The 111,496-nt window shown below is 67.0% G+C and carries 105 protein-coding genes, 1 tRNA gene, 1 pseudogene and 2 riboswitches (1 of these 109 cut by a window edge); of the genes and pseudogenes, 51 read left to right on the top strand and 56 right to left on the bottom strand.

Annotated elements, in window-relative coordinates; translation table 11 throughout:
* Window positions 1-541, top strand: the 3' portion of a protein-coding gene (locus tag AC06FB_RS08860) for a lysophospholipid acyltransferase family protein (RefSeq protein ID WP_478053595.1). 89 nt of this gene lie to the left of the window's left edge; only the last 541 of its 630 coding nucleotides appear in the window; its start codon lies beyond the left edge, outside the window; its stop codon occupies window positions 539-541.
* Window positions 538-1,533: a phosphatidate cytidylyltransferase gene (locus tag AC06FB_RS08855; protein ID WP_053515673.1), complete on the top strand. Its 996-nt coding sequence runs from the start codon at window positions 538-540 to the stop codon at window positions 1,531-1,533. The genes AC06FB_RS08860 and AC06FB_RS08855 overlap by 4 nt, the downstream gene beginning before the upstream one ends.
* A gap of 29 nt (window positions 1,534-1,562) precedes the next feature.
* On the opposite strand, the gene fis is transcribed toward AC06FB_RS08855, so the two are convergent.
* The 3 genes from fis to prmA form a co-directional block, all read right to left on the bottom strand.
* Window positions 1,563-1,838, bottom strand: a complete 276-nt coding sequence (gene fis, locus AC06FB_RS08850; protein WP_005419706.1) for a DNA-binding transcriptional regulator Fis — start codon at window positions 1,836-1,838, stop codon at window positions 1,563-1,565.
* 115 nt (window positions 1,839-1,953) lie between these two features.
* Window positions 1,954-2,706, bottom strand: coding sequence for a DUF3426 domain-containing protein (locus AC06FB_RS08845; RefSeq protein ID WP_053515674.1), 753 nt, complete (start codon window positions 2,704-2,706; stop codon window positions 1,954-1,956).
* Between the two features lie 42 nt (window positions 2,707-2,748).
* Window positions 2,749-3,669 (bottom strand): 50S ribosomal protein L11 methyltransferase, encoded by a 921-nt coding sequence (prmA, locus tag AC06FB_RS08840; protein ID WP_053515676.1) that lies wholly within the window; start codon window positions 3,667-3,669, stop codon window positions 2,749-2,751.
* Window positions 3,670-3,820: 151 nt separating this feature from the next.
* On the opposite strand from prmA, the gene AC06FB_RS08835 reads away from it, so the two are divergent.
* Together AC06FB_RS08835 and AC06FB_RS08830 are read left to right on the top strand one after the other, a co-directional pair.
* A complete protein-coding gene (locus AC06FB_RS08835) occupies window positions 3,821-4,795 on the top strand; it encodes a hypothetical protein (RefSeq protein ID WP_053515678.1) in 975 nt (324 codons plus the stop codon).
* Window positions 4,792-5,166: a hypothetical protein gene (locus AC06FB_RS08830; protein ID WP_111186284.1), complete on the top strand. Its 375-nt coding sequence runs from the start codon at window positions 4,792-4,794 to the stop codon at window positions 5,164-5,166. The genes AC06FB_RS08835 and AC06FB_RS08830 overlap by 4 nt, the downstream gene beginning before the upstream one ends.
* A gap of 132 nt (window positions 5,167-5,298) precedes the next feature.
* On the opposite strand, the gene accC is transcribed toward AC06FB_RS08830, so the two are convergent.
* From accC to AC06FB_RS08810, 4 genes are all read right to left on the bottom strand, one after another.
* Window positions 5,299-6,666 (bottom strand): acetyl-CoA carboxylase biotin carboxylase subunit, encoded by a 1,368-nt coding sequence (gene accC / locus AC06FB_RS08825; RefSeq protein ID WP_014648613.1) that lies wholly within the window; start codon window positions 6,664-6,666, stop codon window positions 5,299-5,301.
* 10 nt (window positions 6,667-6,676) lie between these two features.
* The gene (accB, locus tag AC06FB_RS08820) at window positions 6,677-7,156 is read right to left on the bottom strand and encodes an acetyl-CoA carboxylase biotin carboxyl carrier protein (protein ID WP_053515682.1); all 480 of its coding nucleotides are present in this window, start codon (window positions 7,154-7,156) and stop codon (window positions 6,677-6,679) included.
* Between the two features lie 59 nt (window positions 7,157-7,215).
* Window positions 7,216-7,659 carry a type II 3-dehydroquinate dehydratase gene (gene aroQ / locus AC06FB_RS08815; protein WP_053515684.1) on the bottom strand — a complete coding sequence of 148 codons (444 nt, stop codon included), beginning with the start codon at window positions 7,657-7,659 and terminating at the stop codon, window positions 7,216-7,218.
* A gap of 231 nt (window positions 7,660-7,890) precedes the next feature.
* Window positions 7,891-8,625, bottom strand: a complete 735-nt coding sequence (locus tag AC06FB_RS08810; RefSeq protein WP_253119278.1) for a DOPA 4,5-dioxygenase family protein — start codon at window positions 8,623-8,625, stop codon at window positions 7,891-7,893.
* 152 nt (window positions 8,626-8,777) lie between these two features.
* Between AC06FB_RS08810 and AC06FB_RS08805 the strand changes: the two genes are divergently transcribed.
* Window positions 8,778-9,605: an isocitrate lyase/PEP mutase family protein gene (locus AC06FB_RS08805; protein ID WP_180875469.1), complete on the top strand. Its 828-nt coding sequence runs from the start codon at window positions 8,778-8,780 to the stop codon at window positions 9,603-9,605.
* Window positions 9,606-9,669: 64 nt separating this feature from the next.
* Here the strand turns inward: AC06FB_RS08805 and AC06FB_RS08800 are convergent, their stop codons facing one another.
* The gene (locus AC06FB_RS08800) at window positions 9,670-11,718 is read right to left on the bottom strand and encodes a TonB-dependent receptor domain-containing protein (RefSeq protein WP_128987703.1); all 2,049 of its coding nucleotides are present in this window, start codon (window positions 11,716-11,718) and stop codon (window positions 9,670-9,672) included.
* A gap of 202 nt (window positions 11,719-11,920) precedes the next feature.
* Here AC06FB_RS08800 and AC06FB_RS08795 point away from each other — a divergent pair, with 202 nt between their 5' ends.
* Window positions 11,921-12,517, top strand: a complete 597-nt coding sequence (locus AC06FB_RS08795; protein WP_053515689.1) for an NAD(P)H-dependent oxidoreductase — start codon at window positions 11,921-11,923, stop codon at window positions 12,515-12,517.
* Between the two features lie 16 nt (window positions 12,518-12,533).
* Entirely contained in the window at window positions 12,534-13,127 is a 594-nt protein-coding gene (locus AC06FB_RS08790; RefSeq protein ID WP_053515691.1) for a TetR/AcrR family transcriptional regulator, read from the top strand.
* 13 nt (window positions 13,128-13,140) lie between these two features.
* Here the strand turns inward: AC06FB_RS08790 and AC06FB_RS08785 are convergent, their stop codons facing one another.
* Window positions 13,141-13,929, bottom strand: coding sequence for a D-alanyl-D-alanine carboxypeptidase family protein (locus AC06FB_RS08785; protein WP_478053594.1), 789 nt, complete (start codon window positions 13,927-13,929; stop codon window positions 13,141-13,143).
* A gap of 120 nt (window positions 13,930-14,049) precedes the next feature.
* Here AC06FB_RS08785 and AC06FB_RS08780 point away from each other — a divergent pair, with 120 nt between their 5' ends.
* The 3 genes from AC06FB_RS08780 to AC06FB_RS08770 all read left to right on the top strand — a co-directional run bounded on the left by AC06FB_RS08780 (window position 14,050) and on the right by AC06FB_RS08770 (window position 17,440).
* Window positions 14,050-15,600, top strand: coding sequence for an alkaline phosphatase (locus tag AC06FB_RS08780; protein WP_478053593.1), 1,551 nt, complete (start codon window positions 14,050-14,052; stop codon window positions 15,598-15,600).
* A 61-nt stretch (window positions 15,601-15,661) separates the two neighbouring features.
* Entirely contained in the window at window positions 15,662-16,228 is a 567-nt protein-coding gene (locus tag AC06FB_RS08775) for a GIY-YIG nuclease family protein (protein WP_111186278.1), read from the top strand.
* A gap of 315 nt (window positions 16,229-16,543) precedes the next feature.
* Window positions 16,544-17,440: a LysR substrate-binding domain-containing protein gene (locus tag AC06FB_RS08770; RefSeq protein WP_065174425.1), complete on the top strand. Its 897-nt coding sequence runs from the start codon at window positions 16,544-16,546 to the stop codon at window positions 17,438-17,440.
* Between the two features lie 51 nt (window positions 17,441-17,491).
* Here the strand turns inward: AC06FB_RS08770 and AC06FB_RS08765 are convergent, their stop codons facing one another.
* Both AC06FB_RS08765 and AC06FB_RS08760 read right to left on the bottom strand, forming a co-directional pair.
* Window positions 17,492-18,208, bottom strand: coding sequence for a transporter substrate-binding domain-containing protein (locus AC06FB_RS08765; RefSeq protein WP_478053592.1), 717 nt, complete (start codon window positions 18,206-18,208; stop codon window positions 17,492-17,494).
* 259 nt (window positions 18,209-18,467) lie between these two features.
* Entirely contained in the window at window positions 18,468-19,307 is an 840-nt protein-coding gene (locus tag AC06FB_RS08760; RefSeq protein WP_478053591.1) for an arylamine N-acetyltransferase family protein, read from the bottom strand.
* A gap of 203 nt (window positions 19,308-19,510) precedes the next feature.
* Here AC06FB_RS08760 and AC06FB_RS08755 point away from each other — a divergent pair, with 203 nt between their 5' ends.
* Window positions 19,511-22,045 carry a methyl-accepting chemotaxis protein gene (locus tag AC06FB_RS08755; RefSeq protein ID WP_478053590.1) on the top strand — a complete coding sequence of 845 codons (2,535 nt, stop codon included), beginning with the start codon at window positions 19,511-19,513 and terminating at the stop codon, window positions 22,043-22,045.
* 36 nt (window positions 22,046-22,081) lie between these two features.
* Here AC06FB_RS08755 and AC06FB_RS08750 read toward each other — a convergent pair whose 3' ends face one another.
* Window positions 22,082-24,598, bottom strand: coding sequence for a PepSY domain-containing protein (locus AC06FB_RS08750; RefSeq protein ID WP_478053589.1), 2,517 nt, complete (start codon window positions 24,596-24,598; stop codon window positions 22,082-22,084).
* A 161-nt stretch (window positions 24,599-24,759) separates the two neighbouring features.
* The gene (locus AC06FB_RS08745; RefSeq protein ID WP_164151368.1) at window positions 24,760-27,303 is read right to left on the bottom strand and encodes a TonB-dependent receptor plug domain-containing protein; all 2,544 of its coding nucleotides are present in this window, start codon (window positions 27,301-27,303) and stop codon (window positions 24,760-24,762) included.
* 296 nt (window positions 27,304-27,599) lie between these two features.
* Between AC06FB_RS08745 and AC06FB_RS08740 the strand changes: the two genes are divergently transcribed.
* Window positions 27,600-28,520, top strand: coding sequence for a bifunctional helix-turn-helix transcriptional regulator/GNAT family N-acetyltransferase (locus AC06FB_RS08740; protein ID WP_065181626.1), 921 nt, complete (start codon window positions 27,600-27,602; stop codon window positions 28,518-28,520).
* 38 nt (window positions 28,521-28,558) lie between these two features.
* On the opposite strand, the gene AC06FB_RS08735 is transcribed toward AC06FB_RS08740, so the two are convergent.
* The 4 genes from AC06FB_RS08735 to AC06FB_RS08720 form a co-directional block, all read right to left on the bottom strand.
* Window positions 28,559-29,125, bottom strand: coding sequence for a TlpA disulfide reductase family protein (locus AC06FB_RS08735; RefSeq protein WP_053515709.1), 567 nt, complete (start codon window positions 29,123-29,125; stop codon window positions 28,559-28,561).
* Window positions 29,122-31,500, bottom strand: coding sequence for a protein-disulfide reductase DsbD family protein (locus tag AC06FB_RS08730; RefSeq protein WP_111186270.1), 2,379 nt, complete (start codon window positions 31,498-31,500; stop codon window positions 29,122-29,124). The genes AC06FB_RS08735 and AC06FB_RS08730 overlap by 4 nt, the downstream gene beginning before the upstream one ends.
* Window positions 31,497-31,835, bottom strand: coding sequence for a divalent-cation tolerance protein CutA (cutA, locus tag AC06FB_RS08725; RefSeq protein ID WP_053515713.1), 339 nt, complete (start codon window positions 31,833-31,835; stop codon window positions 31,497-31,499). The genes AC06FB_RS08730 and cutA overlap by 4 nt, the downstream gene beginning before the upstream one ends.
* Before the next feature lie 68 nt (window positions 31,836-31,903).
* Complete coding sequence (locus tag AC06FB_RS08720) at window positions 31,904-33,694, bottom strand: endonuclease (RefSeq protein WP_065174432.1); 1,791 nt, start codon at window positions 33,692-33,694, stop codon at window positions 31,904-31,906.
* A gap of 312 nt (window positions 33,695-34,006) precedes the next feature.
* Between AC06FB_RS08720 and AC06FB_RS08715 the strand changes: the two genes are divergently transcribed.
* Both AC06FB_RS08715 and groL read left to right on the top strand, forming a co-directional pair.
* On the top strand, window positions 34,007-34,294 hold the full coding sequence (locus tag AC06FB_RS08715; protein WP_006396661.1) for a co-chaperone GroES: 288 nt from the start codon (window positions 34,007-34,009) through the stop codon (window positions 34,292-34,294).
* An 81-nt stretch (window positions 34,295-34,375) separates the two neighbouring features.
* Window positions 34,376-36,025 carry a chaperonin GroEL gene (gene groL, locus AC06FB_RS08710; protein ID WP_478053588.1) on the top strand — a complete coding sequence of 550 codons (1,650 nt, stop codon included), beginning with the start codon at window positions 34,376-34,378 and terminating at the stop codon, window positions 36,023-36,025.
* 101 nt (window positions 36,026-36,126) lie between these two features.
* Here groL and AC06FB_RS08705 read toward each other — a convergent pair whose 3' ends face one another.
* Window positions 36,127-37,287: a serine hydrolase domain-containing protein gene (locus AC06FB_RS08705; RefSeq protein WP_478053587.1), complete on the bottom strand. Its 1,161-nt coding sequence runs from the start codon at window positions 37,285-37,287 to the stop codon at window positions 36,127-36,129.
* A 166-nt stretch (window positions 37,288-37,453) separates the two neighbouring features.
* On the opposite strand from AC06FB_RS08705, the gene AC06FB_RS08700 reads away from it, so the two are divergent.
* Entirely contained in the window at window positions 37,454-37,954 is a 501-nt protein-coding gene (locus AC06FB_RS08700; protein ID WP_478053586.1) for a MarR family winged helix-turn-helix transcriptional regulator, read from the top strand.
* The gene (locus AC06FB_RS08695; RefSeq protein ID WP_065181580.1) at window positions 37,951-38,685 is read left to right on the top strand and encodes a DNA alkylation repair protein; all 735 of its coding nucleotides are present in this window, start codon (window positions 37,951-37,953) and stop codon (window positions 38,683-38,685) included. Before AC06FB_RS08700 ends, AC06FB_RS08695 begins: the two co-directional genes overlap by 4 nt.
* Before the next feature lie 59 nt (window positions 38,686-38,744).
* Here the strand turns inward: AC06FB_RS08695 and AC06FB_RS08690 are convergent, their stop codons facing one another.
* Window positions 38,745-39,101, bottom strand: coding sequence for a hypothetical protein (locus tag AC06FB_RS08690; RefSeq protein ID WP_065174435.1), 357 nt, complete (start codon window positions 39,099-39,101; stop codon window positions 38,745-38,747).
* Between the two features lie 460 nt (window positions 39,102-39,561).
* On the opposite strand from AC06FB_RS08690, the gene AC06FB_RS08685 reads away from it, so the two are divergent.
* From AC06FB_RS08685 to AC06FB_RS08675, 3 genes are all read left to right on the top strand, one after another.
* Window positions 39,562-39,822, top strand: a complete 261-nt coding sequence (locus AC06FB_RS08685) for a hypothetical protein (RefSeq protein ID WP_053515725.1) — start codon at window positions 39,562-39,564, stop codon at window positions 39,820-39,822.
* A 257-nt stretch (window positions 39,823-40,079) separates the two neighbouring features.
* Window positions 40,080-41,153 carry a 3-deoxy-7-phosphoheptulonate synthase gene (locus AC06FB_RS08680; protein ID WP_478053585.1) on the top strand — a complete coding sequence of 358 codons (1,074 nt, stop codon included), beginning with the start codon at window positions 40,080-40,082 and terminating at the stop codon, window positions 41,151-41,153.
* 112 nt (window positions 41,154-41,265) lie between these two features.
* On the top strand, window positions 41,266-42,312 hold the full coding sequence (locus AC06FB_RS08675; protein WP_478053584.1) for a hypothetical protein: 1,047 nt from the start codon (window positions 41,266-41,268) through the stop codon (window positions 42,310-42,312).
* Between the two features lie 66 nt (window positions 42,313-42,378).
* Here AC06FB_RS08675 and AC06FB_RS08670 read toward each other — a convergent pair whose 3' ends face one another.
* Window positions 42,379-42,996 (bottom strand): trimeric intracellular cation channel family protein, encoded by a 618-nt coding sequence (locus tag AC06FB_RS08670; protein WP_053515730.1) that lies wholly within the window; start codon window positions 42,994-42,996, stop codon window positions 42,379-42,381.
* An 82-nt stretch (window positions 42,997-43,078) separates the two neighbouring features.
* A riboswitch (glycine riboswitch) is annotated at window positions 43,079-43,184 on the bottom strand.
* 13 nt (window positions 43,185-43,197) lie between these two features.
* Window positions 43,198-43,287, bottom strand: a riboswitch (glycine riboswitch).
* Window positions 43,288-43,326: 39 nt separating this feature from the next.
* Between AC06FB_RS08670 and AC06FB_RS08665 the strand changes: the two genes are divergently transcribed.
* Window positions 43,327-43,602: a GIY-YIG nuclease family protein gene (locus AC06FB_RS08665; RefSeq protein WP_478053583.1), complete on the top strand. Its 276-nt coding sequence runs from the start codon at window positions 43,327-43,329 to the stop codon at window positions 43,600-43,602.
* Window positions 43,603-43,739: 137 nt separating this feature from the next.
* A complete protein-coding gene (locus AC06FB_RS08660) occupies window positions 43,740-44,150 on the top strand; it encodes a hypothetical protein (protein WP_263175968.1) in 411 nt (136 codons plus the stop codon).
* 62 nt (window positions 44,151-44,212) lie between these two features.
* On the opposite strand, the gene AC06FB_RS08655 is transcribed toward AC06FB_RS08660, so the two are convergent.
* Window positions 44,213-45,493 (bottom strand): NAD(P)/FAD-dependent oxidoreductase, encoded by a 1,281-nt coding sequence (locus AC06FB_RS08655; protein ID WP_478053582.1) that lies wholly within the window; start codon window positions 45,491-45,493, stop codon window positions 44,213-44,215.
* 119 nt (window positions 45,494-45,612) lie between these two features.
* Here AC06FB_RS08655 and AC06FB_RS08650 point away from each other — a divergent pair, with 119 nt between their 5' ends.
* Window positions 45,613-46,407: an NYN domain-containing protein gene (locus AC06FB_RS08650; protein WP_053515735.1), complete on the top strand. Its 795-nt coding sequence runs from the start codon at window positions 45,613-45,615 to the stop codon at window positions 46,405-46,407.
* Between the two features lie 106 nt (window positions 46,408-46,513).
* On the top strand, window positions 46,514-47,134 hold the full coding sequence (locus AC06FB_RS08645) for a glutathione S-transferase family protein (RefSeq protein ID WP_065174440.1): 621 nt from the start codon (window positions 46,514-46,516) through the stop codon (window positions 47,132-47,134).
* Window positions 47,135-47,193: 59 nt separating this feature from the next.
* Here AC06FB_RS08645 and AC06FB_RS08640 read toward each other — a convergent pair whose 3' ends face one another.
* Window positions 47,194-49,371, bottom strand: a complete 2,178-nt coding sequence (locus AC06FB_RS08640; protein ID WP_478053581.1) for a primosomal protein N' — start codon at window positions 49,369-49,371, stop codon at window positions 47,194-47,196.
* Window positions 49,372-49,784: 413 nt separating this feature from the next.
* On the opposite strand from AC06FB_RS08640, the gene AC06FB_RS08635 reads away from it, so the two are divergent.
* From AC06FB_RS08635 to sppA, 4 genes are all read left to right on the top strand, one after another.
* Window positions 49,785-50,792 (top strand): hypothetical protein, encoded by a 1,008-nt coding sequence (locus tag AC06FB_RS08635; protein ID WP_478053580.1) that lies wholly within the window; start codon window positions 49,785-49,787, stop codon window positions 50,790-50,792.
* Window positions 50,785-51,354 (top strand): DUF3106 domain-containing protein, encoded by a 570-nt coding sequence (locus AC06FB_RS08630; protein ID WP_053515743.1) that lies wholly within the window; start codon window positions 50,785-50,787, stop codon window positions 51,352-51,354. Before AC06FB_RS08635 ends, AC06FB_RS08630 begins: the two co-directional genes overlap by 8 nt.
* A gap of 125 nt (window positions 51,355-51,479) precedes the next feature.
* Window positions 51,480-52,844, top strand: a complete 1,365-nt coding sequence (locus AC06FB_RS08625) for an MATE family efflux transporter (protein ID WP_053515745.1) — start codon at window positions 51,480-51,482, stop codon at window positions 52,842-52,844.
* Between the two features lie 109 nt (window positions 52,845-52,953).
* Window positions 52,954-54,876, top strand: coding sequence for a signal peptide peptidase SppA (gene sppA / locus AC06FB_RS08620; protein WP_053515746.1), 1,923 nt, complete (start codon window positions 52,954-52,956; stop codon window positions 54,874-54,876).
* Between the two features lie 100 nt (window positions 54,877-54,976).
* Here sppA and AC06FB_RS08615 read toward each other — a convergent pair whose 3' ends face one another.
* Window positions 54,977-55,189 carry a hypothetical protein gene (locus AC06FB_RS08615; protein WP_053515748.1) on the bottom strand — a complete coding sequence of 71 codons (213 nt, stop codon included), beginning with the start codon at window positions 55,187-55,189 and terminating at the stop codon, window positions 54,977-54,979.
* A 111-nt stretch (window positions 55,190-55,300) separates the two neighbouring features.
* Here AC06FB_RS08615 and AC06FB_RS08610 point away from each other — a divergent pair, with 111 nt between their 5' ends.
* On the top strand, window positions 55,301-56,077 hold the full coding sequence (locus AC06FB_RS08610; RefSeq protein ID WP_065181584.1) for an SDR family oxidoreductase: 777 nt from the start codon (window positions 55,301-55,303) through the stop codon (window positions 56,075-56,077).
* 38 nt (window positions 56,078-56,115) lie between these two features.
* Here AC06FB_RS08610 and AC06FB_RS08605 read toward each other — a convergent pair whose 3' ends face one another.
* From AC06FB_RS08605 to AC06FB_RS08565, 9 genes are all read right to left on the bottom strand, one after another.
* The gene (locus AC06FB_RS08605) at window positions 56,116-56,838 is read right to left on the bottom strand and encodes a hypothetical protein (protein WP_478053579.1); all 723 of its coding nucleotides are present in this window, start codon (window positions 56,836-56,838) and stop codon (window positions 56,116-56,118) included.
* A 25-nt stretch (window positions 56,839-56,863) separates the two neighbouring features.
* Entirely contained in the window at window positions 56,864-57,538 is a 675-nt protein-coding gene (locus AC06FB_RS08600) for a DUF4124 domain-containing protein (RefSeq protein ID WP_478053578.1), read from the bottom strand.
* Window positions 57,539-57,594: 56 nt separating this feature from the next.
* The gene (tsaC, locus tag AC06FB_RS08595; RefSeq protein WP_080375246.1) at window positions 57,595-58,185 is read right to left on the bottom strand and encodes an L-threonylcarbamoyladenylate synthase type 1 TsaC; all 591 of its coding nucleotides are present in this window, start codon (window positions 58,183-58,185) and stop codon (window positions 57,595-57,597) included.
* Window positions 58,186-58,290: 105 nt separating this feature from the next.
* Entirely contained in the window at window positions 58,291-60,777 is a 2,487-nt protein-coding gene (locus tag AC06FB_RS08590; RefSeq protein WP_478053577.1) for a DNA topoisomerase I, read from the bottom strand.
* Between the two features lie 191 nt (window positions 60,778-60,968).
* Entirely contained in the window at window positions 60,969-61,901 is a 933-nt protein-coding gene (locus tag AC06FB_RS08585; RefSeq protein ID WP_053517104.1) for an RDD family protein, read from the bottom strand.
* Window positions 61,902-61,949: 48 nt separating this feature from the next.
* Window positions 61,950-62,687: a pilin gene (locus tag AC06FB_RS08580; protein ID WP_279941959.1), complete on the bottom strand. Its 738-nt coding sequence runs from the start codon at window positions 62,685-62,687 to the stop codon at window positions 61,950-61,952.
* A gap of 39 nt (window positions 62,688-62,726) precedes the next feature.
* Window positions 62,727-63,200, bottom strand: a complete 474-nt coding sequence (locus tag AC06FB_RS08575; RefSeq protein ID WP_053517108.1) for a DUF494 family protein — start codon at window positions 63,198-63,200, stop codon at window positions 62,727-62,729.
* Between the two features lie 43 nt (window positions 63,201-63,243).
* Complete coding sequence (dprA, locus tag AC06FB_RS08570) at window positions 63,244-64,371, bottom strand: DNA-processing protein DprA (RefSeq protein ID WP_478053576.1); 1,128 nt, start codon at window positions 64,369-64,371, stop codon at window positions 63,244-63,246.
* Between the two features lie 79 nt (window positions 64,372-64,450).
* Window positions 64,451-65,581, bottom strand: a complete 1,131-nt coding sequence (locus AC06FB_RS08565; protein ID WP_053517112.1) for a LysM peptidoglycan-binding domain-containing protein — start codon at window positions 65,579-65,581, stop codon at window positions 64,451-64,453.
* A gap of 126 nt (window positions 65,582-65,707) precedes the next feature.
* Between AC06FB_RS08565 and def the strand changes: the two genes are divergently transcribed.
* The 5 genes from def (at window position 65,708) to AC06FB_RS08540 (ending at window position 71,744) form a co-directional block, all read left to right on the top strand.
* Window positions 65,708-66,220 (top strand): peptide deformylase, encoded by a 513-nt coding sequence (gene def / locus AC06FB_RS08560; protein WP_053517114.1) that lies wholly within the window; start codon window positions 65,708-65,710, stop codon window positions 66,218-66,220.
* Window positions 66,221-66,341: 121 nt separating this feature from the next.
* A complete protein-coding gene (gene fmt / locus AC06FB_RS08555) occupies window positions 66,342-67,265 on the top strand; it encodes a methionyl-tRNA formyltransferase (protein WP_459062359.1) in 924 nt (307 codons plus the stop codon).
* 3 nt (window positions 67,266-67,268) lie between these two features.
* Entirely contained in the window at window positions 67,269-68,600 is a 1,332-nt protein-coding gene (gene rsmB / locus AC06FB_RS08550; protein WP_053517118.1) for a 16S rRNA (cytosine(967)-C(5))-methyltransferase RsmB, read from the top strand.
* Between the two features lie 22 nt (window positions 68,601-68,622).
* Window positions 68,623-70,335, top strand: coding sequence for an ArnT family glycosyltransferase (locus AC06FB_RS08545; protein WP_262218954.1), 1,713 nt, complete (start codon window positions 68,623-68,625; stop codon window positions 70,333-70,335).
* Between the two features lie 143 nt (window positions 70,336-70,478).
* Window positions 70,479-71,744 (top strand): O-antigen ligase family protein, encoded by a 1,266-nt coding sequence (locus AC06FB_RS08540; RefSeq protein WP_053517197.1) that lies wholly within the window; start codon window positions 70,479-70,481, stop codon window positions 71,742-71,744.
* A 98-nt stretch (window positions 71,745-71,842) separates the two neighbouring features.
* On the opposite strand, the gene AC06FB_RS08535 is transcribed toward AC06FB_RS08540, so the two are convergent.
* Entirely contained in the window at window positions 71,843-72,649 is an 807-nt protein-coding gene (locus AC06FB_RS08535) for a glycosyltransferase family 2 protein (protein ID WP_053517120.1), read from the bottom strand.
* Here AC06FB_RS08535 and AC06FB_RS08530 point away from each other — a divergent pair.
* Window positions 72,648-73,706, top strand: coding sequence for a CDP-glycerol glycerophosphotransferase family protein (locus AC06FB_RS08530; protein ID WP_478053602.1), 1,059 nt, complete (start codon window positions 72,648-72,650; stop codon window positions 73,704-73,706). The two genes, AC06FB_RS08535 and AC06FB_RS08530, sit on opposite strands and share 2 nt — an antisense overlap.
* 100 nt (window positions 73,707-73,806) lie before the next feature.
* On the opposite strand, the gene AC06FB_RS08525 is transcribed toward AC06FB_RS08530, so the two are convergent.
* The 4 genes from AC06FB_RS08525 to AC06FB_RS08510 form a co-directional block, all read right to left on the bottom strand.
* A complete protein-coding gene (locus tag AC06FB_RS08525) occupies window positions 73,807-75,330 on the bottom strand; it encodes a PH domain-containing protein (protein ID WP_164151322.1) in 1,524 nt (507 codons plus the stop codon).
* Entirely contained in the window at window positions 75,327-75,827 is a 501-nt protein-coding gene (locus AC06FB_RS08520) for a PH domain-containing protein (RefSeq protein ID WP_053517123.1), read from the bottom strand. Before AC06FB_RS08520 ends, AC06FB_RS08525 begins: the two co-directional genes overlap by 4 nt.
* 74 nt (window positions 75,828-75,901) lie before the next feature.
* On the bottom strand, window positions 75,902-77,038 hold the full coding sequence (gene ribA, locus AC06FB_RS08515) for a GTP cyclohydrolase II RibA (RefSeq protein ID WP_074899932.1): 1,137 nt from the start codon (window positions 77,036-77,038) through the stop codon (window positions 75,902-75,904).
* A 74-nt stretch (window positions 77,039-77,112) separates the two neighbouring features.
* Window positions 77,113-78,033 (bottom strand): lauroyl acyltransferase, encoded by a 921-nt coding sequence (locus AC06FB_RS08510; protein WP_065174456.1) that lies wholly within the window; start codon window positions 78,031-78,033, stop codon window positions 77,113-77,115.
* Window positions 78,034-78,094: 61 nt separating this feature from the next.
* Between AC06FB_RS08510 and dtd the strand changes: the two genes are divergently transcribed.
* The 5 genes and pseudogenes from dtd to AC06FB_RS08485 all read left to right on the top strand — a co-directional run bounded on the left by dtd (window position 78,095) and on the right by AC06FB_RS08485 (window position 82,297).
* Entirely contained in the window at window positions 78,095-78,535 is a 441-nt protein-coding gene (dtd, locus tag AC06FB_RS08505; protein ID WP_053517128.1) for a D-aminoacyl-tRNA deacylase, read from the top strand.
* A gap of 92 nt (window positions 78,536-78,627) precedes the next feature.
* A complete protein-coding gene (gene rpoD, locus AC06FB_RS08500; RefSeq protein ID WP_053517130.1) occupies window positions 78,628-80,481 on the top strand; it encodes an RNA polymerase sigma factor RpoD in 1,854 nt (617 codons plus the stop codon).
* Window positions 80,482-81,028: 547 nt separating this feature from the next.
* Entirely contained in the window at window positions 81,029-81,616 is a 588-nt protein-coding gene (locus AC06FB_RS08495) for a HipA domain-containing protein (RefSeq protein WP_277381112.1), read from the top strand.
* A gap of 65 nt (window positions 81,617-81,681) precedes the next feature.
* A tRNA-Ile gene (locus tag AC06FB_RS08490) sits at window positions 81,682-81,757 on the top strand.
* Window positions 81,758-81,922: 165 nt separating this feature from the next.
* Window positions 81,923-82,297 (top strand): annotated as a pseudogene (locus AC06FB_RS08485) (Arm DNA-binding domain-containing protein).
* Window positions 82,298-83,143: 846 nt separating this feature from the next.
* Here the strand turns inward: AC06FB_RS08485 and AC06FB_RS08480 are convergent.
* The 8 genes from AC06FB_RS08480 to AC06FB_RS08445 all read right to left on the bottom strand — a co-directional run bounded on the left by AC06FB_RS08480 (window position 83,144) and on the right by AC06FB_RS08445 (window position 95,565).
* Window positions 83,144-84,739: a serine hydrolase gene (locus AC06FB_RS08480; protein WP_478053575.1), complete on the bottom strand. Its 1,596-nt coding sequence runs from the start codon at window positions 84,737-84,739 to the stop codon at window positions 83,144-83,146.
* A gap of 13 nt (window positions 84,740-84,752) precedes the next feature.
* Window positions 84,753-85,877, bottom strand: a complete 1,125-nt coding sequence (locus tag AC06FB_RS08475; protein WP_461287954.1) for a YkvI family membrane protein — start codon at window positions 85,875-85,877, stop codon at window positions 84,753-84,755.
* Between the two features lie 4 nt (window positions 85,878-85,881).
* Entirely contained in the window at window positions 85,882-86,934 is a 1,053-nt protein-coding gene (locus tag AC06FB_RS08470; RefSeq protein WP_368865367.1) for a DUF1611 domain-containing protein, read from the bottom strand.
* Between the two features lie 60 nt (window positions 86,935-86,994).
* Window positions 86,995-89,340 (bottom strand): TonB-dependent receptor, encoded by a 2,346-nt coding sequence (locus AC06FB_RS08465; RefSeq protein WP_346480474.1) that lies wholly within the window; start codon window positions 89,338-89,340, stop codon window positions 86,995-86,997.
* Window positions 89,341-89,480: 140 nt separating this feature from the next.
* A complete protein-coding gene (locus tag AC06FB_RS08460; protein WP_478053574.1) occupies window positions 89,481-91,187 on the bottom strand; it encodes an N-acyl-D-amino-acid deacylase family protein in 1,707 nt (568 codons plus the stop codon).
* Window positions 91,188-91,200: 13 nt separating this feature from the next.
* Entirely contained in the window at window positions 91,201-92,472 is a 1,272-nt protein-coding gene (locus AC06FB_RS08455; RefSeq protein ID WP_227255308.1) for a peptide MFS transporter, read from the bottom strand.
* A complete protein-coding gene (locus tag AC06FB_RS08450; protein ID WP_263175942.1) occupies window positions 92,469-93,470 on the bottom strand; it encodes a dipeptide epimerase in 1,002 nt (333 codons plus the stop codon). Before AC06FB_RS08450 ends, AC06FB_RS08455 begins: the two co-directional genes overlap by 4 nt.
* Window positions 93,471-93,531: 61 nt before the next feature.
* The gene (locus AC06FB_RS08445) at window positions 93,532-95,565 is read right to left on the bottom strand and encodes a serine hydrolase domain-containing protein (RefSeq protein ID WP_263175940.1); all 2,034 of its coding nucleotides are present in this window, start codon (window positions 95,563-95,565) and stop codon (window positions 93,532-93,534) included.
* A gap of 245 nt (window positions 95,566-95,810) precedes the next feature.
* Here AC06FB_RS08445 and AC06FB_RS08440 point away from each other — a divergent pair, with 245 nt between their 5' ends.
* Window positions 95,811-96,530, top strand: a complete 720-nt coding sequence (locus AC06FB_RS08440; RefSeq protein ID WP_164151289.1) for a helix-turn-helix domain-containing protein — start codon at window positions 95,811-95,813, stop codon at window positions 96,528-96,530.
* 145 nt (window positions 96,531-96,675) lie between these two features.
* Here the strand turns inward: AC06FB_RS08440 and AC06FB_RS08435 are convergent, their stop codons facing one another.
* The gene (locus AC06FB_RS08435; RefSeq protein ID WP_065181598.1) at window positions 96,676-97,611 is read right to left on the bottom strand and encodes a LysR family transcriptional regulator; all 936 of its coding nucleotides are present in this window, start codon (window positions 97,609-97,611) and stop codon (window positions 96,676-96,678) included.
* Between the two features lie 99 nt (window positions 97,612-97,710).
* Here AC06FB_RS08435 and AC06FB_RS08430 point away from each other — a divergent pair, with 99 nt between their 5' ends.
* Together AC06FB_RS08430 and AC06FB_RS08425 are read left to right on the top strand one after the other, a co-directional pair.
* Complete coding sequence (locus AC06FB_RS08430; protein WP_065174462.1) at window positions 97,711-98,037, top strand: nuclear transport factor 2 family protein; 327 nt, start codon at window positions 97,711-97,713, stop codon at window positions 98,035-98,037.
* Entirely contained in the window at window positions 98,034-98,816 is a 783-nt protein-coding gene (locus tag AC06FB_RS08425) for an SDR family oxidoreductase (protein WP_263175937.1), read from the top strand. Before AC06FB_RS08430 ends, AC06FB_RS08425 begins: the two co-directional genes overlap by 4 nt.
* Window positions 98,817-98,841: 25 nt before the next feature.
* Here AC06FB_RS08425 and AC06FB_RS08420 read toward each other — a convergent pair whose 3' ends face one another.
* Window positions 98,842-99,459, bottom strand: a complete 618-nt coding sequence (locus tag AC06FB_RS08420; RefSeq protein ID WP_197600686.1) for a hypothetical protein — start codon at window positions 99,457-99,459, stop codon at window positions 98,842-98,844.
* A gap of 180 nt (window positions 99,460-99,639) precedes the next feature.
* Window positions 99,640-100,032 carry a DoxX family protein gene (locus tag AC06FB_RS08415; protein ID WP_065174465.1) on the bottom strand — a complete coding sequence of 131 codons (393 nt, stop codon included), beginning with the start codon at window positions 100,030-100,032 and terminating at the stop codon, window positions 99,640-99,642.
* A gap of 183 nt (window positions 100,033-100,215) precedes the next feature.
* On the opposite strand from AC06FB_RS08415, the gene AC06FB_RS08410 reads away from it, so the two are divergent.
* Complete coding sequence (locus AC06FB_RS08410; protein ID WP_065181602.1) at window positions 100,216-100,623, top strand: hypothetical protein; 408 nt, start codon at window positions 100,216-100,218, stop codon at window positions 100,621-100,623.
* A gap of 52 nt (window positions 100,624-100,675) precedes the next feature.
* Here AC06FB_RS08410 and AC06FB_RS08405 read toward each other — a convergent pair whose 3' ends face one another.
* The 5 genes from AC06FB_RS08405 to AC06FB_RS08385 form a co-directional block, all read right to left on the bottom strand.
* Window positions 100,676-101,446, bottom strand: a complete 771-nt coding sequence (locus tag AC06FB_RS08405) for an SDR family oxidoreductase (protein WP_478053573.1) — start codon at window positions 101,444-101,446, stop codon at window positions 100,676-100,678.
* Window positions 101,447-101,697: 251 nt separating this feature from the next.
* Window positions 101,698-102,339, bottom strand: a complete 642-nt coding sequence (locus AC06FB_RS08400; RefSeq protein WP_065181604.1) for a glutathione S-transferase family protein — start codon at window positions 102,337-102,339, stop codon at window positions 101,698-101,700.
* Window positions 102,340-102,413: 74 nt separating this feature from the next.
* Complete coding sequence (locus tag AC06FB_RS08395) at window positions 102,414-102,986, bottom strand: cysteine hydrolase family protein (protein WP_065174468.1); 573 nt, start codon at window positions 102,984-102,986, stop codon at window positions 102,414-102,416.
* A 3-nt stretch (window positions 102,987-102,989) separates the two neighbouring features.
* Window positions 102,990-103,628, bottom strand: a complete 639-nt coding sequence (locus AC06FB_RS08390) for a DUF6766 family protein (RefSeq protein WP_164151277.1) — start codon at window positions 103,626-103,628, stop codon at window positions 102,990-102,992.
* Window positions 103,629-103,727: 99 nt separating this feature from the next.
* Window positions 103,728-103,922 carry a hypothetical protein gene (locus AC06FB_RS08385; protein WP_053517152.1) on the bottom strand — a complete coding sequence of 65 codons (195 nt, stop codon included), beginning with the start codon at window positions 103,920-103,922 and terminating at the stop codon, window positions 103,728-103,730.
* 157 nt (window positions 103,923-104,079) lie between these two features.
* Here AC06FB_RS08385 and AC06FB_RS08380 point away from each other — a divergent pair, with 157 nt between their 5' ends.
* From AC06FB_RS08380 to AC06FB_RS08370, 3 genes are all read left to right on the top strand, one after another.
* Window positions 104,080-105,243, top strand: coding sequence for a zinc-dependent alcohol dehydrogenase (locus AC06FB_RS08380; protein ID WP_065174470.1), 1,164 nt, complete (start codon window positions 104,080-104,082; stop codon window positions 105,241-105,243).
* A gap of 7 nt (window positions 105,244-105,250) precedes the next feature.
* On the top strand, window positions 105,251-105,745 hold the full coding sequence (locus AC06FB_RS08375; RefSeq protein WP_065181605.1) for a hypothetical protein: 495 nt from the start codon (window positions 105,251-105,253) through the stop codon (window positions 105,743-105,745).
* Between the two features lie 123 nt (window positions 105,746-105,868).
* Window positions 105,869-106,297, top strand: a complete 429-nt coding sequence (locus AC06FB_RS08370; protein ID WP_053517158.1) for a BLUF domain-containing protein — start codon at window positions 105,869-105,871, stop codon at window positions 106,295-106,297.
* A 42-nt stretch (window positions 106,298-106,339) separates the two neighbouring features.
* Here AC06FB_RS08370 and AC06FB_RS08365 read toward each other — a convergent pair whose 3' ends face one another.
* Window positions 106,340-106,732, bottom strand: coding sequence for a response regulator (locus AC06FB_RS08365; protein WP_053517160.1), 393 nt, complete (start codon window positions 106,730-106,732; stop codon window positions 106,340-106,342).
* Between the two features lie 191 nt (window positions 106,733-106,923).
* On the opposite strand from AC06FB_RS08365, the gene AC06FB_RS08360 reads away from it, so the two are divergent.
* From AC06FB_RS08360 to AC06FB_RS08345, 4 genes are all read left to right on the top strand, one after another.
* A complete protein-coding gene (locus tag AC06FB_RS08360) occupies window positions 106,924-107,262 on the top strand; it encodes a hypothetical protein (RefSeq protein WP_478053572.1) in 339 nt (112 codons plus the stop codon).
* A 253-nt stretch (window positions 107,263-107,515) separates the two neighbouring features.
* Window positions 107,516-107,992: a BLUF domain-containing protein gene (locus AC06FB_RS08355; RefSeq protein WP_111186232.1), complete on the top strand. Its 477-nt coding sequence runs from the start codon at window positions 107,516-107,518 to the stop codon at window positions 107,990-107,992.
* Entirely contained in the window at window positions 107,989-108,759 is a 771-nt protein-coding gene (locus AC06FB_RS08350; RefSeq protein ID WP_461289573.1) for a DUF72 domain-containing protein, read from the top strand. The genes AC06FB_RS08355 and AC06FB_RS08350 overlap by 4 nt, the downstream gene beginning before the upstream one ends.
* Window positions 108,752-109,513: a DNA-formamidopyrimidine glycosylase family protein gene (locus AC06FB_RS08345; protein ID WP_478053601.1), complete on the top strand. Its 762-nt coding sequence runs from the start codon at window positions 108,752-108,754 to the stop codon at window positions 109,511-109,513. The genes AC06FB_RS08350 and AC06FB_RS08345 overlap by 8 nt, the downstream gene beginning before the upstream one ends.
* Here AC06FB_RS08345 and AC06FB_RS08340 read toward each other — a convergent pair whose 3' ends face one another.
* Entirely contained in the window at window positions 109,514-109,792 is a 279-nt protein-coding gene (locus AC06FB_RS08340; protein ID WP_346480483.1) for a hypothetical protein, read from the bottom strand.
* Between the two features lie 50 nt (window positions 109,793-109,842).
* Window positions 109,843-110,340, bottom strand: coding sequence for a YciE/YciF ferroxidase family protein (locus tag AC06FB_RS08335; RefSeq protein WP_065181611.1), 498 nt, complete (start codon window positions 110,338-110,340; stop codon window positions 109,843-109,845).
* A gap of 458 nt (window positions 110,341-110,798) precedes the next feature.
* Here AC06FB_RS08335 and AC06FB_RS08330 point away from each other — a divergent pair, with 458 nt between their 5' ends.
* A complete protein-coding gene (locus tag AC06FB_RS08330; protein WP_053517176.1) occupies window positions 110,799-111,251 on the top strand; it encodes a PA2169 family four-helix-bundle protein in 453 nt (150 codons plus the stop codon).
* Window positions 111,252-111,496: the final 245 nt, after the last annotated feature.

Raw genomic sequence — 111,496 nt, 5'->3', positions numbered from 1 at the left:
CAGCGAGCGCCGTGTCTACTACGGCAACCACGCCAGCCACGGGGATTTCGTGCTGATCTGGTCGTCGATGCCGCCGGCACTGCGGCGGCAGGTGCGTCCGGTGGCGGCCGCCGAATACTGGCAGCGCGACGCCCTGCGGCGCTATCTGATCGATGCGGTGTTCAACGGCGTGCTGGTCGAGCGCGAAGCGGCGCGCCGCCAGCAGGATCCGCTGCAGGCGCTGCGTGAGGCGGTGGATGCGGAGTGCTCACTGATCCTGTTCCCGGAAGGCACGCGCAACGTCGGCGATGAGCCGCTGCTGCCGTTCAAGAGTGGCATCTACCATCTTGCGCGGCAGCGTCCGGAACTGGAATTCGTCCCGGTGTGGATCGACAACCTGAAGCGGGTGATGCCCAAGGGACGGTTCCTGCCGTTGCCGTTGCTGTGCACAGCCACCTTCGGTACTCCGCTGCGGCTGCAGGCCGATGAGGACAAGACGGCGTTTCTCGAGCGCAGCCGCCAGGCGCTGCTGGATCTGGCGCCGGACGGAGGACGCGCATGAGCGGGTTGATCGCCGTATCGGGTGACCTCGCCGCGCGCAGCGTGGGCCAGCAGACCGGGCTGCTGTTCGCCGGGGTCGGCGCGGTGCTGGTGCTGGCGACGCTGGTGGCCGAGACCCTGCGCTGGCGGCAGCGTGGACGGCCCAGCGCGGTCATCGCCAATCTGGTCTCGCGCATCCGCGCCTGGTGGGTGATGGCAATCGTGGTCGGCCTGGCGCTGCTGTTCGGCCGGGCCGGGGTGATCGTGCTGTTCGCGATCATCTCGCTGTTTGCCCTGCGCGAGTTCATCACCCTGGCACCCACCCGGTCAGGTGACTACTACGCGCTGCTGGCGGCGTTCTACATCGTACTGCCCTGGCAGTACTACCTGGTGTGGATCGACTGGTATGGCATGTACACGCTGCTGATTCCGGTCTATGCGTTCCTGTTCCTGCCGATCCTGGCCACCATCGGCGGTGACACCACGCATTACCTGGAGCGCACGGCCAAGGTGCAGTGGGGGCTGATGATCTGCGTGTTCTGCATTTCGCACGTGCCCCTGCTGCTGAACCTGCGTGTGCCCGGGCATGAGCCCGCGCGCAACGTGCTGCTGCTGGCGTTCCTGGTGATCGTGGTGCAGTCCTCGGACGTGCTGCAGTACATCTGGGGCAAGCTGCTGGGCAGGCGCCTGATCGCACCCAGGCTGTCGCCATCGAAGACAGTGGAGGGCTTCATCGGTGGCGTGCTGAGTGCCAGCGTGGTGGGCGCTGCGCTGTGGTGGATCACGCCGTTCACGCCGCTGCAGGCGTTCGGCCTGTCGCTGTTGATCAACCTGATGGGGTTCTGGGGTGGCCTGGTGATGTCGGCGATCAAGCGCGACCGTGGCATCAAGGACTGGGGCCACATGATCGAGGGCCATGGCGGCATGCTCGACCGGCTGGATTCGGTGTGCTTCGCCGCACCGGTGTTCTTCCACGTGGTGCGGTATTACTGGAAGGCGGGCGGCGGCGGGTGACCCCGCTTCCACGACGTCGCCATCCGCGCTCAGGCGCTGATGCCGTATTCCTTCAGCTTCTTGCGCAGCGTGGCACGGTGGATGCCCAGCATCGCCGCGGCCCGGCTCTGGTTGCCTTCGCAGTGGTTGAGCACTTCCACGAACAGCGGAATCTCCATCTCGCGCAGCACGATCTCGTAGACGTCGTCTGCATCGCAGCCATCAAGGTCGCGCAGGTACCGGCGCACGGACTGGGCGACGTGTTCGCGCAGCGGTGGCCGGGGAGCGCCACGACTGTTGTCAGGACGAGAAAGGACAGCGTTCAAGGGGGTTCCCGATCTGGTTGGCCCGTGCACGCGGAGCGCGCGGCCGGATGAGGTGGTGGCGGTCAGTCTAGCGCGAGCGTGCCCGACCTGCCATGGCTGGTCGCCTTCGTCCCGATCACAGGAACTCGAAGGTGAATGCGACAGTGGACGCCGCAGGCTCCTGCACGCGGAACGCGATGTGTGCGCTCTGACCCGGTTCCAGCACGGCGGTACCCGGGTTCTCGCCGAGGTACTGCGTGGGGCTGAAAACGTCACTGCCGATGACCCGTCCGTCCGCATCGGACAGCGAAAGCCGCAGGTCGGGCCAGGCCTGTGGCCATCGCGCGTCATTGCGGATGCTGGCCTGCACCTGCAGTACGCCGGCCTGACCAGGCAGCGGGCGGATGTCGCGACTGGTCATGGTGAAGGCGGTGGGTTCGTGCCAGGCGGGCAGGCTGCAGCGCAGCACGCTGCACAGCGCCACCAGCCATGTGCGGTGGCCGGCATCGGCGGCCAGCCGCGCGCGGTCGGCGAGCACGCTCTGCAGGATCAGCAGCGCCGCCAGCCCCGCCACCAGCAGCCAGTGCCAGCGCGGCGCCGGGCGCGAGCGTGAAGGTGCACGGGCGAGGAAACCGGGTGCGTCATGGTTCGATGGTGATGCCACCGCCGCGGCATGCGGGGGCACATCATCGGTGTGCTGCGGAACGGGTTGCGCAGTGATCACCGCCGCTGCCGGCGCATGTTCGATCTCCGCCGCAGTGGGTTCGGGCGCCGGACCGGCCTGTGCAGGCATATCGACGTGCGCCTCGACGGCAGGTGCCGTTCCGCCTTCCGGCGCGGGGCGCAGGAAGGTGGCCAGTGGACGTCGTGCGGGGGTCGGCTCGGACATGCTCACGGTGCGGGTTCGGGTCGAGCGCTCATTCAAACACGATCAGGCGCGGCGCACGCCGGTGATGCGCATCCAGTCGCCATCGCGGGTCGCCTGCAGGTCGTCGAACCAGGCACTGTAACGCTGCAGCAGTTCGTGCTCCTGTCCATGCAGGATGCCCGACAGTGCGATGCGGCCACCGCCGGCCACGCGCGCGGCCAGCAGCTCGGCCAGCGCATCGAGGGCCGAGGCGAGGATGTTGGCGACCACGATGGGATAGGTTGCCACCGGCTCGTCCTGTGGCAGATAGACCTGCATGCGGCCCTGCTCGCCATTGCGCTCGGCATTGTCGGCGGTCGCGACCAGGGCCTGCGGATCATTGTCCACGCCGATCGCCTCGGCGGCGCCCAGCTTCAGCGCAGCCAAGGCGAGGATGCCCGAGCCGCACCCGAAATCGAGCACGCGCTGGCCCTGCAGCTGGCCGTCCACGGCCAGCTGGTCCAGCCAGCGCAGGCACAGCGCGGTGGTGGGATGAGTACCGGAGCCGAAGGCCAGGCCCGGGTCCAGCCGGACGACGGCCGCGTCGGCGGCCTGCGCCGCCTCCGGCAGCTCATGGTTCCACGGCACGATCCAGGTGCGGCTGCCGAAGTCCATCGGCTGGAACTGGTCCAGCCAGGCACGCTCCCAGTCCTCGTCCTCGACGGCGCGGAAGCTGCCACCGCTCCAGTCCAGTTCCGGGTCGAACGCTTCCAGCGCCGCCAGCAGCAACAGCGCGTTGCTGTCAGCCGGGAACAGCGCCGTCAGCACCAGGCTGTCCCACAGCGGCGTCTCGCCCACGCCCGGTTCCAGGATTGCCTGCTCGTTGCTGGTGTCGGCCTCGGCATCGAGCAGGGTCACGGCCAACGCCCCGACGTCCTCCAGCGCATTCTCATAGCGGGGCTGGGTGGCTTCGGTGCAACGCAGGGTCAGTTCCAGGAACGGCATGGGATCGGGGGCAATCGCGGGAAAGGGGGCCATGCTAGACCATCGGGGCGTCTCCGTATGCTCTGAGATGAACGCCCCCCGTTCAGACAGGCCTGCCGGGCCTTGCTAAACTGCGCGCTTTCCTGTGCGCCCCCGACGCTTTCCGTTGCCGATGGCCCTCGCTCCGACCCTGAAAACCTGGTTGCTCGTGCTGCCGGCGGTGGCCGTGCTGGGCGTGGCCGGGTATCGGGCCAGCGGGCACGTGGGCTCGGTATCGTCTCCGGTCGCGGCCTCCGGGCTGCCGACGGCCCAGGTGGCGGGCAACGAGGATGGGACGACGATGCCGGTCATGCCCGAGGCGCTGGCGCGGCGTCTGGCGGCCTTCGAGCGGGGCGGCGCACTGCCGTCCGGCCTGCCGCTGGACATCCGGGCCGACATCGAGGGCGCCACCGATCTGTTCGCCTATGCGCAGCGGTTGCGTGCGCAGGCCGACGGTGGCAACCACGAAGCGCGCTGGATGCTCAGCCGGGTGTATGACTACTGCGCGCAGTACGCGGTCGATCCCGGGGGGTATCGCCTGGACAACAACGTGCTGGCGGGGCTGGGCCTGAGTGCCGCACCGGCCATGGTCGATGCGCGCGAGCGCGTGGCCCAGCGCTGCGGCGGGTTCGTGCCCGGCGACAAACTGGGCGCGGCGCTGGTGCTGGCGGAGCGTCGCAAGGCGGCCGCGCAGGGCAATCTGGCGGCCGAAGCCGCGCTGTTCGCTGAAGGTGAGCCGCTGCATGACAGCGCGGACTACCGCCGTGGCCTGGTCGAGCGCGTGCGCCTGTCGCGCGATCCGGAGGCATTCATGGCCCTCGCTCCGGGAATGGGCGTGCGCGCCGCCGGTGACAGTGCACTGGACGGGCTGGTGGCCGGCGAGCAGCTCAGCGAAATGGCGTGGCGGCTTGCGGCCTGCGAACTCGGTCTACCGTGTGGGGCCGACAGTGTGCTGGTCAACAGTTTTTGTGCGAATGGAGGGATCTGTTCGCAGGATGAGACGCAGGATTTCCGGGATTTCGTGTATGACGCTGCGGTTTCGCGGCAAGGTGCTGGGAAGATGAACGAATGGATCAAGCGATTGATTGGAAGGGGGAGCAGGCCATGAACTACCGTCGATTCCTTCACGGGGCCAAGTTCTGGTTCTGGGTGGCACTGTTCGTGGCCTATTCGGCCGGCGCGGTGGGCCTGTTGATGATCGATACCTACGAGGATCGCTACCGGCATCTGTCGAAGGTGGAGCTGACCACGGTGAAGGCACAGGAAGACCTGCGCCGCGCCGGCGCCAGCCAGGTCGCTGCGGTCTATCGCGCGCAGAGCGGCGTGCCGTTCGCATCGCTGCCGGCGGGCAGCACCTTCCAGGTGGTCTGGCCCGATGGCTCGACCGAGACCATGGTGATCGTCGATCCGACCTCGCCCAATGGTGTGCGCCCGCTGCCGAACTCGCAGATTCCGGCAACCGCGGCCGACAGGCGCTGACACCGATCCTGCAGCGCCGGGCCCTCACGCGCGGCTGCGTTTCCCGGTACGCCGGGCGCGGGGGAAGGCGCTGCAGAAAGCAGAAAAGGGCGGGGATATCCCCGCCCTTTTCGTGTCCGGCACCTGTGCCGATCAGGTCAGCGCGATCGGCTTGTTCTTGCGCTCGGCCAGACGCTTTTCCAGGTAGTGGATGTTCTGGCCACCGGCCTGGAAGCCCTTGTCGCGCATGATCCGCTGCTGCAGGGCGATGTTGGTCTTGATACCGTCGACCACCATTTCGCTCAGCGCCACCCGCATGCGGGCGATCGCGGTTTCGCGGTCCGGGCCGTGCACGATCAGCTTGCCGATCATCGAGTCATAGTTCGATGGCACGCGGTAACCACTGTAGATGTGGGTGTCCACGCGCACGCCGGGGCCGCCCGGCGGATGGAAGCCGGTGATGGTGCCCGGGCTCGGCACGAAGGTTTCAGCATCTTCGGCGTTGATGCGGCACTCGATGGCATGGCCGGTGAGCACCACGTCGCTCTGCTTGATCGACAGCTTCTGGCCGGCGGCGATCTTCAGCTGCTCGGCCACCAGGTCGATGCCGGTGACCATTTCGGTGACCGGATGTTCCACCTGGATGCGGGTGTTCATTTCGATGAAGTAGAAGCGGCCGTCCTCGTACAGGAACTCGAACGTGCCGGCGCCGCGGTAGCCGATGCGGATGCAGGCCTCCACGCAGACCTTGCCGATCTGCTCGCGCTGCTCGGCGGTGATGCCCGGTGCCGGCGCTTCCTCGACCACCTTCTGGTGACGGCGCTGCATCGAGCAGTCGCGCTCGCCGAGGTGGATGGCATTGCCCTGGCCGTCGGCCAGCACCTGGATCTCCACGTGGCGCGGGTTCTCCAGGAACTTCTCCATGTAGACCTCGCCATTGCCGAACGCCGCCTTCGCTTCGCTCTTGGTGGTTTCGATCGAGGTCTTCAACGAGGCTTCGGCGTGCACCACGCGCATGCCGCGACCGCCGCCGCCGCCCGCTGCCTTGATGATGACCGGGTAGCCGATCTCACGGGCGATCTTGGTGTTGGCGACGATGTCCTCGCCCAGCGGGCCGCCCGAGCCGGGCACGCACGGCACACCGGCGGCCTTCATGGCGCGGATGGCTTCGACCTTGTCACCCATCATGCGGATGGTGTCGGCCTTGGGGCCGATGAAGATGAAGCCGGATTCCTCCACGCGCTCGGCGAAATCGGCGTTCTCCGACAGGAAGCCGTAGCCCGGATGGATGGCCTGGGCATCGGTGACTTCCGCCGCGGCGATCAGGGCGGGGATGTTGAGGTAGCTCTGCGGCGACGGCGCCGGGCCGATGCAGACCGACTCGTCGGCCATGGCCACATGCTTGAGGTTGCGGTCGACCGTGGAGTGCACGGCCACCGTGCGGATGCCCAGGGTGTGGCACGCGCGCAGGATGCGCAGCGCGATCTCCCCTCGGTTGGCGATGACGACTTTGTCGAGCATGGCGTGCCCCTCAGCCGATCACGAACAGCGGCTGGTCGAACTCCACCGGCTGGCCGTTCTCGCCGAGGATGGCGACGATGGTGCCGGACGCGTCGGCTTCGATCGGGTTGAACATCTTCATCGCTTCGATGATGGCCAGGGTTTCGCCTTCCTTGACCTGCTGGCCCACGGTGACGAAGGCCGGCTTGTCCGGAGCGGACGAGGCATAGAAGGTGCCGACCATCGGCGAACGCAGCACGTGGCCTTCCGGCAGCGCCGGGCCCGGCTTGGCGGTGCCGCCGGTGGAGGCTTCGGTCGGCGACTGCATCGGCATTGCCTGCGGCGCCGGTGCGGCAGGGGCGGCATACACCGGTGCGGCGACCGGGGCGGCATAGCCGGCGACCGGCGCGCGCGACAGGCGCACGGACTCTTCGCCTTCCTTGATTTCGATTTCGGCCAGGTTCGACTCTTCCAGCAGGTCGATCAGCTTCTTGATTTTGCGCAGATCCATGAGGGCCTCTTGGGTTTCTATCTAGGTGAGGAGAGCGCCGTGGGCGCCCGGGTCGACAATCAGGTGGCGGACAGCCGCAGCAGCGCCGCGTCCATCGCGTAGCGGTAGCTGTCGGCGCCGAAGCCGCACACCACGCCGACCGCCTTGTCGCTGAAATAGCTGTGCTGGCGGAACGGTTCGCGGGCGTGCGGGTTGGACAGGTGGATTTCGATGAACGGCACGGCCACGGCCGCCAGCGCATCGCGCAGGGCGACCGAGGTGTGGGTGAACGCGGCCGGGTTGATCAGGATGAACGCCGTGCCGTCGGTGCGGGCGGCCTGTACGCGGTCCACCAGCGCGTGTTCGGCGTTGGACTGCAGGCTCTCCAGCACGTGCCCGGCGGCGTCGGCCTGGCGGGCCAGCGCTTGGTCGATGTCGGCCAGGGTGGTGTGGCCGTAGACCTCCGGCTCGCGGGTACCGAGCAGGTTGAGGTTGGGGCCGTGCAGGACCAGCAGCTTCGCCATGGGATCCGATCGACTGGAAAGGGCGGCAGTCTGGCGGAAGCGGCCGATGCTGTCCAGTTCGGCGAAGTTTGCCGCGTTTCAATCGATTGTTTGAAATCGCTGGAAGCGCTTGTGCCCGTATGCCGGGCAGCGCTTCAAGGCGCGCTGAACGTGGCGACGGCTGCTGATACCCGCACGTACGCCGACGATGGCGGCCGACCGCTCCTGTCCGGCCAGGCCGGGCGGGGCTGCTCAGGTTTCCAGCGGCCGCGTCGGCACGACGTTGGGGAACACCTGTTCCAGCGGCTCCTGCTCGCCCGGCCGGGGCGCGGGCCAGTCGTAGGCGTTCACCGGCTGCGCGCGGTTCACCCACAGCGCGTAATGCAGGTGGTCGGCGCGCCCATCGCCGGTGTTGGGGTGGATGAGGATCGTCAGGCCCAGGCTGTTGAGCTGCAGCCATGGCACCACGACCGGCAGGAGATCGTTGGTGAAGCCGAAGTAGAAGGACGGGGTGACATGGGGGCCGCGTGGCTCCGGATTCCAGTTGCCCAGTTCCACCGGGAAGCGTTCCGCCACCCAGCGCCGGATCAGTGCGGCCTTGGCCGAGGTGTCCTCGTCGAAATAGATGTGGGCGTGGTAACTCTTGATGTCGGTGTAGGGGCGTGGGAGGGTCGGCAATGGCGATTCGCCCGGGCGTGTGCTGCGCGGTCGTGGGGTCGGTTCGCTGGCGGTGTCCTGTCCCCAGGGACTGCGGCCCTGCGCCGGCGGCGGGACGATCGCCTGGAATCCGGGACGCCCCGGTGCGGTCGTGTTCGCCACCTCTCGGGCCGGTGTTGCGGCGGCCGGACGCGTGGCGCCGGCCAGGCCACCTGCGGCCAGGCCGGCCGATGCGATCAGGCGGCGCCGGCTGGGTGAGAACGGCGCGGCCTGGTGTGCATCGGTGTCGTCGCCAGCAATGGCGTCAGAAGAATGCGGGGAGCGCGGCATGGTTGTTTCCGTGGACGGCGGACCGTCACCGTCGGACGGATGCGGGGCCGCGTCCAATGATCCGGTGGCATCACCTGATGCTGCGCCGCAGGTGCGTTGAGTCCTGTGCGCCGCCCGGATAGGGTGGTCAGCTCACCGCACGGATACCCGCCATGAACAGCGCAGATGCCACCACTGCCCGCAGACGTGCCACGTTCCGGCAGTTGCATGCGCAGGGCTGCTTCGTATTGCCCAATCCGTGGGACATCGGCAGCGCGCGCTACCTGCAGCGGCAGGGCTTCCTGGCATTGGCCACCACCAGCGCGGGGTGTGCATGGAGCGAAGGTCGCCCCGATGGTGCGGTATCGCTGCAGGCGACTCTTGACCACCTGCGGCTGATGGTGGCCGCCACCGACCTGCCGGTGAACGCAGACTTCGGCGATGGCTTCGGCGCCACGCCACAGGACGTGGCTGAGGCCGTGACGGCGGCCCTGGATACGGGCATCGCCGCTCTGTCGATTGAAGATGCCAGCGGTCTGGCCGACGCGCCGCTGCGCCCGCTGGAGGAGGCCGTGCAACGCCTGCGTGCGGCGCGTGCGGCCATCGATCGCGCCGCGGCCGATGTGCTGCTGGTGGGCCGGGCGGAAAACTTCTTCGTGGGCGTACCGGATCTGGAAGACACGCTGCAGCGCCTGCGTGCCTACGCGGCCGCAGGTGCCGATGTGTTGTACGCACCGGGCATCACCACGGCCGAACAGATCCAGGCGGTGGTGGCCGCGGCCGGCGGCAAGCCGGTGAACCTGCTGGTGGGCGGACCGACGTCACTGACGCTGCAGGACATCGCTGCGATGGGGGTACGCCGGGTCAGCCTGGGCGGGGCGTTGGCCCGTGCGGCGTGGGGGGGATTGATGCGGGCCACCGATCCCATCCAGCAGGAAGGCCGCTTTGATGGCCTGCAGGCGGCAGCATCGGGTGCGGCGCTGAACGCGCTGTTCCGCTGAGGCAGGGCCGCGGATGCACGGCAGGATCCCTTCGCTGCGCGAAGGGATCCGAGCCAGTGCTGCATCAGAACCGTGCGGTGGCGCCCACGAAGAAGGTGCGCGCGCCGCCGTCGTAGTTGTTGCCTTCGTCGATGGTGGACACGTCGCCCACGTTCAGGACGCCGGCACGCAGGGTCAGGTTCTCGTTCACGTCGAAGCCGGTCACCAGATCCCAGGTGGTGTACGCCTTGGCGAAGGTCGCGCTGGTGGCCGATACCAGTTGCTTGCCGATGTGCTGCGCACTGGCATTCAACGACCAGGCATCGGTCACCTGCCATTCCAGCGAGGTGTTGGCGGTCAGCTCCGGTACTACCAGCAGGGTGGCGCCGGTGGTGCGGTTCTTCGATTCCAGCATGCGCGTGGCATGGGTGGTCCAGCTCAGTCGCTCGTGCAGCGGCACGGTCACGCTGGCCTCCACACCGCGGGTGCGTGCCTTCTGGATGTTCTGTGCCACCGTCCACCAGTAGCCGTTGACGAAGCTGGTGGTCTGGCCGGGAATCTGGCTCAGCGGCACCTGTTCGATCTTGTCGTCGAAGTTGGTCAGGAAGTAGGTGGCCGAGGCCGACCAGCCCTCGCGGTCGAAGCCCACGCCCAGCTCGTAGTTGGTGCTGGTCTCCGGTTCCAGGTTCGGGTTGCCGGCCATGTAGCAGCCGCGCGTGCCGTCGGCATTCACCGAACGGCTGCTCCAGCCTTCGGCGGTCAGGGCACGGCAGCCGTTGCCGCCGGACTGGGTCGCAGCGCCGGCCGTTCCCTGCTTCAGGTTGGGGGCACGGAAGCCCTTGGAAATGCCACCGCGCACGGTCCATGCGTCGGCCGGGTGCCAGACGCCGTAGATGCGCGGGCTCAGGTTGTCATCGTAGTTTTCGGTGTTGTCCCAGCGCAGGCCCAGGGTCAGCACGAAGCGCTCGTGCAGGGTGAGGTGGTCCTCGGCGAACAGCGCCCAGGAGTCGGCCTCGCTGGTCGGGCTGATGCGGCCGCTGCCCGTCCAGGTGACCGGAACGGTACCGATGGTGTCGCTGTTCTCCAACTCCTCGCGTTTCCACTGCCCGCCCACATTCAGGCTGTGCTCGACGCCCCAGTGGAAGCCGGTGTTGAAGGCGGTATCGAACACCGTTTCCTTCGAACGGTTGCCGACGTCGCTGCCCTTGTCTTCGTATTCGTTCTGCACCAGCGTGGTCTTGGACGTGGTGGCGTCGCTGTAGGTGCCGTCATGGCGGATCACGTAGCCGGTCTGCACCAGCTTGGACAGTCCCCAGCTGTTGACCTGGCCGGCCCCGCTGTTGCGCTGCGTTCCGCGCGAGGCCTCCACGCCCACGACGTGGCTGTCGCTGATGCGCCAGTCGAACAGCACGTTGGCGTTCTCTGCCTTGTTGCCCGGTGTCTGCCGCGCGCCGCGGTCAGATTCGCGGTCAGTGACGTTGGCGCCGATGCGCACGCCCAGGTTGTCGGTCAGCGGGCCACTGAACAGCGCTCCCATCTGCGTGGTGTTGCCGCGGGTGTCCGAATCGGGCTTGCTGTAGTTGAAGGTGGCCGAGCCGCCCCAGTGGTCGGCGATCTTGCGGGTGATGATGTTGATCACACCCCCCATCGCGTCCGATCCGTACAGCGAGGACATCGGGCCGCGCACCACTTCGATGCGTTCGATCATGTCCGGCGACAGCCAGTTCAGATCCTGCGGGCCCAGGTCATCACGATAGTTCACGCCGGCCGAGCTGCCCTGGCGGCGGCCATCAATCAGGATCAGTGTGTACTGCTCGGGCAGGCCGCGCAGCCGGATCTTCGACTGCGCACCGGACAGCGCGTAACCGCCGGTCACGCCGGGCACGGTGCTCAGCAGCTGGCCGATGCTGCTGACCGGCTTGCGCTCGATGTCCTCGCGGGTGATCACGCTGATGCTGGCGGGGGCATCCCGGATCCATTGCTGGGCGCCGGTGGCGGTGACCACCACGGTGTCCATCTGCTTGGCGGCGGCATCGGCTGACGCCTCGGCGTGGGCCTGGGAGGCGAGGGCAAGGCCGATGGCCACGGCCAGCGTGGCAACGGAACGACGGGACTTCAGACTGGCATGCAACATCGCGCGGTACTCCGGGTGAGGGGTCCACTGGCGATGGCTGGGACGTCCGTGTGGGGTTTCAGATCTCCTTAACAATAGTATCACGAATCATTTGCATTTGACTTGAGGCGATACAGAACGCCAGAAACAGTGTCCTGCTGGCAGTGCTGATCGGGCTGGGTTCGCTAGTTACCATTAGTAACTAATCTCCACGGAGTTGCCCATGCACAGCCTGATTGTTGTTGCCCATCCCGATCCTGCCTCGCTGACCCACGCGGTAGCCGCTCGCATCGCGCAGGCCATCGCCGATGCCGATGAGAGCAATACCACCGCCATGGCCGATCTGATGGCCGAAGGCTTCGACCCGCGCTTCAACGGGCAGGACCAGGCCCTGTTCCGCGGCATCGCGCCGCCACCGGCCGATGTGGCGGCCGAGCACGCACGGCTGGATGCGACCGACACGCTGGTGCTGGTCTACCCGCTCTACTGGTGGTCGTTCCCGGCGCTGCTGAAGGGCTGGATCGATCGCGTTTTCACCCAGGGCTGGGCCTACGCCGAGGGTGCCGATGGAAAAGTGGAGAAGCGGCTGCAGCGGCTGCAGGTGCATCTGGTCGGTATCGGGGGTGCCGATGCCGCGATGATTGAACGCCGTGGCTATGGCGCGGCCATGAACACGCAGATCGACATGGGCATCTTCGATTACTGCGGCGCGCGCGTGCTGTCCTCCACCCTGCTGCTGGAGGCGGACACCGGGGCGGCCGCGGCGCATCTGCAGACCGCGATGGAGATCGGCCGTAAAATCGGACATCCAACGAGCTGACAGCCGTGTTCCGCCGATGCCTGCCACCGACACCCCCACGCGTCGCCGACTGACCCGCGAGCAGCGGGCCCGCCAGCTGCTGGATGTCGCATGGGCGCTGGTAGGCGCCGAAGGCACCGATGCCTTGACCCTGGGGCGCCTGGCCGAAGCGGCGGGCGTGACCAAGCCGGTGGCCTACGATCACTTCGTGACGCGCAACGGCCTGCTGGCGGCGCTCTACCATGACTACGACCAGCGGCAGACGCTCATTTTCAATGACCGTATCGCCGCGGCGCCGGCAGAACTGACCGCGCGCGCAGCGGCCATCGCGTCCGGTTACATTGACTGCGTGCTGAGCCAGGGCAGCGACGTGCAGAGCATCCTCGCAGCGCTGGTCGGCGCGCCGGAGCTGCGCGAGGTGCGGCACTGCTACCAGCAGGAGTTCATCGACAACTGCGCGGACTGGTTGGGCCCGTTCGCCGGTGACGGCCAGGTACCGGTGGAGGGGCGCTGGGCGATCCTCGGCGCTGCCGAAGCGCTGTCCGAAGCGGTGGCCAATGGCGCGATCGGCAAAGCCGACGCGGAACGCGAACTGCAGCGGGTGATCGTATCCACCGTTGTACGGGACTGACTGCCCGCGCAGCTCAGGCTTCTGCGACGGTGTCGCCGGCCAACGCGGCGAATCCACTGGCAAGATGCCTGCGCACCCGCGCATCGCGTGCTTCGCGGTCTTCCGAGCCAAGCACCACGGTGATCAATCGCACCGGCTGCGCGTGTCCGGCGATGGGGCGGCGCGCCGTAGCCGCCAGGCAGAACCCGGCCGCGCGGGTATAGCCGGTCTTCAGGCCGTCCACACCTTCATCGGCGAGCAGTGCGTTCTGGTTGCTGCGGCTGAACGTCCGGTGCGCGAACGCCGGCTGTGCGGTGATGGCCAGCACCTGCGGATGATCTGCCAGCAGGCGGCCCGCCAGCACCGCCATGTCGCGTGCGCTGGATACGTGCCGCGGCGTGGTAATGCCGGACACCGACGCGAACCAGGTACTGCCCAGGCCGAGACGCCGCGCCAGCGCGTTCATGTGCTGCAGGTACGCCGCCTGCGAGCCGTGCAGATGGCGGGCAAGCACAAGGGCCGCGTCGTTGCCCGATACCACCAGCATGCCCTGCAGCAGCCGGCCCAGTGTGACCATTTCGCCAGGCACCAGGCCCATGCGCGTTTCATCGTCAGCAACCGCGTGCACGTCCTCGGCGGCAACGGTCACCGGCATCTCCCAAGCGGCGGCGCCGGATGCGACCTGTTCGTAGGCTGCGTACGCGGTCATCAGTTTGGTCAGTGAAGCAGGCGGACGCTGCAGGTCGGCGTTCTCCTGGTGGATGACCGCGAAGCTGCCGGCATCCAGGGTGATCGAGGAGACCGGGGGACGTGGAGACGGCATGGTGGCGCGGCAGGGGAGACGTTCCACAGGATACCGCTGCCAGGATGCGTGAATCTGCAATATTGCAATGATATAACGTCGCGCATTCCGGGCCGCCTGCCCGACCCCACAGGATGCACGATGACCGCACACACGCCGCGCCGTTGGCTCTACCCTTCGATTCTGGCCGCGCTGGCAGCCCTCGCCGGCTGCCAGCCGGCACCGCGTGCGCAGGCGCCGGTGGCGACCGGCGGCTACCCGCACAACGTGATCGTGATGATCAACGACGGCGCGGGCTGGGGAACCTGGGATGCCGCCGCGTACTGGCAGTATGGCAGCCGCGAAGGCGCCCCGTACGCGCACTTCCCGCAGCGCCTTGCGGTGGCCACGTTCCCGCTCAACGCCAGCAGCCAGCCCACGCACGATTCGGCGCAGACGCTTGGCTACGACGCCGCGAAAGCATGGGATGCCACCCCGGTACCGGCAGCGGATCTTCCGTTCGCCGGTTATCAGTATCTGGCCGCGGTGGCGACCGACAGCGCCGCGGCGGGCACGGCGTTGTCGTCTGGCATCAAGACGTACAACAACGCCATCAACGTCAACAACGACGGCGTCGCGGTCGAGTTCAACACCCTGCGCGCCAAGCGCCTGGGCATGGCAACCGGTGTGGTCACCTCGGTGCCGTTCTCGCACGCGACACCGGCCGCGTTCGCCGCGCAGAACGCGTCGCGCAACAACTACCATGCCATCGCCCACCAGATGCTGGCGCAGGGCCACATGGACCTGGTCATGGGAACCGGCGGCCCCGGCTACAGCGTCGATGGCCGCGCCTGCGATGACGATGCAGGCGCAGTGAAGGAAGAAGGTTGCGCGAACCCCTGGGAGTGGGTGTCGCAGCAGGACTGGCAGCAGCTGGAAGCAGGCACTCCCATCGCCGGCAATCCTGCCGGACCGTGGCGGTTGATCCGCAGCAGGGAAGCGTTCGCTGCGCTTGCACAGGGACGGTTGCCAGCCGACCGCCCGTTGATCGGCGTACCGCGTGTGGCCAGCACCCTGCAGCAGGCGCGTCAGCTGCAGGTCCTGGGCAGGGATGCGACTACTCCCTCCGGCGTGAGGAAGATCGACAGCGTGCCGGACCTGGCGACCATGACCCGCGGCGCCCTGCAGTTCCTGCAGCAGCGCTCGTCCAAGGGCCTGTTCCTGATGGTGGAAGGCGGGGCCACCGACTGGGCCGCGCATACCAGCGCGTGCGGCACGGAATGGCATTACGGCCAGTGCGGCGACCAGCCGCAGTACGGCCGCCTGATCGAAGAGACGGTCGAGTTCAACGATGCGGTATCGGCGGTGGTGGCGTGGATCGAGCGCAACGGCGGATGGCAGCGCAATCTGCTGATCGTCACCACCGACCACGACAACAGCATGCCGATGGGCCCCGACGCGCAGCAGGTGGCGTTCGAGCCGGTGCGCAACAACGGGCGCGGGCGGATGCCGGGGATGAGCTTCCGCCCCACCGGCAATCACTCCAACGCACTGGTACCGCTGTGGGCCAAGGGCGCGGGCGCCGAGCGGCTCAGCGCCCGAGTGCGCGGCATCGACGCCGGTTACCGCCAGCATGTGCGGTGGAATGATGGCAGCTACATCGACAACACCGACGTGGCTGCCGCAGTGCAGGACGTACTGCAGCGGCCTTGAGCAGAACAGTGCACGGTCCGGCCCGGTTGCCATCGCGTCCGGGGCGATGCAGCCTGCGCCGATGGAACCGCAGATCCGCATCGATGGTCGCGTCTTCGCCTACGTCTTTCCCTGCGCCTGGGAGGATTACGCCAAGATCGGCTTTACGCGTGACCCGCTCGGCCGCATCAGCGCACTGCATCGGCGCTGGTTCGAGTTCTTCGATCTGTGCGCCGGGGCGCTGGTGGAGGCGGAAACCGAGCGCGATGCGCGTGACCTGGAGCTGGAGTTGCGTTCCCCCTTTCGTGCACATCGCGCGCCGGCACCGATGACCGTGCAGGACAAGGCCGGCGGACGCACCGAATGGGTGCGTGGCGCGAACCAGGCCCTGTCCGATGCTGTGCGTGCGCTGGATGGGCGCGGATATCGGACCTTCCCGCTGCGCCCCTGGCTGCGCGCCGCCATGGTCCAGCGGCTGGATCGCCTGCATGACTGGGCCGCCCTGCAGCTGCCGGAAGAGGAAAGCCTGCGCATGCCGGGCAGCCCCGGACCGGCGGTGCTGCGCGATACCCTCGATGGCTATCGCGCGCTGGACATCGACCCGCTGCCATCGCTGCCGCCCCATGTGCAGGCTTGGTACGGGCACTAGCGGCCCGGCCCCTGTGAGCCCGCCGCTGTCGCGCTCAGCGCGGGGCGGGGCAGGTGGGGCAAGGCACCTTTGCCGCAGCTGGACGGTCGAGGTGTGTGGTCCGGTACGGCTTTGCCGGTGCCCCGGTCGTGCTGGCCACCGGCGTGGCCAACTGGCGGGCCAGCTCAGCGCTTGTGATGTGACCGTGCAGGAACAACAGACTGCTGAAGATGTTCATGATCGTCGCTCCACTTGAGTGGATTGAACGATACGGGCAGCATGAGGACGCAAAAAGCGACATTTCCGCAAGCTTGACTTGAACAGGATTCAAGCCTCATGTCCCGCCCACCCCTCCATGCCCTGCAGGGTTTCGTGGCTGCCGCGCGCCTGGGCAACCTGTCACGCGCCGCGGCGTCGATGAACCTGACCGTCAGCGCGCTCAGCCACCAGATGCGGCAGCTCGAAGAACGCCTCGGACAGCCGCTGCTGGTCCGCCAGGCGCGCGGGGTCGCACTGACCCTGGAGGGCCAGCGCCTGCTCGATCGGGTCGGGCCGCACCTGGATGCAATCAACGAGGTGTTCCAGCGCTACGCCGCGCGCGCCGAACATGTGCTGACGATCAGCGCCGTACCGTCGATGGCCTCCGCATGGCTGGTGCCACGGCTGGGTCATTTCGTCGCCGCACACCCGCAGATCGAGATCAACCTGCAGTCCAGCGAACGCCTTGTCGATTTCGATCGGCAGCTGCAGTTCGACGCGGCCTTGCGCGTAGGCGGCGGGCAATGGGCCGGGCTGGTGGTCGAGCGGCTGTTCGATGAGTGGCTGGTGCCGATGGCCAGCCCGGCGCTGATCGCGCGGATGGGCGGCATCGACCGTGCTCCACTGGCGCAGTGGCCGCTGCTGGGCGATCCGGATGGCGCATGGGCCGCGTGGTTTGCCCTGATCGGGCAGAGCCCCCCTTCGCGGTTCGTGGCGGTGCTCGACGATTCGGAAGCGCATCACCGTGCAGCGCTCGATGGTGTCGGCGTGGCCCTGGGCCGGCTGACGCGCGCGCGCCTGCTGCTGGATTCCGGCCAGCTGGTCGCATTGTCGGAGCAGCGGCTGAAAACGGCCTGGCCGCACTGGCTGGTGTATCCGCAGCGCTCGGCGCGCCACCGTGGATTCCTCGCCTTCCGTGAGTGGTTGCATGCGCAGGCCAGCGAGCATGCGCGGCACATGGAGACGCAGGGCTGATCCGGCCCGGCGCACGCAGCCACCTGCCGCGTGCTGCGGGCCACTGCTGCGTCATCGCACCAGGGTGACCGCCTGTCCGGAACGTGCGAAAGCGTCCTCGAGCAGGGGCCCTGCCTTGATCGCCTCGACCTCGTCGAACAGGGCCCGCAGGGCGGCAGCGGGGCGCGCCGCAGGTGCGGCCACGGCCTGCTGGATCGCAGTGAAGCGGTCGGCGAGCACGCGGTGTCCCGGATGCTGCAGTGCCCAGGCCTGCAGCGGCTGGCGCACGCCAGCGGCGGCATCCAGGCGCCGCGCGTCAAACAGATCGATGGCTGCCGCCGACGTGTCGGCACGCTCGATCGTGGCGTGCCGCAGTTCCCGGCTCAGGAACAGATCGTAGGCGGCACCCCGGCCAACGGCGATGCGCAGCCCATCGCGGTCCAGATCGGCCACCTGCCGCGCCGGACTGTCCTCGCGCACCAGGTAGGTTCCTTCGATCTCCACATACGGTGCACTGAAGGCGATGCGATCGGCTCGTGCCGGATCGATGGCGAGAAAGGCCAGGTCCCATGCGTCGTCGGCTGCCGCCGCGACCACCGATGCGGCCGCATCGTGACAGGTGAATCGCGCCTGCACGCCCATCCGCTGCGCCAGCGCGGTGGCCAGCTCCACCGAGGGGCCGCGCGGCGATCGTGCGTCGCCCCTCGCAAGGACCGGATCCCCCAGATTGATGGCGACGCGCAGATGGCCCAGTGGCGTCAGTGCACTTCGGTGATCGGCCAGGGTCATGCAGCGCTCAGCGAAGGGTGGGCAGGCCAGCATGCCCGCAACGATGCGCACGGAATGTCAGGGCGGCGCCATCCTGCGACGATGCACCCCATCGCGCATGTCGAGATTCCGGCCAGCGACCTGCTCGCGCCATTGCCTTCTACCTGCAACTGCATGGTGCCGGCCACTGGCGGGTGGCCGAGATCTGCGACAGCGAGGGCAACCGCATTGCGCTGCAGGCGCCGGTGACGCCGTAACCCGGGCACCGTGCCGCGCGGTGCTACCGTGATGCGGCGTGCGAGCGCTGCAGCCAATCGGTGATCGCCGGATCGAGCCGCGCATCGTCCGGCACGCGCAGGCCGAATGCCGACTGCAGCACGTCGCGCACGTCGGCGGCATCGCGCAGCGGGCGCTTGAGCGGCGCCTGCCCGGGGCGGTACTCGGTGTAGTTGCCACTGCCGATGGTGCGCCGCCAGTCCGGGCCGGCCAGTGAGGCGCGCAGCTGGCCAGGGAAACCCGAATCCGGGTGCGTGCACACGTACCAGTTGGCCACCACGTTGTCGATCGGCGCTGGCGACCGCAGGTCGAAGCGGTACAGCGCCCGCCATGCGTCGCCCGCCTGGGCGGACAGCACGAATTCGTCCCCGCCCGGCAGCTGCTGCAGCTGGAAAGACTCATGCGGCGTGGTTTGCGGCGCCGTTTCGTGCAGCCGCAGTGGCACCGTCGGCGTCAGGCCACCGAAGCCGGCATCGACCAGCCAGTCCTCTCCCTCCACGTGCACGCGCAGCAGCAGGTGGGTACGCGCCGTCGGGGCATCGTCCTGTGCTGCCAGCAGCACGCGCGCGCTCAGCGGCTGTGCGTCGAAGCCCACTGCCTGCAGGAGCGCCAGCAGGCCGCCGTTGAGTTCAAAGCAGTAACCGCCGCGCTGCTGGTCGAGAAGCTTGTGCTGCACGCTGTCCAGATCGATCGGCACCGCGTCGCGCAGCAGGCTGCTGAGGGTTTCAAAAGGGAGCAGGGCGTTGTGGCGCTGCACCAGCAGGGTCAGTCCGGCAAGGTCCAGCGACGGCGGAGCATCCAGTTGCAGGCGCTGAAGATAACGGGGGACGTCGAGCGGGGTCATGGCGAGGGCGGCCGGTGGGAAGAATCCCACTGTGCAACCGCAACCGGGGTTGAGGTCAAGCGCGGGCGCTGTGTCACGTCTCCGTCGCCTGGGGCCGGTACAAAGAGCGCAACCGGCACGGTGCGTGCCACGGCATCGGCAATGTGCCTAAAGTTGCCGCCGGTCAGGCCGATACAGGTGCGTCCTTCCGCCTGGAGTCTGTGATGTCGGCCGCCGTCCCCCTTCGGTCCCTGCGCACCCGTCTCATCGCGATGCGCTCGGCGTTTCCACGCCTGCTGGTCTGGCTGCAGCCGCATCGACTCAGCGTGGCCAACAAACTCAAGGCCACCCTGCTGGTCTGCGGCGCGGGCCTGGTGGCGATTGCCGCTGTCCATGCCTGGACCGGTTATGCCAGCAGCCAGGCCGCACGCAGTCAGGCCAGTTACCAGCGTGGCAGCGATCTGGCCGCACGCCTGGCGACACGGGTGGCGGAGGCGCGTCGCCTGCAGACCCAGTATGCACGCAGTTTCGACGATGCCGACCGCAGCCAGCTGCAGGCGGCCCAGCAGGCATTGCAGGTCGACCTGAATGCGCTCAGGGCGATGCCGATGGATGCCGGTCGCCGCAAGGCATTGCAGGCGCTCACCGAGGCCGCCGAGGGATTCTCGCAGGGAGTGGCCGCGCTGTTCGAACGTGTGGATGAGATGGGGCGGGGTGATGCCGGCCTGGCTGCACAACTGCAGCAGGCCGCCGATGCCCTGCAGCAGCGGGTGGATGGCCTGGACCGGCCGGCACTGGCGCTGCACCTGCAGAAGATGCGGCGCCAGGAAGCGCTGCTGCTGCTCGATGGCGATTCGACTCATGCCGACCGCGCCAGCGAAGAGAAGCTGCCGTTCGATCTGGCGCTGGCGGGGCTGCCGCCCGACGTGCAGGAGGCGCTCCGCACCGGCATGGACGCCTATCAGTCGGCACTGCTCGGCTATACCGCTGCCCGCGTCGGCCTTGATGTGGAGACGCAATCGCTGCTGGAGACGGCTGCCGGCGTGGCGCCCGCGCTCGCCGCCTTCCAGCAGGCACAGGTGAAGGCGCTGGCCCTGGCGCAGGCGCGGCAGCAGGCCGGTGCACGCACCATGAGCGTGCTGTTCGCCCTCACCCTGCTGCTGGTGGCCGGCGTGCTGATCACCAGCCTGCTGCTGGTGCTGCGCGCGGTGCGCAGGCCGATCCAGGACACCCTGCGGTTCGCCAGCGACATCGCCGATGACCGGCTCGATACCACGTTGCGCGTGCACAACGCCAACGACGAGATCGGCCAGCTGGCACAGCGCCTGGTGGACATGCAGCAGCGGCTGCGTGCGCGCATCGAGACCGAGCGTGCGATGGCCCGTGGCAACACGCGCGTACGCCAGGCCCTGGACTGCGCGCAGACCGGGCTGATGGTGGTCGATGCCGAAGGCCAGGTGGCCTACGCCAATCCTGCGTTGCGGCACGTGCTGGGCCTGCAGGCCGACGCGCTGGTCGGCACTGACGCGCGGGACATGCATCCGGCCCTGGCCAGCCTGGTCGACGCGCGCCACCGCCAGGAGCGGGAAATCAGTCATGCCGGTGTGCGCTATCAGTTGATCGCCAATGCCATCGTCGATGACGACCAGTTCCTGGGCGTGGCGCTGGAGTGGCGCAGCCGTGCGCTGGAAACGCTGCTGGAGACCGAGGTGGCGGCACTGGTCGACGCTGCCGCGCAGGGTGACCTGCACGGGCGCATTTCGCTGCAGGGCAAGCACGGTTTCGTGCATACGCTGTCCACCAGCATCAACCGCCTGCTGTCCACCTTTGAAACAAACCTGGGGGACCTGCAGGCACTGCTGGCGGCGTTGGCCCGAGGAGATCTCAGCGTGCGCATGGAAGGCCAGCTGCAGGGCGTGTTCGCGCGTATGCGCGACGACGCCAATGCAACCGTCGCACAGCTCGGCCGCATCGTGACCCGCATCCAGCGCGCCGCTGCCAGCCTGGACAGCGGTGTCGGTGAAATCGTTGCTGGCCATCACGACCTCTCGCAGCGTACCGAGCAGCAGGCGGCCAATCTGGAAGAGACCGCAGCCTCGATGCATGAGCTGACCGACACCGTCGGCCGCAACGCCGACGCCGCCGGACGTGCCGACGCGCTGGTGCAGGGGGCTGCAGCGGTTGCACAGCGGGGTGGGATGGCCGTCGGTCAGGTGGTGGAGACCATGCAGGGCATCAGTGAAGCATCGCGCCGCATCGGGGACATCACCCAGTTGATCGACGGCATCGCGTTCCAGACCAACATCCTTGCGCTCAACGCCGCCGTGGAGGCCGCGCGTGCTGGAGAGCAGGGCCGCAGTTTCGCGGTGGTCGCGGCGGAAGTGCGTCTGCTCGCGCAGCGCAGTGCCGAGGCAGCCAGGCAGATCAAGGCGCTGATCGAGGATTCCGTGGCACGCGTCGGCCAGGGCAGCGTGCAGGCCGCGCAGGCGGGCACCACCATGGACGAGATCGTCGGCAGCGTGCAGCAGCTGGCGGACCTGCTCGCTGGCATCCGCAGCGCCTCGCAGGATCAGCACGCAGGCATCGCCCAGGTGAACCACGCCATCGTGCAGATGGAGGCCAGTACCCAGCGCAATGCCAGCCTGGTGGAAGAAGCCGGCTCGTCGACCGCGCAGATGCAGGCGCAGGTGCGCGCGCTGGCCGAAGCCGTGTCCGCGTTCCGCCTGCAGCCGGACCGTCAGGCCCGCGCGGCGGCGTGATCGCGTCCGCCGCCGGGTCCAGCCCGGCGGCGCGGCTCAATACACGTCGCGCCGGTAGCGGCCGCTCTCGAGCAGCGTTTCCACCACCTCGTCACCGAGCGCGCCCCGCAGTACCTGATCCACGCCCTCGGCCATGCCCTGCAGCGAGCCGCAGACATGGATCACGGCGCCACGCTGCATCCATTCCCGCAGTTCATCGCAGGCCGACCGCAGGCGGTCCTGGACGTAACCGCCCGCTGCGTCGCGCGAGAACGCCAGGTCGACCCGGATCAGATGGCCCTGCGCCTGCCATGCGCTCACCTCATCGGCGAACAGGAAGTCATGAGCGCGCTGGCGCTCGCCGAACAGCAGCCAGTGGCCGTGCTCGCCTGCGTGTGCCGCCTCGCGCAGCAGGCCGCGCAGGCCGGCGATGCCGGTGCCGTTGCCGATCAGCACCATGGGTGCGCCCGGCACGCGATGGAAGCCGGGGTTGCGGTGCACGCGCGCGGCGATGTGCGCGCCTGCCGGCGCATGCAGCGACAGCCAGCCCGAACCCAGCCCCGGGCGCCCGTTGTTGTCGTGCACCAGGCGCACGACCAGTTCCACCACGCGATCGGCCGGGCAGGAGGCGATCGAATACTCGCGGCCCGGCAGTACGGGCAGGGCCGTCAGCCAGCGTCCGGCATCCTGCACCTGCAGCGCACTGGCCGCGTCCGGCAGTTCACGTTCGCTGGCCAGGCACTGCAGGGTCTGCGTGCCGCCTTCGATCAGCAGCGGTTGCAGCGGGTCCAGTCCATGCGCCCGCAGTACCGCACGGGCATGCGCGGCACTGTGCCGCGGCGCGATGTGCAGGATGTCGCCGGCCTGCCACTGCACGTCATCCGGCGCGGCCAGCCGGATCCGCCAGATCGGACCACCGACGCTGCCCGGGTTCAGCTGCTGGCGATCCAGCAGCTGCCAGTCGTGCATGCGGGTGGCCGCCGGCAGCACGCTGTCGTCGGCAGCAATGCCGGTCAACAGGCCGAGCTGCTGCTGCCACTGGCGCAATGCCGCGACCGATGCAGCGTCCACGTCGATGCGGTCGAACATCGCGCGGGCACCGTTGCCCAGCAGCCACGCATCGAACTGGCGGCCGAAGGCGCAGTAGTGCGGGTACTGGCGGTCGCCCAGCGCGAGCATGCCGAACTGCAGTGTGGCCAGGTCCAATGATCGGCCCAGCAGCTGGCGCGAGGCACGTCGTGCCGAATCCGGCGGTTCGCCGTCACCAAAGGTACTGAGCACGAACAGCGCGTGGCTCGCCGCCTGAAGGCGGTGCGCGTCGATCCTTGCCAGCGGCAATACCTGCACCGCCTGTCCGCTGGCCTGCAGCTGCGCTGCCGCGCGCCATGCCAGCTGTTCGGCCAGGCCGCTCTGGCTGGCATGCACCACCAGCCATGCGGCGCCGTTGGCTGCGGCCGCCGGCAGCGGCTGGCGCAGCGCACGTGCGGCGCGCTGGCTGCGGCGACGGTCGAGATAGAGCAGCCAGCCGGTGATGAAGAACAGGCTCATGCCCAGGCTGCTGAGCATCACGATGATGCGCCCGGGAATCCCGAAGTAGCTGCCCGAGTGCAGCGCGAACACGCTGGTAGCCAGCTGACCGCCAGCGCCCTGGCGCGCGTAGGGTCGCGCGTCCAGAATCGCACCGCTGGCAGGGTCGAGCTGCAGCAGATCGTGCGCGCGATCATGATGGCCGCCGCGCAATGCTGGATCGCCCGCCATGGTCCGCACATTCAGTGCCTGGCCGGGCTTCTCGGGCAGCCGCAGGTCGATGTAACCGGTGCGCGCCCCGGCCTGCGCGTACAGCGTCGTTTCCACGCGGCGCAGGTCGAGCACGGCGCCGGCATCGATCACCTGCTTGGCCGGTGGCGCCACGCCGAGCAGGGCATTGGCCGCGCTGCGATACCAGTCGAACGACCACCACAGGCCGGTCAGGGCACTCATCAGGTAGATCAGCAGCACCCAGGTGCCGGCCACCGAATGCAGGCTCCACAGGAAGCCGCGGCCGCTGCGCTTCCATTCCACGGCCAGCCAGCTTCGCCAGTGCCACCAGCGGCGGGGCCAGCGCAGGTAGAGCCCGGACAGCGTGAAGAACAGCAGGGCGATCGCGCAGCTGCCGGTGATCCATTTTCCGCGCTCGCCCGCGGCGAGGTGGCGGTGCAGGTCTTCGACGAAGTCGAAGAAGGCCTGCCCGCGCAGGGCGCTGAAGCGCTCGCCGCTGTAGGGGTCGAAGTACACCCAGTGCGCTTTGCCGCCGGCGAAACGGGCCACCGATGGGCGCTGGCCGCTGGCATCCACGCGCAGCCGCTGCAACGGCCGTTTGCTGTCGGCCTGCAGCATCGGCACCAGCTCGCTCAGGGGCAGCGGCTGCTGGCCTTCGGCGTGATGTTCGGCGATGGCGGCGAAGCCGGGGTTGGCGGCGCGCAGCAGTTCATCTTCAAAAGACAGGGCTGCGCCGCTCAGGCCCATGATGGCCAGAACGGTGCCGGCCGTGATGCCCAGCAGCCAGTGCAGTTGGAACAGGACGTTCTTGAACATCGGGGGATGAAAGCCAGGAGGGCTGCCGCCCGCATCCTGCGCAACAGCAAATGAGAATTAGTCGCGTAATTCTCGGGGGCGCCCTGCCTGCGGTCAAGCCGGTGGGGTGGCGCCAGCGACGGGGCCTTCCATGGCCACCGTTGCGCGCACTTGCACCTGCGTCAGAACTTCCAGCCCACCCGCGTGTAATAGAACCCGCCGTTGAATCCGTAGGGCGAATGCACCGGATACTGCGCACCGGCCACGCCCCCCCAGGGGTTGCTGGCCGGCACACGGTCGAACAGGTTCTGCGCGCCCACGCTGACGTACAGGCCCGAATCGAACTTCCAGCCCACTTCCGCATCCACGATCAACGCGCTGCCCCCGTAGATCGGCAGGCCGCCGTCCTCGGCGGAGATCACGCCGCTGTCCAGGTGATCCTCGTACCAGCTGCTGTAATAGTTGAACCGGAGATTGGCGTGGAAGATCTGCCGCTGGTGATTGATGCTGAAGTAGCCTTTGGTCCTGGGCAGCGATTTCTCCAGCTTGTACACGCGCGCTTCGTCGATGAAGTCGGTGTCGTAGCGGTCCACCTTCGTGCGGTTCCAGTTGGCCGCCAGCGAGTAGGTGGTGACCCCGCCGAAGTGGTTGCTCTTGAAGCTGGTCACCAGGTCCACGCCGGTGGTGGTGGTATCGAAGGCGTTGCCGAAGTAGGTTACCTGCGAGATGGACGCGGCTTCCGCATTGCCGCCGGCCACCAGCGCCGCACGCTCCTCCGGAGTGACTGCAAAGCTGGTGCTCAGGGCAATGCGGTCTTCCACCTTGATCTGATAGCCGTCCAGGGTGACCAGCCAGTCACCTTCGGTCCACACCGCACCCAATGACACATTCCTGGACTCTTCCGGAGTAAGCGGCTGCGCGCCCTTGAGCTGGGCAATCGGATTGGTTGGCGGCAGGGTGGCGATGTCTTCCAGTGCGGTACCGCCGAACACGGTGCTGATCTGGCTGATGTTGGCCTGGCCGGGAGTCGGCGCACGGAAGCCGGTGTTGTAGGCGCCGCGCAGAGCGAAGTGCTCGTTGAAGTCGAAGCGCGCGGTGAGCTTGCCGGTGGTGGTGCTGCCGAACGAATCGTAGTCCTCGTAGCGCAGCGCACCGGCCAGCAGCAGCCGCTCGGTGAGCTGGGCCTCCAGGTCGGCGTAGGCGGCCCAGTTGCGACGATCAAAGGTGCCGGCGGTGCGCGTGCTGAAGCCGTTGAATCCGTTGGAGCCCAGCGCGAAGCCCTGTTCGGTCAGCGGCCCGATGGCTGTGGACGGGCCGTCACCGGGGCTGATCCTGAAGCTCTCCTCGCGCCATTCGGCACCCATCGCCAGGCGCAGCGGCTGGCTGCTGAAGCTGACCGGGATGTCCCGGCTGACGTCCACGTTGAGGTTCTTTTCGGTCTGGGTATTGCCACCCGGGCGGAAGAACAGCCCGGCCGGCTGGTCGGGACCGAGCGAGGCGTTGACGGTGTTGTAGATGGTGAACTCGATGTCGTTGCGCCCCCAGGAGCCGCTCACGTCCCAGTACCACTCACCCCAGGTGCCTTTGGCGCCGGCGAACACCGAGGCGTCTTCCAGTTTGCCGCCGAAGCGTGGGGTGAAGCCGCCGGGCAGGCTGGACAGGAAGGTAAAGCAGTTGGCGGGCAGGGCAGCCACCGCGCCGCTCACGGTGCCGTACGGCAGCAGGTTGCCGGCGCCATCGCGCAGGGCGATGGTGGGGCATGCGCCCACGCCGGTCAGGTTGCCCACCAGCAATGTCTGGCCGCCATCGTTGGAGTAGACGCCCGAACGTGCGGTGGGGTCGCGGTAGTAGAACCCGCCATCCACTTCACGCTTGGCGTAATTGCCGAACAGGTAGAACTCCACGTTCTCGGTGTCGTAACCGAGGTTGGCGACCAGCTTGAGGTCGTCGTCCACCTTCGGCGATCCCCAGATCTGCGCAGGATCTTTCACCCCGGGGTAGCCTGCCGCTGCGACCGCGGCGGCATCGTCGCGCTGCACACTGCGCGAGGTGTCGTCGGCGTTGCGCCATTCGGCTGTAAGGGTGGCGAAGCCGTGCTCGGTGAGCGGCAGGCCGATCTGCGCCGAGTACTGGGTGGTGAGGCCGTCGCCCTCGTAGTACTGGCCGGCGAACACCTCGGCGGTGCCGCCTTCGCGCAGCTTCTTCAGGCTGAAGTTGAGCACGCCGGCAATGGCGTCCGAGCCGTATTGTGCCGCTGCGCCGTCGCGCAGCACGTCCACCTGTTCCAGCGCCAGCGAGGGGAACACGGACAGGTCCGGTCCCTGTGCGCCGTCGGACAGTCCGTGGCCGAGGAACGTGATCACCGCCGAGCGGTGGAAACGCTTGCCGTTGACCAGCAGCAGGGTGTTGTCCGGCGGCAGGCCACGCAGGTTGGCCGGACGCACCAGGCTGGCCGCATCGTCGATGGGAATCGTGCTGACGTTGAAGGAAGGCACGAGCACTTTGAGCTGGTCGAGGGCGTCGGTCGCGCCCTGGTTGCGGAACTCTTCACCGCTGATGATGTCGATCGGCACCGCCGACGAGGACACCGTGCGCGGTTTGGTGCGGCTGCCCAGTACCGAAACGGTATCCAGGGTGGTGGCCGCGTCGGGCGTCGTCGATGTGCCGCTGTCCTGCGCCCGTGCAACGGGGCTGGTGGACAGCAGCGCGGTGGCGAGGGCCACCATTACTGCGGATGCCAATGGCGTGATTGCGTCTGGAGCCTGAACACTTCTGCGAATTCCGTGTTTCATGCATGCACCCTGCAGTCGATTTGAGTGGTTTGTCGGTCAGTCGTTCATCCTGTTGGTTCTCCTTGCAGCCAGGGCCCTGGTCGCTAAACGCAGAATTAACAGAACGTAAACCGTGCTGCAACGAATCTTTCGTTTTAAGGCGCCAAGACGCGGAATGGATCGCAAAACAGCCTTATATGGTTGCTCAAGGCATGTACTATGTGCCCAAGGCAACCATCAGGAACGTCCCCGTGTCTGCGCTCACTTCCGATCCCGTCGCACAGGTCCGCGCCTTCAACCGCTTCTACACCCGCAGGATCGCGGTGCTCGAGGAGCGTTTGCTGCACAGCGACTTCACCCTCACCGAGGCGCGGGTGCTGTTCGAACTGGCGGCGGGCCAGGGCATCACGGCTGCGCAGCTGGGCCATCGGCTGGACCTCAACGCGGGCTACCTCAGCCGGCTGCTGAGCGGGCTGCAGGCGCGCGGTCTGGTTCAACGCGAACCGTCGGTGATGGATGCGCGCGCGAACCGGCTGGTGTTGACCGAGGCGGGCCGCGCCGCCTTCGCACAGCTGGATGCAGCGTCCAGCGAAAGCGTCGCTGCCATGCTGGGAGATATCAGCGAAGCAGGATGCCAGCGCCTTCTTGAGGCGATGGCGCACATCCAGGCACTGCTGGGAGGCGCATCGTCGGATTGCGTGCTGCGCGATCCCCGCCCCGGCGACATGGGCTGGGTGATCCAGAAGCACGGCGCGCTGTATGCACGCGAATTCGGATGGAACGCGGAGTTTGAAGCGCTGGTGGCCGACATCGTCACCCGCTACCTGCGCGAACACGACCCGCAGACCGAGCGCTGCTGGATCGCTGAACTGGACGGCACCCCGGTGGGGTCGGTGTTCGTGGTCCGGCACGACGCGCACAATGCCAAGCTGCGGCTGCTGCACGTCGATGCCAGCGCGCGCAGGCGGGGCATCGGGCAGCGACTGGTGGACGAGGCGATGAGCTTCGCGCGCGCGGTGGGCTACAAGCGCATGGTGCTGTGGACCAATGCCGCGCTCATCGACGCCCGCGGCCTGTACGAACGGGCCGGCTTCGAACTGATGACCGAGCAGCACGAGCAGCTGTTCGGCCAGCCACAGGTGTCCCAGCTCTGGGCGCGCTCACTGGTCTGACCGGGATCAGGACGCGTGGATGCCGGCCGCGGCCAGGCTTACAGCCGGGCCCACGTCTGCACTTCGCCGGCGGCAAACGGCCCCAGCTTCTGCTTCACGATGCGGCCCTGTGCATCCACCAGCACGCTGTAAGGCAGCAGCCCCTGGGCATTGCCCAGCTGCACGCTGGCATCGCGCGGACCGGGCGTCTCCAGCACGATCGGGTAGTCCACCGGCACCCGCTGCAGGAAACGCTGCACATCTTCGGGTGTATCCAGCGCCAGCCCCAGCACCTGCACGCCGTCAGGTTGCTGCGCCTGCGCGAAGCGCGACAGTTCCGGCATTTCCTCGACGCAGGGCCCGCACCAGCTGGCCCAGACATTGATGAGCAGCGGCCGGCCGGCAAAACGCTGGCGCAGATCGAGCGGCTGTCCCTGCAGGTCCGGCAGCACCAGTGCGGGCAGGGCATCGCCTGCCTGCAGCACGGGCAGCGGTGCTGCAGGTGGCTGCACGTCTGGATCGCCAGCGTCCGCCGCCGGCACCGGCGTCAGGCGATGGCCGGCCCACAGGCCCAGGCCGGCAGCCAGCACCGCGGTCCACAGCAGCGCTGGCCGTTGCCACCTCATCGTGCGGTGCGCAGCAGCGCTTCTTCGACCACGGCCTGGGTAAGCAGGGTCGGCAGCACCGTCGGCGGTGCGCCGGGCCCGTACACCACGTAAAGCGGAACGCCCACGGCCTTGTGCTCATCGAGGAAAGCGGTGATCTGCGGGTCCACGTTGGTGTAGTCGCCGCGCATGTACACCGCGTTGGTGCGCCTGAGCAGCTCCCTGAACTCCGGTCGCGACAGCACGGCGCGCTCGTTCGCCTTGCAGCTCACGCACCAGTCGGCGGTCATGTTGACGAACACCACGCGGTTGTCGGCACGCAGGCGGTCGAGCAGCTGCGGCGAATACTCCACGACGTTCTCGCTGGTGGCCTGTGCCGCACGTGCCGGTGGCTTCAGCTGGGTCACGCCCCACACCGGTACCAGCGCGGCGATTGCCAGCAGCACGCCCAGCAGGCCGGCGGCGCGCTGGCTGCGCCAGCGGCTGCGCTCGAACAACCACAGGCCCAGGGCCAGCAGCAGCAGTCCGCCCAGCGCCAGCGCCATGCCGTCCACGCCACGCTGCTTGCCCAGCACCCACAGCAGCCACAGTGCGGTGGCATACATCGGGAACGCCAGCACGTGCTTGAGCGTTTCCATCCACGGGCCGGGCTTGGGCAGGCGCCGCGCGAGCGCCGGCACGAAGCCGATCAGCAGGAACGGCAGGGCCAGGCCAAGACCCAGGAACAGGAACACGGCCATCGCCTGTACGGGCGTGGCAACGAAGGCATAGGCGACCGCGCCTCCCATGAACGGACCGACGCACGCGCTGCCGACCACGCAGGCCAGCGCACCGGTGAAGAAATCGCCGGCCGGACCGCTGCGACGGGCGAGTGACTGGCCGAGGTTGCCCAGGCCACCGCCGAGGGTGAACACGCCGGACAGGCTCAGGCCAACCGCAAACATGATGTAGGCCAGTGCCGCGACCACGCCTGGGTGCTGCAGCTGGAAACCGATGCCCACCGCATTGCCAAGCATGCGCAGGCCGACCATCAGCGCGCCGATCACCGCGAAGGCGACCAGTACGCCCAGCGTGTACCACATGGCGTGGCTGCGGGCGCGCTCGGCGCTCTCACCGCTCTGTGCCAGGCCCAGCACTTTCAGCGACAGGATCGGCAGCACGCAGGGCATCAGGTTCAGTACGAGACCACCGGCCAGTGCCAGCAGCAGCACCCACAGGAACGAACGGTCCGGATCCGGGGTCGTGGCCGGCGGGCGGGTACGCAGCGCGTTGTCGCCCCGCGCATCGGCGGCGAACCCTGCCTGCGCGCCGGCCACATCGGCACGCGCCGGTTCGCTGTTCGGCACGGTCGGCAGCAGGCGCAACGGGGTGCCGTTGGCCGCCTCGCGCGGTGCGGCGCTGCCCGCCGGCAGCGGTCGGATCATTTCGCTGCGTGGCGCAGGCTGGCCGGCGTGGGCGCTGATCTTTCCCGCGGGGATCGACAGCTTCACCCGGCGGGTCATCGGCGGGTAGCAGATGCCATCGGTCTGGCAACCCTGGAAGGTCACCACCAGTGTGCTGTCCACCGCGTCGGTCACCGTGCGGCGTAGCGGCAGCGGCACTTCGACCTGGTTGAAGTACACCGACACATCGCCGAAGTGCTCGTCGCGATGCGACTGCGCGGCGGGCCAGCGCGGCGCATCTGCCAGCACACCGGCACTGCCTTCCAGCTTCAGCGAGGTGCGATCGCGATACAGGTAGTAGCCCGGCGCGGGACTGAAGCGCAGCAGCAGGGTGTTGCCATCGCTGGCGATCGCGTCGAAGCCGAAGGCCTGTTCGGAGGGCAGCGGAAGCGCCTGGCTGTTGCTGCTGCCGGGCAGGCGCAGGCCACCACCGCTGCCGGCCCCGGCAAGCGGAGTGTTGAACGCGCTCACGCCGGTGACCCGCGCGGTTGGCAGGGCGGCTGCGGCGCCACCGCCACCACCGGGCAGTGTCACCTGGACCACGCGCTTCTGCGGCGGGTAGCAGACACCGGCATCGGCGCAGCCCTGGTAGCGCACTTCCAGGCTGAGGGTGCCGGCCGCATCCGTCGGGGCGCCCGGCAGCGAAACCTGCAGGCGTTCGCGGTAGGTCTCGACCTCGCCGAAGAAATCGTCGTGGTGCTTGGTGCCGCTGGGCATCTGCAGCGCACCGGCATTGAAGGCCGGGTCGGCCTTGACGCTGGTGCGGTGGCGATAGAGGTAGTACCCCGGCGCGATCTTGAACTGCAGCTGGATCTGGTTCCGCTCCGGCGCACTGGCGGTCAGCGCGAACGCCTGGTCCACCGGCAGCAGATCTTTCTCGTCCAGGGCGAATGCAGGCAGGGCCAGCGAGAGCAGGGCGCACAGCGCGGCGGCACGGGCAAACAGATTCATCAAGCGGTGTCCTCCCGGGTCTGCGCCCGGATCCAATCCAGATAGGCCGGCAGTCCGGCCCGGGCTTCGACCGCGATGCACTCGGGGAGTTCATACGGATGCAGTTCGACGATCCGTGCCATCGCTGCCTCCACGCGGCTGGCCGTAGTCTTCACCAGCAGCTGCAGCTCGGCATCGGTAGTGACCTCGCCCTGCCAGCGGTAGGTCGACTGCGCCCCTTCCAGGCGCGTCACGCAGGCGGCCAGGCGCTCGCCGACCAGCGCATGCGCGATGCGCTCGGCACTGGCCCGGTCCGGGCAGGTGGTCAACAGCAGCAGGACGGGATCGACGGTCGGCATGACCGTCGAGTATAGGGCCGCCGCCGGATCAAGGTCCGGCGGCGGCGATGGACCGCTGCGTTGCGCGGTCAGTTGGCCAGCTGGCAGGTCGCCGGCTTGGCCGAGGTGAACAACGCCGGCGTCGCCCACTCGGGGTGGTCGATGAACGGGTTGCGGTTGCCCTGGAAGCTGTAGATCACGTCGTTGCGCGCGCGCTCGGCGTCGTCCGGCGGATCGGACAGATGCCAGTCGATCAGGGTCGAGAGCAGGCCCATGTAGGCCGGCGAACTGCTGGTCCTGACGATCCGGCTGCGGTCGTCGGTCAGCTCCAGGTCCGGCTCGGACTGGCCTGTGGCTGCATCCTTGCCGCCCTCGTAGCGGATCGCCATGTACATCACCGCGCGCGCCATGTCGCCCTTGCGATGGCCCCACACCTCGAAGGTGCCGGTGTTGCCGTCCGGCGTGCGCACCCAGTTGGAATTGCCCGGGTAGCCGCCGCTGCCGCCGCCATGGCCGTTGTTGGCCTCGGTGGCGCGCTCGCCACAGTTGGCATCGCACTTGCCGAACGGCTTGTTGCCGCGGTCGGCATTCCACTGCGCATCGGTCAGGTACAGCATGTGGGTGTCGGTGTAGGGCGCGTAGGGCAGGCCCTTGTCGCCGGTGGTGCTGGCAAAGCCCAGCGAGTTCGGCCAGGTGTGCTCGCGGTTGTAGGTCAGGCCGCTGCCCGTGCCAGCGCGATCGCTGACCTTGGCGTAGCTGCGGTTGCGATAGGCATCGAGGATGCGGTTGGGATTGTTCGGATCCTCGTCGGCGATCTCCAGGATGGTCCAGGTGCTGGTGCCCGACCCGCTGTACGGATAGGCGGTGTGGCCCTTGATGGTCGCGTGCAGCGAGCAGCGCAGCTGGCTCGGGCTGGAGGTGTTGACCCTGGAGTAGTAGCCCGCCGGTACGCCGGGATTGCCCGGATCGGGGTTGCCCGTGGCGCTGGCCACGGTGAAGGCGATGCGGCTGTCGGCAGCCGGATGCGCGCCCTGCAGGTCGGTGATGCGCGCGGCGCGGATGTCGAAGCGGCAGGCCTCACCGGCCACCAGCGCGGTGTTGGTGGACAGCTTCACGCTCCTGCCGCTGGCCGGGTGGGTCAGCGGTACGCTGCCGGAGGCGCCGCAGCTCAGCGCGAAGGCGCCGCTGGCCAGGTTCACCGTCTCGCTGAACACCACTTCCAGATCGGCCGCGGCCGGGAACGTGCTGCTGCCCTGGGCGGGGGTGGTGGTGGACACCGATGGCGGCGTATTGGGACCGGGCGTACCCCCACCGCTGAAGGTCTGGCCGTTGTTGCAGCTGCCGAAGGTCTGCGTCGCCGATTCGGCCCAGGTGAAGTGGGCGTACTGGCTGCCGCTGCCCGTCAGCTGCAGTGAGGTGCCAGGGGCCGTGCTGTTGGTCTCGGCCACCGGAATGTTCTGGCTGGTCATGCCTGCGGCAGGACCGCCGGAGGCAGTGATCGTGCCCTCATAGCTGAGGAACTGGACCACCTTGCCGCTGGCGTCGACCAGCGCGATGCCGTCGTTGGGACCGTTCTGGATGCCGTTGGTCGGATAGCTGACCACGGCCAGGGTGGCGCTGCCGCACCCGGCGGCGCTGCCGGCAGGGACGGCCGTGTTGGCGTACACCGAAGCGGCCGACGGCGTGCTGCCGTTGTAGAGATACAGCCGATAGCCGGACAGATCCTCGCCGGCGGTGGCCACGACCTCGATCGCCTCGCCGACGTCACCGGCTGCGGTGCTGTCGTCGTAATGCAGTTCGTTGATGAAGACCTCGGCCTGGGCCGGCGCGGTGGCCAGGGCCAGCACGCAGGCGGTGGCGAGCGGGGACAGCAATCGCATCGACGACTCCTTGTGATTGGGAATGCGCGGCCGAGCCTAAGGCCGATCCAGTGACACTTTGTCGTAAATGAACGTCAGATATCTGACAGTGCGACGTTGGTCACCTAATTCGGGGCCACCCCACCGCACTGCCGCAGCGTCCGGCGCGGAAACTTTTTTCGCGACGCCCCTTGAAAGCCTCCCGGGGGGCTCCATCTCTGCCGTGCTCCCGACCTTGTCGGGTTTCTTCACGTGCGGTTCTGGCACTCGCCTGGTGCGAGTGCTAACATCGCCGGACTTTTTTAGACCAATCAATCACTTAAGAGGTCTCCTATGAGCATCAAGCCGCTGCACGACCGCGTTGTGGTCAAGCCGATCGAAGCCGACGAAATCTCCGCCGGTGGCATCGTCATCCCCGACTCGGCCAAGGAAAAGTCCACCAAGGGTGAAGTCGTGGCCGTCGGCCCCGGCAAGCCGCTGGACAACGGCAGCGTGCGCGCGCCGTCGCTGAAGGTCGGTGACAAGGTCATCTACGGCCAGTACGCCGGCAGCTCGTACAAGAGCGAAGGCGTCGAGTACAAGGTCCTGCGCGAAGACGACGTGCTCGCCGTCATCGGCTGAGCCCCGCCGCGACCTGTTTCAACCTGATCCCCACATCCCAGCCGCCGGGCACGGCCCGGCGCGACCAATGAGGTAATTGCAATGGCTGCCAAGGATATCCGTTTCGGTGAAGACGCCCGTTCGCGCATGGTGCGCGGCGTCAACGTTCTCGCCAATGCCGTCAAGGCCACCCTCGGCCCGAAGGGCCGCAATGTCGTGCTCGAGAAGAGCTTCGGCGCCCCGACCATCACCAAGGACGGCGTCTCCGTCGCCAAGGAAATCGAACTGGCTGACAAGTTCGAGAACATGGGCGCGCAGATGGTGAAGGAAGTTGCTTCGCGCACCAACGACGACGCCGGCGACGGCACCACCACCGCCACCGTGCTGGCCCAGGCCCTGATCCGCGAAGGCGCCAAGGCCGTTGCTGCCGGCATGAACCCGATGGACCTCAAGCGCGGTATCGACAAGGCCGTCGTGGCTGCCGTCACCGAGCTGAAGAACATCTCCAAGCCGACCGCTGACGACAAGGCGATCGCCCAGGTCGGCACCATCTCGGCCAACTCGGACGAGTCGATCGGCCAGATCATCGCTAACGCGATGAAGGAAGTCGGCAAGGAAGGCGTGATCACCGTTGAAGAAGGCTCGGGCCTGGACAACGAGCTGGACGTGGTCAAGGGCATGCAGTTCGACCGCGGCTACCTGTCCCCGTACTTCATCAACAACCAGCAGTCGCAGACCGCTGACCTGGATGAGCCGTTCATCCTGCTGCACGACAAGAAGATCTCCAACGTCCGTGACCTGCTGCCGGTGCTGGAAGGCGTCGCCAAGGCCGGCAAGCCGCTGCTGATCGTGGCCGAGGAAGTCGAAGGCGAAGCGCTGGCGACCCTGGTGGTCAACACCATCCGTGGCATCGTCAAGGTTGTGGCCGTGAAGGCCCCGGGCTTCGGCGATCGTCGCAAGGCGATGCTGGAAGACATGGCCGTGCTGACCGGAGGCACCGTGATCTCCGAAGAAGTGGGCCTGTCGCTGGAGAAGGCCACCATCAAGGACCTGGGCCGCGCCAAGAAGGTGCAGGTCTCCAAGGAGAACACCACCATCATCGACGGCGTGGGCGACAAGGCTGCGGTCGAATCGCGCGTTGCGCAGATCAAGACCCAGATCCAGGACACCTCCTCGGATTACGACCGCGAGAAGCTGCAGGAACGCGTGGCCAAGCTGGCCGGCGGCGTTGCCGTGATCAAGGTGGGTGCGTCCACCGAAATCGAAATGAAGGAAAAGAAGGATCGCGTCGACGACGCCCTGCACGCTACCCGTGCAGCCGTTGAAGAAGGCGTGGTTCCGGGCGGCGGCGTTGCACTGGTCCGTGCGGTCACCGCGCTGGCCGGCCTGAAGGGCGCCAACGAAGACCAGAACCACGGCATCCAGATCGCCCTGCGCGCGATGGAAGCCCCGCTGCGCGAGATCGTCGCCAACGCCGGCGAAGAGCCGTCCGTCATCGTCAACAAGGTCAAGGAAGGCAGCGGCAGCTTCGGCTACAACGCCGCCACCGGTGAGTTCGGCGACATGCTGCAGTTCGGCATCCTGGACCCGACCAAGGTGACCCGCTCGGCGCTGCAGAACGCGGCCTCGATCGCTGGCCTGATGATCACCACCGAAGCCATGGTTGCCGAAGCTCCGAAGAAGGACGAGCCGGCCCTGGGCGGCGCCGGTGGCATGGGCGGCATGGGTGGCATGGGCGGCATGGACTTCTAAGGTCTGCGTTGTTCCCGATGAAGTGAAAAACCCCGCCGCAAGGCGGGGTTTTTTTGTGGGCGTTCCGCCCCCTCTGCTGGACGTGGACCGTGGTCGACCTGTCAGCGCACGAATGCCTTCGTGGCGCCGTATTCCCAATCCCACGGCACCCCCGTCTCGCCCAGCACGAAGCGCACCAGTGCCGGAAAGGCCGCTTCGGCGCGCACATCGTTGCCCAGGATCACCACGCAGCGTTGGCCTTGTTCGACGCACACCAGCGTGTTGCCCACCGCATCGTCATGTCCGCCCTTGTAGAAGCCTGCGCCCTGTGGACCGGTGAATGTCACCACGCCCAGTCCCGCAGCCAGGTTTCTGCGCCGCTGCGCCACCGGCAGTTCCGGCTGCAGCGTCGGGAACTGGCTGGCGGTGGTGATCGGCAGCTGCGGCCGCACCAGTTCCCGGCGCATCGATGCCGACAGCCCCTGGCCACTGACATAGCCGGCCGCGAAATTGCCCATGTCGGCGATGGTCGTGTCCATCGAACCGGCGGCACGCACGCGGCTGCGTTCATCGTGCGGCTCCGCCGTGCCTTCGGCGGTCCAGCCGTCGGCCAGATTCGTGGCGAAATCCTCGCGCCACATCATGCTGGTGCGGGGCATGCCGAAGCGGTCGAATACGCGCTGCTGCATGAGCGTACCCACGTCCTGGCCCAGCCCGCGCTCCAGCACGAACTGCAGCAGGATCAGGCCTTCGCCGGAATAGCCATAGCGGCTGCCCGGATCGAAGTGGAATTTCAGTTTTCCGTCCGGCTCCAGGAATGCAAAGTTGGCAAAGCCGCTGGCATGGTTGAGCAGCAGGCGCGGGGTCAGCCGGCGCCAACGTTCGTCGCCGGCCAGCACGGTGTAATCGGCGTACTTCTTCGCCTCGGCCGGATAGTCCGGTAGCGGTCTGTCCAGCGCGCTGGCGATGCTGGCATCCAGATCGATCACCTTGTCCTGTGCAAGCTGCGCGATCAGGTGGCCGAAGGCCATCTTGGTCAGCGATGCCGCATACATCACCGTGTCGGTCTGCAGCGGTTCGCCGGCAGCGTTGCGCTCGCCATAGGCGGCGACGTGCACGACCTTGCCACCGTCGACGACGGCCACTGCCATCCCGCGGGCGTGGGCGACCTGCATCAGGCGCTTGGCTTCGGCATCGATCCGGGCCGGGGAGGGCACGGGAGGGGGAGCGGCCATTACGGCGGCGGGGAACAGCGTCAGCAACAGCAGGACGGCACGGCGCATGCGTGGAACTCCTGGCGGGACGTGGCGCGATGCTACCGCAGCTTCGGCTGCTTGCAGCCCCCTGCGCGAGGAGTGCGCCCGGCCGGGCCCGGCGGCAGGCCCCGTAGGTGTTGCGTTCCATCCCGTCATGAATATGATTAGGCGCCTAAACATATTGGAAATCACTGTGCTTGAGGCAAAACATGGCGCCCTTGTGGACGAGGCCCGGCGACGTGGCCACGCCAATGTCGCCCTGCTGCATCTGTGCTTCCAGCTGCTGTCGCTGTCCTCGGCGATCGATCGCGACTGCGCCAGCCGGCTGGCACCGCACGGGCTCAGTGAGGGCCGCTTCATCGTGCTGTTCCTGCTGCACGGTGCCGGCGGCACACTGTCGCCGCATGCGCTGGCCGAGCGCGCCGGCGTCACCCGCGCCACCATCAGCGGCCTGCTCGATGGCCTGCAGCGCGAAGGTCTGCTGCAGCGGCGCAGCGATGCGGACGATGGTCGTCGCCTGCAGATCGTGCTGACCGCGCAGGGCAAGCGCCTGGCCGAAGACCTCTTCAATCAGCACACGCAGTGGATCGCGGGCCTGTTCAACGGCCTGGACACTGCCGAGCAGGTGCAGCTCTCACAGCTGCTGGCCAAGGTGTGGCAGCACACCGGCGGCGGACGGAAGGACCTGCAGTGAGCGCAGCGATCAGCCCGGCGCGAAAGCATCAACTGGATACCGGGACAGCCGCCAGCACGCATCTGGCGGAATGTCTGGCCGTGGATTTCGCGGTGTTGCTGCAGACCGTTGCGGTGCTGCCGGAGACTGCCATTCAATGCATGCGCGATGCCGCCAGCAAAGGCATTACCCAGCGCATGGTTCTGGCGGCAACGCTGTTGCGTGAGGCCAGGCAGGGTGATCCTGCACAATGGCAGTCGCATGCATCCGACACCGTGCGCGGCTGGGCCTGCTACCTGATCGGTGGCGATGCCACCGCCTCTCTGCCGGTGAAGCTGGAGAAGATGCGCCCGTTGGCAGATGATCCGCATTTCGGCGTGCGCGAATGGGCGTGGCTGGCGCTGCGCACCGACATCGTTGCCGGGCCACTGCTGGCGCTTGAATACCTGCAGCCGTGGACGCAGGAACCGTCCGCCCATCTGCGCCGGTTTGCCTGTGAAGCACTGCGTCCCCGTGGCGTCTGGGCGGCGCACATCGCTCTTTTCAAGCAGCATCCCGAACACGCGCATTCGCTGCTGGAGGCACTGGCTGATGATCCCGAACGCTATGTGCAGGATTCCGTCGGCAACTGGCTCAACGATGCCGGGAAGACCCAGCCGCAGTGGCTGCGTGACCTGTGCACACGCTGGCAACGCGAGCGCGACAGCCCTGCCAACGCCTACATCCGCAGGCGCGCACTGCGTTCACTGTGATCCGGCGGGTGCCGGCCCATGACCGGGCCATCGGGCCCGGTCACATTGCGCGGACGCGGCTAGTGGGGCTGCAGGCGTTCGGCCGCATGCGTGGCCAGCCCCAGGGATGCCAGCATCAACCCTTCCATCACCCGGTCGCTCACGTGATGTTCGGGCGCGGCATTCTGGCGGCAGCGTTCGGCGGCCAGCAGCACCTCCTGCACGATGCGCAGGCCGGCCAGTGCGCCATCGGCATCGGCCAGCATCATGCGTCGGCCGTTCGCTGGATGGCGCTCGGGCCAGGGTTGGCCATCGGCAGCCGCACCGCTGCCGATGCGTTGCAGGTGGGCGACCAGACCGTTGGGATCGAACGGCGCCTGATCGGCATTGGCCGGATCGGGGTGGGCACCGGGGAAGGGAACGTGTGGTGTGTTCATGGCGTGTGCTCCGTACAGGACAGACGACACCGCCACCGGAAGAGGTGGCGGACGGTACGTGGCGGCAAAGACCGGGAGATGCTGATACCGGCGGGCGCAAGCGCCCCCACGCACCGCCCGCCATGGAACGCGGACGGATTGCCAGCCGGCGCCGCCCACGGCGACGCCGGCTGACAAGCGTAAACAACATCTCCTCGGGCTTTGCCGACCCGGCCACCCTTTTCCGGTGGCAAACCATCTTGAGCACATGTATCGCATATGCCATTGCCCGTATAACCGCGCATCGATCGCCTGCACGCCCCTTCCGGGCCGAAGGGTGGGAAGCCTGGAAGGAAGATCTCAACGCGGTGGCACCATCGGTCCAGTCGCGACACGATCGATCCGTACACCGGCACATGCGCCGGTCATCCGAACGCGGTAAACAGTGCATTGCCCACGTCTACCCACAGGGAAGTCGATCATGCAGAGCACGCTCCAGGTCACGCTGTTCGGCCCTCCCGGCGACACCCCGGCGTTGCAGTTGCCGGATGTGGACGGGCCCTCGGTGGCGATACCGGAATCGACCCTGCGGCGGCTGGTCTCCGATCTCTACACGGCGCGGTCCCTGCTCAACCCCGAGCAGCTGGAGGAGGCGAGGCGGGAGCTGGATCAGGTGCTGGAGCGCTGGGCCGATATCCACGAGGGCCTGCTGCTGGACGTGGAAGTGCATGGCAGTCGCTAGATCGCCGTGCTGCTGAACCGCTTCCCCAGTTGCGGATGAAACATTTTGTGCTGCGCAGAAGCTGTGCTATCAATACACCCCATGAACGCAGCCGCTACCCGCTTTTACTGGTATTACTTTCCGAAGCCACTGGCGGAGGAAGGACTGCGCTCACCCTGAAGAAAGCTTCAGACGCATTCCCGAAAGCCGCCAGCGAACCTGGCGGCTTTTTTCATGCCGCCTCGCTGGGGACCCCCTACGTACCGGAGACCTCCCCCATGCCCCCCCATACCGACGACCTGCGCATCCGCACCATCGAACCGCTCACACCGCCTGCCCAGCTGCTGGCGATGCTGCCGTGTGACGATGAAGCCTCCGACACCGTCAGTGCTTCGCGCGCGGCCCTGCACCAGATCCTGCATGGCCGCGATGATCGCCTGGCGGTCGTGGTCGGCCCGTGTTCGATCCACGATCCGAATGCGGCCATCGAGTACGCACAGCGCTTGAAGCCGCTGCGCGACGCGCTGGCCGGCGAGCTCGAGATCGTCATGCGCGTGTACTTCGAGAAGCCGCGCACCACGGTGGGCTGGAAGGGCCTGATCAATGACCCGGACCTGGATGGCAGCTTCCGGATCGACAAGGGCCTGCGCATTGCCCGCGGCCTGCTGCGCGACATCAACAAGCTGGGCCTGCCGGCCGGCGTTGAATTCCTCGACGTGATCTCGCCGCAGTACATCGCCGACCTGGTGGCATGGGGCGCGATCGGCGCACGCACCACCGAAAGCCAGGTGCACCGCGAACTGGCCTCCGGCCTGTCGTGCCCGGTGGGCTTCAAGAACGGCACCGATGGCAACGTCAAGATCGCGGCCGATGCGGTCGGCGCGGCCTCCAACCCGCATCACTTCCTGTCGGTGACCAAGCAGGGCGGCACCGCCATCGTTTCGACCACCGGCAACCCGGATTGCCATGTGATCCTGCGCGGCGGCAAGCAGCCGAACTACGACGCGCCCAGCGTGGCCGACGCCTGCCAGGCACTGGCCAAGGCCAGGCTGCCGACGCGGCTGATGATCGATGCCAGCCATGCCAACAGCCTGAAAAACCCGGAAAACCAGCCGAAGGTGATCGAAGACATCGCCGTTCAGCTGGAGGACGGCGAACAGCGCATCGTGGGCGTGATGATCGAGAGCCACCTGGTGGGAGGCCGGCAGGAACTGGTGGAAGGCCAGCCGCTGGTCTACGGGCAGAGCATCACCGATGGCTGCATCGACTGGGACACCACGGTGACGGTGCTGGAGCGACTGGCTGCGGCCGTGCGCGCCCGTCGCGAAGTGACGGTGTCAGAAGCCGCCTGAGCGCGGCATGTGTGTGGATGGCGGCCTGCGCCTGCGGGGGTGCGGCCGCGATCAGGGCCGGTCGGAGTTGGAGACCGGCCCGTCCGCACCGGCGATGCGCCTGGCGCTGCGCATGAGCGACAGCGCCAGGTCCATCGCCGGGGTGGTGCGAACCCCGACCATTCACGATGCGGTTGACGCGGTAGATCCACGCCATGCGTGGATAGGGGCAGGCCACGGCACGATTCCGGAAGAATTGCATGGAACCTGCTTGCGGCTTGGGCCGAAGATCGGGGCCTCGCCTGGCTGGACCCCGCCGATGTACGTTTTCCCCGACGACAGCCCGCTGGGGCCAGAATGCCGATCAGTTTCCGGAGAGGCCGCAGCGGCCCTCGTTCGCTTGAAGGGCGGCCCGATTGCCGATGATGCGATCTCCGTCATCGAGGACTGGTTTGAACCCTCGTCTCCCGCGACGACGGCAAGTCTGCTGGCGGAGCTTGATGAAAGAATCGAGCTTTACCGCAACGAAGGAGACCAGGCACTTCTGCGTACGACGTTGAAGGCCAGGGCGATGATCGCGGCCTCTGCCGACCAACCGAGCGATGATCGTGAGTCCCCCTCTTCGTACAAGGTGGTGCCTGCGGCGTCCCTCGTTGGCGACTGGCGCTCAGACTGGGAAACGGATTGCGTGATCGTCGACGGAGATCTGAGCGTAGAAGGCACGCTGGCGCTCAATGATCTGGGCGAGACCCGGTGTGTGATCGTCCTGGGCAGTCTCAGCGCCCGCAATCTTGACTGTGGTGGTTGGGTCTTCGTACGCGACGATCTTATGTGTGAGCATCTCCACGCGTGCTCACTAAATGATGGGATTTTGGCCGTAGGTGGCGATCTGACTGTTCAGACTTTCCTCGAGACGGGGACTTACACCCAAGTGGCGGGGCACCTGAGCGCTAGCTACCTCGGCAGCACCCACAACTCCATTGAAGTGGAGGGCAAAGTGAACTGTCCAGGCTTCGAAAGACGATCTGATAGCGACTACTTGTGCGAATGGATCGATCCTGCGTTGCTGGAAGCCCACGATTCCGACAGCGGTTGGGGATGCGAACCCCAACTGTATCCGTCGGATGACTATCCAGAGCGGATACGCGCGGGGGGCAGCCCTATGAAGTTCAGGCTCTAGATCCACGCTATGCGTGGATACCGCTCTTCTGTAGCGCCGGGCCATGCCCGGCGAACACGCCATCGTTCAATGCACTTCGTCGTGATACACGAACTTCGGCATTTCCCAGCGGTAGTGGATGGCCAGCAGGCGCAGGGCGAAGCCGCCCGCCAGGCAGCACAGGATGGCCGTGGCATCGGACACGTTCCAGTGCAGCAGCAGCAGATAGGCGGCGCCGGTCAGCAGCGCGATGATCGCGTACAGTTCCTTCTGGAAAATCAGCGGCACTTCGTTGCACAGAATGTCGCGCAGCACGCCGCCGAACGCGCCGGTCAGCATGCCGGCGATCAGCACGATCGGCGTGGCATGACCGGCCTCGCGTGCGATCGAGCAACCGATCAGGGTGAAGGCGATCAGGCCCAGGCCGTCGAGCACCAGGAAGGTGCGGCGGAAGTGGTGCATCCAGCGTGCGACCCAGGTGGCGATCAGCGCCGCGCACACGGTGAAGCCGAGGTACTCGGGATGTTTGACCCAGCCCAGCGGATAGTGGCCAAGCAGGATGTCGCGCAGTGAACCACCGCCGAGCGCGGTAACGCAGGCGATCATGACCACGCCGAACAGATCCATGCGGCGGCGTCCCGCGGACAGTGCGCCGGTCATGGCTTCGGCGGAAATGGCGATCAGGTAGATGATGGACAGCAACATGGAACAGGCTCCGGACGCGGTAGGGCCGGCCATGCGCGGACGCCGCCATTGCCTGCGCAATGACGGGATGACGATGACCGGTGCCGCTCCCGCTGTCCTTTTGCCTGAGAGTTCAGCGGCGTAGGCCGCGTGCCCCTTCGGCGGATCGTGCCGGGCATGCCCGGTGACCTCTCTCCAGCTCGGCGAGTCGAATGCATGGTTGGTGGGATTCCAGCCCACCGGCCTGAGCGATCATGGGAGCCTGCGCCTTCGGCGGGCGCCAGCGCGGCGCCTCTCTCCTGCATTCGCGGGCAGTATATCCGCTGCGGTGCAGCACGGCATAATCCCGGCATGTCCCCATCCCACCGCCCGTGGTTCCTGTACCTGCTCGAATGCCACGATGGCAGCTACTACGCTGGCATCAGCACCGACGTGGACGCGCGTTTCGCCGCCCATCGCGCCGGTACGGGGGCGCGCTACACCCGGGCCCGCCCGCCGCTGCGCATCCTGGCCGTGCGTGAGTACCCGGACCGCTCCGCGGCTTCGCGCGCCGAGTGGCAGCTCAAACGGCTGCCGCGCGAGCGCAAGCTGGCGTGGTTGCAGGCGCCGACCGAGGGAGTTCTTTAGAGACGGGCCGTGCTCGGCTCCGGCCCTCCGCCATCACTAGGTTCAGGACATTCACAACATGCGACGACAGGAACTCTGACCATGCGATTATCGCTGCGACCATCGACACAGGGATCGATCCGATGAAGGTCCGTTGGATGCTGCTGTTGACCCTCTGCTTGGCCCTGCAGGCCTGCACGCAGACACCGGCACCGCCGTCGCCGCTTCAGCACGGGCAGATCGGTACCGCCGCCGAGCTGGCCTCGCAGCGTGGCCTGACCGCGCCGAATACGCCCCGTTTACGCCGCGATCTGGTGCCGGCCGAACTGGTCGATCTGATTCCGCTCGCCGAAAAATGGGGCATCGGCGATGACCTGCTGCGCAGCGAGATGCAGGAACGTGCCACTGACGCGGAGAAGCAAGCGATGGGCGATGCATTGAAAGACCGTCATGCGCGTATCACCGCGTGGCTCGACAGCTTTCCGCCGGGGCAGTCAATGTCCGACGAGGCCGCTGCGTTCATGTATATGCAGGTGAGTGCTGACGAAATGGGCCTGATGCAGCAGTAGGTTCACACCATGTGGGGTCAGATCCCCACAGGAAAGGGATCCGACCCCGTTGCAGACCTGCGCTACCGTTTCGGCCGGCGGTCATCCTGGTCGTCGCCGAAGATGATGCGTGCGCTGCGCTGGTAGCTCCAGTACGCCACCGCCCAGTTCAGCAGCACCACGATGCGGTTGCGGAAGCCGATCAGGAAGAACACGTGCGCGGCCAGCCAGAACCACCAGGCCAGCACGCCCGACAGCTGCAGGCGCCCCAGGTGCACGATGGCGGCCATGCGGCCGATGGTGGCCAGGTTGCCGTAGTCCGCGTACTTGAAGGGCCCGGGCTCCGGCCTGCCGTGCAGGCGTGCACGGATGACCTCGGCCACGTACTTGCCCATCTGCTTGGCGGCGGGCGCTACGCCGGGCACGGGCTTGCCGTTGGCCTGGTTCACCGAGGCCAAATCGCCGGCCACGAACAGTTCCGGATGCCCGGGCAGGGTCAGGTCCGGCTGCACCTGCACGCGCCCGGCACGGTCCAGTGGCACGTCCAGCGTGCGCGCCAGCGGCGAGGCGGCCACGCCGGCCGCCCACACCACGGTGCGCGCCGGCACGAACTGGTCACCCAGCGTGAAGCCCTGGCTGTCGATGTTGCTCACCGGCGTTCCGGTCAGCACTTCCACACCCAGCTTTTCCAGCTGCCGGCGCGCCTTCAGCGAGAGCACTTCCGGGAACGAGGACAGCACGCGTGGACCGGCTTCCACCAGGCGCACCTTGGCGCTGGCCGGATCGATGTGGCGGAATTCATTGCGCAGCGTATGGCGTGCAATCTCGGCCAGGGTGCCCGCCAGTTCGACGCCGGTCGGGCCGCCGCCGACGACGGCAAAGCTGAGCCACGCCGCCTTCCTGGCCGGGTCCGGTTCGGCTTCGGCGCGCTCGAACGCCAGCAGCAGCTTGCGGCGCAGGGCAATGGCATCGTCGAGGGTTTTCAGGCCGGGCGCATCATCGGCCCACTGGTCGTTGCCGAAGTAGGCGTGAGTGGCGCCGGTAGCCAGCAGCAGGCTGTCGTAGTCCAGCGTGCTGCCGTCGGCCAGCCGCACCTGGCGGAGCTGCCTGTCGATGGCCACGACCTCACCGAGCCGCACTTCCACGTTGCGCTGGTGGCCGAGGATGTGGCGCAGCGGTGCGGCGATGTCCGGCGCTGACAGGCCTGCGGTCGCGACCTGGTACAGCAGCGGCTGGAAAAGGTGATGGTTGCGGCGGTCGACCAGGGTGATGCGGATGCGTTCGCGTGCCAGCGCACGGGTGGCCCAGAGGCCGGCAAAACCGCCGCCGACAACGACCAGGTGGGGAACGCGCTCACGACTCATCGACTCACTCCAGGGGGCATGGGGAACCGTCCGGCATCTTCGCACGGCGGCGGCCTGTCACGTCAGCGTGCGCGCGGATCGGCGATACTCGGATTCAGGCAACCGCCAGCGAGAGGCCCATGAGCGAACCGGAAAAGCGCATCGCCCTGTTGATCGACGCCGACAACGCGCCCGCATCGAAGATCGACGAAGTGCTGGCGGAGGTGGCCCGCTACGGCGTGGCCAATGTCCGCCGTGCCTACGGCAACTGGAAGAGCCCACGGCTGAAAGGCTGGGAGGCGGTGCTGCACGAGTACGCGATCCGGCCCATCCAGCAGTTCGCCTACAGCAAGGGCAAGAACGCCTCGGACATGGCCATGGTGATCGATGCGATGGACCTGCTGTACGCGCGCAACCTCGACGGCTTCGCCATCGTCTCCAGCGATGCTGATTTCACTCCAATGGTGATGCGTCTGTTGACCGACGGGGTGAAGGTGTATGGCTTCGGCGAAAAGAAGACGCCGGAACCCTTCGTCAATGCCTGTTCCAAATTCACCTATCTGGAAGCACTGGGCCAGGCCCATGCCAGCGTGCCGGAAGTGGAACAGGGCACGGCAGAGCCGGGTGCCATCGAGCCGGCCACCGGTGAAACGGGCAGCGGCGAGGAAGTGCGCCCGCGCAAGAGCGGCGCGGAAATGCGCAGCGATACACGTCTGGTGAAGATGCTGCGCCGCGCCGTGTCCGCAGCGGAAGGCGAAGACGGCTGGTCGCACCTGGGGCCGGTGGGCAGCCAGATCGCCAACCAGGCCTCGTTCGATTCGCGCAACTATGGCTATGGAAAGCTGAGTGATCTGCTGGCGGCGATCGGTCTGTTCGAACTGAAGAAGGATGGCAAGTCGTCCTACGTGCGCGCGCTGCCGAAGAAGAACCGGTAGCGCCGGGCCATGCCCGGCCGACGCCCCCGCGCATCATTCCGCACGCCCACATGTACACCGATCAGGCGTATCGTTGCCGCTCGCATTGCCCGCAAGGAATACCCGCATGTTGAAGATCTGGGGCCGTCGCAATTCCAGCAACGTCCGCAAGGTGCTGTGGTGTGCCGAAGAGATCGGCCTGCCCTACGAGTCCATCGAAGTGGGCGGCAGCCACGGTGGCACACAGACGCCGGAATACCTGGCGATGAACCCCAACAGCCTGGTGCCGGTGATCGAGGACCAGGGCCTGCCGCTGTGGGAGTCCAACGCCATCGTGCGCTACCTGAGCGCGCGCTACGCGCTGGGGACTCTGTACGCCGAGGATCCGATGGAACGTGCACAGGCCGAGAAATGGATGGACTGGAGCACTTCGCGGATGGCGCCGCTGTACAGCGATCTGATCTGGGGCATCATGCGCACCGCGCCGGCAGACCGCGACGAATCGCGGATCAATGCTGCCATCGTCCGCGCCGCCGATTACCTGGCGATGGCCGACGCGACGCTGGCCACGCAGCCGTGGCTGTCGGGCGCGACATTCGCGATGGGCGACATCCCGTTGGGTTCACTGGTGTACGCCTGGTATGAACTGCCGATCCAGCGTCCGGACCTGCCCCACCTGGCCGAGTGGTACGCCCGGCTGCGTGAGCGACCCGCTTACCAGCGCGGCGTGATGTCACCGCTGACGTAAGCGGGAATCGCGCGCGGTAACGGTAGCGCCGGGCCATGCCCGGCGGATTCCGCTTGCATTCAATACAGATCCGTCGGATCCACATCCAGCGACCAGCGCACCTTGCGGGCTTCCGGCAAGGCATACAGCTGCGGTACCAGCTGCGCCAGCACGCCGTGCAGAGGCGGGCGCTGTGCCGATGACAGCAGCAGCTGCGTGCGCTGGTAGCCGGCCCGGCGCGGCATCGGTGCCGGCATCGGTCCGTACGCTTCCACCAGCGCCTGTTCGCCCAGCAGTCGCCGTGCAGCCAGCAGGAACGCGTTGGCGTGCTCCACCTGCTGCGCTTCGGCACGCATCAGTGCCAGATGCGCGAATGGCGGGAAGCCGGCGGCCTGCCGCTGGTTCAGTTCGGCCTGCGCGAACGGGTGGTAGCCGCCGTTGACCAGCGTCTCCAGCAGGGGATGACCCGGATGGTGGGTCTGCAGCCACACCTCGCCCGGATCGCGGGCGCGCCCGGCGCGGCCGGCGACCTGGATCAGCTGCTGCGCGAGTTTCTCGCTGGCGCGGAAATCGGCCGAGAACAGGCCCTCGTCGATGCCGACCACCACCACCAGCGTGAGTCTGGGCAGATCGTGGCCCTTGGCCAGGATCTGCGTGCCGACCAGGATGCCGGCCTGGTCCCCCAGCTTGGCCAGCTGCTGTTCCAGCGCATCGCGGCGGGCGGTGGTGCCGCGGTCGATGCGCACCACCGGGTACTCGGCGAAAGCGGTGGTGAGGTGCTGCTCCAGCCGCTCGGTGCCGATTCCCTGTGGCTGCAGGGCCAGGCTGCCGCAGGCGGGGCAGGCCAGTGGCGCCGGTTGCCGCGCACCGCAGTGATGGCACTGCAGGCGACGGCCGCCACCATGCACGGTCATCGGCGCATCACAGCGCTGGCACGGCGCCGTCCAGCCGCAGTCATGGCACAGCAGTACCGGTGCGTAACCACGCCGGTTCTTGAACACCAGCACCTGCTGGCCGCGCTGCAGGTGCTCGCCGATGCCGGCCAGCACTTCGGCCGAGAGACCGTCCTGCAGGGGACGCTTGCGCACATCGAGGATGCGCACGCGTGGCGGCCGCGCGTCGCCGGCGCGCTGCTTCAGGCGCAGGTGCAGGTAACGACCGGCATAGGCGTTGTGCAGGGTTTCCAGCGACGGTGTCGCGCTGCCCAGCAGCACCGGAACCCCCAGCGCCTTGGCACGCACCAGGGCGAAATCGCGCGCGTGGTAGCGGATGCCGTCCTGCTGCTTGTAGCTGCCGTCATGTTCCTCGTCCACGATCAGCAGGCCGGCCTGCGGCAGCGGCGTGAACACCGCCGAGCGGGTGCCGACGATCACCCGCGCTTCGCCGCGCGAGGCGGCTGCCCAGACGCGCGCGCGCTCGTTGTCGTTCAATCCCGAATGCAGCGCATGCACGGCGATGCCCAGGCGGCCGCGGAAACGCGCCAGGGTCTGCGGCGTCAGTCCGATTTCGGGCACCAGCACCAGCGCCTGCCGGCCTTGGGCCAGGCAGTGGATGATCGCCTGCAGGTAGACCTCGGTCTTGCCGCTGCCGGTCACCCCATCGAGCAGGAAGGGCTGGAACTCCTCCGCGGCGTTGATCGCGGCAACGGCTTCGGCCTGGTCCGGATTGAGGGTCGGGCCGGGCAGCGGTTGCGCGTGCTGTGGCGCTACGCTCAGTGCAACGCGCTCGGCCAGTGCGCGCTTGCCGAGACTGCGCGCCGCGCTGCGCCAGTCCTCCATGCGCGCCCCCAGCACGTCCTCGTCCACGACGGCGTCGGCCAGCAGTTCCGCCAACTGCCGCGGGCGGCTGCCTGCGCGCAGCGTGCCGCGCTGCGCGTGGCCTGCGGCGGTCAGCTGCCAGCCCCAATGATGGGTGTCGGGCAGGGCTTCGCCGTGCCGCAGCGGCCCCGGCAGGGCCGTGCTCAGCACTTCGCCCAGCGGCGCGTGGGTGTATCGGGCCAGCCATTGCAGGCTCTGCCACAGTTCGCCCTGCAGCAGGGGCGCGGGGTCGCACCACGCGAGCGCCTGACGCAGGCCCTGGCCGTCGTCGGCCTGGCCGTGGCCGGCCACCACGCCGATGAGTTCGCGGTTGCCGAACGGCACCTTCACCCGGCAGCCGACCGCCACGTCCGGGGCATCGCCCTGCGGCGACAGATAGTCGAACAGGCGGGGCAGGGGGACGGGCAGGGCGACCTGCAGGGTCGGAATCGGGTCGAGCATCGGGGCAGTGTAACGGGCCGTGTGCACCCGCATGCCGCCCGGAAGGCCCACACGGGGGACGTCGCCGAATCATAAATGTCACCTAAATATCGGTGTCCATTGGAGATTCAGTCTTATCCACACGTTCTGTGGATAACACTGTGCGTTACCGGTCAACGGCTGCGCAGGACGCCGATGGCGACGGCCTCGCCCTTGGGTTGGTCAAAAAATCGCCATACTTTAAAATGTATTAAAATCAATATGTTATGTGTGAAACATTGCTGAAACAGAGTGAATTCAGCGAGATGTCGCGGTTTTGCCGGGCGCCAGCGTGGTGCTGTGCACAACCTGCAGCATGAAGTGCCCACGGACGCAAGTCCTGCCGGGCGCCGATGGCCTGCCGCTATCATGCCGGCAGACCTCTGGAGTGACCGATGACCGCTGTGCCCGCCCCTGTTTCCTCGACCGCGGCCGGTGCGCTGTCGGCGTTTCTGCGTGGCGTAGAGCGCCGTGCCCTGGTAGTGGCGGAGCTGCAATGCGGCGACCCGGCCCGGGCCGAGCAGACCCTGGTGGCGGTGATGCGCGCCTTCTCGGCCGTTGCCAGCGATCTGCCGATGGCACAGTGGCCGACCCGCTTCTGGACCCTGCTGGGGCAGCGGCAGGCACTGCGCGAGCCGGCCCCGGGCCAGTGGCCGCCGGCACTCGCCGCACTGGGCGGCATGGCACCGCTGCCACGGCTGGCCCTGCTGCTGCGGGTGGGCGGCAGCCTGGATGAGAACATCGCCACGCGGGTACTCGATCGTGATGAGGCCGGCTACCAGCAGCTGCTGGCCGATGCCTGCCCGCGTGATGCCCAGGGTCAGCCGGATGCCGTTGCCTGGCGCGGCCTGGCCGAACAGGTGCAGCAGCGCATCCGCGACCTGCCGGCGCAGCGCCTGCAGCAGCTGCAGCAGCCGGCAGCTGCCACCAGCAGCAATCCGCAGGCGCCGACGTCCAGCTGGAGGGCACCGCAGCGCGATGAACGGAGCGCTGCCAGCCCCCGGCGCCGGCGCCCCGATGCCCGACCGCGCTGGCGCGGGCCGGCGATCCTGCTGCTGACGGTGGCAGTACTGCTGGCAGCCGCTCTGGGCTGGCGCCATTGGAGCGGTCGGTCGCTGGTGAGCGATGCGCCGCTGCCGGAGGGGGTGGTTGCCGAGGCCGGCCCGGTCACGGTCGAGGCGCTGCCGCCGAGCACGGTCGCTGCCATGCCGCAGGCGGACAGCGCCCCGGCCAGCGATGACGCAGCACTGCTGGCCGACCGCGATTATCCGTTGCTGGCCGAGGCCGATCTGTATGCCTGGACGGCCGCCGGTGGTCCGCTGCCGGTGGACGAGTCGCAGACCAGGCCGAGCCGGCCAGAGCCGGCCAGCGCAGTGCTGGAAACCGCCGCCGCCGATGAATAAGTCCGTGATCACCAGCCTGCTGCTGGCCATCCCGTTGTCGCTGTCCGCAACGCCCCAGACCCTGAATGTTCCACTGCCACCCGCGCCGGCGGCCACGCCCGCGGTCCCGCCATCGGCGGCACCCACCGCGTTCGTCCAGCTCGACGCGCAGCAGCAGCGGCAGCGCCGCGCCGACTACGCCGCTTGGCGCGCGCTGCCGGAAAGCGAGCGCGAACGCATCCGTCAGGCGGCCACGCGGTTCGCCGCACTGCCGGCCGCACAGCAGGAGCGCCTGCGCTCGCAATTCCAGGCACAGGACCAGGCGTTCCGCGATGGCTGGCGGTTGGGGCCGCAACTGGGCGTGGAGTTTCCCAAGCTGCATGGGCTGTTCGGCTTCCTGCCACCGCAGCAGCGCGACAGTGCACTGGCCGTGCTGCACCAGCTCAGCCCGGCACAGCTGGCGCAGTTGGCGCTGGTGGCCCAGCGCACGCCGCCGCAGGAACGCGATGCGGTGCGCAGCGCGTTCCTCGCCGTACCTGCTGCGGAACGAGACGCCTGGCTCAAGCGCCAGGCCGGCCAGTAAGCGCGCGGTCAAACCCAGCGTTCACGCCATGTCATGGGAATGAACGCACCGCGCGCGTAAGATGACGGCCCGCAACCCGGTGCCTGTGCCCTTCGCGCGCAACCGCAGTTCGCGTTCTGCATCCCATGTCCAACGCAACCTCCACGCCGCGCTTCAGCAAGGAAGTCGGCGCCACCGGTCTGCTCGCCCTGCCGCTCGTGCTCGGGCATGTCTCCACCGGCCTGATCTCCTTCGTCGACAACGTAATTGCCGGTCATCACGCCACCTCAACCCTGGCGGCCGTGACCATCGGCACGGCCCTGCTCTGGCTGCCGATGCTGATTCCGATCGGCACGCTGATCTCGCTGACCGCCTCGGTATCACAGCTGCACGGCGCCGGCCGCGAGCGCGAGATCGGTCCGCTGTTCCGGCAGGCGTTGTGGCTGGCGCTGGGCCTGGGCCTGATCATGTTCACCTTCCTCACGGTGGTGCCGCCGCTGCTGCCCGCCTTCGGCATCGCGCCGGACATCGTGCCCGGCGCAACAGCGTTCCTGCATGCGGTGCGCTGGGGCGGGCCGGCGCTGACGCTGTACTTCTGCATGCGCTATCTCAGCGAGGGCATGCACTGGACGCTGCCGACCATGTTGATCGGCTTCGGCGGCCTGGTGGTGCTGGCGCCGATGGGCTACGTGCTGGCCAACGGCAAGCTGGGCTTCCCGGAGCTGGGTGCCGAGGGCCTGGGCATCGCCTCGGCGGTGATGATGTGGTTGCAGGCAAGCGCATTTGCCCTCTATCTGTGGCGTACCCGGCGATTCGCCCATCTGCAGCTGTTCTCGCACTTCGAGTGGCCGCGCTGGAAGGCGATCTGGGACCTGCTGCGCACCGGTCTGCCGATCGGCATCACCGTGCTGATGGAAGGTGGGTTGTTCATCGTCACCGCGCTGCTGATCGGCCGCCTCGGCGCCAACGAGGCGGCAGCCCACCAGATCGCGATCAACGTGGCGCAGCTGTGCTTCATGATCCCGATGGGCGTGGCCGAGGCCACCACGGTGCGCGTGGGTCATGCAGTGGGGCGGGGTGATGGCTTCGGTGTGCGTCGTGCAGCCTGGGCCGGCTACGCGATCATCATGGGTACACAGACGTTGTCCGCGCTGGTGCTGCTGTTCGGCCACGATGCCATCGTCGGGGTGTACACCAACGATCTGGCGGTGGCCGGCCTGGCCTCCACGCTGCTGCTGTACGCGGCCACCTTCCAGTTCCCGGACGGCATCCAGGTGCTGTCGGCCGGAGCTCTGCGTGGCCTGAAGGACACCCGCGTGCCGATGTTCATCGCCATGTTCGCCTACTGGGGCCTGGGCATGCCGCTCGGCGCCGGGCTCGGCCTGGGGCTGGGCATGGGCCCGCAGGGCATGTGGATCGGCCTGATCGTCGGCCTCACTGCCGCCGCCATCCTGATGGGCTGGCGCCTGCGTCGCAGCAGCCAGCGCATCGGCCAGTCCGCGCTGTCCTGACCCTCCGCCCGTCACCCCGTGACGGGCGATCCCCTGACTTGTGTCCGATGCCGCCTCACACGGCACCGGCTATGCTGTTACCACGGCAAGAAGCCATCCGGAGCGCTCCATGAATCAACCCGTGCCCCCGCTGCCCCAGGCGCGTCGCAATCCCGTCGCCAGTTTCTTCATCGGGCTGTGGGACGTCATGAATTTCACCCGCCGGTTGATCCTCAACCTGGTGTTCTTCGGCCTGCTGTTCCTGCTGCTGGTGGTGTTCGTCATCGCCGCCGGCATGGGCGCCGGCGCCAGCAAATCGCTGCAGGACCGCACGACCCTGGTGATCGCACCGGAAGGGCGCCTGGTCGAGCAGTTCAGCGCCGATCCGGTCAGCCGCGCGCTGGCCAAGGCCGTGGGCGACAACAGCGCCGAAGAGGTCCAGCTGCGTGACCTGGTCCGGGTGATCGAGTCGGCGCGCGAGGACAAGAAGATCGAGCGCGTGGTGCTGGAACTGGACAAGCTGCAGCCCTCCGGCTTCGCCTCGCTGCGTGAAGTCGCCGCCGCGCTGCAGAGCCTGCGCGCGTCCGGCAAGCAGCTGGTGGCCTACAGCGAAAGCATGGGCCAGTCGCAGTACCTGCTGGCTGCGCAGGCCGACGAGGTCTACCTGGATCCGATGGGATCGGTGGTGCTCGAGGGTCTGGGCCGCTACCGCCAGTACTTCCGCTCCGGCCTGCAGGACAAGCTGGGCGTGGACGTGCACCTGTTCAAGGTGGGCGAGTACAAGTCCGCGGCCGAGCCCTATGTGCTTGATGCTGCTTCGCCGGCGGCCAAGGAAGCCGACCTGTACTGGATGAACGACGTGTGGCAGCGCTATCTGGGCGACATCGCCAAGGCGCGCCGGCTGGATCCGGCGCAACTGGCCGCCGGCATCGATACGCTGCCCGAAGGCGTGGCGGCTGCCGGTGGCGATCTGGCCAAGTTCGCCCTGCAGCAGAAGCTGGTGACCGCGCTGAAGACCCGCGAGGAGTTCGAAGACCTGATGATCGAACGCGGCGTGGCCGATGAAGACGCTGAGGGCGGCTTCCGCAATGTCGATTTCGGTCGCTACATGGCCCTGCTCGACGCCCGCCGCAGTCCGGTGGATGCACGCCCGCAGGTGGCCGTGGTGGTTGCCGCCGGCGAGATCAGTGGCGGTGACCTGCCGGCCGGCCGCATCGGTGGTGAGTCCACGTCGGCGCTGCTGCGCGCTGCCCGCGACGACGAGCAGGTCAAGGCCGTTGTGCTGCGCGTGAATTCGCCGGGTGGCGAAGTGTTCGCCTCCGAGCAGATCCGCCGTGAAGTGGTGGCCCTGCAGGCCGCCGGCAAGCCGGTGGTGGTGTCAATGGGTGACCTGGCCGCGTCCGGTGGTTACTGGATCAGCATGAATGCCGATCGCATCTACGCCGATCCCTCGACCATCACCGGTTCGATCGGCATCTTCGGCATGATCCCGAACTTCAGCCGCGCGCTGGACAAGATCGGCGTGCATACCGATGGTGTCGGCACCACGCGCTTCGCCGGTGCGTTCGACGTCACCCGTCCGATGGATCCGGCGGTGGGCCAGGTCATCCAGACGGTCATCAACAAGGGCTACGCCGACTTCACCGGACGTGTCGCCGAAGCACGCAAGAAGCCGGTCGAGGCCATTGATGAGGTGGCCCGTGGCCGTGTCTGGAGTGGCGCGCAGGCAAAGGAACGTGGTCTGGTCGATGCCTTCGGTGGCCTGAAAGACGCCGTGGCCGACGCCGCCAGCCGCGCCAAGCTGGGCGGCGAAGACAAGTTCCGCGTGCGTTACATCGAAAAGGCCGCGACCCCGTTCGCGCAGTTCGTCAGTGGGTTTGCCGGCAGCCGTACTGGTGCCTGGATGCTGTCCGATTCGGGCGTGGCGCGGATGATGCTGGCGCGCACGATGCCGGAAGTGGATACCCAGCTGCGCTTCGTCGAGAACGCCGCGCGCGAGAAGGGTAACGGCGCTCCGGTAAAGACCCTGGCGTACTGCTTCTGCGGGTTCTGAGCACAGCCAGCCACGCGTAGCGTGGATCGACGGAAAACGCCCGGCCCTTGGCCGGGCGTTTTCGTTTGGCGGCGCTCCGCTGACGGCGCCATCGCGGCGATCAGCGCGCTGCGTCGGCTTCCGCGCTGCGCTCGCGCTCGGCGCCATCATCGACGGTCTTCTGCACGGCGCGCGCGCGATCGATCGGTTGCTGCGCTGCACGGGCCAGGGCTTGGGGTTCCGGCGGCCGTTCCGGGTCCGGTGCCGGTGGGCGTTGGCAGCCGGCCAGCAATACAGTCGCCGACAGCAGTACGGACAGGATCAGGATGCGCATGGCGGCTCTCCACGACGGGCGTGCGGCCAGTGTGGCACCGCCGGCAGGGGCGTGCCGTGAGCGCGTATCCTTTCTGCATCGGAACACAGCGGGCGCAGCCCGGGAGGACACATGACCCAGCAACGGTGGCGACTGGACGGGCAGACCGCACTGATCACCGGCGCCAGCGCCGGCATCGGCCTGGCCATCGCGCGTGAACTGGCCGGCTTCGGTGCCGACCTGATGATTGTCGGGCGCGACATCGACGCGCTGGAAACCGCGCGCGACGAGCTGGCCGACGCCTATCCCGACCAGCAGGTGCGCGCGCTTGCCGCCGACGTCTCCGACGACGAGGATCGCCGGCAGATCCTGGACTGGGTCGAGGACCATGCCGATGGCCTGCACGTGCTGGTCAACAATGCGGGTGGCAACATCACCCGCGCCGCCATCGACTATACCGAGGACGAGTGGCGCGGCATCTTCGAGACCAATCTGTTCTCGGCGTTTGAACTGTCGCGCTATGCGCATCCGCTGCTGGCACGTCACGCCTCGTCGGCCATCGTCAACGTCGGCAGCGTCTCCGGCCTGACCCATGTGCGCAGTGGCGTGGTGTACGGCATGAGCAAGGCGGCGATGCATCAGATGACCCGCAACCTGGCCGTGGAATGGGCCGAGGACGGCATCCGCGTGAACGCGGTGGCGCCGTGGTACATCCGCACGCGCCGCACCTCCGGGCCGTTGTCCGACCCTGACTACTACGAGGAAGTCATCGATCGCACGCCGATGCGCCGCATCGGTGAGCCGGAGGAAGTCGCCGCGGCCGTGGGCTTCCTGTGCCTGCCGGCGGCGAGTTATGTCACCGGCGAATGCATCGCCGTGGACGGCGGCTTCCTGCGCTACGGGTTCTGACCGTCACCGCGTTGGGCCCGCGCCACGCCGGCAGGTCCTCACCTCGGTACCGGGCAGTCGCTGGCCTCGAGCACGGCCTGCAGACGCTCGCGCTCGCTGCGCGCGGCGTCGAGGTTCTCCGGCGCGGCGAAGCGCTCGCGCCCCCGGGCGTCGCGCAGGCGCTGCTGCCAGCTGCCGCAGCGCTGGATCTCGGGAACCTCCTCGCAGCGGTCGCGTACCACTTCGCAGCTGGCGGCATTGGCCGGGGTGACACCGCCAAGACCCTGTACGTCGAGCAGCACGCAGTGCGGTGGCGCCGCCTCGTACTCGTGCAGGTAGCGGCTTCCTTCCTCGCTGCTGCACTGGAAGATCGGCGGCAGCGGTGCCCGTGGCGCGGTGTCGCTGCGGCTTGCGGGGTCCGTCCGCAGCGGCAGCGCTGCGCTGTCCAGAATGGCGTCGCCGCCGCCAGCGGGTTCAACCATGCCCGCTTCCATGATGGTGCGCGCCTGGTCGAGCCGGCGCGGCGTGTCCGCCGCTGCCGGCGGCGGCGCTGACGACGTGGCGAGCTCCATTTCCTGGCCGGCGGGCGGCTCCACGCGCGGTGCCGGCGTCGCTGATGGCTCCGGTACCCGCTGGATCTGCTGCGTGCTGCCTTCGGGGCAGGGCGTGCGCTGCAGGGTAGGAACGTCGCTGCTGCTGAATGTGCAGCGGTAGATCACCATGTCCTCGGCGAACGCGTTTGCGGGCAGCAGCGCCAGAACCAGCCAGAGTGCTTTTCTCATGCGTGCAGCCTACACGGGCAGGGACTCAACGCTCGCAGTCGCGCGACAGGCGCGCATCGATACCGCGCTGTTCGTTGCTGATCGCGGTGCGCTCGCTCTGCAGCGCGCTGTTGTAGCGGCGGTCCAGCTCCCAGCGGCGATCGCGCAGGCGCGAACAGACTTCCTGCGGCGGCAGCGCATGGCAGGTGTCGCGGACCAGGATGTTGCCTGCCGGCACCTGCACGCCGACGCCGACCGCAGGTGGCCGGTAGAACGGCGGACCTCCGGCCGATGCGCCCGTGGCCGGGCGGGGCCCGGGATGGCCTGGCCCGAAATGGCCGCGCGGCGACCAGACCGTGGTCCACAGCGGGACCCAGCGTGGATTGCCTTCGTTGCTGTCGCTGGTGTAACGCTCGCCGTCGGCGGTAACGCATTCGTACATCGGTTGCGGAGGCTGGACGTGGACGTGCCGGACCTCGCGCTCGATCACGGCCGGCGGCGTGCTGGTTGCGGGCGCGGCGTCGCTGCGCACCACCTGCGGCGCCGGATCACGCGGCCGCTGCAGGTCGCGCACTTCCTGGCGGCCGCTGCTGCACGGCGTGTCCTGCAGTGCCACGGCGCCATTGCTGCCGACACAGCGGTAGACACGCACATCGTCGCCGGCGGTGGCGGTCAATGGCAGCAGCAGGCTCAGGCAGAGGGCGGCGCGCAGCGGGCTCATGGAGGCAGCGTGCGGGATCCGGCGGAGCGGCGCAATCCGCGCGTCCACAGGGCGGCTCAGGATCGCAGGACGTTGCCGCTGAGCGCATCGCGGATCGGCGTCGGCTGGGCCAGGCCGCCGGTCGGGCCGTCCAGGATACCGTCCAGCAGGCGCAGCAGGCGCGGATCCAGTTCCTCGCGGCTGCGTGCGGGCGGCTCGCCGGCCAGGTTGGCGCTGGTGGAGACCAGCGGCCCGCCCCACGCGTGGCACAGTGCCGCCACCAGCGGGTGGGCGCTGATGCGCACCGCGATGCCGCTGTGTTCGCCGGTGATCCAGCCTGGCGCGCGTGATCCGGCAGGAAGAATCCAGGTGTTGGCGCCGGGCCAGCTGGCCAGCACTGCACGCTGACGCTCGTCGGGCAACGCCTGCAGGCGTACCCAGCCTTCCAGCTGCGCCAGCTCGGCGGCCACCAGGATCATGCCTTTCTCGATCGGCCGCTGCTTCAGCCGCAGCACCGTGTGCACCGCCGCTTCGTGCGACGGGTCGCATCCCAGGCCCCAGACCGCTTCGGTGGGATAGGCGATCACGCCGCCGGAGCGCAGCAGGGTGACGGCAGAATCCAGGGTGAGTTCTTTCATGGTGGCGACCGGCCCGGCATGGGCCTTCATTATCCTCCCACCGCGTGCAGATGGGGTGGACCGGCGCCATCGAGGCGGCGGCGGACCGGGTACTGCACTGCCTGCGCCCGACCCATGGCCGGGCGCTGTCCCGCATCAGGCTTTCTTGACGACCTTCTTGGCCGCTTTCTTCGCCGGTGCCTTCTTGGCGGCGGCCTTCTTTGCCGGCGCCTTTTTCGCGGCCGCCTTCTTGGCCGGTGCCTTCTTCGGCGCGGCTTCCTTCTTCACCGCTGCCTTCTTCGCCGGTGCCTTCTTGGCAGCGGCTTTTTTCGCGCCGAAGCCCTTGCGCACCGGCTTGCCGGTTTCTTCCATCAGCTGCTGCACTTCGGCCAGCGTCAGCGAGGCGGGCTCGCGGTCCTTGGGAATCTTGCCGTTCATCCTGCCGTCGCTGATGTACGGGCCGAAGCGGCCATTCAGCACCTGGATGTCGCTGCCTTCGAATTCCTTGATGATCCGGTTGCGCGCGATCTCTTCCTTCTCTTCGATCAGGAAGACGGCGCGGGCCAGGTCGATGGTGTACGGGTCGTCTTCCTTCTTCAGCGAGGCATAGGTGCTGCCACGCTTGGCGAACGGGCCGAAGCGACCAATGCCGACGCTGACCGGTTCGCCCTTGTCCTCACCCAGCGCGCGCGGCATCAGGAACAGCTCCAGCGCGTCTTCCAGGGTGATGGTGTGCATCGACTGGCCCGGGCGCAGCGAAGCGAACTTCGGCTTCTCCTCGGCATCTTCGGCGGTGCTGCCGATGGCGGCGTACGGCCCGAAGCGGCCCAGGCGCACGCTGACCGGCTTGCCGGTCTTCGGGTCGGTGCCAAGCTCGCGCGCACCACTGGCTTCGGCACGATCGACCGATTCCTTCTTGTCCTCGACCAGCTCCTTGAACGGCTCCCAGAAGCGTGACATCAGCGGGATCCACTCTTCCTCGCCGCGCGAGACGGCGTCCAGCTCGTCTTCAAGCCTGGCGGTGAAGTCGTAGTCCACGTACTGGGTGAAGTGGCTGGACAGGAACTTGGACACTGCACGACCGACGTCGGACGGACGGAAGCTGCGACCTTCCATCTCCACGTACTTGCGGAACAGCAGGGTCTGGATGATCGAGGCGTAGGTCGAGGGACGACCGATCCCGTACTCTTCCAGCGCTTTGACCAGTGCCGCCTCGGTGAAGCGGGGCGGCGGCTGGGTGAAGTGCTGCTCGGCCAGGATGCGTTCCAGCGGCACGCGGTCGCCGGGCTTCATCGCCGGCAGCTTGCGGCCTTCGTCCTCGTCTTCGGCGCTCTTGCTGTCCTTGCCTTCCTCGTACACGGCCAGGAAGCCGGGCACGACCACGGTGGTGCCACTGGCACGGAAGACGTGTTCGCTGCCGGCCGACAGGTCGACGCTGACGGTGTTGAGCGTGGCCGGAATCATCTGGCACGCTACCGCGCGCTTCCAGATCAGTTCGTACAGCCTGCGCTCGTCGTCGGTCAGGAACCGCGACACCTGCGCCGGCGTGCGCAGCGCCGAGGTCGGTCGCACCGCTTCGTGCGCTTCCTGGGCGTTCTTAGACTTGGTCTGGTAGGTGTTGGGCTGGTCCGGCAGCGAACCGATGCCGTAATCGCGGGCGATCACGTCGCGGATTTCCGCCAGCGCATCCTGAGATAGGTTGACCGAGTCGGTACGCATGTAGGAGATCAGGCCGACCGTGCCCTCATCGCCGATTGCCACGCCTTCGTACAGCTTCTGCGCCACCTGCATGGTCTTGCGGGTGGTGAAGCCGAGCTTGCGCGAGGCTTCCTGCTGCAGGGTGGAGGTGGTGAACGGCGGCGCCGGGCGGCGCTTGCGCTCCTTGCTGGCCACGTCGGTGACGTGCAGCGAGCCCTGCGCCGCCTGCTGGATGCGCAGGCGGGCGGCCTCGGCGGTATCGCCGTCGGTGATGGTGAACTGTTCGAACTTCTGTCCGTCCAGCTTCACCAGCTTGGCATTGAAGTGTTGCGACGGGTGCGCGCATTCGGCGGCGATGGACCAGTATTCGCGCGCGATGAAGGCTTCGATCTCTTCCTCGCGCTCGACGATCATGCGCAGTGCCGGGCTCTGCACGCGGCCGGCGGACAGGCCGCGCTGGACCTTGCGCCACAGCACCGGCGACAGGTTGAAACCGACCAGGTAGTCCAGCGCACGGCGTGCCTGCTGGGCGTCCACCAGGTCGCTGGCAATGGCCCGCGGCTGGTTGATCGCTTCCTTGATGGCGCGCGGGGTGATCTCGGTGAAGACCACGCGCTGCATCGGCTTGTCCTTGACCAGCCCGCGCTCCTTCAGGATCTCGGCGATGTGCCAGCTGATCGCCTCGCCTTCGCGGTCCGGGTCGGTCGCCAGCAGGATGTCATCGGCGCCCTTGGCCGCCTTGGCGATCGCATCGACGTGCTTTTCGTTCTTGTCGATCACCTCGTAGTGCATGGCGAACCCGTTGTCCGGATCGACCGCGCCTTCCTTCGGGATCAGATCGCGCACGTGCCCATACGAGGCCAGGACGGTGTAGTCCTTGCCGAGGTATTTGTTGATCGTCTTGGCCTTGGCCGGCGATTCGACGATGAGCAGGTGCTTGGGCATGGCAGCAGTGTCTGTGGGGCGAGCCGCAGGGGAGGGGCCGCTAGGGTGGAGCAAACGGCCGCATTAGTGAAGCGGCCACGGGCAAATCCATAAACTGAACGCCCGGTTGGGTGCCGGGCGTTCAGGTTTCCTTATTAGAGGAATCACGCCCGGACGCTCCATGTCAAGCGCCCAGGCGTGAGGATGGCCGGTCAGGAGGCCATCTTGGCGATGAATCCGATGGCCGCCACCATCAGGACCAGGCCGGCCAGGGCCAGCAGGGCGGTGATGACCAGGACGGCGATGGTGACCACGCCCAGCTCGCGGCGTTGCAGCTGCGGCTGGTCGGTGAAGGCCCAGCGGTCCACCACCAGGGTGTCGCACATCATGTCGTGCAGGCCCTGCTTGCGCTCGGTGAACGCGGCCATCAGGTAGCCGATGCACAGGATCAAGCCGCTCAGCACGGCGGCCCAGTAGCGTCCGAAGGCACGTCCCACGGTCAGCCGGTCACCGTTGCTGCGCACGACCTTGATGCCGACGGCCATCTTGCCCAGGGTGGCACCGCCGCGCGAGGCGTGGAACCAGGTGTAGTACACCATGGAGATCACCAGGTTGAGCAGGCCGCTGACCAGCTGGCCCATGATCTCGATGGCCGACTCGCCGCTGCCGGCGGCCCCCATGCCCGCACCCAGTGCCAGGGCGGAAATGACGCCGATGATCGTGCCGGGGATGAGCAGCACGAAGTAGTCGATCACATAGGCAGCCACGCGCTTCCAGAAGCCTGCGTACACCACTTCGCCGCCCATCACCGGCTGTGCGTGGCCGGCCATGGCTGCGGTGCCCGGCGCGCTGTAGGGCGAACTGCTGAGCGCGCCGGTGCCGGGCAGCGGCGCCGTGCCGTTGTCGATGGCCTGGTAGTCGCTGCGCAGGTCGAAGCCGCCACTGTCAGCGGCCGTGGTGGCGCTGGCCAGGGTCTGCAGGCCGAGCTCGTCGACCACCTGCCGCAGCGCGGCCCATTGCGCCATGCCCTCACGCCAGACCAGCGTATCCAGTGTCAGCTGGCCGCGCTGGAAGCGCTGGCGGATGTCCTCGACCGGCAGCGGTCCCTGGCGTTGCTGTCCTTCGGCGAAATACCACTCAGTCATTGTGTGTCCCTCCTGGGTCGTCCTTGCTTGGGGTGCTGTGCCGATGGCTCAGCCGCGGCACTGCTGCGGCAGATACTTGTCGTTGCTTTCGCCGCTGCATTCCCAGCGGCCGCTGTCGCGGTCGTATTCCAGCCACAGCAGATCGCCATCGATGGTCTTGCCGGGCGCGGCCAGCGTGGCTTCGATACCGCAATGACCGTTGTTGAAGCGGCCGATGTGGACCGCTGACAGGCCTGCGGCGGAGAAGTCCCCCGGCGCCGGGAAACCGGCATCGTTGGCACCCGGGCAGCGTCCTTCCTCGTCGGCGAAATGCTGCACCTGGTCCTTCAGTGGTTGCAGTGCGGTCAGCGACGTGGCGACCTTGGAGCGCAGGGTGTAGTCGTTGTAGGCAGGCAGCGCGATGGCCGCCAGGATCGCCACGATGGGTACCACCACCAGCAGCAGTGCCCCGCCGATGATGGCGGTCAGGGCGCAGCCGGACAGGCCCTTCTTCGGTGGCGGCAACGCGGCCGCGGGCGCACTGTGGGCATAGGGGGTTGCCGCCGGCAGTACCGGAGGCTGCGGGGCAGGGGGCTGCAGCCCGGGTTCGTCGCGGGCGGCATCGACGGCCGGTACGATCAGGCCGAGCTCATCCACCACGCTGCGCAATGGCTGCCATTGCGGCAGCCCATCGCGCCACACCAGGGTGTCCAGGCTGATCTGATTGTTGCGGAACAGCTCGACAAGCTGTTCTGCCGGCAGCGGGCCTTGCTGCCGGTTGCCTTCTGCATGGAACCACTCGCTCACGGGGTACGCTCCTGAATGCGCTATGCCCCAAGTGTACGGTCAGTGCAGGGGTTCTGGCTCGTCCATGAACATCTGCGTTTCCATCCAGGCGTAAGCCGCCTCGGCGCCGGGCTGGTTGAACAGCACCATCAGCACGACCCATTTCAGATCGTCCAGGTCCAGTTCGTCCTGGTCCAACGCCATCGCCCGGTCCAGCACCAGCTCGCGCTGGTCGGCATCGAGGATGCCGTGCTGCTCCAGGTACAGCAGGAAACCGCGGCATTCCACGTCCAGCTTGTCCAGCTCGGGCCCGTGATAGATGCGCACCGGGCCATCGACCCGCGCCTGGGCCACACTCGGACGCTGTGCCGCCAGGGCATCGAGCCAGTCGAATGCCTTGTTGATCTCGGTAGGACTGAATCCGGCCTGGATCAGGCCGTTCTGGAGCGAATCGCGGTCACGGATCAGGTCCGCATCTTCGCTGAAATAGTGTTCAAACAGGTACAGCAGTACATCCAGGATGCTCTCTTTCATTGCCCCTCGGCCTGCGTCGCGCGACGCTGTGGAGGTGAAGAAACTAGGGAGTTCGACAGTAGCGGCCGTGTACGCAGACCACGATTCCCGCAAGTTCCATGGCCAGCAGCATGGAGGACACCTGCGGCGCCGTCAATCCACAGCGCGTGATCAGTGAATCCATACTGATTGGGTCAAGGTCCAGGGCCTGCCACAACCGCTGGTAGTCAGGGTCGCCGACCCAGCGTGCCGGCAGGTCGGCTGGCACTGCCTGTTCAGTGGGGGTGGCCAGCCGCGATTGCAAGGCCGGCAAGTGCTGGCGCAGGGCCGGGGCCAGCAGCTCCAGCACGTCCTCGGGCCGTTCCACCAGGGCGGCTCCCTCGCGGATCAGGCGATGGCAGCCGGCTGCCCGCGGATTGAGCACCGAGCCGGGCACGGCGCATACCTCGCGACCGGCCTCGGCGGCCAGGCGCGCCGTGATCAGGGCGCCGGACCGGTGCGCCGCCTCGATCACCACGGTGGCCAGGGCCAGCCCGGCCACCAGCCGGTTGCGCGCCGGAAAGTGGCCGGGACGGGCAGCCGTGCCGGGCAGGTACTCGCTGAGCACGGCGCCCTCGGCGCCGATCCGGGCCTGCAGTGGCGCATGGTGGTCCGGATAGGCACGGTCGGGGCCCGTTCCGATGACGGCAACGGTACTGCCGCCGGCGTCCAGCACCGCAAGGTGGGCGGCCGCATCGATACCGGCCGCCAGCCCACTGGCGACCGCCAGTCCGGCTTCGGCGAAGCTGCCGGCAAAACGCGCCGCCAGTGCCCGACCGGCCGGTGTGGGTGAGCGGCTGCCAACCACCGCCACCGCCGGGCGCCAGGCCAGGCCGGGGTCGCCGGCCACGAACAGCGCCAGCGGCGGGTTGGGGACCTCCGGCAGCAGGGGCGGGAAGGCCGGGTCGGTAACGGCCAGCAGGTGATGGTGGTCGTCCTGCAGCCAGTGCAGGGCGGCTTTCGACCGCTGCGCATCGGGGCGTTCCAGTGCCGCGCACTGTTCCGGGGTGCAGCCATGGGCGCGCCAGCCGGCCACGCCCAGCGCAAGGGCCGCTTCGGCGCTGCCCGCGCCCTGCAGCAGTGCCCGCCGCGGCGCCAGCGCGCCTCCCGCCATCACCAGGCGCACCAGCGCCTCATCTGCCTGCTTGGTCATCCCCCCACTATCGACCGCAGACAACAAAGGCGCCCTAGGGCGCCTTCGCGTACGGCTGTCAGGGATGTTCCCGGCAACCCTACTTCGTGTCCGGATGCAGCGCGCTGTAGCCCACTCGTACAGGCTTCACGCCCTGCATCACCAGCGCATAGCTCACGTTGTCGAAGGTGCGGAACACCATCGCATGCGCGGCGTACTCGTCGGGCAGCGAGACCCGGCCGGCGCCGGTACTGAGCGAATCATCCATGCGCGAGGACCCCGGGTACTTCATCCGGTGCGCGACGTGGCGGCCCGGCCGCCACAGCGAGAACACGGTGCCGTTGTCCACGCCCTGCGCGCGGCCCGCCGAAATGGCGATCACATCGCGTGGCCCGCCAACGCTGAACATGTCGGTCACCGCGAGCACACGCACGTCCACGCCCTCGACGCCCGCCGCCGGCACATGCGGGACGAACTGCAGGTCGTAGGGCCTTGCCTCGACCGGCACCAGCCGGTCGCCGGCGCGGACTTCACGCCCGCCGCTGTTCTTGTCCAGCACCAGGGTGGACGCCTCGACCTTGCCGCCGGCAACCTGGGTGATGGTGCCCGTCCCGACCTGCATCAGCTCGTAGCCCAGCATCTGGTGCGCACGTCGCGTCGGCGCGTTGTAGGCCCGCCACAGGTTGCCGCTGCCGGGGGTGACCTCGCCATTGGCGGTCAGGTCCTCGGTGGGCTTGGGCACGCCATAGCGCACGGTCGGGCGGACCACGGCCCAGCGCTGCCCGACCTGGGCATCGGCCAGGCGCACGTACACGGCTTCGCCACTGCTGGCGCGCAGGCGGTCTTCTTCCAGGCCCGCCACGTAGGGCAGGTGGTCGATGCGGTCGACCACGCTCAGCTGCTTCAGGAACGGCTCGACCTGGGCCAGCGGAATGGCATCGATCGGGGCCTCCTGGCGGGGCCCGGGCTGGGCCGTCACACGGTCCAGGTAGGCCAGGCTCAGCACGTCACCCGGATAGATCAGGTGCGGATTGGCGATCTGCGGGTTGGCCTGCCAGATCTCCGGCCACAGCCAGGGCTTCTGCAGGAAACGCGCGGCGATATCCCACAGCGTGTCCCCTTTTCGGACCACATAGGTATCCGGGTGCCCGCCATTCACTTCCACGGCGGTAGCATAGGCAGCCACGGTCAGCATCGCCGCGGCGACGACCGTACGAAAACGAAGCAACATAGGTGTGAAGCCCTGATTCCCCAACAGGTCCGCGCACTATAGTCCAGAAACCGGGGCGCAAGGCAAGCGTTGCAGCTAGAATCTGCGACGTATGCCGGCGTGCCGGCCCCCTATCCGGAAACTGCCATGGCCCTCCTCCCGATTCTTGAGTTCCCCGATCCGCGCCTGCGTACCAAGGCCGCGTTGATCGACGCCGCCGAAGTGACCACGCCGGCCTTCCAGGAACTGGTCGACAACATGTTCCAGACCATGTACGACGCGCCGGGCATCGGCCTGGCCGCTACCCAGGTGGACGTGCACAAGCGCTTCATGGTCATCGATGTCAGCGAAGAGAAGAACCAGCCGCTGGTGTTCATCAACCCGGAGATCGTCGCCAAGGACGGGGGCCGGGTGTACCAGGAAGGGTGCCTGTCGGTGCCGGGCATCTTCGCCGACGTGACCCGTGCCGACACCATCACCGTGAAGTTCCTTGACCGCAATGGCCAGGAACAGCAGATGGAGGCCGGTGAAGTGCTGGCCACCTGCATCCAGCACGAGATGGATCACCTGGACGGCAAGCTGTTCATCGATTACCTGTCGCCGCTCAAGCGCGAGATGGTCCGCAAGAAGCTGGCCAAGCAGCGCAAGCACGTGGCGTGATCGCCGCTCCGGGCCGCCCGCAGGGGTGGCCCGTGCCCGCGCGCAGCGCGTGGGCTGTACGGCGCCGGCCGACGGCGCCGTTTTCTTTCCTGCACGAATCCATCCTGCAAGTGGGGTAGCCATGAGGATTGTCTTTGCCGGTACGCCGGAATTCGCGGTGTCATCGCTGCGCGCAGCGGCGCGCCACCACGAGGTCGTGGCCGTCTACACCCAGCCTGACCGTCCGTCAGGCCGTGGTCGCGGCCTGGCCCCCTCGCCGGTGAAGCTCGAGGCGGTGGCCCGCGGCATTCCGGTGTACCAGCCCGAATCGCTGAAGGACGAAGCGGCCCAGCAGCAGCTGCGTGACCTGAAGCCGGACCTGATGGTGGTGGTGGCTTACGGCCTGATCCTGCCCAAGGCCGTGCTGGCCATCCCGACCTACGGGTGCTGGAACGTGCACGCTTCGCTGCTGCCGCGATGGCGCGGTGCGGCGCCGATCCAGCGCGCGATCCAGGCAGGTGACGAGACCACGGGCGTGTGCCTGATGCAGATGGAAGCCGGACTGGATACCGGCCCGGTGCTGCTGCACCAGGCGCTGCCGATCGCGGCCACCGATACCGGCGGCCAGCTGCACGACAAGCTGGCCGAGCTGGGTGCGCAGGTGTTGTCCGATGGCCTGGGACTGCTGCGCGCCGGCATCAAGCCGATCGCGCGGCCGCAGCCGGAGCAGGGCGTGACCTACGCACACAAGCTGGACAAGGCCGAGGCGAAGCTGGACTGGGCGCAGGATGCAGCGCTGCTGGCGCGGACCGTACGCGCGTTCAACCCGTGGCCTGTCGCCGAAGCAACGCTGGCCGGCGAGCGCGTGCGCATCCATGGCGCCGTGGCGCAGGCGATGGAGCACGGCCAGGCACCGGGATCGGTACTTGCTGCCGGCCGCGAAGGCATCGACATTGCCTGCGGCCAGGGCGCGCTGCGCCTGCGCGTGCTGCAGCGCGAAGGTGGCAAGGCGATCACTGCCGCCGATTACCTCAACGCCCGTCGCGACCTGCGCGTGGGAGCGTAAGCGGTGACGAAACAGAATGACTTCTCCATCGCCAGGGCGGCGCCGGGTGCAGCCACCCGCATGCTGGCCGCACGCGTGCTGGCCCAGGTGTTCACCCGTGGCCGTTCGCTGAAGGCGGAACTGGCGTGGGCCCTGCCGAAGCTGGCCGACAGCCGTGATCGGGCGTTGCTGGAAGCGCTGTGTTTTGCCGTGCTGCGCCGTCGCAGTACCTATGACGCGGCATTGCAGGCGTGGATGCAGAAGCCGCTCTCGGCGCGCGATGCAGACCTGCGCACGCTGCTGATGGTCGGCTTCGCCCAGCTGGACGTACTGGAACTGCCGGCGCACGCGGCCCTGTCGGCCACCGTCGACGCAGCGCGTGCGCTGGGCCGTGAGCGCCAGGCGGGCCTGGTCAATGCCATCCTGCGCCGCGCCCAGCGTGAGGGATTCCCGGAACAGCCGGCCCGCGATGCATTTCCGTCCTGGCTGGCCGAGGCCATCGAGCGCGACTGGCCGGCGCAGGCCGAGGCGATCTTCAGCGCCAGCCTGCAGCCTGCGCCGCTGTGGCTGCGCGCCAACCGCCAGCACGGTGGCCGCGAGAAAGTCCTGGCCGTGCTGGCCGAGGCCGGTATCGTCGCCGAGCCGAGTCCGCTCAGTGCGGACGCGTTGCGGCTGGCGACGCCGGTCGCTGTCAACCAGCTGCCCGGCTTCGCCGAGGGCGCGCTCTCGGTGCAGGATCTGTCCGCGCAGTGCGCGGCCGATGCGCTGGCGCCGGCCGCCGGGGCGCGGGTACTGGATGCCTGCGCCGCACCGGGCGGCAAGTCGGCGCACCTGCTGGAGCGTGATCCCAGCCTGCGCCTGCTGGCGCTGGACATCGACGCCCGTCGCCTGGCGCGTGCCCGTGACACGTACGCGCGCACGGGTGTCGGTGAGGGCGCACAGACCCTGGCGGCAGACGCCAGCGATCCTGGCGCGTGGTGGGATGGCACGCCGTTCGATGCGATCCTGCTCGATGCGCCCTGTTCGGCCACGGGCGTGATCCGCCGCCAGCCGGATGTGATGTTCCACCGCCGCGCCGAGGACATCGATGCGCTGGTCGGCGTTCAGGCCCGGCTGCTGGAGGCATGCTGGTCGATGCTGCGCCCCGGTGGCGTCCTGCTGTATGCCACGTGCTCGATCCTGCGTGCGGAGAACATCGAGCAGATCCGCGCGTTCCTGAAGTGGCACCCGGATGCGGTGGCGCAGCCGTTGGACGAGGCGTTCGGGCTGGATTGCGAAGGCATTGCACGCCAACGACTGCCCGGTGACAGCGATGCTGACGGATTCTTCTACGCGCGTCTGCTAAAAGCGGTGTGAATCCGCTGCCGTTCAAGTCCTCATGCTGAAAACCCGCGCGTCGCGAGAGACGTGGTTGTTCGTGGTGATGGCCCTGCTGGTGCTGGGGGCTGGACTCGGCCTGCGCGATCCCTGGCCGTCGGATGAGCCGCGCTTCGCGCTCGTCGCCAAGCAGATGGTGGACAGCGGTCACTGGTTGTTCCCGCATCGCGGCCTGGAGCTGTACTCGGACAAGCCGCCGATGCTGATGTGGTGGCAGGCCACGCTCTATCACCTGATCGGCGATTGGCGGCTGGCGTTCCTGCTGCCCTCGCTGATCGCCGCGCTGGGCACGTTGTGGTGCGTGGTCGATCTCGGCGGTCGGCTGTGGACGCGACGCGTCGGCCTGTACGCAGGCTGGGCACTGCTGTTCGCACTGCAGTTCACCTTCCAGGCGAAGAAGGCACAGATCGATCCGCTGGTGGTGCTGTTCATCACCCTGGCCAATTACGGGCTGCTGCGCCACCTGCTGCTGGGCCCGGCATGGCGCTGGTGGTGGCTGGGCTGGTTCTTCGCCGGGATCGGCGTCATCACCAAGGGCGTGGGCGTGATCGCCCTGCTGATGCTCGTTCCGGCCGTGATCGGCTCGGCGCTGCGGTGGAACGGTGTGCGCCTGCATGCGCGCGACCTGCGCTTCTGGCTGGCGCCGCTGGCGTTCCTGCTGGCCGTGGCGCTGTGGCTGCTGCCGATGGTGCTGGCGGCGCTGGCGACCGGGCTGGACGAGTACCGCGGCTACATGGACGACATCCTGTTCCAGCAGACCGCAGGGCGTTATGCCCAGTCCTGGGACCATCACCAGCCGTGGTGGTACTTCCTGGCGATCATGCCGTCGATGTGGATTCCCGCGTTCCTGGCACTGCCGTGGGCGATTCCGGCCTGGCGCCGCCGGCTGCAGCGACGCGACGCGCGCTACCTGCTTCTGCTGGGGTGGTGGTTGCTGATCGTGCTGTTCTTCTCGATTCCCGAGGGCAAGCGCGATGTGTACATTCTCCCTGCGCTGCCGATGTTCTGCCTGGCCCTGGCGCCGCTGCTGCCCGGCCTTCTGCGCCGTCGCGACGTGCAGGCACTGCTGGGGCTGTTCACGCTGGCCCTGGCGCTCGGCACGCTGCTGGCAGGCGCACTGGCATTGCTGGGCGAGCCGGGATTTGAGTCGAGGCTGGAGCACGAACGTGGTCTGGCACCGGGCGTGATGGATGCGTTGGCCTGGGCGGCGCTGGCGATGGGCGCCTGCGGTGTGGCCAGCCTGTTGCTGTCTGGCCGTGGCCGGCGTCATCTGGCCATGGTGTCGACCCTGGCCACGGTGTGGGTGCTGTACAGCCTGGTGGGCTACCCGCTGTTGAACGATTCGGGTTCGGCGCGGGGCCTGATGCGCCATGTGGGGGAGCGCATCGGCCCGCAGGCCGAGTTGGGCCTGGTGGCCTGGAAGGAACAGAACCTGCTGATGGCCGATCGACCGGCGGCCACGTTCGGCTTCAACACCCCCTGGGATGAACAGCTGCAGGCGGCGACGCGCTGGCAGCGGCTGGTGCCGGCGCGGCGATGGCTGCTTGTGCAGGAGGACGCCCTGTTGCCGTGCGTGGACCGCGACCGGGCCGAACCGGCGGGCGTGGCCAATCGTCGCCGCTGGTGGCTGGTGCCGGCGGAGGCGGTGGTCGCGCCCTGCCAGGCCAGCGATCGCGAGCGCGAACGTGAACGGCGTTTGCAGGAACGGGGATAACGACCTGTGTCCACGCTTGTCCAGACTGCCCAACAGGCGACAAAGGCAGTAAAACAGCACACTGGGAGTGGCCGTTGTGGCCGCCCCCGTTCTTCCCGCACACCCGCAGCGAAACTTCCGACGTGCCAGCTCCACCGGACAACCTGAACCCCGCGGCCGGCGACCTGCCGGGTGCCCCCGTCGGCGGTCGGCAGCGCACGGCGCACTGGCTGGCGCAGATCGGTCTGTTCTGCCTTCCGGCGCTGGTGCTTACCGTGCCGATCAACCTGCTTCCGTATGGCCTGTTGCTGCTGGCCAGCACGCTGCTGGCGCCGGAACTGCTGTGGCGCGCCCGGCACATGGGCGGGCAGCCGGTGAAGGTGCTGACCTGGCTGATGCTCGCGGTGCTGGCACTGGGCCTGCTGTCGGTGCTGCTGTTCGAGCAGGGGCTGCGCGATGTCGACAACCGCTCGCGCTTCGTGGTGATCCCCTGGATCGCCCTGTGGGTCTGCGCGTTGCGCCCGGACCTGCGCTGGCTCTGGCGTGGCGCGCTGGCCGGGCTGCTGGTCACCTTCGCGATGTCGCTGTGGCAGGTACTGCAGGGGGCTCCGCGTGCGGAGCTGTTCACCAATGCCATCGTGCTGGCCGACATCGTGATGGTGCTGATGGTGCTGCTGGTGTTCTGCCGACCTTCGCGACGCTGGTCGCTGGTGATCGTCGGCATGGCGGCCGGCTGTGGAACCATCGTGTTGACCGGCAGCCGTGGCGTGTTCGCGGCGTTGCTGGCTCTGCTGGTGGTGCTCGCGCTGAGCCTGCGCTGGCGGACCGGCACCGCCCGCCTGTCGGTGCTGGCAGGCATGTTGGCGATTGGCGCCACCCTGCTGCTGTCGGTGCCCGAGCTGCGTCACCAGGTGCGGCTGAGCGAGCTGCACAGCGACATGCAGCGCATGGAGCAGGGCGACAGCGACTCTTCCGCCGGTGCCCGCGTGGAGCGTCTGCAGGTTGCCTGGGATACCTTCCTGGACCACCCGCTGGTCGGTGTCGGAATCGGCCACTTCGATGACGCGATGCAGCGTGTGCCAGTCTGCCGCGAGAACCCGGACGAACAGCGCTGCCACCTTGGCCATGCCCATAACGACGTAGCCGAATGGGCCGCCACCCAGGGCATGCCCGGCCTGCTGCTGCTGCTGGCGGTGTATGGCGTTCCGCTGTGGGTGTTCGTGCGCCTGCATCGGCGCAGCGGGCGCAGTACGTTCCGCGGGCCTGCCGCGGCCGGGATCATGATCGTGACCACGTACGTGCTGTGCGGGCTGACCCAGTCGATGTTCGCGCACCAGATGACGGCCAGCTTCTACGTCACCATCGTCGGCCTGCTGGCCGGGTTGTCGATCCTGGAAGGTGCCCGCCACCGCGGGGCCAACGCGGGTTGACGCCCCGCCGCCGGGCATGGCCCGGCGCTACCCCTGCACCGCCATGCCCGGCGCACGCAGGTGCACGGGAGCGGTAGCGCCGGGCCATGCCCGGCGGATCAGGGCTGCGGCGGGTCGGCCACCGCCTGACCGTTGCCGAGCATCCACAGCATGATGGTCTTCTGCCGCACGTAGTTGGCACGCACGTAGGCATAGACCAGGCCGTGCCAACCATCGCGGAAACCGCCGCGGAAAATGAATCCCCGCCAGAAGCGCCAGGCCGGTGCCAGCACCAGCTTGCCCAGGGTGGCGCGCTTGCCGCGTGCGAACTCGTGCTCGGCCATCATCCGCGCGTACTTCTCGGTCTTGGCCAGTTGCTGCTGCAGCGAGCGGTAGGGGTAGTGGATGAGGTCACCGCGCAGGGTGCCGACGCTGCCATCGACGCTGGCGGCCTCGTGGATCTCACGGGTGCCGCGCCAGCCGCCGCGGCGGCGGTCGAACAGGCGCATCACCCGGTCCGGATAGGCGTTGCCGTGGCGCAGGAAGCGGCCGAAATACTCTGAAAGGCGGGCGAAGCGGTAGCCCGCGTGGCCGCTGAATCCCCCCTCGCGGGCCTGTTCGATGGAGGCGCGCAGTTCCGGGCTGATGCGCTCGTCGGCATCCAGGCACACCACCCAGTCATGTGCTGCCTGCTCGACGCAGAACGCCTTCTGGCTGCGGAAGCCATCGAACGGCCGCTGCAGCACGCGGGCACCGGCAGCCTCGGCGATGGCCACGGTGGCGTCGCTGGAATACGAGTCCACCACGATGATCTCGTCGCAGAAGGCCAGCGAGGCCAGGCAGTCGCCGATGCGGCCGGCCTCGTTGAACGCGATAATGCACGCCGAGATGCGAGGCCGTTCGATGGGAGCGGTCGTGGAGGACATGATGGCCGGGTACCTGTTGTTTGCGACGGAGCGCTATGCGCTGCCTATTCTCGCCCCGTTGGCGCAGGCCTTGCACGCGTCCGGGCAGGAGGTGGCTGCCTGGTTCGAAGGTGGCGCCGCCGGCAGCCAGTTGCCGGGCGTGCCCGTGATCGGCCTGAAGCAGGCCCTGGCGATGCGCCCGCGCGCGGTGTACAGCGCGGCCAACTGGGTGCCGACGTTCCTGTCCGGTGCCAAGGTGCAGCTGTTCCATGGCTTCAACGTGGAGAAGCGCGACAGCGCACGTGGCCATTTCCGGGTACGCGGGATGTTCGACCTGTACTGCACCCAGGGCCCGGCCACCACCGCGCCGTTCCGCGACATCGCCGCCCTGCTGGGTCACTTCGCGGTGGCCGAGACCGGCTGGCCGAAGCTGGACCCGCTGTTCCGCGACGATGGTGGCGAAAGCGCCGCGCTGCGCGCAGCGGCGGGCGGTCGCCCGGTGATCCTGTTCGGCTCGACCTTCACCGAGCGGCTCAGCGCCGCCCCGCATCTGCATGCGCAGATCGCTGCCGACATCGCGGCCGGGGAACGCTACTGGCTGCTGACCCTGCACCCGAAGTGCCCGCCGGAGCTGTTCGAGCGTTACCGTGCGCTGGCCGGCGCCAATGCCCGCTTCATCGAACCGGAGCAGGTCATGGCCGCACAGCGCGCCGCTGATGTGCTGGTGTCCGATACGTCTTCGATCGTTTCGGAGTTCATCGTCCAGCACAAGCCGGTGGTGACCTTCCGCAACCGCGTCCCGAAACCGCACATGATCGATTTCGACGTGCCGGCGCAGCTGCCCGTCATGCTGCAGCGCGCGCTGCACCCGGATGCCGCCCTGCACGCGGAGATCGTGCGCTATGCCGACGCGATCCATCCGTACCGTGACGGCCGCTCCAGTGAGCGGGTGATTGCCGCAACCGAGGATTTCCTGTCCGGCGAGATGGGCGCGCTGCGCCGCAAACCCTTCGGCAGCTGGATGCGTGACCTGCAGATCCGCAGGGATCTGGGCTACTGGGGGCCATCACAGCGGTGATCGGGGGATGTAGAGCCGAGTCCACGCTCGGCTGTGGCAAGCCGAGCATGGGCTCGGCTCTACAGTAGATCCACGCCAGGCGTGGAAGGGCGGCACCGGATCACCAGCGCAGCTTGCGGCGCGGCAGCGCGGCGGCCAGCTGCGCCATCAGCGCCCGTGCCTGTGCGTGCGGCAGGTAATGCAGCGCCAGGGCCACATCACCATGCGCGCCCGCGGTGTCCAACTGCAGGCTGGCCGTGCCCAGCAGCCTGTCCAGCGGTGAGCGCTGCAGGCGCAGGCCCTGCAGCTTGTCCAGTTCCGCCCAGCGCCACCAGCGCCTCCACCATCCGCCGCGCACCGCGACGTAGCGATCATCCAGATGCCAGCCCATGCGCGCCATCTGCCGATGGGCGACCCACAGCGCGACCGGCAGCCAGCCCAGCACCAGCAGGCCGGGTGTTCCCCAGCGCCAGTACATCGCGGCGGCCAGCAACGGCACCAGCAGTACGCTGCCCAGGCACAACCGCCACCAGCCGCGCTGCGGCACCGGCTGCCAGTGCGCGGGCGGCCACTGCAGCTGAGGCAGCAGGCGCTGCACCAGATGATCGCAGTCGGCGGCCGGTGCCAGCGGCGCGAGTTCGCGCAGCGCCCGATCTTCCTCGCGGGTGGGGCCGCCGGCAGCGCTGTCGATCTGCAGCTGGCGCCGCCCGAACCAGCGTTGCAGGGTGCCTTCACGCAGGGTCCAGGCCTGGATGCGCCGGCGCGCCACGCTGCTGCGCGTGCGGCTGAGCAGGCCTGCCGCGACCGTCAGCCGGTGTTCCTGCTCGGTCAGGGTGAAGCCGGCATAGCGCAGCAGGGCCAGCACCACCGACAGCAGGCGCATCAGCAGCCAGCCTGCGACCAGCACCAGCGCGGCCAGGATCAGCAGGCCGGCAAGGCCCTCGTGCAGCTGGCTGGCGTAGCCGAACGCCTCGCGTCCTCCGCTGGAGATCACGCCGTCCAGCGAACGGCGCGGGATCACCTGCAGCAGCGCACCGATGGCGGCGGCGAACAGCACCCAGCCGCGGTTGGACAGCAGGCCAAGCCGGATCACTTCGGCAGTGGACATGCGCAGCAGCACTTCATCGGTCGGGTCGGCGGTGGCAGCCGGTGCGTTGCCAGGCGCCTTTCCGCGCTGCTTCACCAGCTGCTCCAGTGCCAATGCCTGGTCCAACCGCAGCACCCGCATCTCTGCCTCCGGGCGCACGCCGCCGGCCGACTCCAGGCGCAGCTCGGCCACGCCGAACAGCCGGTGCAACGGGTTCTGCCGCACTTCCACGTTGTGGATGCGGGCGAAGGGAATTTCCCGGCGGTTGCGCGCAAGCAGCCCGCTGCGCACGGTGATCGCATCACTGCCGATGCGGTAGCGGTAGCTCAGGTACTGGAGCACCGAGACCACCACCAGCGCGGCGATGGCCAGCAGCGGCATCAGCTGCGCCCACAGCGGGTCGCGGTCGCCGCGCTGGCCGAACACCAGCAGCGCGACCAGCGGCAGGAAGTAGTGCCGCAGCTGCATCAGCAGCACGAACAGCCATGACCAGGGGTGCAGGCGCTGTTCGTCGCCGCCGCGTGGCAGTGGGGGCGGCAGGGGCGGTGGCTGGCTCACAGGGCGTCGGCGTCCTGGTCGAGCTGGTGGGCCAGGGTGTCGCGCAGGCGTTCGGCGTCGGCATCATCCAGGCCGCTGACAGTCACGGCACTGAGGCGGGTGCCTGCGGTGTGCACGATCAGCGTCGCCAGGCCGGCACGCCGCTCCAGCGGACCACGGCGCAGATCAAGGTGCTGCACGCGCGAGACCGGTACCTGCGTTTCGGTCTGCCACATCAGGTCCCTGCGCAGGCCCAGGCCCTGTGCGTCCAGGCGCCAGCGTGTGCGGGTCAGGCGGCGATGGCCCAGCCACGCGCCGAACAGGGCGCCGACCAGCAGGCCCGACGCTGCACCCCACAGCCCGGCAGGCAGATCGAAGAACCACCACGCGGCTGCCAGCGGTGCGCCTGGCACGAACAGTCCACCGAATGCGCCTTCCAGCGCAGCCAGGCGTGCGGCGCGGGCCGGCAGCGGCTGCCAGTCGTTGATGGGCACAGCAGGAAGAGGCTGGTCGGTCACACGGGCTCCGTCGGGCTGCAGGGCAGGCGGGGCGGCCGCAGCCGCACCGCGCAGACGGTAGCAGGTCGGGCGCGCTACTGCGCCGCCTGGATCAGTGCATCGACATCGAGCAGATGGCCGGCACGGTCGGCCTTGGTGCGCAGGTAGTGTTCGTTCTCGGCCGTGATCTCGCCAGTGACCGGAATGCAGTCCAGCACTTCGATGCCGGCATTGCGCAGGCGCTGTGCCTTGGTCGGATTGTTGCTGAGCAGGGCCACGCGGCTGATGCCCAGGCCGCGCAGCATCGCCACGGCGCTGCCATAGCGTCGCTCATCGGCGCCGAAGCCCAGTTGTGCATCGGCGTCGATCGTGTCCAGCCCGTCGTGCTGGTAGCCATAGGCGCGCATCTTTGCAGCGATGCCCGTTCCCCGGCCTTCCTGGTCCAGATACAGCAGCACGCCGCCGCCCAGTTCCTTCAGTTTGCGCAGACCGCGTCGCAGCTGGTCCCCGCAGTCGCACTTGAGCGAACCGAACAGGTCGCCGGTCAGGCACGAGGAGTGCACGCGTACCGGCACCACGGCAGACAGGTCCGGGTCGCCGACGATGATCGCCACCTGGTCGCGTTGTGCAACGCCGCCGCGGAACACCGCGAAGGTGGTCATGCCGACATCGCGCAGCGGTACCGGCGAACGGGCGACCAGCTCATAGTCGTGGGCGGCGTGCGCCGCACCTTCGGCCAGGTCGCACAGGGCGACGTCGGCGGCGCCGTCGAAGGTCGCATCATCCGCATCCAGGCGCACCGCGACCATGGCCGGCAGCAGCAGGCCCAGGCGGGCCAGTTCAACCGCGCCGGCATCGAAGGCATCGCCTGCGGTCCAGTGAGCCGGCATCGGCCCGGGCTCGCGCAGGTAGCCCAGCGTCGGCAGGGCGTCGAAGGCGATACCGGCCAGCGGCAGGCGCACACCGTCAGGTGCCTCCACCCCCAGCACGCGGGCGCGGGTCGCCGTCAGGAACAGGTAATGACGCTCGCGCGCTGCGCTGGCAAAGGCGGCAAAGCTGCTGGCGGTGGCGCTGTCCAGCGCGATCACGGCCAGGCGTTGGCCCTGGCCGTCGTGAAGCAGGACCGGGCGACCGGCGCGCAGTTCCGCGACCGCGCGCTCGCAGCGGATCGCGGCCGGGTCGCCGAACAGGGAGGAGGCAGCAGGCATGGCAGGACCGGGGGAGGCGGACATCGCAGTCTCTATGGGGGCGCCGGCGTCGTATTCAACGTGCTGCGGCCGCCGGTCGCAGGGCGGCACGGTGGGACTCAGTGCGGGTGTTCCTCGGTCGCGTAGGGATCATCCTCGCCGCTGCCCGGTGGCCGCAGCGTATAGCGCTTGTAGGTCCACTGGTACTGCGCCGGATCGCGGCGGGCGATGCGTTCGATCCCGGCGTTGAGGGCGGTGGCCGCAGTCTGCGGGTCCGGGTCGGCCACTGCGGGGTCGGCCGGCTCGACGTGCAGGGCGAATTCCATGTCCGGCCCAATGCGCTCGCACCAGCCATACAGGACGATGGCGCCGGTGCGTTCGGCCAGGCGGTTGACCAGGGTCATGGTCAGCGCCGGCACACCGAAGAACGGAACGAACACGCCGTCACCGGCCTTCGGCTGCTGGTCCGGCAGGATGCCGGTGGCGCCACCATCCTTGAGTACCTTGAACAACTGGCGCACCGCCGGGCCCTCGGCGCGCACCTGCTGCACGTTCTGGCCACCCCGCACCAGCTGCAGGAACGCGTCGCTGGCTTCATCCTCCGGCGGCTTGTAGACGATGGCGATCTGTCCGCGCGAGGCCAGCCACTGGTTCAGCAGCTCCCAGTTGCCGAAGTGCGGCGCGGCCACGATCACGCCCCTGCCGCTGGCCAGCGCCGCGTCATACAGCGCTTCACCGTGACGCTGCTTCAGGTGCAGGCGCAGGTTCTCGGCCGGCGGGCGGCTCCACAGGCGCAGGGTCTCGATGGCCTGCAGGGCGGTGGAGCGCAGCAGATCGCGATGCAGGCGCTCGCGCGCGACGGGGTCCAGATCCGGGTAGGCCAGCTCCAGGTTGCGGCGGGTGACGCGACTCTCACGGGCGTTGAGACGGATCCAGGCCCAGGCCAGGGCCTGCGCGACGCCGCGCAGCAGCGGCCAGGGCAGGCGCGTGAACAGGGTGGTGGCGCGATAGGCCAGCCGGGCTTTGCGTTGCGGGTTCATCCACGCAAGTTTAGCCAAGGGCGCTGCTATCGTGGCCGGCCCCCTGACCGGAAACCCACAGATGCTCGTCCTGATCCAACGCGTCAGCCAGGCCGCCGTCCACGTCGATGGCGAGGCCGTCGGCCAGATCGGCCCAGGCCTGCTGGCCCTGGTGGGGATGGAGCCGGGCGACACCGAGCCGCAGCTGCAGCGCATGGCCGAGCGCCTGCTGGGCTACCGGGTGTTTGCCGATGAAGCCGGGAAGATGAACCGCTCGCTGCGCGATACCGGCGGCGGCCTGCTGCTGGTCAGCCAGTTCACCCTGGCGGCCGACACCCGGTCGGGCATGCGCCCCAGCTTCACCACTGCGGCGCCGCCGGCCGAGGCTGAACGCGGGTTCAATCGATTTGTCGACATCTGCCGTGAAAATCACGCGCCAGGGGTGGAAACGGGCCGCTTTGGTGCCCATATGATCGTCAGCCTGGTCAATGATGGTCCCGTGACCTTCCTTCTCAGGCCCTGAAGCCGCCGGGACCACCGCCCGGCAGGCGGGGCCCCGGGCTGGTATAATGCTACGTTCCCTATTTCCTACCCAGCCGGTGGCGCGAGCACTACATGGCCAACGAACGTCCTGCCCAATCCGAAATCAAGCAACTGATCAGCAAGGGCCTGGAACAGGGCTACCTGACCTACGCCGAAGTCAATGACCATCTGCCGGACGACATGGTCGACCCGGAACAGATCGAAGACATCATCGGCATGATCAACGGCATGGGCATTGATGTCCATGAAGTTGCGCCGGATGTGGAGACTCTCCTCCTCAACGACGGCAACACCGGCAACCGCGAAGTCGACGACACCGCGGCCGAAGAAGCCGCTGCCGCGCTGAGCGCGCTCGACACCGAAGGTGGCCGTACCACCGACCCGGTGCGCATGTACATGCGCGAAATGGGTACTGTCGAGCTGCTGACCCGCGAAGGCGAAATCGCCATCGCCAAGCGCATCGAAGAAGGCCTGGGCCAGGTGCAGGCCGCACTGGGCCAGTTCCCGGTGTCGGTCGAATCGCTGCTGTCCGATTACGAAGCCCACAAGGAAGGCAAGAAGCGCCTGGCCGAAGTGATCGTCGGCTTCAACGACCTGACCGACGAAGAGCCGGCTCCGCCGGCGGCCGCCGCCGATGACAGCGACGATGCCGACGCCGAAGCCGACGAGGACGAGGACGATGATGTCGACGGCGCCGATGAGGAAGCCGCACCGACCGGTCCGGACCCGGAGGAAGTCGCCGCGCGCATGCAGGCGCTGAGCGATGCCTTCAATGCCTTCAAGAAGGCCGCCGGCAAGGGAGACAAGAAGAACCTGCCGCGCCTGCGCGAAGAGATGTCGGCCGTGTTCGTCACCCTGAAGCTGCCGCTGCCGCTGACCGACGTGCTGACCAAGCAGCTGCGCGACACCATGGCCGAGATCAAGAGCCATGAGCGCCGCGTGCTGAACCTGGCCACCGTCACCGCGCGCATGCCGCGCAAGGATTTCATCCGCTCCTGGGAAGGCAACCAGACCAACCTGGAGTGGGTGGAAGACGCACTGAAGCGCAAGCAGAAGTGGTCGTCGGCGCTGCGTGAGGTGAAGGACCAGATCATTGCCGAACAGCAGGCCACGATCGACATCGAGAAGCTGACCCAGCTGGACCTGGAAGAGCTGAAGGAAATCAGCCGTGCCATGGCCTACGGTGAAGCCAAGGCGCGCAAGGCCAAGAAGGAGATGGTCGAGGCCAACCTGCGCCTGGTGATCTCGATCGCCAAGAAGTACACCAACCGCGGCCTGCAGTTCCTCGACCTGATCCAGGAAGGCAACATCGGCCTGATGAAGGCCGTGGACAAGTTCGAGTACCGCCGCGGCTACAAGTTCTCCACGTATGCGACCTGGTGGATCCGCCAGGCCATCACCCGCTCGATCGCCGACCAGGCGCGCACCATCCGTATTCCGGTGCACATGATCGAGACGATCAACAAGTTGAACCGCATTTCCCGCCAGATGCTCCAGCAGTACGGCCGCGAGGCCACGCCGGAGGAGCTGGCCAAGGAAATGGACATGCCGGAAGACAAGATCCGCAAGGTGATGAAGATCGCCAAGGAGCCGATCTCGATGGAAACCCCGATCGGCGACGACGAGGATTCCCATCTGGGCGACTTCATCGAGGACACCAATGTGGAGTCCCCGATCGAGAACACCACCAACATCAATCTGTCTGAAACCGTGCGTGACGTGCTGGCCGGCCTCACCCCGAGGGAAGCCAAGGTGCTGCGCATGCGCTTCGGCATTGACATGAACACCGACCACACGCTGGAAGAGGTCGGCAAGCAGTTCGACGTGACCCGCGAGCGCATCCGCCAGATCGAAGCAAAGGCGCTGCGCAAGCTGCGTCACCCGAGCCGCTCGGAACAGCTGCGCAGCTTCCTGGATATCGATTGATTCCAGCGGTTGTGTCGTGAACTGGAAAACCCCGCCTCGGCGGGGTTTTCTTTTTCGTAAATTAATTCGTAATTTAATTCAGGTGGTGAAACCGCGTTGCCCCATGAAAATCAACGGGTTGCTTTGACCTGTGCCTTGCGCATCGCCTCATCATGTGGCGTGAATACGTAAATTAACTCGTAACGATATCGGTGCAGGGCCCGTCCCCGCACTCACATGGTCAACGACCTGCTGGAGCGCCTTCCCCCCGGCAGGTGGTGCCGGCGGGCGATCTTCTGGCGGGCCTTGGGATCACTCGCCCGACCCTGGGACGGCTGGTCGCCGACGCGGGGGGCGCGGTCGTGCGGCTGGGCCGCACCCGGGCGACTGCCGACGCCCAGCGCCAGGACACCCCCGCTGGCAGCGAATGGCCTCTCTTCCGCATGCGCGAAGATGGACGTCTGGAAGAGCTGGGGCAGGTCGTGGCACTGCGCGGCGACGCCTTCTACGTTCAGACGCAAGGGGATCGTTCGAATCTTGTCCTCCCGCCCGAGGGCGACATCATGGGTTGCTTCTGCGCGAGGCGGGTGTATCTGCAGCAGAATCGTCGCTCATCCAGACCGACAGCCACTCCTTCCTGGAGGTGAAGCGGTTTGATCGCTCGCCGGGCACCCTGGGACGGCGTGGATTCGTGTCGCTGTTGGCCCTGTCCTCCGCGTATGTGGGTGACGTAACCATGGATTGGGGGCAGGCGGGTGAGCAGTTGCGAGCGCAGCGGTGGATCCATCAGGAGACCACAACCGCCCTGTCGCGGCTGCACGCCTTTGGGCAATTGATCGGCAATACAAACATGCATCAGGGCAACGTCGGCTTCCATCTGCTGGATCGGGGGGCGTTGCCGCTTGCCCCTGCCTACGACATGCTGCCGATGTCCCTGGCCCCCTCGCGAACGGGCGTTCTGCGGGCGACAACGCCGCTTCCCCCGGTCGCACCACGGCGCGCAGGCCAGCTGGATCACCTGCAATGGGCGGCTCCGCTCGCGGTAGATTTCTGGGAGCGGGTTGCAGCGTCTGGCCTGCTGCGCTCCAAGGTGCTGCTGGGAGTGGCCGGACAGAATGCGGCTCGGGTCCGGGCCATGGGGAATCGTTTCGGCTGAGGCACGCTTCTGCGGCCGGTCGGTGGCGAGAGAAGGCCTGACTCAACTACACTTTCACGTTGCACGGGCCTATAGCTCAACGGTTAGAGCAGAGGACTCATAATCCTTTGGTTCCAGGTTCGAATCCTGGTGGGCCCACCACATTGACGTCCAGTGAAGTCCGGGGATGTCCGATAGTGTTAAATCAAGCTTTTTTACGGCGCTTGACCGTCCATCGGCGTCCGTTCACATCCACCTGCATCCGCAAAAAAGTGAGTCAGGCTGTGAGTCGAGGGTATGTAGTTACCGACCCTGACTCACCAGCGGATGACTCACATGCTCACCGACACTAAAGTTCGCACACTGAAGCCCAAGGCAGCGGCCTACTGGATCGCTGACTCGAATGGGCTATGCATCGAGGTGCGTCCAACGGGGTCGAAGGCTTGGCGGTACCGCTATAGGTAAGCCGGTAGGGCCAGCATCGTCGCCCTCGACGAGTACCCCTCAATGTCGCTGAAAGCTGCTCGCGCCGAACGTGACCGCCTACGTGCGCTGCTGCGCGGCGGAGGCAACCCCGCTCAGGTGGAAAGGGTCGAGAACGCAGTGCAAGGAGAGTGCGCCGCAAACACCTTCGGTGCCATTGGAATGGGGTTTCTCGCCAAGCGGACGAAGGAAGGTCTTTCCCCTGGATCCGTTGGATGAGCCCTGCATTGCCTTGGCTCTGGCCCAGAACGGCAACAGCCCCCAAGACAACCGATCGACCTCCCGGCCTTCGCAGCTATACAGAATCACTGAGGCGCGCTGCGTCGGCGCGCAGTGTGGCTGGGCTGAATCTCGGCGAGGCCGGGGCCGCGGAACTGGCGCGAATCAAGGCAGCGCTGTGGCCACGCAGAACTTCGGCCGAGACCAAGCTGGAGGCCGAAGCACATGCAAGTTGAATCAGCGCGTGGCACATCCCGGCAAAGGGTGTGACCTTCGCGAGAACCAAGAACTGGGATTACTGTGAGCGGACACCACATTGGGTGACGGCCTCGATGTATCGAGCCTGTCGGCGCTTCAGGAATTTGCTGTAGAACTTGATATCGCTTCCCCCTCCAGTTCGAGGGGCGACCTCAACAAACTCCGCCGGGACGCCGCCATTGGAGTTCGACACGGAGTAGCCATCGGAACGGGGCTCAAGCACATACTGCCATCGTGATCCTCCAATGCTCACCTCTCCCCATGCGTCACGGACACAAGTGGCAGCCGCTAAGGGATCCTGATTGGACGAAAAAGTGGCTACAGGTCCGGTACTGCGCATGTCGCCAACAGAGGTGCAGGCTGCCAGCAGCATAAGGGTGATTCCGGCTGCTGCGATCCTGAGGTGTTGAGTCGTTCCGTGCATGCGGCAGCTCCATAGGAAGTGACGAACTGTGACGCAATAGCGAGAGGGCTTCAACAGTGTAGTAGTCAGTTCAGCCAGTTGCCGGCCGTGGCCTGGATCAACGTGAAGGACCCGGTGAGAGCGCAGGGCAGCAACCGCCCCCGCCCCTGGAGCGGCCAGGAAACCTATCTCCCGGCCGGCTCGAACCTGAGGTCCTGGTAGTCGTAACTGAAGTCCGCAAGCGGTGACGCCGCTTTCATCGTGATGTTCGCCACGTGTCCTTCCGCGTTCAACGCAAAGGTCACGAACGCGGGTTCGAGCGCCGTGTCATCCCAGTCGACGCGGAACGTGTCGTACTGCCAATGCCGCAGCGTACCCACCATGTTGGGGGTGCGGGTGAAATCCATGCGGAGCGTTCCCCCCTGTTCGGCGACGGTCGCTTCGCCATACCACGCATCCGCGTAACGACCCACGTAGCCGCGTGCCGGCAGCGATGGACGCGACGCGGTGCGCGCGGTCGGCGCTATGTCTTTGAGTGCCTTCAATCCGCCGGTCAGGCGATCCTGGTACCAGCTCGAAAAGGCGCCCACCCAATCGCGCCGCTCAAAGCCGAGATAATGATCCATCAGCTCGTAACCGAGGCCACGGAGCACGTCCACGTCCTCGGCGTTCATCTGCAGGGCGATACCGAGTTTCCGGTCGGGTACCAGCACGACGAACGTGATCACACCGAACACCGCGCCGCCGTGCTGTATCACCTTCACACCGCGATAGTCCTGCACGTACCACCCGTAGCTGTAGCCGGAAAACTGCGGGGTGATGTCGCTGATCGGAGCCGGATAGGGGCTGATGGGGGTCGGCACCTGCGGTGTCCACATCGCGCGTGCGGAGGCCTCGCTGTACAGGCGCGTGCCACCATCGGGCAGCGCGCCCTGACCCAACTGCACCAGCATCCAGCGGGCAAAATCCTTTGCGCTCCACGACAGGCCGCCGGCGGGAGCGCCCACCTGGCCCAGACCTTCCCGCTCAGGCAGCATCTGCTGTTTTCCCAGGCCGCGCAGCCGTGCGTCCAGGCGTGCATGCGGTTGTACCCGATTGGCAGTGGCGAACCGGTTGGCCTCGTCGCTGACGGCGGTTGTCATGCCCAACGGCTTGAAGATCCGGTTGGCCACGAAGGTTTCCCAGGACTGCCCGCTGACCTGGCTTATCAGTTCACCGGCCACGATGTACAGGATGTTGTCGTACGCATACCCACTGCGGAAACTGGTGGCGGGCTTGAGATGGCGCAGTGCTCTCACGATCTCCATGCGCGTGCGGGACGTGCGCGGAATGAACAGGAGGTCGCCTGCGCCCAGTCCCAGGCCACTGCGGTGCAGCAGCAGGTCCGCCACGGTCATTTCGCGGGTGACCCACGGGTCGTACATGCGGAAGTCCGGCAGGTGGTCGATCACCTTGTCGTCCCATCCCAGCTTGCCCTCATCCACCAGAATCGCCAGCGCGGCAGCGGTAACGGCCTTGCCGGTCGAGCCGGTGGGAAAGATCGTATCGCCATCGACCGGCTCGCTGCCTCCCAGGCGGCGTACGCCATATCCCCGGGCCTGCACGATCTGCCCGTCCTTGACGATGGAGATCGCCATGCCCGGTACCTCGCGGGATTTCATCGCCTGCAGAACACGGGCATCAAAGTCCGCCGGCAGCGAGGACTGTGCGTGGGCCAGTGCCGCCACGCAGAAAAGCGCGCAGGAGATCATTGTCTTCCATGTTCTGGACGTGGGGGTCATGCGCGATCTCCGATCAGGAATGGGCGGTAGGCGCCGTGCGGCGCGCAGCACGTTGCAACAGGCGCCAGCTGCCAACGGTCAGCAGCGGCAGGATGTAGAGGCACAGGAACATATAGGCCAGTCCCCGGTAGCCCTGCGCGATCAGCGCCACGAGGCCCACGCGATCAGCGATGAAAATGGAGCCGACCAGCAGCACGCCGGCGATCATCGACCGTGCGGGCTTGCCCAGTCCCGCGCCATCACCTCCTGCGAACGTACGGGCGATGCGTTCGTTGCAGGCATGCACGACGGCCGTTCCGCTTTCCAGCAGAGCGCTGAAGATCATCAGCTGGAACAGCACATGGAATACCGGCAGGTTCAACTGGCGCAGGATGAAGTCCGAAGGCAGCGCGACGGTTCCGATCCGGGGATACCACGCCAGCATGCACAGAAAGAAGAACAGCCCCGGGAGCATCGCCAGCGGGCCGGACAGCACGCCGGCCACCACGGCATCACGACGGCTGAGGAAGTGCCTGGCCAGCGGCAGTATGATCACCGCGCCGACGATGTTGTAACCCGCGTAGGTCAAGCCGCCCTGGAGCCAGCCGGTGGTCGGTTGCGGCTCCGACAGCGTGGTGAACGCCGCATCGCCGAAGCGGGCCAGCACCAGCACCAGGAAGGCGGCATAGGTGCCATACAGCAGTACGGAGACCCATTTGAACAGGGCCTCCACGGTATCGTTGCCGAAGGTGACGAAGAATCCGATGGTCACCATCAGCAGCAGCGTGCCGGCCAGTGTCGGCCAACCCAGCAACGCCGAAAAGATCTCCCCTGCCGCTGCTCCGAACACCGCCAGGATGAGCACCATGAAGATGCCGTACGCCAGCTCGAACAGGAAAGCGAACGGCCCCAGCAGCATTTCAAAGAAGCTGCGGTAGTCGAAACTGCGGGTGGCATGCGCCAGCGCGAAGGTCAGTGCGCAGACGAGGCTCCAGCAGGCCATCGCTACCAGGATCGCCAGCATGCCGCCCTGGGGGCCGCTGGGAATGAAGTATTCCGCCAACTCGCGGCCCGTCGCGTATCCGCCGCCGATCACCGCGGCCTTGAAGGCAAGACCGGGAAGTATCCAACGTTGGAATCGCGTCGCGGCGTTGGTCATCGGCTCATTCTGCCTGCTTGGCCAGGCAGGCGCTTACCAGGGCATCGAATGATTCCCCACCCCGCACGGGATCGGCCACGGGCATGCCGAGGCGGTCGGAAAGCGCATTGATGGCGCGGTACGCGGCGTCCGCCTCCAGTTTCGCGGTATTGAGGCTGATGCCGGCGCAACGGATGTCCGGGTTGGTGCGCGATCCCAGGGTCAGGGCCAGCTCGACCGTTTCTTCCAGCGAGGGGAGCGCATAGTGGGGATAGCCCAGCACATGGTCGCGTCCATGCTCGTGGCAGACCACCACCACGTCCGGCTGGCTGCCATGCAGCAGGGCCAGTGATACGCCGGCGTAGGCGGGATGTGAGAGCGATCCCTGGCCTTCGATCACGTCCCAATGGCAGGGGTCCGCATCGGGAGACAGCATTTCAGCTGCGCCGGCGGCGAAATCCGCGATGACCGCGTCCATCGGAATGCCGGCGCCGGCGATCAGGATGCCCGTCTGACCACTGGCGCGGAAATCCGCATCAACCCCGCGGGCCTGGAACGCGCGGGCCAGCGTCAGCGCCGTGTATTTCTTGCCGAGCGCGCAATCGGTGCCGACAGTGAGCAGGCGTTTGCCCGTGCGACGGATGCCGCTGGCGATGGGCAGGTTGCGTGGTGGCTCACGGACGTCGATCAGCCTACGGCCGAGCGCGCGTGCCGCGTTGCGAAGGGTATCGATGTCCGACAGCCGCATGTGCATGCCGCCGATCAGGTCCAGGCCGGCTTCCAGTGCCTGCAACAGCAACGGAATCCACGCGTTGGGGATATGTCCGCCGGGGTTGGCGACGCCGATCACCATCGCCCGGGCGCCCGCCATGCGGGCATGCTCGGGGGTGAGAAAGGGCAGGCCGGCGCTGACGCCGACATCCTCGCACGCGAACTCACCCACGCAGCGCTCGCGTGCCCAGTCGCGAAGGCCGTAGGCGGTCTTGGCATAGTTCGGCTCCCGGGTGTCGCCGAGGAACAACAGGTAGGGCTGCGGAAGCGCTGCGGCTTCGTGCAAGCTCGAAACGGCGGTCTGCATGCGCGGGTCCCGAAGGGGGTGGGAGGATGAACGGCGGCAGTGAAGCGATGCAGGCCAGGCTCAGAACCGGAAGTCCAGCTCCATGCCGTACGTCCGCGGTTGTACGGGGACTGCGGCCACGTGCGAGTTGACCCGCGACAGCGCACCGGCGACGCGTGCCAGCGTCAGCCAGCCGTCCTCCCCGGTCACGTTGTTGACGTAAGCACGCAGTTCCCAGCTGCCACGGCCGATGCCGGCATACAGGTCGAGGGAATGGTTACTGCCGAGCTTCAGCGGCGAGGTGATGACGTCCGGCATCACCTGGGTATCTGGATCACCGGGGGCAGTGAAGCGCTGCCGTTCGGTGGTGCCATTGAAGCGTTCACCGGTCCAGCGGAACGCGCCGCCGATCTGGCCGTTGTAGCCGTTGGCGGTGGAAAACGCGTATTCGGCGGTCGCCGTCCAGGACAGTCGCGGGGAATACGGCATGCGATCGTCGGCCAGGCCGGTCCACTGGATGAAATCAAACCCATCCTGCGGAATCACGGTAGGGTCAAAATCGTTCTTCAGCCGTGAGTTGGTGTAGGCACCGTTGAGCCCGAGCGTCAATGCATCGGTGACACTGAACTGCGAAGAAAGCTCAACGCCTTCGCTGGTGGCCTGGCCGCCATTGACCAGGCCGCTGATGCCGTTGAACGAAGAGGAAACCTGGATGTCGTCCCAGTCGATGCGGAAGACGGAAAGATCGAACGTGACGCGGCGATCGGCGAACTGCGATTTGATGCCGACCTCATAGCTGTCGAGCATCGACGAATCCACCTGCGGCGGAATGCCGACCATCGCCACGTTGGGGCCACCGGGCTGGTACCCGGTGGCGACGCGGGCATACAGCATGATGTCGTCGGAGAGCTTGAACTGCGGGCTCACGCTCCAGGTGAACACATTCTCGCTGGAGGTTCCGGTGGTTACACCGATCGGCGCGAGGATGCCTTCCGATACCCGCTGGCTGTACCACTGGTCATTGCGCGCCTGGCGGACGCCGAGGTCCAGCTTGAAGCGATCGCTGATGCGCCAGGAGCCATTGGCGAACACCGCGTATTCCTTGTAGGTGCTGGGCAGGCCAATGACCGCCAGGGTGCCGAACTGCGCATCGTAGGGCGGCGGCAGCGGCGTGCCATCCCGCTCGGCGAGATTGGCCACCTGATCCTGCTTGCTGTCTTCCTTGGTGTAGAAGCCACCGACCATCCATTCGAATGTTCCACCATCCTTGGACAGCAGGCGGAACTCCTGGGTGATCTTGTCCATGTCGTAACCGTAGCGCAGGCTGGAACTTCCCGGCGCGGGCAGGCCCAGCAACAGGTCGGCCACTTCACCGAACTGTGTCGTCGCGTCGATCTGGTCCATGGTCTTGGTCTGCGACCAGCCGGTTGCGGATACGAGATTGCCCCAGCCCAGGTCCCAGTCCATGCTCAGCGACACCAGCGTCAGGTCCTTGGAGAAGGGACGCGGCTGCCAGACGGTGTCCTTCTGTTCGCCGAACAGCGGCGTCAGTGTTTCCGGATCGAGCGCCACACCGGCGCGATCATCACTGCGGATACGCTGGTGCAGCACCGACAGTCCGAGATCGAATGCATCACCATCCCAGGCCAGCGCAGTACGGGCACCGATCTGGTCGCCGGTGTTGATGTCCTTGCGGCCGTCGATGACGTTGTCGGTGAAGCCGGCAAGACCGTTGCGGGCGAAGCTCATGCGCAGGCCGAGCCGCTCGTCCTTCAGCGGCAGGCTGGCGCCCAGGCGCGCGTTCCAGGCTTGGCCGCCGCCCTGCACGGAGCGCAGGCCGAAACCCACACGGGTTTCTTCACCCACTACTTCCGGCGCGCGGGTCACGTACTTCAGCAGGCCACCAATGGCGCCTGCGCCGTACAGGGTGCCCTGCGGACCGCGCAGTACTTCGACGCGGCTGATGTCGTAGGGCATCAGGTCGAGCATCAGCGCACTGGCGCCCTGGTAGATGCCGCTGGAGCCGACGGGCACGTCGTCGATGTAGGTGGCCACCGTCGCGCCGGACGACAGCGCGGAGATGCCGCGCAGGGACACGCGGGTCAGGCCAGGGGTGCCGTCGTTCTGCACCTGCAGGCCGGGAATATAGGCGGCATAGTCTGACAGCGAGACCGCGCCGGTGTTTTCCAACTGGCGTTCACCGATCACGCTGATCGAGGCGCCCACTTCACGCACATTCTCTTCGCGCTTGTTGGCAGTGACCACCACGGTATCGAGCTGCTGGGCATCGGTGCGCTGGGCACCTGCGTTCGCCGCGTTCGTGCCGTCCTGTGCGAGTGCCGAAGCACTGCAACAGGCCAGCGCGCCAGCGATCGAAAGGGAAAGGTGGGTGCGGTACCACGGCCGTGCGGACTGGAACTGGGTCATGCCTGCTCTCCCGGGCAAGGTTGAATCAGTGATGGTCTGGCGTCGACATGTCGCCCTTCGCACGCGATCTGTCCTGATCCGGGATAATGATCCTAATCAGAGAATTGTCAATACATTCAGAAAAATCATGTGTGAAGCGGTCAGCGCGTGGCTGGCGTCCAGCCCGGCCCTCGGACCACCTGGCCCGGCGTGGCGCCGGTATGCTCGCCTTCGCGCAGCACCTGTACGCCGTTGACGAAGACATCGCTGACGCCGGTCGCGTACTGCTGGGGTTTTTCGTAGGTCGCGTGATCGGTGATGGTGCCGGGATCGAAGATCACGATGTCGGCATGACAGCCCGCGCGCAGGCAACCCCGATCAGTCAGCTTCCAGTTGCTGGCCGGCAGGCCGGTAAGTCGGTGGATGCCCTCTTCCAGCGGCATCAGCTTGCGGTCGCGGACGTAGTGGCCGAGGAAACGCGCCACGTTGCCGTAGGCGCGCGGATGCGTGCTGGATTTCAGGAAAACACCTTCCGGCGCGGCGGACTCGGCATCCGAACCCAGGCTCACCCACGGCTGCTTCAACCCCAGCTCGATGTTGTCCTCGCTCATCAGGAAGTAGGCGGTGCCGATGCGGTGGTCGTCCTCGACGATCAGGTCCATCGCTGTTTCTTCAACGGATGTCCCGCGTTCACGCGCGATCGCTGCCAGTGACTTTCCGGCCAGGGGCTTCAGTGCTTCGCTCTTGAATTCGATTGGAACCAATCGTTCATCCGATCCGGCGAGCATGCGCAGGTTTTCCCAGGGCACGTTCGGATCGCGCATTTCGGCGATCAGCCGCGCGCGCGTGGCGGGATCCTTGAGCCGCTGGATCATCGCGTCGTGACCACCGGCCTGCAGCCACGGTGGCATGCTCGCCGCAAGCCATGTCCCGCCTGCGGTGTAGACGTACATGTCCGCACTCAGCTTGAGTCCTTCCTTGCGCGCTGCCTCGATGCGATCGATCGCCTGCTGCATCTTCGGCCAGTTCTTCTCGCCGGCTGCCTTCAGGTGGTAGATCTCGGCATGCTGGCCGGTTGCACGTGCGATGGCCACGACCTCATCGATGCCTTCGAGCAGGCGATCGGCTTCGCTGCGCATATGGGAGATGTATCCGCCACCGGATTCGGCAGCGGCCTTGGCCAGCGCGATCAGTTCGTCGGTTTCGGCGAACCTGCCCGGCGGGTAGATCAACGAACTGCCTACGCCCAGCGCTCCTTCGCGCATCGCCTGGCGAACCACGTCCTGCATGCGGGAAAGCTGCTCGGGGGTTGGCTTGACGTCGTCCTCGCCGAGCTCATGGATGCGGACCGTCGCAGTGCCGATGAACGACGCGACATTGGGTGTGATGCCCCGCTGCTGCAGATGTTCCAGGTAGCCACCGAGGGTGGTCCAGGGGATGTCGTATCGGATATCGGCCTGCTGCTTGAGGGCATCGGCCTTCATGCGTTCGTTGACCGGTCCCATCGACCAGCCTTCGCCGAAGATCTCCAGCGTCACCCCCTGCTTGGTATCACTGACACCGCGTCCATCAACGATGAGCGACTCCGTCGCCCAGCTCAGCACGTTGATGAAACCCGGGGCGACTGCCTTGCCGCCGGCGTCGATCTCCTTCCCGGCGAGCGCCGCCTTGCCGGCGGGCAACAGCTCCACGATGCGACCATCCCGCACTGCCACGTCCACGCGCTGGGGCGAACTGCCGCTGCCGTCGTAGACCACGCCGTTGCGGATTACCAGGTCGTAGCGCGGGAGCGCATCGGCGCTGCGGGCCGTGGTACAGGCGGCGAGGGCGAGGGTGAAGGCGAGCAGGGTCGGCGTGAATCGCGGCATGGTGCTTTCTCCATCAGGATGACAACGAACGTATCGGCCGATCCAGCCGCCACAGGATCAGCGCGGCAACCGCGGCCAGGCCGGCAAGCAGCAGGAAGAAACCGGCGTGGCTGGTCCTCGACCACAGCGTGCCCACCAGTCCCGCCAGCAGGCTGCCGCTGAAGACGGCGAGGAACCAGGAGGCAACGGTGGTCGCGCCCAGGCGCGGTGGCGCGAGCCGGGCGAACAGCCCCAGCCCGGTCGGCAGGATGTACAGCTCACCCAGCGTCAGGATCATGAAGAAGGCCACCAGCCAGAGTCCGTTGACCAGCATCTGGCCGGCACCCGCAGCGAGCCCGGCAAGCAGCACGTAGGCGACGGCGACGATCAAGGCACCGATGGCCATGCGACGGGCCGGGGAGGATTCACGGCCCTGGTCTGCACGACGTCGCCACTGGGCCAGCAGTACGGGGGTGATCGCGATCACCAGCAGCGGATTGAGCGACTGGAACCACGTCATCGGTACCAGGAAGCCTCCGACCACACGGTCAACGCGGCTGTCGATCCACAACGGCAGCGTGTTGCCGATCTGCTCGTAGGCGCCACGGAAAATCGTCGCGGCCAGTCCAACGCCCAGCAGCAACCACCAGATCCGCGGGTCGCTGCGGGTGGGCCCGGCATCGGTGATCACCCGCGTGCGGCGGGGTGGCTCCGGTGGCAGGTAACGGCGACCGGCCACGTAGATCAGCAGCCCGATGAACATGCCGATGCCGGCGGCGCCGAAGCCATAATGCCAACCGTACAGTTCGCCCAGGGTGCCGCACACCAGCGGGGCCAGCAGGCCACCGATGTTGAGGCCGACATAATAGACGTTGTAGGCCCGCCCACGGCGGGGATCGTCGCTGGCGTACAGGTCGTTGATCTGGCTGGGTAGACTGGGCAGGAACAGGCCATTACCCAGCGCGATCGTCGCCAGCGCGGGGTAGAACATTGAATCGAACGCCATCAGGAAATGGCCGAAGGCCATGATGCTGCCGCCCAGGATGACCGCGTTGCGCTTGCCGAGATGACGATCAGCGATGATCCCGCCGATGATCGGCGTGAAGTACGCCATCGCCGTGTACAGGCCGTAGACGAAAGATGCTTTTTCCTGTGCGAAGAGCAGCTGCTTGGTCATGTAATAGACCAGCATCGTGCGCATGCCATAGTAGGAGAACAGCTCCCACATGTTGGTCAGGAACAGGATCGTCAGTCCGCGCGGCTGGCCGAACCAGGTCTTGCCATGGAGATCGGCCGGCATGCTCATGGGTGGGTCCGCGGCCCCCATACCTCGTCGCCGCAATCGATGAAACCATCCACGTAACGTACCGAAGGCGTGCGATCCTTCACCAGGAAGGTGGGGCCGTCCAGATCGACGATGTCGCAGAACTGCCCGAGCACGAAGGCCGGTGCCGCCGCGAGGCTGGTCCCGCACATGTTCCCGACCATCACCTGCTTGCCCAGCTCACGCGCGCGACGGGCCATCATCAGGCCTTCGGTCAGCCCGCCACATTTGTCGAGTTTGATGTTGATGACGTTGAAACGATGGTGCAACGCTTCCAGTTCGGCCAGGTCAAGGATGCTTTCATCGGCGGCGAAGGGCAGTGGGCGTTCGATGCCGTCCAGGTCGGATTCGTGCCCGCGCCGACAGGGCTGTTCCAGCAGCGAGATGTGCGCCTGGACCAGTGCCGGCAGCAGCAACGGCAGCGTGGCCGCGGTGTAGCCCTGGTTGGCGTCCACCCCGATCCACGGCGTCGGACAGCGTGCGCGTACGGCGCGCACGCGAGCTGTGTCCAGTTCGGGGTCGCCTGTCAGTTTGAGTTTCAGCGCGCGTGCCTGCGCATAGGCGGCTGCGCGCTCGGCCATGACCTCCGGTGTATCAGCGCCCACCGTGAAGGTCGTCAACAGCGGGCGCACACCATCCAGGCCGGCCAGCTGCCATACCGGCAGCCCGCTGCGCTGTGCCTCCAGTTCCCACAGCGCGGCATCCAATGCATTGCGCGCGCCACCTGCGGGCAGCAGCTGGCGCAGCACATCGCGGTCGATGCCGGCTTCGATGCGTGGACGCAGTGCTTCCAGCGTGGCTTTCATCGTGTCCGGCTGGTCGTCGTTGTAGTAGACGCCGGCAGCCTCGCCGCGGCCGATGAAGTCCGCGTCGTACAGGGTCGCCACGGTGGCGGGCATTGCCTCGAAGACATGTCCGGCGATGCGGAACGGTGCCGACATCGGCAACGGTTCGTTGTGCAGCTCAAGTCGAAGGGCCACCACTGCCTCGTGCAGAAGGAAGGAGGGGGGCGGCCGGCGGAGGCCCCGCCGGCCGGTGGCATCAGTAGTTCGCGCCGAATCCGATGACATGCTGCGCGAAGCCGAGCCACAGCAGGAACAGGCAGGCCAGTGCCAGCAGCACGGCCCACAGCTTGGCCAACCATCTGCGCTGACTGCGCAGGACATGCCAGGCATTCCAGACCGCGAACGCTGCGCCGACGGGCAGGGCAACGGTGGCGAACAGGCGCGTCACATTGATCATGACGTCGCTTCTTGGCGAGGTCATTTCCAGGGCGCTCAGCATGCTCGCCACGAGCGCCAGCGCGGCGCTCGTGGCCAGCAGCGAGAGCAGCGCACCGATCCGCACCAGGCGATGGGCGCGTGCGTCCACGCCGCTCAGCCGGTAGGGCACGCCATAATAACGACGGACCAGTGCCGACACCGGCCAGGCGACCACGGTCAGCAGCACGACGATCAGGCTGGCGATCAGCAGCGGCAGGTAGGCGGCGTGCCAGCTCGACAGGCGCTGGAAAACCATGATCGGTGCGTACGGTTCCAGGGTGAAGCGCGTGACCTTTCCTTCCACCACGTCTGCCGCCAGGCGATCGGTGCTGGTGGTGTCCTGCCAGACGTATGGTGCGATCTCGCGCCACTTCTTCGGCGCGCCACCGTAGCCGATCGCCGCGCTCACGGTAAGGGAGCCATCGTCGTTGGCGATGACCTTTACTGGTCCCAGAAGATTGGAAAGCGACACGAAGCTGCTGTCCGCACGGCGGCTGCTTACGTACGTGCCTGCCATCTGTGAAGCGTGCAGGAGGGCCTCCTCCTTCGACACGCCCTGTGGTGCGGCCGGCTTGCCGGGCAGGTAACGGTCGGCGAAACCGCGCGACAGCGCAGTGCGGATGTGTCCGGTTGCCCCGTCGCGCCCGGCGCTGTTCATCGACACGAACAGGCCGATGCCATCGTCCAGGAACAGCTGCAGGTCACTATGGAACCACTGGGTATCGCCACCATGCGAAATGGCACGGTGGCCATTGACCGAGGTCTCGTAGAAACCCAGCATCATCCGGTTCAGCGGTCCGATCGACGCCTGACCGGTGGAGTGCATCTGCTGTGCAGTGGCGGCATCGAGGATGCGCGCATCACCAAAAGCACCGTCCTGCAGGTGGGCGATCATGAAACGGCCCATGTCCGATCCCGTGGCGGCCAGGCTGCCGGCGGGCGCCAGGCTGATGAATTCATACTCCTTGGCCTCGCCGGACGATGCGCGCTCATATCCCTTGGACATGCCGGACAGCAGCGTTGCCGGCAATGGCTGGCGGAAACTGGAGTGTTTCATGCCCAGCGGTTTGAAGATCTGCGCGTCGATGTAGTCGTAGAACGGCTGGCCCGAGGCGCGCTCGACGATGTAGCCGGCCAGTGCCGTGGCGTAGTTCGAATAGGCCGGTGTGGTGCCCGGTGCGTAGATGCGCTCGGGTGTCCAGTTCTTGAGTGCATCACCGAGCGGTACCACCTCGTCCAGGCGGGAGGTGATCAGCCCGCGGATCTGCTCTTCCATTCCGGTGGTATGGGTCATCACGTGCCGCAGCGTGATGGGCTTGCCGTCACGCTGCGGTATCTTGAAATCAAGATAGGTGTTGATGTCGGCGTCCAGGTCCAGCTTGCCCTGGCTGACCAGTTGCATCACCGCCGTCCAGGTGAACAGCTTGGAGACAGAGCCGGGGCGGAACAGCGTGCTTTCCGGATCAACCGGTGCGCGCTTCTCCAGGTCGGCGTATCCGTAGCCTTTCTGCACCAGGATCCGCCCATCCTTCACCACCACCACGACGGCGCCGGCGATGTCGCCGTTGGCCAGTGCATAGGGCATGATGCCGTCCAGCCAGGCCTCGGCGTCTTCGCGGGTCAGTACCGGCGCGCCTGCTGACGGCGCGGAAGGCGTGTTCTCTGCGGCCGGCAGCAAGGAGGGCGCGGTGGGTACGGGCGCCGTTGTCGGCGGCACCGATACGGGCGGAGCGATGGCCTGCTGGGCCTGCAGCGGCAGCGCAGCGACCATGGTCAGCACCGCGCTGCACAGGAGGACAGGGATCTTACGCATCGAACGGTCTCCGAACTGAAGCGACTGGACGGCCTCCTGTGCGTCTGGCACGTCGCACGGTGGCGGATATATCCTGATTTGGCGATAATGATCCTAATCAGAGAATTGTCAACCCGTGCCGAAAGTCCCGGGCCAGGGTGCCTGGGCAGGGAACTGCTCTTTCCAAAGGACATCCCCGAGGGTGATCATGGCCCGGGCTGGGAGGTTCCAGCAGAAGTACTGGTGTTCCAGGAGATACCGCAAGAATGACGTCACAACACCCCACCATTGGCGGACTGCTGCGGTCGCTGCGCGCTCGCAAGGGTTGGACGCTCAAGCAGATGAGCGAACACTCCGGCATTCCGCTGTCCACCTTGTCCAAGGTCGAGCACGATCGCCTGACCCTCAGCTATGACAAGCTCCTGCAGCTCGCGCAGCGGCTGCAGTTGCGGATGTCCGAGCTGTTCGCCGAGGATGCCGATGCCGTAGAGCCGTCGGTGACCGCGCGCCGCAGCATCGGCCGCATTGAGGACGCGATCCGGGTCACCACGCCAAACTATGACTATTTCTATCTCTGCCCGGAGCTGCGCCGCAAGCGCATGATCCCGGTACTGACCCGTGTGCGGGCGAAAACCATCGAGGAATTCGGTGCCCTGGTACACCACTCCGGCGAGGAGTACATCCACGTACTCGAAGGCCGCATGGAAGTGCATACCGAATTCTACGATCCGGTCGTGCTCGAGGCCGGGCAGTCGGTCTACATCGATTCCAACATGGGCCACGCCTACATCGCGGCCGAGGGCTGTGACGAGGTGGTGCTGCTTGGGGTCTGCTCCAGCAGCGATGAGCATCTCATGGAGTCGCTGCTGACGCTGCATGGCGACGAAAATGCGGTGCGCCCCGGCAAGGTGGAACGCCTCCCGCCACCGACGAAGATGGTGCCCAAGGCGCGTCGCCGGAAATCCCCGGCGTCATCGAAGGCCTGAAGCGAAGGCCGCCGGGCGTGCGTCATCGTGCGCGGCGGCGGATCCCGTCATGGCCGATCCTGCAGCGCGAAGCGGACCGTCGCCTCGACGTGGATCGGATATCCAGAACCGTTTCAGTTCGTTTGCGGGTGGGCCCACCCCATCCTCAGCGCAACCGCACCTCTGTCTGCTTCCCTTCATCGAATGGCCCTTGATCCAGAAGACAGTCGATGAAGGCGCCCAGCAGGGCGGGTCGATGCTGCCGGCTCGGGTAGTAGAGGAACAGCCCGGGGCGTGAGATCGACCAGTCCGACAGGACCCTGACCAGCCGCCCCTGGGCCAGCAGTTCGCCTACGCCGTCCTGCTCGAAGTGATAGGCAATGCCGAGCCCACCCAGCGCAGCAGCAATGCCGACGTCAGCGTGATTGGTGATGACAGGGCCATCGACGGCTACATCGAGCCGATGCCCCTGCTTCTCGAACTCCCAGCGATAGTGCCTGCCATCCATCTCGAGTCGCCAGTTGATGCACGCGTGCTCGTGCAGCTCGGCCGGCGAGGTGGGGGTGCCTCGACGTGAGAGGTAGTCGGGCGATGCCACCGCCATCATCTTCATGTCGGGAGTGAGGCGGACGGCCACCATGTCCTTTTCCAGCTGGCCGCCGACGCGGATGCCTGCATCAAAGCGGCCCCGGACGATATCGGCCAGCGCATCGTCGACCACGATGTCGAGCACGACATCAGGATGCGCGCGATGGAAGCGCGCAAGCCGTGGGGCGATGACCGTCCTTGCCGCGATGCCCAGCGTGTTGATGCGCAGCGTGCCGCTCATCCGCCCCGTCGCCTCACCGGCATCCGCCACTGCAGCAGCCATCTCCCGGAACAGCGGGGCGATGCGCCTGTAGAGCAGTTCGCCCGTTGCCGAGGGTGCGACGCTGCGCGTGGTGCGATTCAGAAGGCGGGCGCCGATGCGACCTTCGAGCTGGCGGATCGTCTGGCTCAGCGCCGAAGGCGACAGGCCAAGATGCTCTGCGGCTCGCGCAAAACTCTGACGCTCCACGACGGCAACAAAGGCCCTGAGTTCAGCAAAGTCGGATCCGCGCATTATGTACTCGTTTCTAAAGAGCCCATCCGGATTCTAGAATATTCAATAAATTAGCCTGGGTGAGCATCCTACGGGCCATCCACCCGAGGAGACAGAAACGTGAGCGCCTTGACCCTTCCCGAGCCCATTGCGGCGTACTTCGCGGCAGAGCAGAACCCGGACGCCTTGACGCAGTGCTTCACGGCACACGCGGTGATGAAGGACGACGGACATACCTACGTGGGCATCGATGCCATCAAGGCGTTCATGGCCGAGGCAACGGCCCGGTACCACGCGACGAGTGTGCCGTTTGCCATCGAGCGGCAGGACGACATCCACAGGGTGCAGGCCGACGTCACTGGTGACTTTCCCGGCAGCCCGACGGTTCTGACGTACCGCTTTCGACTGGAGCGTGGCCGGATCGCATCGCTGGAGATCACGGCATGAACTTCGACCTTCAACTGAAGGACCTGAGGGCAGTGGTCACAGGAGGAACGCTGGGACTGGGGGCTGCCGTTGTGAAAACCCTGGCGGAGGCCGGAGCGCGCGTGACGACGTCCGCGCGTACCGTTCCCACCCAGACGCGCGAGGGCGTCACCTACGTCGCTGCCGACCTGTCGACCGCGGAAGGCACGGATCACCTTGCGCAGGCCGTCCTCCGGCAGTGGGGAGGTGTGGACATCGTGATCAATGTGCTCGGAGGCTCGAACACGCCCGGTGGTGGCTTCGCTGCCATTAGCGATGCGCACTGGTTCGCCGAGCTGAACCTGAATCTCATGTCCGCGGTGCGCCTGGACCGTGCACTGCTGCCTGCGATGCTGCACCAGGGGTCGGGCGTGGTGATCCATGTCAGCTCGATCCAGCGCGTGCTGCCGCTGCCGGAGTCCACCACTGCGTACGCTGCGGCAAAGGGCGCTCTCACCACGTACAGCAAGTCGCTTGCCAGAGAGGTGACACCCAAGGGCGTGCGCGTACTGAGCGTTGCGCCGGGCTGGATCGAGACCGAGGCGTCCGTGGCGTTCGCGGCGAGGATGGCCGCAGAGGCCGGAACGGATTACGAAGGTGGCAGGAAGATCGTGATGGATTGGCTGGGCGGGATTCCGGTGGGTCGACCTGCCAAGCCACAGGAGGTGGCCGACCTGATCGCTTTCCTGGCCTCCCCGCGCTCTGCGTCGATCGCAGGGACGGAGTATCGGATCGATGGGGGTACGGTCCCCACCGTGTGATGAACGGGCTTGGCGTCGGCCACCCTTATTGGATCGCTGATGCGCTCCGGCTGACCGGCCCGGGTGCTGTCGGCAGCCGCTCGAAGGCAACGATCCGGCGCGAGAGCCATGGCCAGAACATCCGCCTGCGCAACAGCAGGCCGCGCACCTCATCCAGGCTTGCATGGAGCAGGCCGATGCGGTGCGCCAGCTCCTCCAGCGTACTGTCGGGCAGGCGCGCGAAGCCCTCCTGCTCGATATGCCAGTTGTCGGCGTACTCGATCAGCTGCACGCAGCGCATCTCCAGATGGATACGTGCGTGGATCACATCCCAGTCGATCAGCTCGTGCGTTGGAATCTGACGCAGCGAGTTGAGCATGTCCATGCCGCAGGTGCGGTGGTAGCGATACAGCTGTGTGTCGCCGGATCGATCCGTGGCCAGCTTCGCCGCCTGCAGGAACTGGAAGAGGGTGATGCCGCACAGTGTCAGCGAGGTGGTGATGCGGCGCTGGGTCTGCGCGCGGGACATCTGCCAGGGCACATAGATGGCAGCGAAGCCGATCACCACTGCCACCAGCACCTGTGACCAGTCCGCCCATTCGCCGACCGGCAGGCAGGGACGGCCGATGATCCAGGGGCAGAAGGTATCCACCGTGTCGCTCATGCAGGACCTTGCGCGTTGCCGATCTGGAGCACCACGTAATCACAGGCTCGCCGATGCAGGCAAGGCAGGGGGCCGCAACCGGCGCGGTGTCGGGCGCCGGCGCAGATCGCGAAGGCGGGGGGGGGCGGTGAAAAACGACACGCTGCCACCCCCGTCAGCCTCAGATGGACGAGCGTGCCCTCATCCGCGACGCCGGCGACCATCGATGCTGTAGCGGCCGGCGCCGGTGCAGGCCAGCAGAATGAAGCCACCGGCGATGCCCATGTTCTTCAGGAACATGATCTGCTGGGTGGGATCGTTGAACTGGTGATGGAAGATGAAGGCGGTCACCAGGCTGAAGGCGGCCAGGACCGCGGCGACCAGACGGGTCTGGAAGCCCAGCAGGATGCACAGGCCGGTAATGATCTCGAACGCGATGGTTGGCCACAGCAGGATGCCGGGCACGCCCATCGTCTCCATGTAGCTCTGTGTGCCGGCCAGGTTGCCGAGTTTGCCAAGGCCGGAGACCAGGAACAGCAGCATCAGCAGTACGCGTGCAACGAGTATGGCAAGGGGAGGCGATGAGTGGTTCACGTCGATATCCTCAGGCGGAGACAGGCAGGGTGGCCGTGCGCGAGGGCACAGGAGATGGGCCGATCGGACTCCAGAGCCGGTGAAGCCCGCGTTGAGAGCATTCCGCGCACAGGGATGCGGGGTGGGGTCATACGGCGCGTTTCACGCTACCCTGCGCGGGTCCGGAGACGAAGGAGGCACAGGATGGCAGACGATGGCGGCATGACGATTCCAGCGAAGATCCTGTACATCGCAGGCGCCGTGGCTGTGCTGGTGAGCCTGCTGGCGTGGTCGGTGGAGTGGAGCGGGCTGGCCTACGTCTGTCCCTATTGCCGTGTGCAGCGCACGGTCATCGGCGTGCTGGGGGTGCTGACCCTGTTCGCGCGGCCCGGCGGCATCGTCGTGCCCTGGCTCTCCTTCTCCGCGGGAGGCTTCGCGTTCGTGGTGGCGGCGATGCAGCACTTCAACGGCTGGAAGCGCATTTCCTCAGGCAGCTTCAGCTTCAACGCGCAGTGGTACATCGACCCGTGGTTGCTGTCGGGATGCGCGATGCTGATCCTGGTCGCGCAGTTGATGCTGGTGCAGGCGGCCTGCCGGCGCAGCGCGCGCTGAAGCCACCGCCGGCGTCTGCCGGCGGCGGCCTCCATTGCATTCCGTGCCTGCGCTAGGCTGGATTCATCAGTGCGAAGAGCGTGTCGTAGGTGCCATCGCGTTCGGCCCAGCGTCGCGCCTGGTCCGGCTCCAGCAGCAGCTCACCCCGCGGGTGGTCCCCGCGCTCGAGCTTTAGCAGAACCTGCTGCACGTACTCCTGCACGGGCATCGCGCGCGGGTCGGTCGCCTGCGCCTCACCCGCCTGCGCCTCACCCGTCAGTCCGGTCTGCACGTACGGGGGCGACAGTTCCAGCACCTCCACCGGCAGATGGCGAAGCTGATGACGCAGCGATACCAGCCACGAATGCAGGAACGCCTTGCTGGCGCAGTAGGTCGGGAAGCTGGCCAGTGGCAGGAAGGCGAGCGCAGAACCGGTGGCCATCAAGGTGGCGCTGCGTTGTTGTGTCAGCAACGGCAGGAACGTGGCCACGGTGCGGAGCACCCCCAGGATGTTGGTGTCGATGATGGCTTCGGCATCGAAGTCGTCCCAGTGGCCGCTGGCCAGGTTTTCCGGGCGGGAGATGCCCGCGTTGGCGATGAGCACGTTGAGGTCGGGGAAGCGGGCATGGACGATCTCGGCCAGGTCCGCCAGTGATGCAGGATCGCCCAGCTCCAGCGGCAGGGCGACGAGGCCCGGGCGCTGCTCGCTGACCGCCTGCAGCAGTGCCCGGTCGCGGCCGGTGATGATGACCTGGTTGCCGCGGTCGTGCAGCGCCTCGGCCAATGCACGGCCGATGCCGCGGCTGCCGCCGGTGATGAGGATGGTGTTGCCGGTGAGGTTCATGGGAGTGCCTTTCCAGAGGGTCTTGGGAAAGGCCACGGCGTGATGCATCCACTCCCGTAGGAGCGAAGGGCAGGGCAGTACCGTGGCGCCTGTCGCCCGGGTTTCCTCTGCTGAGGCCCTCCCGGCTGTGGGCGCGTTGGATGACGATAACGCCTGCGGCAGCGCCGTTGCGGGGCTGCGGCGCAGACTGTAGGCGCAGCCTGGTGAGGCGTCAACCGTGTCGGCGCATCGGGGTCCCGCCCGATGCAGGGCTACCGGCTCTGGAAGACCGCCCGCTGGGCGGCGAATGCGCGCTGGTAGGCAGGGCGTTCCGTGGCCCGCGCCAGGTAGGCGGCCAGCGTCGGATACCCGCCGATCATGCCGCTGCTTTGAAGACGCAGCAGCACCGCCACCATCATCAGGTCGCCAACGCTGAATTCGTCCTCCAGCCAGGTCCTGTCGCCCAACCATGCCGACAGCTGGGACAGCCGTGCGTGCACGCGCTCGTCCAGCATCACCTGCCGCTGCGCATACCAGGGCTGCTCGCGTTCCAGCAGCCATGCCATGGATCGCTCGACGATGGGCGGCTCGACGGTGTTCAGCGCAGCGAACATCCACATGATCGCGCGCATGCGGGCGCTGTCCCCGGCCGGCAGCAGGCCGCGATGGCGCTCGGCCAGGTGCAGCAGGATCGCGCCGGATTCGAACAGCACCCGCTCGCCTTCCTGGTAGGTGGGGATCTGCCCGAAGGGGTGGCGCGCCAGATGGGCCGGCTGCTTCATCTCGGCAAAGGACAGCAGCTGGACGTCATAGGCCACGCCCAGTTCTTCCAGTGCCCAGCGCACGCGCATGTCGCGGGCCAGGCCCTGGCCGCGATCGGGCGAGGTGGCGAAGGCAGTGAGGATCGGGGTCATCGGAGGTGCTCCGGCCGGCGGGAGGCCTGCCTTCCCTGTTTCGACGAGCGGCAGGACCGGAAATCGACGGTTGCTCAGCGCTGCGCTCGCCGCGGCGAGGACAGCAGCCCGGCAACCGTCTCGATCCGTGCGGCGCCTGAACGCTCCAGCGTCTGCAGTGCCACTCTCCTGCGTGCTGGCAGCGCCGCGGTGGCATCAGCCACCACGGTTACTTCGAACTCCCGCGCGTTGGCATCCAGCGCGGTCGCCAGCACGCAGGAATCGGTCGCCATGCCGGTGAGCCACAGGTGGCGGACCCCCAGTTTGGCCAGCAGGATCGGCAGGGGCGTGGCGAGGAACGCCGAGTGCTTCGGTTTGAGCACGAAATAGTGGTGAGGGGCCGGCGCCAACATATCCGCGATGCGCGCGGCACTGCCACCGTCCCGTCTGCACTGCTCCACCTGCTGACGGAAATCCCGTTGCCAGTCGGAGAAGTTGTCGTTGGCATGGATCACCGGCCAGCGGCGGGCATCGCAATGGTCACGCACCCTGCGGATGCGGGTCGCGGCCCGCTCCGCCAGGGGCGCCAGCGCGCCAGCGTCGGGAAAATCGAAGCGGCTGAACATGTCGATGACCAGCAGTGCGGTCGTGGCATTCCGGCGTGGCATGGCTCAGTCTCCGGTCTGCGCATGCGGCGCCTGCACGGGCTTGGACTGCGGGGAATCCTTCTGCCGCAGGAAGATGGTCAGCACGACCAGCGCCAGTACCGCCAGGAATTCGCTCTGCCAGTTCTGCATGGACTCGAACCAGAACGTGCTGCTGGTCAGATGCTGCAGGAAGGACGGTGGGGGAAGCCCCTGCAACTGCTGTTCAACCTGTTCCGCCTTCCAGCTGCCGACGGCATGCAGACTGAAGCTGACCAGGAAGAGCAGTCCGAAAGCGATCGCCAGTGAATGTCCATAGAGCGTCTTCCATATACCGCCACGCAGCACCGGCCAGGGTGTCGGGCCGGGCTCGATCCGTGCGTGTTCCTGTGCAGGGTCAAGTGGGCGCGATTCCGCAGAGCCGCGCTGGCGCAGGCTGACGGTGAGCAGCACGTACATGCCCATCTGCAGGAACTCGCTTTCCCAGTTCTCGAAGGTGGCACTGATGAAGTGGCCGCTGGCCAGGTAATGCCACAGATCCAGCGGCGCGCGGCCGTGATGGACCAGCTCCTCGTTGTGCACCTGCAGTCCTGACAGTGCCTGGCCGGCAATGAACAGCAGGGTCAGAGCCAGCAGAACCAGTGACAGACCGTTCCGCTTCCACATGCAGCACCTCGCCATGCAGATCCTATGGGGATGCGGTGAGCTTGCGTGGCCGGTCAAGAAACATCCGTGAATCCCGCGCATGCGGTCCGTGAGGCGGACTCAGCGATGGCGCTTTCCGGTGGGGTCCGGATCGAGCCGTTCATAGTCATCCGGGCGCGCCTTGGGGCCATCGCCATCGTCGGGCATGTCGTGCTCCTTCCATCTGGCGTTGTCGTTGCGGCGCTTGTCGGGTGTATGTGCCTTGGCCTGGTCATCGACATCGACGGTGGGGTTGAACGGCAGCTTGTTGCTCATGGCAGTCTTCCCGTGGACGGTGGATGGAGGCTTCAGCGTGCACGCGTGAGGGTTAACGCAATGGCGCAGTCGAATGAACATCCCGCACACCGTGCGGTCACTCTGCCCGCAGGGGGCGGGCTGCGATCCTGCAGGTCCGTTCCCTTGGAGAAGCACGATGCAGGCACTGACCTATCACGGCCGCAGGGATGTGCGTGTCGAGACAGTTCCCGATCCGGTGCTGGCGCAGGATGACGATCTCATCCTGCGCGTGACCGCGACGGCCATCTGTGGCTCGGACCTGCACCTGTATCGCGGAAAGATCCCGGACCTGCATGATGGCGATGTGCTCGGCCATGAATTCATGGGCATCGTGGAAGAGGTCGGCAGCGCCGTTACCCAGGTGCGCGCCGGTGACCGCGTGGTGATCCCGTTCGTGATCGCCTGCGGTGAGTGCTTCCATTGCCGCCTGGCCGAGTATGCCGCCTGCGAGACCACCAATCCCGGCAAGGGGGCGGCGCTCAACCAGAAAGGCCTGCTGCCTCCTGCAGCGCTGTTCGGCTACAGCCACCTGTACGGGGGCGTGGCCGGGGGGCAGGCTGAATTTGTCCGCGTGCCCAAGGCCAACATCGGCCCGCTGCGGATTCCGGACGGTGTGGCGGACGAGCAGGTCCTGTTCCTGTCCGACATCCTGCCCACCGGCTACCAGGCTGCACTCAACGCGGGCATCAGGCCGGGCTCGACCGTGGCCATCTTCGGGGCGGGTCCAGTCGGCCTGATGAGCGCAGCATGCTGCCGCCTGCTGGGTGCGGAAACCATCTTCATGGTCGACCATCTGTCCTACCGGCTGGACTATGCACGGGATGCCTACGGCGTCATTCCGATCGATTTCAGGGATATTCCGGATCCTGCCGATTACATCCTCAGCCAGACCAGTGGCCGGGGCGTGGATGCCTGCATCGAGGCCGTCGGATTCGAGGCCGAAGGCAGTGCACTGGAAACAGCGCTGACGACCGTCAAGCTGGAAGGCAGCAGTGGCGTGGCGATCCGGCAGTGCATCGCGGCCGCGCGACGGGGCGGCGTGATCAGCATTCCCGGCGTCTATGCCGGTTTCATCCACGGCTTCCTGCTCGGCGATGCTTTTGACAAGGGCCTGACCTTCAAGATGGGACAGACGCATGTGCAGGGCCTGATGCCGGAACTGCTGGATGCCATCATGGAGGGCCGCCTCGACCCGGGCGACATCATCTCCCACCGCATGCGGCTGGCCGACGCCGCACAGGGCTACGCGATGTTCGATGCCAAGGACGATGACTGCCGCAAAATCGTGCTTACGCCGTGAGGGCAGCATGAGCGCCTCGGCCATGATGGTCCTGTACGTGCTGTGGCTTGCCGCAGGCACGCTGGACTTCCATTTTCATCGCCGCACCGATCTGCCCCACACCTCGGGCCTGCGCGAGAGCACGCTGCATGGGGTGCAGCTGGGGCTTGTGGGGACTGGTGTGCTGGCCTGGTTGCTGCTGGCCGATACGCGGGCGCTGGCGGTGTTGCTTGCCGTGCTGGCGGCCGCCCATGCGATCGCGGGGTATCTCGATACCGCCAGCGCGGATGGCCGGCGACGCATTAGTCCGGCCGAGCAGCATGTGCACAGCGTGCTGGATGTGGCACCGTGGCTGTTCGTGCTTTGGGTAGCCCATCACGCTGAACCGGCGTGGGCACTGCAATGGCGCCCGGCGCCGGCGCAGGACTGGGTGCTCACGCTGCTGCCGGCGATGGTGGTTGCGTTGTCATGGCTGTGGGAACTGCGGCACTGCCTGCGCGCAGACCGGTCTCTTTCGCGATGACCGCGTTGCGGCCGCCGACACGAGTATGAATGCAGCGGAGTGTGACCGGGTCACGGTACGTGTATACAGGCGCTGAACGGGAAGCACGATAGGCTCGATGTTTGTGGGAGCAGGAGCCGGATTGTGCCGAACAGAGCCATCGTCTACATCAGTGAGGCCAGCGAGGGTTTCACGGCCGGGAAGCTGGAATCCCTGATGGCCGACGCCGCGCGTTTCAATCGAGGCGCGGGTGTAACCGGTGTGCTGCTGTTTGATGGGCAGCGGTTCCTGCAGTACATGGAAGGCCCACCGGATGGACTGGAGGTGGCCTACTCACGGGTGACGGGTGCCAGCAGCCATGGTGGCATCATCGAGTTGGCCCACGGTCGAGTCGGTCAGCGCCGGTTGCCGTTCTGGCCAATGCGATGCCTGCATACAGAGTCTGACATCCTGCGGGACATCGCCCGGGCGGACTGGACCAGCTTCATCCTGCGCGCTGCCGACGGTCACGAGGATGCAACGGCGATGGAGCGGCTGCTTGCCGTGGTCGAGCCCTACGCCCGCGCGGCCTGAGCCGTCGTCGGCGGCGCGTGTTTCGCTGCTGCACGATCTGGTTCAGCGCTGGCCTCCCGCCGCCGTATCGCTGCAGAGCGTCTGACGGACAGCGCGTTGCAGGCCCTCGATGTGGAACGGCTTGGCGACGAAGGGGGCACGCCGGTGGCGCGCAGGTACCAGCTGGTCGTACACCGCAGAGACGAAGAGGTAGGGAATCTTCAGTTCGGCCAGGCGGTCGGCTACCGGAAACACCACGCCATCGCGCAGTTCCACATCCAGCACCGCGCCATCGAACCGTTGACGGTCCAGCAGGCCGAGGGCATCAAACACGCTGTAGGCATGGGTGACGTGGTCGCCACTGTCCTCAAGTGCCTGTTCCATGAGTGCCGCCAGATCGAACTGGTCCTCCACCAGAAGCAGATTGCAGGGAGGCTGGCCGGTCGTGCGAGGCATGAGGTAGGTCTATAGAGCCGTGGGAACGACAGTGTCCGCCGCAGGCCATCAAGGCGATGCGGAGATGATGTGGTGTCGACGCGAAGCCGCGCGTGCTGTGCAGGCAGCGTGCACGGATGGGCCGGCAACGTTGACGATGCCTTGGCGATCACTGTGGATACTGCCGCCGTCCCCGCACGAGGAGTCGCCCAATGAACGCTTCCGGATCCCTGTCTGCGCCCCAGGTGCTGCGCGTGGAAAGCATGCCGCTCGCCTGCGGTGGCATGGCAGTCGTCGTCGAACTTGACAGGGTGCCCTCCCGCGCCTGGATGAAGTCGCTGAAGCGGGCACTGCTGTTGGCAGACGGCCTCGACGGCGCACAGGCCAAGTTCGATGGCCGCTTCGTCTACGTGGTGGGCGTGGAGGTCACGCAGCGTCGAGCCGAGCATCGGGTCATGCAGGTGCTGTCCGCTGCGGAGGGTCGGCCGGCCGCTGCCGCGCACACGTACACGATGCCGCCTGCGGCTCCCTCATCCGTGCTGCAGGCCTGAGCGCGCATCGGCGGCAACAGGCAGGGCGAGGGGCTGGAGCACCACTGCAACGAAGCGAAACCGCGATTGCTGTTGCCCGGGTTCCGGTTCTGGTCGGCCCTGGAATGTCTCCCGTGTTGGGCTGCCGTATACCTCGTGCCATCTCCTCGAGTGCAGAGTCGACCCTACACTTGAACGCAGCCTCCACGCCGAAGTCACTGGACCTTCGGCGGCGAAGACTAAGGTAGAGCCTATTGCAACCGTCGGTGCCCCCATGCCTCTGCGTGCGATTGCCTATGCGAGCGAAGCCGTTGCCTCATTGAGCGCGGAGCGCCTGCGCGGTCTCGTCAACGACGCGGTGGCATTCAATGAAGCAGCGGACATCACCGGCGTGCTTCTGTTCGATGGCCATCGCTTCCTGCAGTATCTGGAGGGGCCACAGCAGGGCGTGGACGCCGCGTGGCGGCGCATCCTCGACAGCGGCAGCCATCACAGTGTGGTCGAGCTCAACCGCGGTCGCATCGGTCGCCGCCAGTTCTCGCACTGGCGGATGGGCTGGCTGCAGGTGGAGCACACGGAACTCGGGAGGGTGGCGCTGTCCGACTGGACCGGGTTCGTGCGCAGCACGGCCATCAGCGGAATCCCGACCAGCGCGCTGGACAGGCTGCAGCTGTTGACGGCGCCTCTGCTGCGAACCGGTCAGGGCGGACCGATGATGCAGGCCGCGCCTTCTGGCGGGGACGGGTCATGAGCGTTGGGGTGGGGCAGCACGCTGCCGGAACGCGGATACGCATCGGTTGCGCAGGATGGTCCCTGTCGGCGGCGGATCGCTCCAGCTTCGGTGGAGGTGACAATCTGCTGCAGCGCTACGCCACGCGCCTTTCCCTGGTCGAGATCAACTCCTCGTTCTATCGCCCGCACCTGCCGCAGACCTATCGGCGCTGGGCCGCTTCCGTTCCGGACGATTTCCGCTTCACGGTGAAGATGCCGCGTTCCATCTCGCACGAGCAGCGGCTGCGCGGTGCCGGCCCGCTGCTCGACCCGTTCCTGGCTACGGTGGAAGAACTCGGCAGCCGGTTGGGTGCGCTGCTGTTGCAGTTGCCTCCCAGCCTGGCGTACGAGCCGCAGCACGTCGAACCGTTTCTGCACGATCTGCGTCGGCGCACGCGCAGGCCGGTGGCGTGCGAGCCTCGACATCCGTCCTGGTTCAGTGCCGAGGTGGATGCGCTGCTGGCGGTCCATGACATCGCGCGCGTGGCGGCGGACCCGGCGCGGGTCGCGCAGGCGGGCGAGCCGGGCGGGGCCCGCGGCTGGAGCTATTGGCGATGGCACGGCCAGCCGGATATCTATCGCAGCGCTTATGACGAGACCACACTGGCACGGCTGGCCGGGCTGCTCAGGGACCGCGCGCGTGCCGGCCATTGCGCCTGGATGATCCTGGACAACACGGCGCAGGGCCATGCGGTCAGCAATGCACTGCGATTGCAGGCACTGCTCGGAGAACACGGCCATGCCTGAAGGCCCTTCCATCGTGCTGCTGCGCGAGGCCGCCGAGATGTTCACCGGCCAGATACTGCGACATGTCGGGGGCAACAGCCGGATTGACCTGTCCATGCTTGCAGGGCAGCGCGTGCGATCCGTGCGCAGTTGGGGGAAGCACTTCCTGCTGGAGTTCGGCACGCATACCTTGCGGATCCATCTGATGCTGTTCGGCAGCTGGCGCATCGATGAGCGCAAGCCTTCGCCTCCGCGCGTATCGCTGAGGTTCGATGCCGGCGAACTGAACCTCTATGCCTGTTCGGTCAAACTCATCGACGGCCCGTTGGAAGAAGCTTACGACTGGCGCACCGATGTGATGAGCGATGCGTGGGACCCCCGGCTCGCGCGCCGCCGCCTGAAAGCGATGGCTGACGTCCTGGTGTGCGACGCACTGCTGGACCAGAACGTTTTTGCCGGCGTTGGCAACATCATCAAGAACGAAGTGCTGTTCCGGATCGGCGTACACCCGGCCACGCGTGTGGGTGACCTGCCGCCGCGCAGGCTGGGATCACTGATCCGCGAAGCCAGGACCTACAGCTACGAGTTCCTGGAATGGAAGCGTCGCCATGAGCTCAAGAGGCACTGGCAGGTGCATGCCAAACGCAGCTGTCCGCGATGTGGCGGCCCCGTCAGCAAGCAGTATCTGGGCAGAACCCGGCGACGCAGCTTTTTCTGTCCCCGCGATCAGGTCCTTTTCTACGGCGCCAGGCCGGCCGGTGGCCGCCAGCGGTAATCAACAGGGCGGAGGCAGGGGTGCCTGCTTCTGGCGATGGCGGGCCAACAGCTGGCCAAGCAGAGCCGTCGCCAACAGAAGCAGATTGGTCACCACGAAGACGCTGCTGCCCAGCATCAGGCTGTAAAGGGTGAACAGCGCCGAGGCCACCATCTGGCCTGCGAACAACCATCGTGACAGTGTCTCGGGATGTGGCGAACGCCACTGCTTGACCATCTGCCTGAGCAAGGTGGCGACCAGCACAAGGGTCGCCATCCAGCCGATGATATCCGGATGCATCGGGATCTCCTGTTGCCGCCGCCGTTCCTGGCGGCGTATGGCAGTGGAACTCAGGCGGCCTGTGCTGCCTTGGCGTTGCCACCCCCCTTGGCCAGCAGGGTCAACTTCTCGTCGGTCGACTTTTCTTCGGCCAGTGTTTCCAGCAGCAGGGGGAGCGCGTCCTTGTAGCCCAGCTGCTTGGCCAGTGCGGCGATGGTGCCGTACGACGCAATCTCGTAGTGCTCGACTTTCTGGGCGCCACCGATCAGTGCGGCATCACGCACCGGTCCCTTGTCGATGCTGTCGATGACTTCCTTGCCTTCCTCCACCAGCCCTTCCATCGCTGCACACTTGATGCGCTTGAGACGGATGCCCAGCGTCTCGACCACCTGGTCGATCCGCTCGATCTGGCCCTGGGTTTCCTCCAGATGGGTTTCGAAGGCGGCGGCGAGATCCGGATTCTCGGCCGCACGGGCAAGGCGGGGCAGGGCTTTGGTCAGCTGCTTCTCGGCGCTGTAGATGTCCGAAAGTTCGTGGATGAACAGGTCTTCGGCAGTCTTGATGGCCATGTGCGGCTCCAGTCGGGAAGGAAGGATGACCGTAGCGGGCCCGGCGTTGATGCCCGGCGTACAGGCGGTGAGCGCGATATCGCTGTTCACCGGCATGGTCCATGCAGGGCCCTCACATGTGCACGCGCGATGCACATGGCGTGCACGTGCCGACGCTGGCGTATGCATCAGGCTGCCAGCGTCCGCATCGACAGGAGAAAACACGATGAATACGCCAGGAAAACCGACGCCGAGCTGGCGACAAGGGAAGGTGCTGCTGGGAGTGCTGGCCGCCGTGCTGGTGATTACCGGGATCATCCTTTTCGTGCCCTGGTAACGGCGGTCAGGCCGCGTTGAGCGACGTGATGCATGCATCAAACGACGCTCACCCCGGGGCCACATTCCTTTGTCCAAGGTAGTGATGCAGGCAACGCACACCGTTGTCGGTTCCCAACGAATCTGAACTTCAGGAGCAGAACATGAGCACCCAGTCCACCATCGAACATCGTCTCAACGACCTGATCGAGATCGCACGCGACGGCAAGTCGTTCTACGAAGAGGCGGCCACGAAGGTGAAGGATGCCGAGCTGGCGGCACTGTTCACCCGCATTGCCGGCGTCAAGGGCCGCATCGTGTCGGCACTCAGTGGCGCGGTTGCGGCCACCGGTGGCAAGCCCGCAGAGCACGGCACCCTGGTCGGCTCGATGCAGCAGTTCTACGGCAAGGTGCGCGCAGCGTTCGGCGACACCAACTATGGCTACGTGGCCGAGCTGGAAGAATCGGAAGACCGCCTGCTGGCAGCTTTCAAGGACGCGCTGAAGGATGAGGGCCTGCCGCCGGCGGTACGCCAGGAAGTGACCCAGCTGCTGCCGGAAGTGCAGGAGTGCCACAACGTGATGCGTGCGCGGAAGCACGCGATGAAGGCAGCCTGATCGCGCGGTCTGCATTCTCCGGAGAAAAAAAGGGGCGGCCCCAGGCCGCCCCAATGCTCTTCAGCAGGTAAGTTGAACGTGGATCAGAAGCGCACGGACCAGCGAGCCGTAGCGCCGTGGTCACGGCTCTCGCTGCCGAACTGGCCGCTGTAGCCCAGTTCCAGCGACTGCCGCGGGGTCAGCCACGCGGACAGCCCCAGCTCGGCCACGACAGCGCTGTCGGCGATCGGCGCGCCGCTGACGGT

This window comes from Stenotrophomonas sp. Steno-C15, assembly GCF_056393265.1.
This window is presented reverse-complemented; position numbering and strand designations above follow the sequence as displayed.

Excerpts from the sequence above, each read along its gene's own strand:
- AC06FB_RS08845 (WP_053515674.1), bottom strand. The coding sequence starts at position 2,706 with ATGTCCGAGCCGACCCCCGCACGACGTCCACTGGCCACCTTCCTGCGC.
- AC06FB_RS08475 (WP_461287954.1), bottom strand. The coding sequence starts at position 85,877 with ATGACCAACGCCGCGACGCGATTCCAACGTTGGATACTTCCCGGTCTT.
- AC06FB_RS08680 (WP_478053585.1), top strand. The coding sequence starts at position 40,080 with ATGCCCCCCCATACCGACGACCTGCGCATCCGCACCATCGAACCGCTC.
- AC06FB_RS08455 (WP_227255308.1), bottom strand. The coding sequence starts at position 92,472 with ATGAGCATGCCGGCCGATCTCCATGGCAAGACCTGGTTCGGCCAGCCG.
- AC06FB_RS08645 (WP_065174440.1), top strand. The coding sequence starts at position 46,514 with ATGTTGAAGATCTGGGGCCGTCGCAATTCCAGCAACGTCCGCAAGGTG.
- AC06FB_RS08360 (WP_478053572.1), top strand. The coding sequence starts at position 106,924 with ATGAACGCTTCCGGATCCCTGTCTGCGCCCCAGGTGCTGCGCGTGGAA.
- rpoD (WP_053517130.1), top strand. The coding sequence starts at position 78,628 with ATGGCCAACGAACGTCCTGCCCAATCCGAAATCAAGCAACTGATCAGC.
- AC06FB_RS08780 (WP_478053593.1), top strand. The coding sequence starts at position 14,050 with ATGACCGCACACACGCCGCGCCGTTGGCTCTACCCTTCGATTCTGGCC.
- AC06FB_RS08480 (WP_478053575.1), bottom strand. The coding sequence starts at position 84,739 with ATGACCCCCACGTCCAGAACATGGAAGACAATGATCTCCTGCGCGCTT.
- AC06FB_RS08355 (WP_111186232.1), top strand. The coding sequence starts at position 107,516 with ATGCCTCTGCGTGCGATTGCCTATGCGAGCGAAGCCGTTGCCTCATTG.
- AC06FB_RS08350 (WP_461289573.1), top strand. The coding sequence starts at position 107,989 with ATGAGCGTTGGGGTGGGGCAGCACGCTGCCGGAACGCGGATACGCATC.
- AC06FB_RS08345 (WP_478053601.1), top strand. The coding sequence starts at position 108,752 with ATGCCTGAAGGCCCTTCCATCGTGCTGCTGCGCGAGGCCGCCGAGATG.
- AC06FB_RS08835 (WP_053515678.1), top strand. The coding sequence starts at position 3,821 with ATGGCCCTCGCTCCGACCCTGAAAACCTGGTTGCTCGTGCTGCCGGCG.
- AC06FB_RS08395 (WP_065174468.1), bottom strand. The coding sequence starts at position 102,986 with ATGCCACGCCGGAATGCCACGACCGCACTGCTGGTCATCGACATGTTC.
- prmA (WP_053515676.1), bottom strand. The coding sequence starts at position 3,669 with ATGCCGTTCCTGGAACTGACCCTGCGTTGCACCGAAGCCACCCAGCCC.
- AC06FB_RS08585 (WP_053517104.1), bottom strand. The coding sequence starts at position 61,901 with ATGACTGAGTGGTATTTCGCCGAAGGACAGCAACGCCAGGGACCGCTG.
- AC06FB_RS08655 (WP_478053582.1), bottom strand. The coding sequence starts at position 45,493 with ATGAGTCGTGAGCGCGTTCCCCACCTGGTCGTTGTCGGCGGCGGTTTT.
- AC06FB_RS08420 (WP_197600686.1), bottom strand. The coding sequence starts at position 99,459 with ATGAGCGACACGGTGGATACCTTCTGCCCCTGGATCATCGGCCGTCCC.
- AC06FB_RS08635 (WP_478053580.1), top strand. The coding sequence starts at position 49,785 with ATGACCGCTGTGCCCGCCCCTGTTTCCTCGACCGCGGCCGGTGCGCTG.
- AC06FB_RS08660 (WP_263175968.1), top strand. The coding sequence starts at position 43,740 with ATGCTGCTGTTGACCCTCTGCTTGGCCCTGCAGGCCTGCACGCAGACA.
- AC06FB_RS08810 (WP_253119278.1), bottom strand. The coding sequence starts at position 8,625 with ATGCCGCGCTCCCCGCATTCTTCTGACGCCATTGCTGGCGACGACACC.
- AC06FB_RS08410 (WP_065181602.1), top strand. The coding sequence starts at position 100,216 with ATGGCAGACGATGGCGGCATGACGATTCCAGCGAAGATCCTGTACATC.
- AC06FB_RS08705 (WP_478053587.1), bottom strand. The coding sequence starts at position 37,287 with ATGCGCCGTGCCGTCCTGCTGTTGCTGACGCTGTTCCCCGCCGCCGTA.
- AC06FB_RS08445 (WP_263175940.1), bottom strand. The coding sequence starts at position 95,565 with ATGCGTAAGATCCCTGTCCTCCTGTGCAGCGCGGTGCTGACCATGGTC.
- AC06FB_RS08425 (WP_263175937.1), top strand. The coding sequence starts at position 98,034 with ATGAACTTCGACCTTCAACTGAAGGACCTGAGGGCAGTGGTCACAGGA.
- AC06FB_RS08760 (WP_478053591.1), bottom strand. The coding sequence starts at position 19,307 with ATGACCCCGCTCGACGTCCCCCGTTATCTTCAGCGCCTGCAACTGGAT.
- def (WP_053517114.1), top strand. The coding sequence starts at position 65,708 with ATGGCCCTCCTCCCGATTCTTGAGTTCCCCGATCCGCGCCTGCGTACC.
- accC (WP_014648613.1), bottom strand. The coding sequence starts at position 6,666 with ATGCTCGACAAAGTCGTCATCGCCAACCGAGGGGAGATCGCGCTGCGC.
- cutA (WP_053515713.1), bottom strand. The coding sequence starts at position 31,835 with ATGCCGACCGTCGATCCCGTCCTGCTGCTGTTGACCACCTGCCCGGAC.
- AC06FB_RS08690 (WP_065174435.1), bottom strand. The coding sequence starts at position 39,101 with ATGAACACACCACACGTTCCCTTCCCCGGTGCCCACCCCGATCCGGCC.
- AC06FB_RS08375 (WP_065181605.1), top strand. The coding sequence starts at position 105,251 with ATGAGCGCCTCGGCCATGATGGTCCTGTACGTGCTGTGGCTTGCCGCA.
- AC06FB_RS08625 (WP_053515745.1), top strand. The coding sequence starts at position 51,480 with ATGTCCAACGCAACCTCCACGCCGCGCTTCAGCAAGGAAGTCGGCGCC.
- AC06FB_RS08790 (WP_053515691.1), top strand. The coding sequence starts at position 12,534 with ATGCCTGCCACCGACACCCCCACGCGTCGCCGACTGACCCGCGAGCAG.
- AC06FB_RS08440 (WP_164151289.1), top strand. The coding sequence starts at position 95,811 with ATGACGTCACAACACCCCACCATTGGCGGACTGCTGCGGTCGCTGCGC.
- AC06FB_RS08590 (WP_478053577.1), bottom strand. The coding sequence starts at position 60,777 with ATGCCCAAGCACCTGCTCATCGTCGAATCGCCGGCCAAGGCCAAGACG.
- dtd (WP_053517128.1), top strand. The coding sequence starts at position 78,095 with ATGCTCGTCCTGATCCAACGCGTCAGCCAGGCCGCCGTCCACGTCGAT.
- AC06FB_RS08340 (WP_346480483.1), bottom strand. The coding sequence starts at position 109,792 with ATGCATCCGGATATCATCGGCTGGATGGCGACCCTTGTGCTGGTCGCC.
- AC06FB_RS08720 (WP_065174432.1), bottom strand. The coding sequence starts at position 33,694 with ATGCGATTGCTGTCCCCGCTCGCCACCGCCTGCGTGCTGGCCCTGGCC.
- groL (WP_478053588.1), top strand. The coding sequence starts at position 34,376 with ATGGCTGCCAAGGATATCCGTTTCGGTGAAGACGCCCGTTCGCGCATG.
- AC06FB_RS08365 (WP_053517160.1), bottom strand. The coding sequence starts at position 106,732 with ATGCCTCGCACGACCGGCCAGCCTCCCTGCAATCTGCTTCTGGTGGAG.
- AC06FB_RS08640 (WP_478053581.1), bottom strand. The coding sequence starts at position 49,371 with ATGCTCGACCCGATTCCGACCCTGCAGGTCGCCCTGCCCGTCCCCCTG.
- AC06FB_RS08685 (WP_053515725.1), top strand. The coding sequence starts at position 39,562 with ATGCAGAGCACGCTCCAGGTCACGCTGTTCGGCCCTCCCGGCGACACC.
- AC06FB_RS08650 (WP_053515735.1), top strand. The coding sequence starts at position 45,613 with ATGAGCGAACCGGAAAAGCGCATCGCCCTGTTGATCGACGCCGACAAC.
- AC06FB_RS08805 (WP_180875469.1), top strand. The coding sequence starts at position 8,778 with ATGAACAGCGCAGATGCCACCACTGCCCGCAGACGTGCCACGTTCCGG.
- AC06FB_RS08610 (WP_065181584.1), top strand. The coding sequence starts at position 55,301 with ATGACCCAGCAACGGTGGCGACTGGACGGGCAGACCGCACTGATCACC.
- AC06FB_RS08385 (WP_053517152.1), bottom strand. The coding sequence starts at position 103,922 with ATGAGCAACAAGCTGCCGTTCAACCCCACCGTCGATGTCGATGACCAG.
- AC06FB_RS08460 (WP_478053574.1), bottom strand. The coding sequence starts at position 91,187 with ATGCCGCGATTCACGCCGACCCTGCTCGCCTTCACCCTCGCCCTCGCC.
- AC06FB_RS08435 (WP_065181598.1), bottom strand. The coding sequence starts at position 97,611 with ATGCGCGGATCCGACTTTGCTGAACTCAGGGCCTTTGTTGCCGTCGTG.
- tsaC (WP_080375246.1), bottom strand. The coding sequence starts at position 58,185 with ATGAAGGCCCATGCCGGGCCGGTCGCCACCATGAAAGAACTCACCCTG.
- sppA (WP_053515746.1), top strand. The coding sequence starts at position 52,954 with ATGAATCAACCCGTGCCCCCGCTGCCCCAGGCGCGTCGCAATCCCGTC.
- fmt (WP_459062359.1), top strand. The coding sequence starts at position 66,342 with ATGAGGATTGTCTTTGCCGGTACGCCGGAATTCGCGGTGTCATCGCTG.
- AC06FB_RS08855 (WP_053515673.1), top strand. The coding sequence starts at position 538 with ATGAGCGGGTTGATCGCCGTATCGGGTGACCTCGCCGCGCGCAGCGTG.
- dprA (WP_478053576.1), bottom strand. The coding sequence starts at position 64,371 with ATGACCAAGCAGGCAGATGAGGCGCTGGTGCGCCTGGTGATGGCGGGA.
- AC06FB_RS08575 (WP_053517108.1), bottom strand. The coding sequence starts at position 63,200 with ATGAAAGAGAGCATCCTGGATGTACTGCTGTACCTGTTTGAACACTAT.
- AC06FB_RS08390 (WP_164151277.1), bottom strand. The coding sequence starts at position 103,628 with ATGTGGAAGCGGAACGGTCTGTCACTGGTTCTGCTGGCTCTGACCCTG.
- AC06FB_RS08535 (WP_053517120.1), bottom strand. The coding sequence starts at position 72,649 with ATGTCCTCCACGACCGCTCCCATCGAACGGCCTCGCATCTCGGCGTGC.
- AC06FB_RS08335 (WP_065181611.1), bottom strand. The coding sequence starts at position 110,340 with ATGGCCATCAAGACTGCCGAAGACCTGTTCATCCACGAACTTTCGGAC.
- AC06FB_RS08400 (WP_065181604.1), bottom strand. The coding sequence starts at position 102,339 with ATGACCCCGATCCTCACTGCCTTCGCCACCTCGCCCGATCGCGGCCAG.
- AC06FB_RS08715 (WP_006396661.1), top strand. The coding sequence starts at position 34,007 with ATGAGCATCAAGCCGCTGCACGACCGCGTTGTGGTCAAGCCGATCGAA.
- ribA (WP_074899932.1), bottom strand. The coding sequence starts at position 77,038 with ATGTCCGCCTCCCCCGGTCCTGCCATGCCTGCTGCCTCCTCCCTGTTC.
- AC06FB_RS08510 (WP_065174456.1), bottom strand. The coding sequence starts at position 78,033 with ATGAACCCGCAACGCAAAGCCCGGCTGGCCTATCGCGCCACCACCCTG.
- AC06FB_RS08470 (WP_368865367.1), bottom strand. The coding sequence starts at position 86,934 with ATGCAGACCGCCGTTTCGAGCTTGCACGAAGCCGCAGCGCTTCCGCAG.
- accB (WP_053515682.1), bottom strand. The coding sequence starts at position 7,156 with ATGGATCTGCGCAAAATCAAGAAGCTGATCGACCTGCTGGAAGAGTCG.
- AC06FB_RS08330 (WP_053517176.1), top strand. The coding sequence starts at position 110,799 with ATGAGCACCCAGTCCACCATCGAACATCGTCTCAACGACCTGATCGAG.
- AC06FB_RS08530 (WP_478053602.1), top strand. The coding sequence starts at position 72,648 with ATGATGGCCGGGTACCTGTTGTTTGCGACGGAGCGCTATGCGCTGCCT.
- AC06FB_RS08830 (WP_111186284.1), top strand. The coding sequence starts at position 4,792 with ATGAACTACCGTCGATTCCTTCACGGGGCCAAGTTCTGGTTCTGGGTG.
- AC06FB_RS08795 (WP_053515689.1), top strand. The coding sequence starts at position 11,921 with ATGCACAGCCTGATTGTTGTTGCCCATCCCGATCCTGCCTCGCTGACC.
- AC06FB_RS08405 (WP_478053573.1), bottom strand. The coding sequence starts at position 101,446 with ATGAACCTCACCGGCAACACCATCCTCATCACCGGCGGCAGCCGCGGC.
- AC06FB_RS08800 (WP_128987703.1), bottom strand. The coding sequence starts at position 11,718 with ATGTTGCATGCCAGTCTGAAGTCCCGTCGTTCCGTTGCCACGCTGGCC.
- AC06FB_RS08670 (WP_053515730.1), bottom strand. The coding sequence starts at position 42,996 with ATGTTGCTGTCCATCATCTACCTGATCGCCATTTCCGCCGAAGCCATG.
- AC06FB_RS08675 (WP_478053584.1), top strand. The coding sequence starts at position 41,266 with ATGAGCGACAGCGCCAGGTCCATCGCCGGGGTGGTGCGAACCCCGACC.
- AC06FB_RS08755 (WP_478053590.1), top strand. The coding sequence starts at position 19,511 with ATGTCGGCCGCCGTCCCCCTTCGGTCCCTGCGCACCCGTCTCATCGCG.
- AC06FB_RS08770 (WP_065174425.1), top strand. The coding sequence starts at position 16,544 with ATGTCCCGCCCACCCCTCCATGCCCTGCAGGGTTTCGTGGCTGCCGCG.
- AC06FB_RS08565 (WP_053517112.1), bottom strand. The coding sequence starts at position 65,581 with ATGTTGCTTCGTTTTCGTACGGTCGTCGCCGCGGCGATGCTGACCGTG.
- AC06FB_RS08750 (WP_478053589.1), bottom strand. The coding sequence starts at position 24,598 with ATGTTCAAGAACGTCCTGTTCCAACTGCACTGGCTGCTGGGCATCACG.
- AC06FB_RS08615 (WP_053515748.1), bottom strand. The coding sequence starts at position 55,189 with ATGCGCATCCTGATCCTGTCCGTACTGCTGTCGGCGACTGTATTGCTG.
- AC06FB_RS08735 (WP_053515709.1), bottom strand. The coding sequence starts at position 29,125 with ATGAGGTGGCAACGGCCAGCGCTGCTGTGGACCGCGGTGCTGGCTGCC.
- AC06FB_RS08665 (WP_478053583.1), top strand. The coding sequence starts at position 43,327 with ATGTCCCCATCCCACCGCCCGTGGTTCCTGTACCTGCTCGAATGCCAC.
- AC06FB_RS08765 (WP_478053592.1), bottom strand. The coding sequence starts at position 18,208 with ATGACCCTGGCCGATCACCGAAGTGCACTGACGCCACTGGGCCATCTG.
- AC06FB_RS08785 (WP_478053594.1), bottom strand. The coding sequence starts at position 13,929 with ATGCCGTCTCCACGTCCCCCGGTCTCCTCGATCACCCTGGATGCCGGC.
- AC06FB_RS08775 (WP_111186278.1), top strand. The coding sequence starts at position 15,662 with ATGGAACCGCAGATCCGCATCGATGGTCGCGTCTTCGCCTACGTCTTT.
- AC06FB_RS08630 (WP_053515743.1), top strand. The coding sequence starts at position 50,785 with ATGAATAAGTCCGTGATCACCAGCCTGCTGCTGGCCATCCCGTTGTCG.
- AC06FB_RS08605 (WP_478053579.1), bottom strand. The coding sequence starts at position 56,838 with ATGAGAAAAGCACTCTGGCTGGTTCTGGCGCTGCTGCCCGCAAACGCG.
- AC06FB_RS08600 (WP_478053578.1), bottom strand. The coding sequence starts at position 57,538 with ATGAGCCCGCTGCGCGCCGCCCTCTGCCTGAGCCTGCTGCTGCCATTG.
- AC06FB_RS08465 (WP_346480474.1), bottom strand. The coding sequence starts at position 89,340 with ATGACCCAGTTCCAGTCCGCACGGCCGTGGTACCGCACCCACCTTTCC.
- AC06FB_RS08545 (WP_262218954.1), top strand. The coding sequence starts at position 68,623 with ATGCTGAAAACCCGCGCGTCGCGAGAGACGTGGTTGTTCGTGGTGATG.
- aroQ (WP_053515684.1), bottom strand. The coding sequence starts at position 7,659 with ATGGCGAAGCTGCTGGTCCTGCACGGCCCCAACCTCAACCTGCTCGGT.
- AC06FB_RS08745 (WP_164151368.1), bottom strand. The coding sequence starts at position 27,303 with ATGGTGGCCCTCGCCACCGCGCTGCTGTCCACCAGCCCCGTTGCACGG.
- AC06FB_RS08380 (WP_065174470.1), top strand. The coding sequence starts at position 104,080 with ATGCAGGCACTGACCTATCACGGCCGCAGGGATGTGCGTGTCGAGACA.